This window comes from Citrobacter sp. T1.2D-1 (assembly GCF_950098555.1).
Classification (GTDB): Bacteria; Pseudomonadota; Gammaproteobacteria; order Enterobacterales; family Enterobacteriaceae; genus Citrobacter_A; species Citrobacter_A telavivensis.
Genome location: NZ_CATNHH010000001.1, coordinates 343,871 through 459,213, shown reverse-complemented (window position 1 = coordinate 459,213; position 115,343 = coordinate 343,871). Strand labels below are relative to the sequence as shown.

At 54.0% G+C, this 115,343-nt stretch carries 107 protein-coding genes, 3 tRNA genes, 1 other RNA gene and 1 pseudogene (2 of these 112 running past the window's edge); 53 read left to right on the top strand and 59 right to left on the bottom strand.

Translation table 11 applies throughout. From position 1 onward, the window contains the following. The 5 genes from QQZ17_RS02170 to QQZ17_RS02150 all read left to right on the top strand — a co-directional run. A protein-coding gene (locus QQZ17_RS02170) for an Ig-like domain-containing protein (RefSeq protein ID WP_446715167.1) crosses the window boundary here: on the top strand, positions 1-6,561 show its 3' portion. It extends 6,441 nt beyond the left edge of the window; the window shows 6,561 of its 13,002 coding nt (coding positions 6,442-13,002); its start codon lies off the left edge, out of view; its stop codon occupies positions 6,559-6,561. A gap of 192 nt (positions 6,562-6,753) precedes the next feature. Continuing rightward, positions 6,754-8,937, top strand: coding sequence for a type I secretion system permease/ATPase (locus QQZ17_RS02165; protein WP_152401950.1), 2,184 nt, complete (start codon positions 6,754-6,756; stop codon positions 8,935-8,937). Position 8,938: 1 nt separating this feature from the next. Beyond that, the gene (locus QQZ17_RS02160) at positions 8,939-10,114 is read left to right on the top strand and encodes an HlyD family type I secretion periplasmic adaptor subunit (protein WP_152401951.1); all 1,176 of its coding nucleotides are present in this window, start codon (positions 8,939-8,941) and stop codon (positions 10,112-10,114) included. 673 nt (positions 10,115-10,787) lie between these two features. Beyond that, positions 10,788-10,988, top strand: a complete 201-nt coding sequence (locus QQZ17_RS02155) for a hypothetical protein (RefSeq protein ID WP_152401953.1) — start codon at positions 10,788-10,790, stop codon at positions 10,986-10,988. A gap of 20 nt (positions 10,989-11,008) precedes the next feature. Further along, positions 11,009-11,236: a hypothetical protein gene (locus QQZ17_RS02150; RefSeq protein WP_152401956.1), complete on the top strand. Its 228-nt coding sequence runs from the start codon at positions 11,009-11,011 to the stop codon at positions 11,234-11,236. On the opposite strand, the gene QQZ17_RS02145 is transcribed toward QQZ17_RS02150, so the two are convergent. The 8 genes from QQZ17_RS02145 to QQZ17_RS02110 form a co-directional block, all read right to left on the bottom strand. After that, positions 11,211-12,419, bottom strand: coding sequence for an MFS transporter (locus QQZ17_RS02145; protein ID WP_152401958.1), 1,209 nt, complete (start codon positions 12,417-12,419; stop codon positions 11,211-11,213). The genes QQZ17_RS02150 and QQZ17_RS02145 overlap by 26 nt on opposite strands. A gap of 78 nt (positions 12,420-12,497) precedes the next feature. Beyond that, a complete protein-coding gene (locus QQZ17_RS02140; RefSeq protein ID WP_152401960.1) occupies positions 12,498-13,361 on the bottom strand; it encodes an SdiA-regulated domain-containing protein in 864 nt (287 codons plus the stop codon). A 113-nt stretch (positions 13,362-13,474) separates the two neighbouring features. After that, on the bottom strand, positions 13,475-13,732 hold the full coding sequence (locus tag QQZ17_RS02135) for a DUF3343 domain-containing protein (protein WP_152401962.1): 258 nt from the start codon (positions 13,730-13,732) through the stop codon (positions 13,475-13,477). Then, positions 13,729-14,496 carry a putative 2-hydroxyacyl-CoA dehydratase activator YjiL gene (yjiL, locus tag QQZ17_RS02130; RefSeq protein WP_152401964.1) on the bottom strand — a complete coding sequence of 256 codons (768 nt, stop codon included), beginning with the start codon at positions 14,494-14,496 and terminating at the stop codon, positions 13,729-13,731. The genes QQZ17_RS02135 and yjiL overlap by 4 nt, the downstream gene beginning before the upstream one ends. A gap of 9 nt (positions 14,497-14,505) precedes the next feature. Continuing rightward, the gene (locus tag QQZ17_RS02125) at positions 14,506-15,657 is read right to left on the bottom strand and encodes a double-cubane-cluster-containing anaerobic reductase (protein WP_152401966.1); all 1,152 of its coding nucleotides are present in this window, start codon (positions 15,655-15,657) and stop codon (positions 14,506-14,508) included. A gap of 96 nt (positions 15,658-15,753) precedes the next feature. Further along, positions 15,754-15,993 (bottom strand): DUF2164 domain-containing protein, encoded by a 240-nt coding sequence (locus QQZ17_RS02120; protein WP_046487156.1) that lies wholly within the window; start codon positions 15,991-15,993, stop codon positions 15,754-15,756. Between the two features lie 9 nt (positions 15,994-16,002). Continuing rightward, entirely contained in the window at positions 16,003-17,286 is a 1,284-nt protein-coding gene (locus tag QQZ17_RS02115; protein ID WP_152401968.1) for a DUF445 domain-containing protein, read from the bottom strand. A 50-nt stretch (positions 17,287-17,336) separates the two neighbouring features. Further along, the gene (locus tag QQZ17_RS02110) at positions 17,337-18,263 is read right to left on the bottom strand and encodes a LysR family transcriptional regulator (protein WP_152401970.1); all 927 of its coding nucleotides are present in this window, start codon (positions 18,261-18,263) and stop codon (positions 17,337-17,339) included. Positions 18,264-18,487: 224 nt separating this feature from the next. On the opposite strand from QQZ17_RS02110, the gene QQZ17_RS02105 reads away from it, so the two are divergent. Together QQZ17_RS02105 and metC are read left to right on the top strand one after the other, a co-directional pair. Next, a complete protein-coding gene (locus tag QQZ17_RS02105; RefSeq protein WP_152401972.1) occupies positions 18,488-19,726 on the top strand; it encodes a dicarboxylate/amino acid:cation symporter in 1,239 nt (412 codons plus the stop codon). A 25-nt stretch (positions 19,727-19,751) separates the two neighbouring features. Then, complete coding sequence (metC, locus tag QQZ17_RS02100) at positions 19,752-20,942, top strand: cystathionine beta-lyase (RefSeq protein WP_152401975.1); 1,191 nt, start codon at positions 19,752-19,754, stop codon at positions 20,940-20,942. A gap of 33 nt (positions 20,943-20,975) precedes the next feature. On the opposite strand, the gene mdtM is transcribed toward metC, so the two are convergent. The 10 genes from mdtM to ilvD form a co-directional block, all read right to left on the bottom strand. Continuing rightward, entirely contained in the window at positions 20,976-22,208 is a 1,233-nt protein-coding gene (gene mdtM / locus QQZ17_RS02095) for a multidrug efflux MFS transporter MdtM (protein ID WP_187697500.1), read from the bottom strand. A 326-nt stretch (positions 22,209-22,534) separates the two neighbouring features. Then, a complete protein-coding gene (locus QQZ17_RS02090; protein ID WP_152401979.1) occupies positions 22,535-23,176 on the bottom strand; it encodes a LysE family translocator in 642 nt (213 codons plus the stop codon). A 48-nt stretch (positions 23,177-23,224) separates the two neighbouring features. Continuing rightward, the gene (locus QQZ17_RS02085; RefSeq protein ID WP_152401981.1) at positions 23,225-24,040 is read right to left on the bottom strand and encodes a helix-turn-helix transcriptional regulator; all 816 of its coding nucleotides are present in this window, start codon (positions 24,038-24,040) and stop codon (positions 23,225-23,227) included. Positions 24,041-24,159: 119 nt separating this feature from the next. After that, complete coding sequence (locus QQZ17_RS02080; protein ID WP_152401984.1) at positions 24,160-25,683, bottom strand: UxaA family hydrolase; 1,524 nt, start codon at positions 25,681-25,683, stop codon at positions 24,160-24,162. Positions 25,684-25,700: 17 nt separating this feature from the next. Further along, complete coding sequence (locus tag QQZ17_RS02075) at positions 25,701-26,759, bottom strand: mannonate dehydratase (RefSeq protein ID WP_152401986.1); 1,059 nt, start codon at positions 26,757-26,759, stop codon at positions 25,701-25,703. Then, entirely contained in the window at positions 26,756-28,105 is a 1,350-nt protein-coding gene (locus QQZ17_RS02070) for an MFS transporter (protein ID WP_152401988.1), read from the bottom strand. Before QQZ17_RS02070 ends, QQZ17_RS02075 begins: the two co-directional genes overlap by 4 nt. A 60-nt stretch (positions 28,106-28,165) precedes the next feature. Then, a complete protein-coding gene (locus QQZ17_RS02065) occupies positions 28,166-28,930 on the bottom strand; it encodes an HpcH/HpaI aldolase family protein (RefSeq protein WP_235922360.1) in 765 nt (254 codons plus the stop codon). Further along, complete coding sequence (locus QQZ17_RS02060; RefSeq protein WP_152401991.1) at positions 28,930-29,826, bottom strand: NAD(P)-dependent oxidoreductase; 897 nt, start codon at positions 29,824-29,826, stop codon at positions 28,930-28,932. The genes QQZ17_RS02065 and QQZ17_RS02060 overlap by 1 nt, the downstream gene beginning before the upstream one ends. A gap of 11 nt (positions 29,827-29,837) precedes the next feature. Further along, positions 29,838-31,142: an FAD-dependent oxidoreductase gene (locus QQZ17_RS02055; protein WP_152401994.1), complete on the bottom strand. Its 1,305-nt coding sequence runs from the start codon at positions 31,140-31,142 to the stop codon at positions 29,838-29,840. A gap of 50 nt (positions 31,143-31,192) precedes the next feature. Then, entirely contained in the window at positions 31,193-32,908 is a 1,716-nt protein-coding gene (ilvD, locus tag QQZ17_RS02050) for a dihydroxy-acid dehydratase (protein ID WP_235922359.1), read from the bottom strand. A 270-nt stretch (positions 32,909-33,178) separates the two neighbouring features. On the opposite strand from ilvD, the gene QQZ17_RS02045 reads away from it, so the two are divergent. Beyond that, on the top strand, positions 33,179-33,892 hold the full coding sequence (locus QQZ17_RS02045) for a FadR/GntR family transcriptional regulator (RefSeq protein ID WP_152401996.1): 714 nt from the start codon (positions 33,179-33,181) through the stop codon (positions 33,890-33,892). Positions 33,893-33,928: 36 nt separating this feature from the next. Here the strand turns inward: QQZ17_RS02045 and QQZ17_RS02040 are convergent, their stop codons facing one another. The 7 genes from QQZ17_RS02040 to QQZ17_RS02010 form a co-directional block, all read right to left on the bottom strand. Then, positions 33,929-34,648 (bottom strand): serine aminopeptidase domain-containing protein, encoded by a 720-nt coding sequence (locus QQZ17_RS02040; protein WP_152401998.1) that lies wholly within the window; start codon positions 34,646-34,648, stop codon positions 33,929-33,931. A gap of 3 nt (positions 34,649-34,651) precedes the next feature. Next, positions 34,652-35,770 carry a mandelate racemase/muconate lactonizing enzyme family protein gene (locus QQZ17_RS02035; RefSeq protein ID WP_152402000.1) on the bottom strand — a complete coding sequence of 373 codons (1,119 nt, stop codon included), beginning with the start codon at positions 35,768-35,770 and terminating at the stop codon, positions 34,652-34,654. Between the two features lie 9 nt (positions 35,771-35,779). Continuing rightward, on the bottom strand, positions 35,780-36,661 hold the full coding sequence (locus QQZ17_RS02030; RefSeq protein WP_152402002.1) for a D-hexose-6-phosphate mutarotase: 882 nt from the start codon (positions 36,659-36,661) through the stop codon (positions 35,780-35,782). Positions 36,662-36,663: 2 nt separating this feature from the next. Further along, positions 36,664-37,803 (bottom strand): mandelate racemase/muconate lactonizing enzyme family protein, encoded by a 1,140-nt coding sequence (locus QQZ17_RS02025; protein WP_152402004.1) that lies wholly within the window; start codon positions 37,801-37,803, stop codon positions 36,664-36,666. Between the two features lie 17 nt (positions 37,804-37,820). Then, complete coding sequence (locus QQZ17_RS02020) at positions 37,821-39,101, bottom strand: MFS transporter (RefSeq protein WP_152402006.1); 1,281 nt, start codon at positions 39,099-39,101, stop codon at positions 37,821-37,823. 85 nt (positions 39,102-39,186) lie between these two features. After that, a complete protein-coding gene (locus QQZ17_RS02015) occupies positions 39,187-39,897 on the bottom strand; it encodes an SDR family oxidoreductase (protein ID WP_152402008.1) in 711 nt (236 codons plus the stop codon). A 14-nt stretch (positions 39,898-39,911) separates the two neighbouring features. Then, positions 39,912-40,685, bottom strand: a complete 774-nt coding sequence (locus QQZ17_RS02010) for an SDR family NAD(P)-dependent oxidoreductase (protein ID WP_152402010.1) — start codon at positions 40,683-40,685, stop codon at positions 39,912-39,914. A 273-nt stretch (positions 40,686-40,958) separates the two neighbouring features. Here QQZ17_RS02010 and QQZ17_RS02005 point away from each other — a divergent pair, with 273 nt between their 5' ends. Continuing rightward, on the top strand, positions 40,959-41,609 hold the full coding sequence (locus QQZ17_RS02005; RefSeq protein ID WP_152402012.1) for a GntR family transcriptional regulator: 651 nt from the start codon (positions 40,959-40,961) through the stop codon (positions 41,607-41,609). A 26-nt stretch (positions 41,610-41,635) separates the two neighbouring features. Here the strand turns inward: QQZ17_RS02005 and QQZ17_RS02000 are convergent, their stop codons facing one another. After that, positions 41,636-43,081, bottom strand: coding sequence for an aminotransferase-like domain-containing protein (locus tag QQZ17_RS02000; RefSeq protein WP_152402014.1), 1,446 nt, complete (start codon positions 43,079-43,081; stop codon positions 41,636-41,638). Positions 43,082-43,257: 176 nt separating this feature from the next. Between QQZ17_RS02000 and QQZ17_RS01995 the strand changes: the two genes are divergently transcribed. The 6 genes from QQZ17_RS01995 (at position 43,258) to QQZ17_RS01970 (ending at position 46,884) form a co-directional block, all read left to right on the top strand. After that, positions 43,258-43,422 carry a DUF1127 domain-containing protein gene (locus QQZ17_RS01995; RefSeq protein WP_152402016.1) on the top strand — a complete coding sequence of 55 codons (165 nt, stop codon included), beginning with the start codon at positions 43,258-43,260 and terminating at the stop codon, positions 43,420-43,422. Between the two features lie 150 nt (positions 43,423-43,572). Next, positions 43,573-44,037 carry a MarR family transcriptional regulator gene (locus tag QQZ17_RS01990; protein ID WP_152402018.1) on the top strand — a complete coding sequence of 155 codons (465 nt, stop codon included), beginning with the start codon at positions 43,573-43,575 and terminating at the stop codon, positions 44,035-44,037. Between the two features lie 6 nt (positions 44,038-44,043). Then, positions 44,044-45,111, top strand: coding sequence for an HlyD family secretion protein (locus QQZ17_RS01985; RefSeq protein ID WP_152402020.1), 1,068 nt, complete (start codon positions 44,044-44,046; stop codon positions 45,109-45,111). Beyond that, positions 45,101-46,165 (top strand): DUF2955 domain-containing protein, encoded by a 1,065-nt coding sequence (locus QQZ17_RS01980; RefSeq protein WP_152402022.1) that lies wholly within the window; start codon positions 45,101-45,103, stop codon positions 46,163-46,165. Before QQZ17_RS01985 ends, QQZ17_RS01980 begins: the two co-directional genes overlap by 11 nt. A 142-nt stretch (positions 46,166-46,307) precedes the next feature. Further along, on the top strand, positions 46,308-46,595 hold the full coding sequence (locus tag QQZ17_RS01975) for a BrnT family toxin (RefSeq protein ID WP_152402023.1): 288 nt from the start codon (positions 46,308-46,310) through the stop codon (positions 46,593-46,595). Further along, entirely contained in the window at positions 46,582-46,884 is a 303-nt protein-coding gene (locus tag QQZ17_RS01970) for a BrnA antitoxin family protein (protein WP_152402026.1), read from the top strand. The genes QQZ17_RS01975 and QQZ17_RS01970 overlap by 14 nt, the downstream gene beginning before the upstream one ends. Positions 46,885-46,984: 100 nt before the next feature. On the opposite strand, the gene yjiA is transcribed toward QQZ17_RS01970, so the two are convergent. The 3 genes from yjiA to btsT all read right to left on the bottom strand — a co-directional run bounded on the left by yjiA (position 46,985) and on the right by btsT (position 50,418). Continuing rightward, positions 46,985-47,944, bottom strand: a complete 960-nt coding sequence (yjiA, locus tag QQZ17_RS01965) for a GTPase (RefSeq protein ID WP_152402028.1) — start codon at positions 47,942-47,944, stop codon at positions 46,985-46,987. Positions 47,945-47,956: 12 nt separating this feature from the next. Further along, positions 47,957-48,160 (bottom strand): YbdD/YjiX family protein, encoded by a 204-nt coding sequence (locus QQZ17_RS01960; RefSeq protein WP_024130742.1) that lies wholly within the window; start codon positions 48,158-48,160, stop codon positions 47,957-47,959. A 107-nt stretch (positions 48,161-48,267) separates the two neighbouring features. Then, the gene (gene btsT, locus QQZ17_RS01955; protein WP_152402030.1) at positions 48,268-50,418 is read right to left on the bottom strand and encodes a pyruvate/proton symporter BtsT; all 2,151 of its coding nucleotides are present in this window, start codon (positions 50,416-50,418) and stop codon (positions 48,268-48,270) included. Positions 50,419-50,714: 296 nt separating this feature from the next. Between btsT and QQZ17_RS01950 the strand changes: the two genes are divergently transcribed. Together QQZ17_RS01950 and tsr are read left to right on the top strand one after the other, a co-directional pair. Beyond that, positions 50,715-51,722, top strand: a complete 1,008-nt coding sequence (locus tag QQZ17_RS01950) for an Ldh family oxidoreductase (RefSeq protein WP_152402032.1) — start codon at positions 50,715-50,717, stop codon at positions 51,720-51,722. 165 nt (positions 51,723-51,887) lie between these two features. Beyond that, positions 51,888-53,552, top strand: a complete 1,665-nt coding sequence (gene tsr / locus QQZ17_RS01945; protein WP_152402034.1) for a methyl-accepting chemotaxis protein — start codon at positions 51,888-51,890, stop codon at positions 53,550-53,552. Here tsr and QQZ17_RS01940 read toward each other — a convergent pair. The 5 genes from QQZ17_RS01940 to QQZ17_RS01920 all read right to left on the bottom strand — a co-directional run bounded on the left by QQZ17_RS01940 (position 53,549) and on the right by QQZ17_RS01920 (position 58,019). Further along, on the bottom strand, positions 53,549-54,064 hold the full coding sequence (locus QQZ17_RS01940) for a GNAT family N-acetyltransferase (protein WP_152402036.1): 516 nt from the start codon (positions 54,062-54,064) through the stop codon (positions 53,549-53,551). The two genes, tsr and QQZ17_RS01940, sit on opposite strands and share 4 nt — an antisense overlap. A 98-nt stretch (positions 54,065-54,162) precedes the next feature. Further along, positions 54,163-55,434 carry a TRAP transporter large permease gene (locus tag QQZ17_RS01935; protein ID WP_152402038.1) on the bottom strand — a complete coding sequence of 424 codons (1,272 nt, stop codon included), beginning with the start codon at positions 55,432-55,434 and terminating at the stop codon, positions 54,163-54,165. Beyond that, the gene (locus QQZ17_RS01930; RefSeq protein WP_152402040.1) at positions 55,431-55,904 is read right to left on the bottom strand and encodes a TRAP transporter small permease; all 474 of its coding nucleotides are present in this window, start codon (positions 55,902-55,904) and stop codon (positions 55,431-55,433) included. The genes QQZ17_RS01935 and QQZ17_RS01930 overlap by 4 nt, the downstream gene beginning before the upstream one ends. 66 nt (positions 55,905-55,970) lie before the next feature. Further along, positions 55,971-56,942, bottom strand: coding sequence for a C4-dicarboxylate TRAP transporter substrate-binding protein (locus tag QQZ17_RS01925; protein ID WP_046487101.1), 972 nt, complete (start codon positions 56,940-56,942; stop codon positions 55,971-55,973). A gap of 171 nt (positions 56,943-57,113) precedes the next feature. Then, the gene (locus QQZ17_RS01920; protein WP_152402042.1) at positions 57,114-58,019 is read right to left on the bottom strand and encodes a GntR family transcriptional regulator; all 906 of its coding nucleotides are present in this window, start codon (positions 58,017-58,019) and stop codon (positions 57,114-57,116) included. A gap of 139 nt (positions 58,020-58,158) precedes the next feature. Here QQZ17_RS01920 and QQZ17_RS01915 point away from each other — a divergent pair, with 139 nt between their 5' ends. Then, positions 58,159-59,181 (top strand): zinc-binding alcohol dehydrogenase family protein, encoded by a 1,023-nt coding sequence (locus QQZ17_RS01915; protein ID WP_152402044.1) that lies wholly within the window; start codon positions 58,159-58,161, stop codon positions 59,179-59,181. A 57-nt stretch (positions 59,182-59,238) separates the two neighbouring features. Here the strand turns inward: QQZ17_RS01915 and opgB are convergent, their stop codons facing one another. From opgB to QQZ17_RS01885, 6 genes are all read right to left on the bottom strand, one after another. After that, entirely contained in the window at positions 59,239-61,530 is a 2,292-nt protein-coding gene (gene opgB, locus QQZ17_RS01910) for a phosphatidylglycerol--membrane-oligosaccharide glycerophosphotransferase (RefSeq protein WP_152754361.1), read from the bottom strand. 272 nt (positions 61,531-61,802) lie between these two features. Then, on the bottom strand, positions 61,803-62,297 hold the full coding sequence (locus QQZ17_RS01905; RefSeq protein WP_152402048.1) for a DUF2501 domain-containing protein: 495 nt from the start codon (positions 62,295-62,297) through the stop codon (positions 61,803-61,805). Positions 62,298-62,354: 57 nt separating this feature from the next. Beyond that, positions 62,355-63,092 (bottom strand): DNA replication protein DnaC, encoded by a 738-nt coding sequence (gene dnaC, locus QQZ17_RS01900; RefSeq protein ID WP_042321989.1) that lies wholly within the window; start codon positions 63,090-63,092, stop codon positions 62,355-62,357. A 2-nt stretch (positions 63,093-63,094) separates the two neighbouring features. Then, on the bottom strand, positions 63,095-63,634 hold the full coding sequence (gene dnaT, locus QQZ17_RS01895; protein WP_152402051.1) for a primosomal protein DnaT: 540 nt from the start codon (positions 63,632-63,634) through the stop codon (positions 63,095-63,097). Positions 63,635-63,730: 96 nt separating this feature from the next. After that, positions 63,731-64,204: a threonine/serine exporter gene (locus tag QQZ17_RS01890; protein WP_152402053.1), complete on the bottom strand. Its 474-nt coding sequence runs from the start codon at positions 64,202-64,204 to the stop codon at positions 63,731-63,733. Beyond that, positions 64,195-64,971: a threonine/serine ThrE exporter family protein gene (locus tag QQZ17_RS01885; RefSeq protein ID WP_152402055.1), complete on the bottom strand. Its 777-nt coding sequence runs from the start codon at positions 64,969-64,971 to the stop codon at positions 64,195-64,197. The genes QQZ17_RS01890 and QQZ17_RS01885 overlap by 10 nt, the downstream gene beginning before the upstream one ends. A 295-nt stretch (positions 64,972-65,266) precedes the next feature. On the opposite strand from QQZ17_RS01885, the gene pobA reads away from it, so the two are divergent. From pobA to bglJ, 4 genes are all read left to right on the top strand, one after another. Then, a complete protein-coding gene (gene pobA / locus QQZ17_RS01880; RefSeq protein WP_152402057.1) occupies positions 65,267-66,454 on the top strand; it encodes a 4-hydroxybenzoate 3-monooxygenase in 1,188 nt (395 codons plus the stop codon). A gap of 12 nt (positions 66,455-66,466) precedes the next feature. After that, positions 66,467-67,342, top strand: coding sequence for a helix-turn-helix domain-containing protein (locus QQZ17_RS01875; protein WP_152406256.1), 876 nt, complete (start codon positions 66,467-66,469; stop codon positions 67,340-67,342). 270 nt (positions 67,343-67,612) lie between these two features. Continuing rightward, positions 67,613-68,335, top strand: coding sequence for a helix-turn-helix transcriptional regulator (locus QQZ17_RS01870; RefSeq protein ID WP_152402059.1), 723 nt, complete (start codon positions 67,613-67,615; stop codon positions 68,333-68,335). Beyond that, positions 68,296-68,928 (top strand): DNA-binding transcriptional activator BglJ, encoded by a 633-nt coding sequence (bglJ, locus tag QQZ17_RS01865; protein WP_152402061.1) that lies wholly within the window; start codon positions 68,296-68,298, stop codon positions 68,926-68,928. The genes QQZ17_RS01870 and bglJ overlap by 40 nt, the downstream gene beginning before the upstream one ends. 26 nt (positions 68,929-68,954) lie before the next feature. Here the strand turns inward: bglJ and QQZ17_RS01860 are convergent, their stop codons facing one another. Beyond that, positions 68,955-69,413, bottom strand: coding sequence for a YbaK/EbsC family protein (locus tag QQZ17_RS01860; protein WP_152402063.1), 459 nt, complete (start codon positions 69,411-69,413; stop codon positions 68,955-68,957). Positions 69,414-69,648: 235 nt separating this feature from the next. Here QQZ17_RS01860 and QQZ17_RS01855 point away from each other — a divergent pair, with 235 nt between their 5' ends. Continuing rightward, a complete protein-coding gene (locus tag QQZ17_RS01855) occupies positions 69,649-70,998 on the top strand; it encodes a PTS sugar transporter subunit IIC (RefSeq protein ID WP_152402065.1) in 1,350 nt (449 codons plus the stop codon). Between the two features lie 25 nt (positions 70,999-71,023). Here the strand turns inward: QQZ17_RS01855 and fhuF are convergent, their stop codons facing one another. Together fhuF and QQZ17_RS01845 are read right to left on the bottom strand one after the other, a co-directional pair. After that, on the bottom strand, positions 71,024-71,812 hold the full coding sequence (gene fhuF / locus QQZ17_RS01850) for a siderophore-iron reductase FhuF (RefSeq protein ID WP_152402067.1): 789 nt from the start codon (positions 71,810-71,812) through the stop codon (positions 71,024-71,026). 113 nt (positions 71,813-71,925) lie between these two features. Continuing rightward, positions 71,926-72,990 carry a GGDEF domain-containing protein gene (locus QQZ17_RS01845; protein ID WP_152402069.1) on the bottom strand — a complete coding sequence of 355 codons (1,065 nt, stop codon included), beginning with the start codon at positions 72,988-72,990 and terminating at the stop codon, positions 71,926-71,928. 262 nt (positions 72,991-73,252) lie between these two features. On the opposite strand from QQZ17_RS01845, the gene QQZ17_RS01840 reads away from it, so the two are divergent. Further along, complete coding sequence (locus QQZ17_RS01840) at positions 73,253-73,489, top strand: DUF1435 domain-containing protein (RefSeq protein ID WP_084196628.1); 237 nt, start codon at positions 73,253-73,255, stop codon at positions 73,487-73,489. Positions 73,490-73,525: 36 nt separating this feature from the next. Here QQZ17_RS01840 and QQZ17_RS01835 read toward each other — a convergent pair. The 4 genes from QQZ17_RS01835 to rsmC form a co-directional block, all read right to left on the bottom strand. Then, a tRNA-Leu gene (locus QQZ17_RS01835) sits at positions 73,526-73,612 on the bottom strand. A 31-nt stretch (positions 73,613-73,643) separates the two neighbouring features. Continuing rightward, positions 73,644-73,730: transfer RNA gene (locus QQZ17_RS01830), tRNA-Leu, on the bottom strand. Positions 73,731-73,758: 28 nt separating this feature from the next. Beyond that, positions 73,759-73,845: transfer RNA gene (locus QQZ17_RS01825), tRNA-Leu, on the bottom strand. A gap of 136 nt (positions 73,846-73,981) precedes the next feature. Continuing rightward, the gene (gene rsmC / locus QQZ17_RS01820) at positions 73,982-75,013 is read right to left on the bottom strand and encodes a 16S rRNA (guanine(1207)-N(2))-methyltransferase RsmC (RefSeq protein ID WP_152402071.1); all 1,032 of its coding nucleotides are present in this window, start codon (positions 75,011-75,013) and stop codon (positions 73,982-73,984) included. 102 nt (positions 75,014-75,115) lie between these two features. On the opposite strand from rsmC, the gene QQZ17_RS01815 reads away from it, so the two are divergent. The 8 genes from QQZ17_RS01815 (at position 75,116) to QQZ17_RS01780 (ending at position 81,598) form a co-directional block, all read left to right on the top strand. Further along, on the top strand, positions 75,116-75,529 hold the full coding sequence (locus QQZ17_RS01815; RefSeq protein WP_152402073.1) for a DNA polymerase III subunit psi: 414 nt from the start codon (positions 75,116-75,118) through the stop codon (positions 75,527-75,529). Further along, on the top strand, positions 75,498-75,944 hold the full coding sequence (gene rimI, locus QQZ17_RS01810; protein ID WP_152402075.1) for a ribosomal protein S18-alanine N-acetyltransferase: 447 nt from the start codon (positions 75,498-75,500) through the stop codon (positions 75,942-75,944). Before QQZ17_RS01815 ends, rimI begins: the two co-directional genes overlap by 32 nt. A 14-nt stretch (positions 75,945-75,958) precedes the next feature. After that, a complete protein-coding gene (gene yjjG, locus QQZ17_RS01805; protein ID WP_187696616.1) occupies positions 75,959-76,636 on the top strand; it encodes a pyrimidine 5'-nucleotidase in 678 nt (225 codons plus the stop codon). Positions 76,637-76,728: 92 nt separating this feature from the next. Further along, a complete protein-coding gene (prfC, locus tag QQZ17_RS01800; protein ID WP_152402080.1) occupies positions 76,729-78,318 on the top strand; it encodes a peptide chain release factor 3 in 1,590 nt (529 codons plus the stop codon). A 407-nt stretch (positions 78,319-78,725) separates the two neighbouring features. Continuing rightward, positions 78,726-79,343 carry a molecular chaperone OsmY gene (gene osmY, locus QQZ17_RS01795; protein WP_152402082.1) on the top strand — a complete coding sequence of 206 codons (618 nt, stop codon included), beginning with the start codon at positions 78,726-78,728 and terminating at the stop codon, positions 79,341-79,343. Between the two features lie 125 nt (positions 79,344-79,468). Beyond that, positions 79,469-79,630, top strand: coding sequence for a DUF1328 domain-containing protein (locus tag QQZ17_RS01790; protein ID WP_003019081.1), 162 nt, complete (start codon positions 79,469-79,471; stop codon positions 79,628-79,630). 121 nt (positions 79,631-79,751) lie between these two features. Beyond that, complete coding sequence (locus QQZ17_RS01785) at positions 79,752-80,825, top strand: patatin-like phospholipase family protein (RefSeq protein ID WP_152402084.1); 1,074 nt, start codon at positions 79,752-79,754, stop codon at positions 80,823-80,825. Then, positions 80,822-81,598, top strand: coding sequence for a metal-dependent hydrolase (locus QQZ17_RS01780; RefSeq protein WP_152402086.1), 777 nt, complete (start codon positions 80,822-80,824; stop codon positions 81,596-81,598). Before QQZ17_RS01785 ends, QQZ17_RS01780 begins: the two co-directional genes overlap by 4 nt. Before the next feature lie 127 nt (positions 81,599-81,725). Here the strand turns inward: QQZ17_RS01780 and QQZ17_RS01775 are convergent, their stop codons facing one another. Both QQZ17_RS01775 and QQZ17_RS01770 read right to left on the bottom strand, forming a co-directional pair. Continuing rightward, positions 81,726-82,589: a YjjW family glycine radical enzyme activase gene (locus QQZ17_RS01775; protein ID WP_152402088.1), complete on the bottom strand. Its 864-nt coding sequence runs from the start codon at positions 82,587-82,589 to the stop codon at positions 81,726-81,728. Beyond that, positions 82,564-84,111, bottom strand: a complete 1,548-nt coding sequence (locus tag QQZ17_RS01770; RefSeq protein WP_152402090.1) for a YjjI family glycine radical enzyme — start codon at positions 84,109-84,111, stop codon at positions 82,564-82,566. Before QQZ17_RS01770 ends, QQZ17_RS01775 begins: the two co-directional genes overlap by 26 nt. Before the next feature lie 261 nt (positions 84,112-84,372). On the opposite strand from QQZ17_RS01770, the gene deoC reads away from it, so the two are divergent. The 4 genes from deoC to deoD all read left to right on the top strand — a co-directional run bounded on the left by deoC (position 84,373) and on the right by deoD (position 88,697). Next, positions 84,373-85,152 (top strand): deoxyribose-phosphate aldolase, encoded by a 780-nt coding sequence (deoC, locus tag QQZ17_RS01765; RefSeq protein WP_152402094.1) that lies wholly within the window; start codon positions 84,373-84,375, stop codon positions 85,150-85,152. Positions 85,153-85,274: 122 nt separating this feature from the next. Beyond that, positions 85,275-86,597 (top strand): thymidine phosphorylase, encoded by a 1,323-nt coding sequence (gene deoA / locus QQZ17_RS01760; protein ID WP_046487019.1) that lies wholly within the window; start codon positions 85,275-85,277, stop codon positions 86,595-86,597. Positions 86,598-86,648: 51 nt separating this feature from the next. Continuing rightward, positions 86,649-87,872, top strand: a complete 1,224-nt coding sequence (deoB, locus tag QQZ17_RS01755) for a phosphopentomutase (RefSeq protein ID WP_152402096.1) — start codon at positions 86,649-86,651, stop codon at positions 87,870-87,872. A gap of 105 nt (positions 87,873-87,977) precedes the next feature. Beyond that, the gene (deoD, locus tag QQZ17_RS01750; RefSeq protein ID WP_061075292.1) at positions 87,978-88,697 is read left to right on the top strand and encodes a purine-nucleoside phosphorylase; all 720 of its coding nucleotides are present in this window, start codon (positions 87,978-87,980) and stop codon (positions 88,695-88,697) included. A gap of 96 nt (positions 88,698-88,793) precedes the next feature. On the opposite strand, the gene lplA is transcribed toward deoD, so the two are convergent. Further along, positions 88,794-89,810, bottom strand: a complete 1,017-nt coding sequence (lplA, locus tag QQZ17_RS01745) for a lipoate--protein ligase LplA (protein WP_152402098.1) — start codon at positions 89,808-89,810, stop codon at positions 88,794-88,796. A gap of 25 nt (positions 89,811-89,835) precedes the next feature. Continuing rightward, on the bottom strand, positions 89,836-90,480 hold the full coding sequence (locus tag QQZ17_RS01740) for a YtjB family periplasmic protein (RefSeq protein ID WP_152402101.1): 645 nt from the start codon (positions 90,478-90,480) through the stop codon (positions 89,836-89,838). 116 nt (positions 90,481-90,596) lie between these two features. Here QQZ17_RS01740 and serB point away from each other — a divergent pair, with 116 nt between their 5' ends. The 4 genes from serB to QQZ17_RS01720 are packed head-to-tail and all read left to right on the top strand — an operon-like array spanning position 90,597 to position 95,135. Continuing rightward, positions 90,597-91,565, top strand: a complete 969-nt coding sequence (gene serB, locus QQZ17_RS01735; protein WP_152402102.1) for a phosphoserine phosphatase — start codon at positions 90,597-90,599, stop codon at positions 91,563-91,565. An 11-nt stretch (positions 91,566-91,576) separates the two neighbouring features. Further along, a complete protein-coding gene (radA, locus tag QQZ17_RS01730) occupies positions 91,577-92,959 on the top strand; it encodes a DNA repair protein RadA (RefSeq protein ID WP_152402104.1) in 1,383 nt (460 codons plus the stop codon). Positions 92,960-92,980: 21 nt separating this feature from the next. Then, positions 92,981-94,213 (top strand): multifunctional transcriptional regulator/nicotinamide-nucleotide adenylyltransferase/ribosylnicotinamide kinase NadR, encoded by a 1,233-nt coding sequence (gene nadR / locus QQZ17_RS01725; protein ID WP_152402106.1) that lies wholly within the window; start codon positions 92,981-92,983, stop codon positions 94,211-94,213. Positions 94,214-94,235: 22 nt separating this feature from the next. Further along, positions 94,236-95,135: a LysR family transcriptional regulator gene (locus QQZ17_RS01720; protein ID WP_152402109.1), complete on the top strand. Its 900-nt coding sequence runs from the start codon at positions 94,236-94,238 to the stop codon at positions 95,133-95,135. Positions 95,136-95,142: 7 nt separating this feature from the next. Here the strand turns inward: QQZ17_RS01720 and argP are convergent, their stop codons facing one another. Next, positions 95,143-96,036 carry a DNA-binding transcriptional regulator ArgP gene (gene argP / locus QQZ17_RS01715; RefSeq protein WP_061075288.1) on the bottom strand — a complete coding sequence of 298 codons (894 nt, stop codon included), beginning with the start codon at positions 96,034-96,036 and terminating at the stop codon, positions 95,143-95,145. A gap of 159 nt (positions 96,037-96,195) precedes the next feature. Between argP and rpiA the strand changes: the two genes are divergently transcribed. Next, positions 96,196-96,855, top strand: coding sequence for a ribose-5-phosphate isomerase RpiA (rpiA, locus tag QQZ17_RS01710; protein WP_042322083.1), 660 nt, complete (start codon positions 96,196-96,198; stop codon positions 96,853-96,855). 267 nt (positions 96,856-97,122) lie between these two features. Next, on the top strand, positions 97,123-98,355 hold the full coding sequence (gene serA, locus QQZ17_RS01705) for a phosphoglycerate dehydrogenase (RefSeq protein ID WP_152402111.1): 1,233 nt from the start codon (positions 97,123-97,125) through the stop codon (positions 98,353-98,355). Between the two features lie 365 nt (positions 98,356-98,720). On the opposite strand, the gene QQZ17_RS01700 is transcribed toward serA, so the two are convergent. The 3 genes from QQZ17_RS01700 to zapA all read right to left on the bottom strand — a co-directional run bounded on the left by QQZ17_RS01700 (position 98,721) and on the right by zapA (position 99,907). Beyond that, the gene (locus tag QQZ17_RS01700) at positions 98,721-99,332 is read right to left on the bottom strand and encodes a 5-formyltetrahydrofolate cyclo-ligase (protein ID WP_152402112.1); all 612 of its coding nucleotides are present in this window, start codon (positions 99,330-99,332) and stop codon (positions 98,721-98,723) included. 20 nt (positions 99,333-99,352) lie between these two features. Further along, a non-coding RNA gene (gene ssrS / locus QQZ17_RS01695) (6S RNA) lies at positions 99,353-99,536 on the bottom strand. Between the two features lie 41 nt (positions 99,537-99,577). Further along, the gene (zapA, locus tag QQZ17_RS01690) at positions 99,578-99,907 is read right to left on the bottom strand and encodes a cell division protein ZapA (protein WP_152402114.1); all 330 of its coding nucleotides are present in this window, start codon (positions 99,905-99,907) and stop codon (positions 99,578-99,580) included. A gap of 166 nt (positions 99,908-100,073) precedes the next feature. Between zapA and ygfB the strand changes: the two genes are divergently transcribed. From ygfB to ubiI, 4 genes are all read left to right on the top strand, one after another. After that, complete coding sequence (ygfB, locus tag QQZ17_RS01685; protein WP_152402116.1) at positions 100,074-100,652, top strand: UPF0149 family protein YgfB; 579 nt, start codon at positions 100,074-100,076, stop codon at positions 100,650-100,652. Positions 100,653-100,680: 28 nt separating this feature from the next. Beyond that, on the top strand, positions 100,681-101,994 hold the full coding sequence (gene pepP / locus QQZ17_RS01680) for a Xaa-Pro aminopeptidase (RefSeq protein WP_152402118.1): 1,314 nt from the start codon (positions 100,681-100,683) through the stop codon (positions 101,992-101,994). Further along, positions 101,994-103,172 (top strand): 2-octaprenyl-6-methoxyphenyl hydroxylase, encoded by a 1,179-nt coding sequence (ubiH, locus tag QQZ17_RS01675; protein ID WP_152402121.1) that lies wholly within the window; start codon positions 101,994-101,996, stop codon positions 103,170-103,172. Before pepP ends, ubiH begins: the two co-directional genes overlap by 1 nt. 91 nt (positions 103,173-103,263) lie before the next feature. Then, on the top strand, positions 103,264-104,466 hold the full coding sequence (gene ubiI / locus QQZ17_RS01670; protein ID WP_152402123.1) for an FAD-dependent 2-octaprenylphenol hydroxylase: 1,203 nt from the start codon (positions 103,264-103,266) through the stop codon (positions 104,464-104,466). 73 nt (positions 104,467-104,539) lie between these two features. Here the strand turns inward: ubiI and QQZ17_RS26350 are convergent. After that, positions 104,540-104,599: pseudogene (locus tag QQZ17_RS26350) on the bottom strand (hypothetical protein); the annotation flags it as partial. 316 nt (positions 104,600-104,915) lie between these two features. Here QQZ17_RS26350 and gcvT point away from each other — a divergent pair. The 4 genes from gcvT (at position 104,916) to QQZ17_RS01650 (ending at position 110,238) form a co-directional block, all read left to right on the top strand. Beyond that, a complete protein-coding gene (gene gcvT / locus QQZ17_RS01665) occupies positions 104,916-106,010 on the top strand; it encodes a glycine cleavage system aminomethyltransferase GcvT (protein WP_152402126.1) in 1,095 nt (364 codons plus the stop codon). Positions 106,011-106,035: 25 nt separating this feature from the next. Next, the gene (gene gcvH, locus QQZ17_RS01660) at positions 106,036-106,425 is read left to right on the top strand and encodes a glycine cleavage system protein GcvH (RefSeq protein ID WP_152402127.1); all 390 of its coding nucleotides are present in this window, start codon (positions 106,036-106,038) and stop codon (positions 106,423-106,425) included. A 131-nt stretch (positions 106,426-106,556) separates the two neighbouring features. Continuing rightward, on the top strand, positions 106,557-109,430 hold the full coding sequence (gene gcvP / locus QQZ17_RS01655; protein ID WP_152402128.1) for an aminomethyl-transferring glycine dehydrogenase: 2,874 nt from the start codon (positions 106,557-106,559) through the stop codon (positions 109,428-109,430). A 64-nt stretch (positions 109,431-109,494) separates the two neighbouring features. After that, positions 109,495-110,238, top strand: a complete 744-nt coding sequence (locus QQZ17_RS01650; protein WP_152402130.1) for an SDR family oxidoreductase — start codon at positions 109,495-109,497, stop codon at positions 110,236-110,238. Positions 110,239-110,332: 94 nt separating this feature from the next. Here QQZ17_RS01650 and bglA read toward each other — a convergent pair whose 3' ends face one another. Together bglA and QQZ17_RS01640 are read right to left on the bottom strand one after the other, a co-directional pair. After that, positions 110,333-111,766, bottom strand: coding sequence for a 6-phospho-beta-glucosidase BglA (gene bglA, locus QQZ17_RS01645; RefSeq protein ID WP_152402132.1), 1,434 nt, complete (start codon positions 111,764-111,766; stop codon positions 110,333-110,335). Positions 111,767-111,885: 119 nt separating this feature from the next. Continuing rightward, complete coding sequence (locus QQZ17_RS01640; protein ID WP_152406257.1) at positions 111,886-112,614, bottom strand: MurR/RpiR family transcriptional regulator; 729 nt, start codon at positions 112,612-112,614, stop codon at positions 111,886-111,888. Positions 112,615-112,665: 51 nt separating this feature from the next. Between QQZ17_RS01640 and yqfB the strand changes: the two genes are divergently transcribed. Next, positions 112,666-112,977 (top strand): N(4)-acetylcytidine aminohydrolase, encoded by a 312-nt coding sequence (yqfB, locus tag QQZ17_RS01635; RefSeq protein ID WP_152402134.1) that lies wholly within the window; start codon positions 112,666-112,668, stop codon positions 112,975-112,977. Positions 112,978-113,139: 162 nt separating this feature from the next. Then, positions 113,140-113,799 carry a PAQR family membrane homeostasis protein TrhA gene (gene trhA, locus QQZ17_RS01630; protein WP_046486956.1) on the top strand — a complete coding sequence of 220 codons (660 nt, stop codon included), beginning with the start codon at positions 113,140-113,142 and terminating at the stop codon, positions 113,797-113,799. Positions 113,800-113,888: 89 nt separating this feature from the next. Here trhA and ygfZ read toward each other — a convergent pair whose 3' ends face one another. After that, positions 113,889-114,869 carry a tRNA-modifying protein YgfZ gene (gene ygfZ / locus QQZ17_RS01625; protein WP_152402137.1) on the bottom strand — a complete coding sequence of 327 codons (981 nt, stop codon included), beginning with the start codon at positions 114,867-114,869 and terminating at the stop codon, positions 113,889-113,891. Between the two features lie 256 nt (positions 114,870-115,125). Here ygfZ and sdhE point away from each other — a divergent pair, with 256 nt between their 5' ends. Further along, positions 115,126-115,343 carry the 5' portion of an FAD assembly factor SdhE gene (sdhE, locus tag QQZ17_RS01620; protein ID WP_152402139.1) on the top strand. 49 nt of this gene lie beyond the right edge of the window, so only the first 218 of its 267 coding nucleotides appear in the window; its start codon is at positions 115,126-115,128; its stop codon lies off the right edge, out of view.

Here is a 115,343-nt window from a genome sequence, read left to right as displayed (position 1 = left end):
GCGGAGGTCAGCAACGCCATTGGCAATAGCGCCAGTGACGATCATTCGATCAACGTGGATCTGACCGCACCGGCGCAGATCATCACTATCGTGGCGGTGCAGAATGATACGGGGCTGAGTGCCTCTGACTTCATCACCAGCGATAACCAGATTGTGCTCGATGGTTCACTTTCAACAACGCTTGCTACCGGTGAAACCGCGCAAATCAGCCTTGATGGCGGCGCAACCTGGATTGACCTGGTGGTGAATGGTACCTCCTGGTCGTATGCCGATGGGCGTACCCTGGCGGATGGTTCATATCAGTATCTGGTGCGTGTGATTGATGACGCGGGCAACGTTGGCGCGGTCATCAGCCAGACGGTGGTCGTGGATACGACCCCACCGGCAGTGACGTTGATTTCCGTCGATTCCATTACTCAGGATTCAGGGCTCTCGACAAGTGATTTCATTACCAGCGACAACCAACTTACCGTACAGGGCTCGTTAAACGCGCCGCTGGCCAGCGGTGAACATGTGCAGATAAGCCTTGATGGTGGGAATACCTGGATTGACGTCAGCGTGAGCGGTCAGAGCTGGTCTTATGCGGATGGACGCACGCTTGCTGACGGTGATTACGTTTACCAACTGCGGGTGATTGACGATGCAGGTAACGTCAGTGCGACCACCAGCCAGACGGTGACCATTGATATGCAGGCACCGGACGCCAGCAAAACAATCACTTTTGACAGCATTACTGACGACAGTGGCCTGAGCAATACCGACTTCTTGACTAATGATACCTCGCTCAGCCTGAAAGGTACGCTGGGGGCGTCGCTGGCGGCAGATGAAACCGTACAAATCAGCCTTGACGGTGGCGCGACGTGGCAGAACGTGACGGTGATTGGTAATCGCTGGACCTTTGATGATGGCCGTACGCTGGCGGAAGGGACTTATGACTACTGGGTGCGCGTGATGGATACGGCGGGCAACGTCGGTGAGACTGCGCATCAGCAGGTGACAGTCGATCTGACTCCGCCGGATGCCGCGACCACCGTGACCGTTGACCGCATCTCCTCCGATACGGGGGCGGATAACAATGATTTCCTGACCCAATCGCGCATCTTCACGCTTGAAGGGACATTGGGTGCCCCTCTGGTAGCGGGCGAAGTTGTGCAGATTAGCCTGGATAATGGGGTGACATGGATTACCACGACGGTCACCGGGACGCAATGGCATTACGACGATAACCGTATCCTGGCGGATGGTGACTATCTCTATATGCTGCGTGTGGTTGATGCGGCGGGCAACGTTGGGGCGACAACGTCTCAAAGGGTGACTGTTGATAATGACGTCAGCTGGCCGACGATCCAGTTTGACAGCGTGTCAAATGATACCGGTATTTCAGGCAGCGATTTTATTACCAGTGATACCACGTTGACTATTCAGGGCTCGCTTAGCAACGCCCTGCGCGGCGACGAACATTTAATGATCAGTGTCGATGGCGGCGCTACGTGGGTTGAAGCAATCGTAAACGGCACAGGCTGGAGCTTTACGGATCCACGTGTACTGGCAGATGGGGATCATACCTGGCAGGTTAAGGTTGTTGATGACGCCGGTAATATGGGCGGAGCGGTGTCTTCTGTGACGGTGACAGTCGATACCACTCCACCGGTTATTACCCTTAATACGGTCGCGTTTGATGATGTGGTCAACACGGCAGAACAACAGGCCGGGCAGACCATCAGCGGGACCTCCGATGCAGGGCAGGGGAGTATCGTGACGGTGACCTTTAACGGTCATCTCTATCAGGCACTTGTTGATGCCAGCGGAAACTGGTCGGTACTGGTTCCAGCGAGTGATTTCAATGGCTTGCCGGATGGTGATTACACTATCAAGGCAACCGTGAACGATAAGGCGGGTAACACCGTTGATATCAATCATGACGTTACGCTGAGTCGTGAAGTTCCGACAATTACGATTGATACGCTCAGTATGGATGATGTGATCAATGCTGCGGAACACGGTGTACCGCTGACGATTAGCGGGACGACGAACGCGCCGGCGGGTCAGATGGTCACTATTACGCTGGGGGGGAAAACCTATCACGCCGTGGTGGACAGTAATGGTCAGTGGAGCTGCGTAGTCAGCAGTACTGACGTTGCCGCTCTGGTGGATGGCACCGCGTATAGTGTGAATGCAGAAGTCAGCAATGCCATCGGCAACAGCGGCAATTCGATGCATGTGGTTAACGTTGATTTGACCGCGCCCGGCCAGACAATCTCTATCGATTCGGTACAAGGTGACAGTGGCCTCAGCGCCAGCGATTTTGTGACCAACACGAATCAGGTCATGCTTGAGGGTTCACTTTCCGCCCCTCTGGGAAGCGGTGAAACCGCGCAGGTAAGCCTTGACGGCGGCGCAACCTGGATTGACCTGGTGGTGAATGGTACCTCCTGGTCATATGCCGATGGGCGTACCCTGGCGGATGGTTCATATCAGTATCTGGTACGTGTGATTGATGCCGCAGGCAACGTTGGGTCGCTCGACAGTCAGACGATCCGGGTGGATACAACGCCACCGGCAGTCACGTTGATTTCCGTCGATTCCATTACTCAGGATACCGGTCTGTCGACCAGCGACTTCATCACGCACGATAATCAGCTTGCACTGCATGGTTCACTGAATGCGGTTCTTGCCAGCGGCGAACATGTGCAGATTAGCCTTGATGGCGGGCTCACATGGATTGACGTCAGCGTAAGCGGGCAGACCTGGTCTTACGCGGATGGACGTACGCTTGCCGATGGTGATTATGTTTACCAACTGCGGGTGATTGACGACGCGGGTAACGTCAGTGCGACTACCAGCCAGACGGTCACTATCGACACGCAAGTGCCAGACGCCAGCAAAACGATCGTGTTCGACAGCATCTCTGACGACAACGGTCTGAGCAGCAGCGACTTTATCACTAAAGATACGTCGCTCAGTCTGCAGGGGTCTCTGGGCGCGACGCTGGCCCCGGGCGAAATCGTACAGATCAGTCTGGACGGCGGCGCAACCTGGCAGAACGTGACGGTGATTGGCAATAACTGGTTCTTCGATGATGGTCGTACGCTGGCTGAAGGGACTTATGACTACTGGGTGCGCGTGATTGATACCGCGGGCAACATTGGCTCGACCGCGCACCAGCAGGTGACGGTCGATCTGACGCCGCCGGATAGCGCCATTACCGTCAGCATCGACAGCATCTCTACGGATACGGGCTACAGCAGCACAGACTGGCTGACCAATGACACATCGCTGACGATCAAAGGTTCTATTGCTGCGCCGTTGGCGGCAGGCGATCGCGTGCAGATCAGTATCGATAACGGGGCGACCTGGCAGGATGTCATCATGAATGGCACCAACTGGTCGTATGTGGATTCACGTACGCTAGTGGAAGGCGATCACACTTATCAGGTACGTGTGGTGGATGTCGCCGGAAACGTTGGGGCAACCAACGATCAGATCGTGACGGTTGACCTGACCCCGTCGGCGACGACGGCAACGATCGTCAGCTACACCGATGATGTGGCCTCTTCTCGGGGTGATTTTGCCTCCGGTACGACCACGGATGATCGTACGCCAGTACTGAACGGCACCCTGTCGACCACGCTGCAAACCGGTGAACGGGTGCGTATTTACAGCGCCGACGGCACGCTGTTGGGCGAAGCGGATGTGAATGGCACAGACTGGACGTATCAACTGAACGTCCCGCTGGTCGATGGTGAAAAAGGGGAGTTCTACGCGGTGGTGGTTGATGCCGCCGGTAACGAAGGGACGCACTCTCCGGTGTTTGATTTCACCGTTGATCTGGTGATGTATGCCGATACCCAAAGCACGCTGGATACCACGCCAATCATTACGGGCAGCGTTGATTTTGAAATCCTTCCGGGTGAGTACGTGGAAGTGACGGTCAACAACGTGGTGTACAGCTCGCGCAATGGCGCGGTGGTGATTGATCCGAAAAACAGTACCTGGTACGTGCAGATCCCTGACAGCGATGCGCTGGCGCTGGGAACGTACGAGGTGAAAGCCGTCCTTTATAAAGCGGACGGCACGGAAATTACCAAAGATGACAGCAGCAACGAGCTGACGGTCGCCGCAACGCCGTCAATCTCCTTTACGTCAACGGCGGCCTCTTCTGAAGATACCGGAACGGCGCTGACGATGAGTGAAGATGGCACATGGCGCATCCTCAGCAACTCGACGGTGTTTACCCAGAACGCGACCGATTCCACGACGTTAGGGTCGTTTGATTCGGTGGCAATTAGCGGTCCGGACAAACAGCAGCAGTCGTCGTTTGTCGATTTTGACCGCGACGGCCTGATGGATATTCTGGGGGCGGACACCGGCTATGCGAACGGTCAGCAGTCGTTCAAATACAACGAAGATGGGACCTATACCTCCTTCCAGGTGGGTGCCTACGGTGTGACCGGGCAAACTAACGATCCTAACGGTAACGTCTACGGCTGGTACGGCGGCGCAATGGGCGTCGATATCAATGGCGATGGCTATATTGATATGGTGTACGGCGATGAAACGCCGAACGATTCTGAGGGGCGAGGTGGCTACGACACCGGGTTTGTGATCAATACCGACGGGACAATTGCCGGATTTGATAAGACGGGTGCCTATGTGAACTCGAGCACCACACAAGATGGTGTGGCATCGACGAACAACAACAATGCTACCCCAGACCGCGAGGTTTCAGGTGTCGATCTGAACAACGATGGCTATGTCGACATCACCTATCACGGTACATCTGGCACGAATACCACTTCGGCGGGAGGAGCAAGTACTTCGAGCAGTCGTCTGGTCGTCGTGACCAACGGCGTGGATAGTAATGGCAATATGACGCTCACCAACACCCAGGTGGTGACGGGTGTGTTTAACGGTGACAGTGCGACGACCAACTACTACACCACCATGACCTGGTCCGACTTAAACGGCGACGGTTATATGGATCTGTTTGTTGGCGGTCTGACCGGTCAGGGGAATGCCACCAGCGCCATCTTCTATAACGACGGTACAGGTAAGTTAACTTCAGCCGCAAACGGCATGGGCGCCGGATCGAACGTGCAGACGTTGGGCGACAGCGTTAACAGTATGACGTCGCTGGCAGTGGACTGGAACGGCGACGGCAAGATGGATTTGATCGAAATTGCCGGTGCAGCAGGTTCAACGGTTGCCACCAATACCAACAACATCGGTCTGCTGTGGACCAATAATGGTGTGAATGGCAGCAACCAGGTCGACTGGACGTCACAGACCCTTTTAACCGGAGCAAACCAGGGCAGCACCAACATCACTACCGGTGCGCTGACGCTGGACCTGGATTACGACGGCGACAAGGATCTGGTGGTCTTCCGTGCCGCAGGCGGTAAAACGGAATACATCACCAACAACAGCACTATCGCTGACGGAACCAGCATTATCCTGCGTATTTCGGATGCGAACGGCATTAACGCCTTCTATGGCAACACGGTGCTGCTCATTGATGAAAGTACCGGCAAGGTGGTCAGCTCACAGGTCATTAACCCGCAGGGCGGCGTGAACATGAACGACTCGTCCGGCATGGTCTACTTCTACGGACTGGATGCGAGCAAGTCGTACAGCGCAGTACTGCTGGCTAGCGGTAAGGACTATGGCGGTGTCTCCTCGGTGAATTTCGACTCCTCCGGCGTGTCGAATACCATCGAGAACGTCAACGCCGCCTGGGGTGGCCTGAAAGCGGTTGAGAAGAACCACGCGTACACGCTGACCGCAGAAGACGGTGCCTCGGCGACGAACAGCGCCACGGCAGCGACGGACGGGACGAACACCACGGGTATTGTCGGAACCGGCTACAACGATACGCTGTATGCCACGGCAGGTACGCACGTTTATAACGGCGGCGGCGGTAGCCGCGTAGTGTCTGATGCCGACGTCTGGACCGCACAAGGTGGGATGGACATTGTCGACTATGAACTGGCGGGAAGTTCCGCGCTGAACATCGATCTAAGCAACACCGGAATGCAGAATACCGGTTTCGGTAACGCGCAGTTCGTGAATGTGGAAGGGATTGCCGGCGGCAACGGCAATGATGTGTTTACCGGCAACGCGACGGAAAACTTCTTCGAAGGTCGCGGTGGCGACGATACCTTCAATATTGGTAACGGCGGCCAGGATACCCTGTTGTACAAGTTGATAACTGCCTCAGACGCCACGGGCGGCAACGGCAGCGATGTTGTAAACGGCTTTACCATCGGTACCTGGGAAGGGACTGCAGATACTGACCGTATCGACCTGCGCGAACTTCTGTCCGGCAGCGGCTACACCGGTAGCGGCGCCGCGAGCTATGTGAATAGCGTTGCGACGCTGGATGCCCAGGCAGGGAACATCGAGGACTACGTCCGCGTGGTGCAGAACGGCAGCAACACTGAAATCCATGTGGATCTCGATGGGGCGGGCGGTAACTTCTCGTCCACCAATGTGGTTACCCTGAACGGTGTACAAACCGACCTTGCCACTCTGCTGGCAAACCATCAGTTAGTGATTATGTAATGCACTATTCCGGGGGAATGATTTCCCCCGGAATATATCGCGTCAAAATCGCACTAAAATAAAAGTCATGAACATTACCGTCCGCAGATGACGAGTGTCTTTTCGGACGAATATAAAAGTATGAGCACACATTCCGTTATTCCTAATGCAATTCCGTTATGGCGCAGTGCCACACAACAGGAACCGAACGCTATGAACACGCAGTCGCAATACGAACCCTGGTTACAGGCAATGATCGGTGTGGCGCAGCATTATCGTCTCGATTTCTCTCAAGAGCATGTTCGGGTGTCGATTAATTATGAAAGCGACTCGCCGCGCGACCTGGTGTTAAAAGATATGGCTCGCCAACTGGGGCTGGGACTGCGCGTTGTGGCGGCAAAAATCTCTTTTCTCGATCCGTGGCGTTTGCCGCTGATTGCGGAATTTAGCGAAGGGCAAATCGCGGTGATTAACCGAATGGACAGCGACGGCAATATTAGCCTTCAGTTCAGCGGTGATGAAGGACTGGAAACTGTGTTAACGCGTGATGAATTACGCGCACGGATAAAAACATTACTGGTTCTGCGTCCACTCGAATCCACGCCCGATGCGCGCGTTGACGATTATATTAAGCCATATAAGAAAAACTGGTTCTGGCGACTGGCGTTAAAAGACTGGCATCGCTATATCGATATTATGGTTGTTGCGCTGGTTGCCAACGTGCTGGCGCTTTCCGGCATGATTTTCTCTATGCAGGTGTATGACCGTGTCGTGCCCTCACAGTCAGAAACCACGCTGTGGGTGCTGTTTGGCGGGGTGATGCTGGCAATCCTGTTCGAATTTATTATGCGCATGCTGCGGGTTTATATTTCTGATGTCGTTGGTAAACGCGCAGATCTCCGTATCTCTGAGCGTATCTTTGCCCATGCGCTGCGCATCAAAAACGGTGCGCGTTCGAAATCGACGGGCTCGTTTATCGCCCAGATTCGTGAACTAGAGTCGGTGCGTGAACTGATCACCTCAACGACCATCTCGGCTATTTCCGACCTGCCGTTTTTCCTGCTGTTTGTGTTTATTTTGTGGATGATTGGCGGGCCGCTGGTACTGGTCGTGCTGATGGCGGTTCCCCTGTTATTGATCCCCGGCCTGCTGGTACAACGCCCACTGGGACGGCTTTCCAACGAAGGGATGCGTGAATCGGCAATCCGCAACGCAACGCTCGTGGAAGCGGTGCAGGGCATTGAAGACATCAAACTGATGCGTGCCGAACAGCGTTTCCAGAATCAGTGGAACAACACCAATTTTGTGGCCGCTGAAGTGGGTATGCGTCAGCGCTGGCTGACCAGTCTGCTGCTGACGTGGACCCAGGAAGTGCAATCGATAGTCTACGCCGTGGTACTGCTGATTGGCTGCTACCTGGTGATTGATGGCGATCTGACGACCGGTGCGCTGGTCGGGACCTCGATCCTCGCCTCACGCACTATCGCGCCGTTGTCGCAGATCTCCGGTGTGCTTTCGCGTTGGCAATCGGCAAAAGTGGCGCTGAAAGGGCTGGATGAACTGATGCAGCGTCCGATTGATGAGCCGCTTCAGGGTAAGAAAGTGCACAAAGCGCACCTGCGCGGCCACTATCAACTGGAAAACGTCAGCTTTTACTACGACGAAGAAGAGAAAGTGAACGTGCTGACGGTGCCGGCGTTGAACATCAAAGCCGGTGAACGCGTGGCGCTGCTCGGGCGCAATGGCTCAGGTAAAAGTACGCTACTTCAGGTACTGGCGGGGATGCAGGAGCCGCAGCAGGGGGCCGTCTTACTGGATGACATCGCCCTGAATCATCTGGACCCGGCGGATTTGCGCCGCGATATGCAACTGCTGAGCCAGCAGGCACGCCTGTTCTTTGGCTCCATTCACGACAACATTACGTTGGGTAACCCTACGGCGACAGACGACGACATCCAGCAGGCACTGGCGATCGGTGGCGCGCTCGATTTTGTCCGTAAGCAGAAGATGGGGATGAACTACGTGATAAGCGAAGGGGGGGCCGGGTTGTCTGGCGGTCAGCGTCAGTCGCTGCTGTTGGCGCGTGCGCTGCTAACATCACCCACTATTTTACTGCTTGATGAACCGACCGCGTGGCTGGATGAGATTGGTGAAAAGCAGTTCATTCAGCACCTCAAAACTTGGTTAGGTAGCCAGCGTACGATGGTTGTCGCGACGCATCGCCTGCCGATCCTCGAACTGGTGGATCGCATTATCGTGCTGGATAACGGACGTATTGTGATGGACGGTCCGCGTGACGCCATCCTGAATAAACATGGTATGGCGCAGCCGGAGACGACACAAAGTAATGTGTCGAGAATCAATACCCCGCCGTCAAACAATCCTGGGAGGTCGTAATATGAGCGATTTTAACCGTTTTAACAGTCGCCTCAGTGAACCGAAGCTCCCGCGCTCTTCACTGGTCGCCTGGTTCCTGTTTGCTCTGTTGGCCGCGTTTGTCGGTTGGATGAGCTACTTTCATCTCGACGAGGTCACCACTGGCAGCGGTAAGGTGGTGCCGTCATCCCACGAGCAGGAGATTCAGTCGCTGGAAGGCGGCATTATCTACAAACTGCATGTTCGTGAAGGGGATATCGTTGAAAAAGGGCAGATTCTGGCGCAGCTTGACCGGACGAAAACAGAATCGGGCGTGAAAGAGAGTGAATCGAAACTGAATGCTGCGATGGCGACGTCGGCGCGTCTTACTGCGGAAGTGAACGGCACCGATCTGGTGTTTCCGGCAGAACTGAACAACGAGACGGCACTGATTAACCAGGAGCGCGCGTTGTATCATTCCCGCCGCGAAAGCCTTGAGAAAGGCGTTGAAGGGCTGCGACAGGGGATTGCACTTATTCAGAGAGAGCTGGCGCTGACCCAGCCGCTGATTAAAGAGGGGGCGGCCAGCCATGTCGAAGTACTGCGTCTGCGCCGTCAAATGAATGAGATGGAAAATAAGATTGCCGAGTTGCAGACGCAATATTACGTTCGCGCCCGGGAAGAGCTGGCGCGGGCTAATGCGGAGATTGAAACAGAGCGTTCGGTGATGCACGGACGTGAAGATTCGCTGACGCGTCTGACCTTTACCGCCCCTGTGCGCGGGATCGTGAAAGATATCGACGTGACCACCGTCGGTGGGGTGATCCCGCCAGGCGGAAAACTGATGAGTCTGGTGCCGTTAGACGATCAGATCCTGATTGAGACGAAGATCCTGCCGCGCGATGTTGCCTTTATCCATCCCGGGCAAGAAGCGATGGTGAAGATTACGGCGTACGATTATTCCATTTATGGCGGTATCAATGGCGTGGTGACGGTCATCTCACCGGACACCATCCAGGATGAAGTTAAACGCGATCTGTATTACTACCGCGTCTATATCCGTACCGACAGTAATCAGTTAATTAACAAGCAGAAAAAAGCCTTCCCGGTTTTTCCAGGCATGATTGCGACGGTGGACATCAAAACGGGGAATAAAACGATTCTTGAGTACCTGTTGAAACCGCTGAATAAGGCGAAAGAGGCATTAAGGGAACGATAACAGACAGTGCGCCGTGTCTCCGGCTGATGGGGGGAAGCAGCACAGACCGGCGCGGTACATGAAGTCAATGCCTGTAGTTTATTATGCATCTGGCAGGTAACGTAAAATTTAGTGTACAAAAGCCGTCGGTATTTGTGTGCTTCATCAGATTCTTACCAAAAACTGGCAAATCACACCTTTAAGAATTGATTAATATCAATTAATGCGCACTTAATTTGCGCCGTTAAAAAATGTCCTTATTTACGACCTGTTTACCTTTTTGGCGTTTGCGGTGGTGGTGGTAAGACGTCGGATGACAAAAGGGATATGCTGCCTTAGCGAAAATAATTGAAAGAGGTCGTCGTAACTCGCTCTAAAAAAGCCCGTTATTGTCCTCAATGTAAACATTTATCTCAGAAGTAACGTATTGGCGGATAGGAATTTTCAATAATTGCAGTGAATGTTTAGCCGGGAGAATGGGGGCTGAAAATCACTGAATTAATCCTGGCATGTCAATAAACCCTGACATCATTAGTCTGCTACGGGTCATCTTTCACTTGAAACGGCGTTCCATTTCAAGGCGTTTTCTTAACATTTTCATCACCCGACTGCTGAAATACTGTGCGTTGACTTGTTATTCAGCCAACTGCATATTCCTCCCCAGTTAAGATGAAATAGCCTTCAGGAGCTGACGATGCCTTCCCGCGATTATCCCGATATCCGTAAAGCCAGAGGAACCCGTTCTAAAGATATGGTGCTGTTAAGTGCCCGTGTTGAAACCACGCTTTGGGACTATGTCCGGACACTGGCTTTAGAAACGCGTAAAAGCAAACAGGATATTATTGCCGAAGCGCTTATGCTTCATCGCATCGCCCATGAAGGCGGTCGTGAATAAGTGCGGGCCGGTTTTACAGGATGATGCCTTTACCATTCTGGCGTTCTGTGGCGTGTATTACGGTCATCGCAGTTGGCCTGACTCTGGTCGTGACGACCGTTTCGTTCATGGCGTGGGAGCTCAGCGTGACGCTCTTTTCCTGGTCAATCGCCGCCGCCAGTAAAATCGTCGCGGCTTCACTGCTTAACGAATTACTGGCGTGGATTCACCAGGCTCCCCGCATTATGATCGTGAGCGCATGTCGTTGATACGACACGCCAGCAAACGCTTTTGTTTATAGCACTGCAGGGCGCTGATTGTTGCGGCGATAAATAACGCCAGTGCACCACACAGCGTGGCATCGGTAATGGCCTGCGTACCGCTGCCCAACAGCGTGGTTAACAGCGGTCCCAGGATCTGCCCGATGCCGTAGGTCAGCGTGACAAACCCCAGCAGATTGAGGTTTCCTGGCACAATAAGCTGGCGCGCGAGGGTCATAACCAGCGACGTGGTACCCATAAACGTCGCGCCAAATCCCACGCTGCTCAGTACCAGCAACAGCGGAGAGCCGCTGGCTAGTGTCAGGAGCACACAGGCGGCCTGAATCACCAGGTTTGCGGTCAGACATTGCAACACCCCCCAGCGTTTCGCGGCCCACAGCCAGGCGAAGCAGCCCGGCACAATCGAGACGCCAACCAGCGTCCACAGATGGACCGTCAGCAGTGGCGAACCCGCGTCTTTTGCCATCAACGGCAAATAGGTCGCGACGATGATGTAGCCGAATCCGGCCAGGCCGTAGAGCAGCGCCAGCAGCCACCAGCGCATCGACTGCGATACGTTTTTTGCCTGCGTTACGGCTGGCAGCGCGTGAGCGCGGGACGGAAGCAACAGCGCCAGCAGAATCGCCAGCACGGCGGAGAAGGCCGCCGCCCCGACCCACAGCGCGTGGGAGGAGAGCGCAAAGTGCAATCCGGCAATCACGTACTCGTTACCCAGCGCAATCCCCACGCCGACGCCAGAAAACAGTGAGGCAATGACAAAAGGATTGCGGGTATGTTGCAGTACCAGCGTAGAGCCAAAGATCAGCATCCCGGCGCTGGCGACGCCCGCCAGAAAGCGTACCAGCATTACCACCACTGGCCCGGAGAATAGCGCCATCGCGAGGATCAGTCCGCCGGTTGCCACCGCTGAACTCAGCAGCATGGGGCGTAAACGTCCCGGCTGATGAAAAAGTCCGAAGGAGAACAGCAGGCTGCCGACCAGGTATCCCGCATAGTTGACGCTGGCTACCCACGACAGTTCGGAAAACGTAAAGCGCCCCTCGGCCAGCAGCACCGGCAGCATCGGGGTATAGAGAAAACGGCCAATCCCCATGCCCAGCGCTAATACCATCATCCCGAAGAGGGCGGTGCTGAGTGAATACCGGTCTGCGATGTGCTGTGGCTGGCTCATGCCGTACCCATTGTTATTTGTCGTGTGCGAAATGCGAGAGTAACAAATTTATAACAAATGGGTAAGGCGATGGAGGAATTATTGTGCGGTGTTGGACGTGAAGCGGTAAAACAAATTAGGCTCAGCAACCATAAACAGCGATCCCTGGTTATCCATCGCGATCCCTTCTGCCTGCCGTATGGTGTGTTCTAACCCGTGGTGGCCTTCGGTCAGCGTCATGACGCCGATGACGTCGCCGTCGGTTTTGACCTCTTTGAGCACGCGTGATTCGTGAGACAGGATCAGCAGGCTATTCTGTCGCGCATTAAATTCCGCGCCTGAAATATCCTTCACATTAAGCTGCTGTTGCAGAGTATTGTCTTTAGCAATAGTCAAATTGTCATTATTGAGCAGCCCCGTCACTTTATAGATCCCAATCGGTCTCTTTTCTTTGAAAAACCAGAATGTCTTTTTCTCTCGTGACCAGGCGAGTCCCTCAAAGCCATCGTTGGTCGGGGTTTCATACAGATCAAGCTTCAACTTTTTTATGATGTTCACCTGTGACTGCGCATTGATAGTAATAACGTAAATGGAATAATCACTTTCATCGCTGATGACAAAGGTGTCGTCGCCGATGAACTCAATGGTCTCCAGATCGCGAATAAAATCGAGTGGGATGGTACGCAGTAATTGACCCTGTTTGGTCAATTCAATAATCGCGGCAGGTTTATTGATCGTGCTGAACAGCGTGTCACTTTTATCAGACCAGGTGAGTGAGGAGACATTCTTTTTCACTCCGGCGATTCGTTCCCCATCTATCGTCACGCGATAATCCGCAAGGGAATTATTGTCGCCGTCGGGCGCGGCCCCACCCGATACGACATCACTCACTCCCACAATGAGTAAAGCAAGAAGTAGCATGACTCGCAGAGGGGGATTCAGACATCGGGCGGACAATCTCATTATTCTTCCTTAAATAAAATCAAAGAGAGCAAGATGAGAAGTATAACGATTTATCTTAATGAATCCTTAACTTCGCGATAATTGCAGAGTGAAATTTATCGCGGTTTAGCGGGTCAACGCGCTGGCGCATCGAAGGTTGCCACACATTGCCAGTCGCCCGACTCAAGGCGGTAGATCGATTCGGTGTGACCGGGGATCACCCACCGCTCTTCTTCTCCGGGCTGGCAATGCAGGTAGACACACAGCCCGCAGCCCCCGCGCAACTGGCGGGGAATATCAGCAACCCGAAAGGTCATGCCTGCGGCCTGCAACGCTTTGCGGGTCTGAATCACGCCCACCGTCGAATGAAACAAAAACAGGTATTCCGTCATTCGCGCTTTCTCTGCCGTTGACCAATCAGCGCCGCGCCAATGGCACCGGCAAACTGCGCGTCAGGGTGGGTGTGTACCGGGATGCCGACATGGCCTTCCAGCATATGGGCAAAGGCCGCGCAGTGGCTGACGCCGCCGGTAAACAGCAGCGGACCTTGTGAGGAGAGTCGACCAATGAAGTTGGCGCTGCGCCGCGCCATTGCGTTGATCACGCCCGCGAGGATCGCTTCCGGAGCGATACCCGCAGAGCGCAGGCTAATCACTTCGGATTCGGCAAAGACGGTGCACATGCTGCTGATGGCGTGCGGCGCAACGCCGGCGGTAATGGCGTCGAGTTGCTCCACGCTGGCGCCCAGGGTACGCGAAATGACCTCCAGAAAACGTCCGGTGCCCGCTGCACACTTGTCATTCATCAGAAAGTCGGTGAGGTTGCCGTCGTCATCCAGTTGGATAACCTTGCTGTCCTGTCCGCCAATATCAATGACCGTGCGGGTGGCGGGAGCCAGTAGCCGCGCCCCCAGTCCGTGACAGGAAATTTCGGTTACCTGCTTGTCGGCAAAATCAACCAACTGGCGACCATAGCCGGTTAAGGTCAGGTACGGTCGCGTTTCCAGACCTTGTGCGAGAACGTCCCAGGCCTCGCGGATGGCGTCGGCTGGTCGGAATGGCGTCGGGCACAGGAAACGGCGCTGAATCACGCCGCCTGCCAGTAAGATACCTTTGGTCGCCGTCGAGCCGGAATCAATCCCTATCGAATACGTCACGCCTGTTCCTTACAGCATTTCAATAAAGGCCGCGACGCGGGTGCTGAGTTGGCCGATATCCGAGGTGGAGTAGTCGGTTTCAATGGCGATATAAGGGAGGTTGTGCTGCTGACGAACATGACGCTTAATGGCCAGTGACTCAACGGCATAGGTATGACAGGCCTGCAAAATCACATCCACCACGCCGTCGGCCTGGTACTCTTCCACCATTTGACTGAGCAGCGTCAGACGCTGTTCGTTTGGAGAGATGCACGAACAGCCGATGGCGAGATATTTATCGGTGAGCGCGTCATAGACGTCGCCGGTTTCCGCAACGCACTGCTCGGTCGCCTTCGCGCCGGTGCAGTTTTCGTATCCCACCACCCAACCGCCGTTGTCTTCAATGGCGCGCACCACTTTTTCTGCCGCCCCGCCAATCGGGCAACCGGTGATCAGAATGCGCGGACGGGCGTCCAGTCGTTTGCCATCTTGCCACGCCTGGCGCACCCGCGCGGTCATGCTGTTCAGTTCGTCAATGAGGGCTTCTTTATCAAAGCGGAAGGTTGCACCGTACACCACTTTCAGGATATCGCTGCCGCTCAATGCGGGGGGATTAAGCTGCCCGAGACGATAGAAATTCGCCAGCGCGCGACGTTCACGGTTTTTGAGGACAATGGCTTCACGCAGCGCCGCTTCAGTTACCGGCGTCCCAAAGCGTGCTTCCACGGCCTGTTGCAGGCGCAGAATTTCTGCTTTCCACAGTGTGCGTGAGGCGGCATCCTGGCTGCTGTTTGGCAACTGCATGACGTGAACGGCTTTAAACTCAGCCATGTACTCGTACATTTTCTTTTTGCCGTCGCAGGTGGTTTCACCCACCACTAGGTCAGAAAAGTAGAAATAGGGGCATTTGTCGGTTTTGCCGAAGCCGTAGCTACTTTTGATCAACGGGCAGAGGTTGCGCGGCAGATCTTTTTCGGCCTCTTCGATGGTTTCATCGGACGTTGAGCACAGCGAGACCACCACCGCTCCCGCCGCCATCGGGATCTCCTGCGGCATGAAGGTGCAATAGGTCCCCACCAGCGGGATACCCTGCTCTTTGAGATCCATCACGGTGAGAAAGCCTTTCTGGCGGGCTTCAGAAAACTGGTCGAAAATGGCGGGTAGATCGGTGATAAGCGACATGGATTTTCCTTCCCCGTGACACGGGAGATGTTAAAAGTGTTCGCATTATAACCATGTCATTATTGTGGGTTTATTGATCTCCCGCCAGGTAAGGCACTATAAAATTTTCTTCAGATCCATCTCTTCCTGGATGCGCTCGCTCCAGGCAAGATGCGTGCGAATCGCCTCCTCAATGCCCGCGTTGTAGTACGCCGGACCCAATTTTTCGCTAATAAAATCAATAAAAAACTCGGCGTCGAACTGTTCCAGCTCCAGTTCGAAATGATCGCGGCAGTAGTCTCTGAGCGCCTCGCGCAGACCGTCGCGTTCCGCCGGGGACAGGGTAATGTCAGCCATTTTTTCTCCTTAAAAAGTGGGCAGTGCGGGCAGTAGTGAGGGGATTTGCGACAACAGATATAACACCAGCCCGATAGTCCCGCCCACCAGCGTGCCGTTGACGCGGATAAACTGCAAATCTTTACCGATGTTGAGTTCAATTTGCCGCGACATATCGCGGGCATCCCAGCTTTTCACCGTGTCGCTGATGTGGCGGGTCAGGAAGGCGGCAAACTCCGGTGCTACCCGATGGGCGGCCTGCTCCAGATGGCCGTTGAGCGAGGCGCGTAGCGCATCGTCGGCAACCAGCGTTTCGCCAAACCACTGTCCGGCATGGGCGATTCGCTGTTTCACCCGGGAATCCTCGGCGTTGATATCATTCTTTAACCACTGGCGTAAATCCGCCCACAGCTCGCCGAGATAGCGGTTAAAGGCATCATCTTCTTTCAGGTAATCCTTGATGCTTTCCGCCCGGTTCGCCATCTCCGGATCGTTTTTCAGTTTGTCGATGAGCATAAAGGTGGCGCGATCGAAGGCGTGGCGGATCTGATGCGCGCGATCGTGGCTGATGTCATCAAGCAGCGAGTTCACCGCCTCTGACACCAGTTCTGCACTGTGCTCGCCCAGCCACTCGGTGGGCAGAATTCGGGCCTTCAGCGGGTGCTCGGTCTCCAGCCAGTGGACGATTTGCCGGGCGATAAAGGTTCTGGAACTGTCGCGCTGGAGGAGCGCTATCAACTGGGCGATCAGCGTGTCGAGCAACTCCTGATGGCGATCGTTTTTGGTCATGCTTTCCAGCATCAGGGCGCTGGTGCCAGAGAGATCGACCTTATCAATTGCCTTATGCACCGCACGTTTTAGCAGGCGCTGGATACGGGCATCATCGGTCAGCTCCAGAAAACCACTCATGATCTGCAACAGATGCTGCCCGATCCGCTGGGCGTTTTCCGGCTGGCTGAACCAGTTGCCAATCAGTAGCGCGGGCTCATGGCGGCGGATTAGCGCGACCAGAGACTGGGTATCGAGGAATTTCTCCTGCACGAACTGACCCAGGTTCTCGCCGATCCGGTCCTTATTACGGGGAATAATCGCCGTGTGCCGAGAAATGAACGGGAGGGGGACGCGGCGAAACAGCGCCACCACCGCAAACCAGTCCGCCAGCGCACCGACCATCGCCGCCTCGGCAATGGCTTTGATCCCGCTGACCCAAAAGCCGGGCGGCAGGAAGAGGGTGACGACGAACGTGGTGGCAGCGATCAGCAGTAATGAGAGCGCCAACAGTTTGGCGCGTTTGAGTTCAGCGATTTTATTCATAGGGTTAAGGATAGAGCCAGACGGGGGGATCGTGCAAAAACAACCGGGGATCAGCCGGGGATCCAGTTGTCCCACGCCGGCAGCGTCCCTAGCTCTGCGACCAGAAAATCAATAAATGAACGCACCTTCGGGTTGCTGTATTTGCTGGGGAAATAGAGCGCATAAAGGGTGTGCGTTTCGCAGGTGATGGTGCCGTCGAGCATTAGCGGGGTGATCTCCTCTTTCTGAATATGATCGCCAATCAGATAGGTGGGCAGATAGGCTACGCCCTGATCTTCCAGCACCGATTTCAGCAGCACCAGGCTGCTGTTGGCCTGGATAGGCATATGCAGTTTCAACTGATGCAGGCGATCCTGCTCGTCGGCAACCTTCAGAACGGGGGTCAGGCCGGGGTAAACCAGACAGTCATGATTCACCAGATCGGTACGCCGTAGCGGCATTCCTTTTTTCGCGAGGTAACCGGGAGACGCGCAGTACGCCCAGCGGATAGGCACCAGTTTACGCATGGCATAGTTTTGCGGTGGCGCGGTGGAGATGCGCAGGGCGATATCGAAATCCGTGTCGTTCAGATTGACGAAGTTATCGTTGAGATCGATATACAGATTCACATCCGGGTACTGGGTGCGATATTTGTCCACCAGATTGACCAGTCGGGAATAGCCGAAGGCAATCGAACAGGTAATGCGTAATTCACCCTGCGGATTGTGATAATAACCGGAGGTGGTATTTAACGTTTCATCAAACTCTTTCAGTAATTTATTGGCCCGGTTAAATAAATATTGCCCGGCGTCGGTCAGGGTAATACTGCGGGTCGTGCGCTTAATTAATGTGGTCCCCAGCGTATCCTCCATTGCCGCCAGACTTTTACTGACCGCCGACGGCGACACGTTAAGTTGCACCGCGGCTTCAGATAATCCTCCGCAGTCCACAATCCGGACAAAAAATTCTAAATGCTTGAGAGAAATGGGTGTGCTCATTGTTTCCTTTTACTCACAAGTGATTTGCAAAAACGGTACGAATAGGCCGTTACATTGGGTTTTGAAACATGTAACTATTGAACCACAGGAAACGACCTACGCACAAAATGAAAAAATAACAACTTAAGTGAGTTGCGTCACAAATAGTAAGGAGGCAAAAACAGAACGTCGCCAAATTGTGAATTTACTCTCATTTAATTCCATTCTTATAAAAGGTACCGATTATGTGGACACGACTCGAACCCTACAAATCGTCAATTATTTTATTACTTGCTCTGGTTGCAGGTGGTTTATTAGGGATTTACGCCCCCGCGTTTGCCAGTAAACTCCAGCCGATAGGTCAGATTTTCCTGAACCTGTTATTTATGATTATCGTTCCGCTGGTGGGAATCAGCGTAATGTCCTCCATCGCCAGCATGACCGACCTGAAACGTTTAGGGCGAATTATGGCGATTATCTTTATCGTTTCCATCGCAATGGCGTTTATTCCTGCTGCCGGTATCGTGGCGTTAGCCCTGTGGTACAACCCGGCGCAGGGGGTCACCATCGATCTTTCGCAGTCCGTGCAGGCGGGCAGCGGCAAGATGGACTTTGTCAGCATGATCACCACCAACGACTTTATTGGTCTGTTTTCTAAGTCGAATATCCTCGCGCTGATCGTGATGGCGATCATTGCCGGGATCGCGATTGGTCAGTCAGAACAGGCGGGCAAACGCATTGCCTCGCTACTGGAAGATGCCAACACCGTCATTATGAAGATCGTATCGATCATCATGAAGGTCGCGCCGCTGGGGCTTGGCTGCTACTTTGCCGCCACGATGGCCAGTCAGGATTCCGGACTGCTGCTCACCTTTGCCCGGGCGATTGGCCTGTTCATGGTTGCCACGCTGGCTTACTACATTTTGGGTTCTATTCTTTACTCTTACATTGGCGGCGGCATACCGGCAGTGAAAGCCTTCTGGCGTCACGCTATTGAGCCTTCCGTGACGGCGCTGGGCACCTGTTCTTCGTTGGGAACGCTGCCGGTGACGCTGCGCGCGGGCAAAGCGATGGGGATTAACCCGGAAATTGTCGATGTCTCGATCCCGCTGCTGGTCAACCTGAATAAGGGCGGCGTGGCGATGATCGCGGCGCTGAAGATAGTCTTTATCTACTCGGTGCTGGGGATTCCGTTCACGACGGAAACCTTCTTCCTGACCATGCTGATCGCCGTGCTTTCCGCGATTATCGTCGGCGGCGTGCCGGGTGGGGCATTCCTTGGGGAGATCTTTATCGTCACTACGCTGGGGCTGCCGATGGAAACCATTCCTATGTTAGTGGTGCTGGGCACCATTACCGATGCGCCGGCGACGCTGATTAACGTGATTCATGATTTGAATGCGGCACAAATTGTAGAACGCTTCTCCGGGAAAAAATCGGTGAATGCAGAGATAGATGCGACGGCTACGGTAGCCGAGGTTTAACGCAGAATTAAGGATAAGAAAAGTTATGAAAGATTCAGTGAAACTCGAAACCCAGTTGATCATCGCCGGACGCGATAAACGCTATACCCAGGGTGCGGTAAACCCGGTTATCCAGCGCGCCTCTTCGCTGGTGTTTGATACCGTGAAGGACAAAAAATTCGCCACCGCCAATCGCGCAAACGGCGAGTTGTTTTACGGTCGCCGTGGCACTTATACCCACTTCGCGTTCCAGAAGGCGATGAGTGAACTGGAAGGCGGCGTCGGCTGCGCGCTTTACCCGTGCGGCGCGGCGGCGGTGACAAACGCGATCCTCGCGTTTGTACAGAGCGGCGATCATCTGCTGATGACCGGCGCGGCGTATGAACCGACACAGGATTTCTGCAATAAGATCCTGAGTAAATTCAACGTCGAAACAACGTACTACGATCCGATGATTGGCGCCGGGATTGTCGACCTGATCCGCCCGGAAACCAAAGTGGTGTTTCTTGAATCACCGAGCTCGATCACGATGGAAGTTCAGGATGTGCCGGGAATGGTGAAGGCGATCCGCGCGGTGAATCCGGAGATCGTCATTATGATCGACAACACCTGGGCGGCGGGCGTGCTGTTTAAGGCGCTGGACTACGGGGTGGATATCTCGATTCAGGCGGGGACTAAATACACGATCGGCCACTCGGATGGCATGCTGGGAACGGCGGTGTCCAATGCGCGCTGCTGGGATCAATTGCGCGAGAACTCGTATCTGATGGGGCAAACGCTGGATGCTGATACCGCGTATAACGGCAGTCGTGGCCTGCGCACGCTGTCGGTGCGCCTGAAGCAGCATCAGGAAAGCAGTATTCAGATTGCGCGCTGGTTGTCAGCACGAGCGGAAGTGGCGCGAGTAAATCATCCGGCGCTGCCGGAGTGTCCGGGGCACGAATACTTCACGCGTGATTTCAGCGGCAGTTCCGGTCTGTTCTCGTTTGTGCTGAAAAAACGACTGACGGATGAGCAGTTAGCGAACTTCCTTGATAACTTCTCTCTGTTCCATATGGCTTATTCGTGGGGCGGGTTTGAGTCGCTGATTCTGGCAAACCAGCCGGAGGAGTTGAACAGTATTCGCCCGGCCGGAGATGTCGATTTCAGCGGGACGCTGGTGAGGGTGCATATCGGTCTGGAAGATGTCGGCGATTTGATTGCCGACCTTGAAGCCGGCTTTGCCCGCATCGCGTAAAAAGTCACAGGCCCCGCATGGCGGGGCCTGATTTTACTTCTCTGTTGCCAGCTCCGTTGCCTGATACTGACGCACCCGCGCTAACAACCCTTTCAACGTGAATACCACCGCCACACCCGCAATCACCGCCAGCAGGTGAAACGGGATCCTGCCGCCGTTAAACCACAGTCCACGCCCGATTTCGACGGAAACGGCCATGACCGCCAGGATAACCATGTTCAGCGAGGCTGACACGGTGCCTTTCGGCAGATTGTTGGTAAACAGCGTGAAGCGAAACAGCGTCGGGAAGATAAGCCCGATACCAAACGCATACAGGCTGGTGCCCAGTACCGACCACAGCCACACGTGAGGCCAGAAAAGGTTCCCGGCAATCAGGACAAACAGGCCGCTGAGTTGAATCGGCACCGCACGCCAGATAAAGCGTGGGTCGGTCGGATCTTTCACAAAACGTGCAACGACCATGTTGGCGACGATCACCGCACCAAATACCGGGACCTGCACCCAGGCGAACTGTGAGGAACTCATGCCGCCCGCGTCGATCAGGATCACCGGGGAAACGGCGACCCAGCTCATCATCGGGATGTAGCTCAGCGAGATCGTGGCGACCCCAAAGAGGAACACGCGGTTGCGAAAGACATCACGGAAATCGCGTACGACACCGATCGCGCTAAATGGCACCGCACCGCGCTGGACCGTTTCCGGCATCGCCAGCAACAGGCCCATAAAGGCGATAAAACCCATCACCGCAATAATGGCAAACAGCACTTTCCAGTGGACGAAGTGCATCAGCGCCGCGCCGGAAAGCGGGCCGATGATCGGCGCCACCAGCACGATAGAGGTGATGATCGCCATCAGCTTGATGGCTTTTGTCTGCCCGAACGCTTCCTGCACCGTGACATAACCGACCGTCGCGATAAAGCAGATGCTGGTGCCCTGCACCACGCGTGCCGCCAGGAACTGTGTCATTGAGGTGGTGAACAGCGTGGCGGTACAGGCGAGAGCAAAAATGAGCGCCCCCGTGACCAGTACCGGACGACGACCGATCCTGTCGGAAAGCGGCCCCAGCAGCCATTGCAGCGCCATCCCCCCCGCGAGATAAAGACTGACCGCTGCCGGTGCCAGACTGACATCGGCATCAAACTCTCTCACGACGTTGATGATGCCTGGCTGAATCAGGTCCGTCGACAGATAGGCGGCAAAATCGTACAGAATCAGCGCCATCGGAAAGAACAGCGTCGTGGCGTGCCGCTTGAAAAACTCAATAATCCATTGCATACAAAACGAACTCCATGTGGAGAACCCCTTAATGGGAACAACGAAATTCAATACTGTCACAGGGACATCAGGCAGAAAATAGAGAACAGCAGACTGCGGATGTACTGAATTTCATGTAATCAAAAGCACTGCCCATGGGGAATCACAGACAGGGGAACACATTCTGATCTGTGTCAGAATGTGTATCGATTACAAATGGTTATCAGCACATCACACCTCGGGAAAAGTAAGTTGAACGGAAAATATACACCTTAAGTGTCATTATAATTTGATGTTAGTCAATAGATTGAGCTGAAAACATTCCGCGCGCCAATGGTCTACGGGAAGAGAAAACGCCAGACGATCCCGCAGCCGAAGGCGATCAACACGGCCCCGGCAATGCGTTCGATCCACACGATCCCATGACTGAGCCGTCGCTGGACAAACGGCAGGCCAATTCCCATCACAATCAACAGATCCCAGCCTAGCACGACGCTGGTCATCCAGACGCCGCTGACGGCCTGCTGCAACAGCGTCACTGACGGGCCAAGCAGGGCGGTCATCAGCGCCAGATAGAACAGGGCGTTTTTCGGATTGAGCAGCGATGAACCCAGCCCCAGCAGCACCTGTTTGCCCAGGCCTGGACACGTGGACTGGGCATCTGCGCCCGTCAGCGCTTGCGGACGACTGCGTAACAGCAGACTACCGATCCACAGTAAATAGAGTGCGCCCAGCAGCGCGATCAGCGTGAAGAGCAAAGGATGCTGACGGAGAATTCCCCAGCCGGCAATCGCCAGCAGGATATAGATCCCATTACCGGCGGCGATCCCCAGACACAGCCCGGCGCTGCCGCGCAGTCGGTAGCGAACGGCGTAGCCCACCAGTAAAAAGAAATCTGGTCCGGGGCTGAGCAGCGCCACAAAGTGCGCCAGCGCCAGTGCGGGAAATGCTGGGGGAAAGAGTACAGACAACGCTTCCATAGTGACCTCAGTGTGCAAACCTGAGGTCACGTTACGCCCGGTGAAACGCTAATTATTGTCTGATATTGATCGTGCCCGCGCATACTGGCGCGGCGTGGCGGCGGTATAGCTGACAAAGGTACGGTGGAAATGACTCTGGTCGGCAAAACCGCTCTGATAGCCGACGTCGGCGATGTCGTCTCCGGCGCGCAGTCGCGTCCTGGCAAAATCGATCCGCGCGATGTTCAGATAGCTGCCCGGCGTCAGACCGGTGTCCTGCTTAAAGGTGCGGATCAGCGTTTCTTTACGCATGCCGAACTCTTGCGCGACGTCATCAAGCGACGGTGGAGAAAGCAAATTGCGTTGCAGTCGCGCTTTCAGAGACTGACTGGTCGCACGCGAACGCTGCGGATTTCCTGACTGCAAGGGGAGCGCGCGCAACAGGAGGCGGGCGGCATCGACAAGCGGTGCGGTTTGCCGCTTCTCCATTAACGCAACAAGATCCAGAAAGTGCTGAAAGCGTTGTGGGTTGCGGACCACCGGATTCGGTGCGAAGAGTGGTGTGTGGGGCGTCAGTTCGGGCAACTGAGCAAGGCACCAGTCGGCGTCAAGGTAGAGCATATGGTAGCTGCGAAACTGTCCGTCGACAGGGTTACAGCTGTGAGGCACCAGTGGCGGGATCACAATCAGATCGCCCACCTGCAGGCGATATTCTTTGCCGTGGCTGACGCAGCAGGTTTCACCTTCCAGAATGGCCCCAATAGAGAGTTGCGGATGATGATGACGCTTATAGGCCTGATGACTGCGCCAGGTGCTGCGCAGTTCCAGCCACGTAAGCCGTTCATCGCGCCAGAACGATTGCGGAATATCTCGGGTATGGGTCACGGTCAGCGCCTCCGACAAAGTGATGATTTGTTATATCACAGGCCGGGCGGTGAAAACGTATTGTCGTGACGTTATGTGGAGGATGACGGGCGGCATGTCAGGACATACCGCCCGATGTATTAAGCCAACACGCCAATCGGCCAGGGAACAAACTCGTTTTCCCCTAATCCCAGCGCTTCGCTTTTACTCTGTTCTCCGGAAGCCACCGCGATAATCTTCTCAAAAATCGCTTCTCCCATCTGACGCAGAGTGGCGTCTCCGTCAATGACGACGCCGCAGTTGAGATCCATATCCTCTTCCATGCGCTGATACATCGGCGTGTTGCTGGCGAGCTTCACGGTGGGTGCCGGCATTGAGCCGAAGCAAGAGCCACGCCCGGTGGTAAATGCAATCATATTGGCGCCGCCTGCGACCTGGCCCGTGGCGGAAACCGGGTCATAACCGGGGGTATCCATAAATACCAGCCCTTTTTGCGTGACGGGATATGCATAGCGGTAGACTTCCATCAGCGGAGAGTTTCCGCCTTTTTTCGCCCCACCCAGCGATTTTTCCAGCACGTTTGCCAGTCCACCGGCATTGTTGCCCGGACTCACCCGACCATTAATCTGGCAATCGCGCCCTTTGTTGTACTCCAGCCACCAGTTGATGCAATCGACGAGCTTTTGCCCGACTTCCGGCGTCACTGCGCGTGCCGTGAGGGTGTGCTCAACGCCGAAGATTTCGGTAGTTTCGGAGAGGATCGCGGTTCCACCTTGTTCCACCAGCAGGTCCATCGCGACGCCCAATGCTGGGTTCGCCGAGAGACCGGAGAATCCGTCGGAACCCCCGCACTGAAGCCCTACAGTCAGGTGCTCTACGGAGACAGGTTGACGTTTTACCGTATTCGCATGGGGTAACATGGACTCGACAATGGCGATACCTTCGTCAATGGTTTTTCGCGTACCGCCCGTATCCTGAATTACCAGTTTGCGCAGCATCGGGTTTTCTTCGAGTCCCATCTGCTCAAAAAATCCGTGAATATTATTACGCTCGCAGCCTAACGCGACGACCAGCGCACCGGCGGTATTCGGGTTGTTGATGTACCCAGCCAGCGTACGGCGCAGCAGATCCATCGGTTCGCCGGTCATTTCCATACCGCAGCCGAGTTCGTGGACGTAGGGGATAACGTTGTCCACGTTCGGCCATGCCTGCAGACGCTCGGGTGTAAAGTGCGCAGCAATTTTTCGCGCCACCGTTGCGCCACAGTTTCCGACGACAAACACGCCGAGAATATTGCGGGTTCCTACCCGACCATCTTCACGGATATAGCCGTTGAAAGTGCGTCGCTGCTCCGGCGGCACGGTTTTCACAGGGTGATAATCGCGGCTGAAGGCGTAATCACGTTGGAAATCTTCAAATACAATATTGTGGCTATGCAACCAGGTGCCAGCTGGCAGATCTTCCGGGGCAAAACCAATGACCGTATTGTATTTGAGGATAGGTTCATCCTTTTTAATCAGTCTGGTGGCCACTTTATGGCCCAGCGGCACATCCTGTAGCGTGACAATCTTTTCATCGACGATAGCGGTACCGGCAGCGATGGCGATACGGGCGACGACGACATTGTCTTTATCGTCAAGGCGAATGACGGGTGATTTAGTCATAGCATTGCTTCCTGTAATCAATGATTCGGATGGTCGGTTCGCGCTTTATCCAGCCCTTCCCACAATCCCTGCATGTAGGTAATTCCCAGTGCGCGGTCGAAAAGGCCATAGCCAGGAACACCTGTTTCCCCCCAAATCATGCGCCCATGATCGGGGCGGATATAGCCGCTGTAACGTGCGTCGTGCAGGGCGGCCATAATGGCGGCCATATCCAGCGAGCCGCAGGCGCTGGGATGGGCAGATTCATAGAAATCGCCGTTTTCGCTGACCTGAACATTACGGAAGTGCACGAAATGCACCCGTTCACGTTGGGTAAATTCTGCGACCATTGCCGGGACATCGTTACGCAGATCGCTGCCTAAGGATCCGGTACACAGCGTTAAGCCGTTGGCGGGGTCATCAATGATCTCCAGCAGGCGGCGGTGATCGTCGACATTTTTCAGAATGCGCGGCAGACCAAACAGAGGGCGCGGCGGATCGTCTGCATGCAGCGCCAGCTTAAGCCCGAGCGCTTTCGCCACCGGGATCACTTTATGCAGGAAATACTCAAGGTTTCGCCACAACTGCTCTTCATCGCAATGTTGGTATTCGGCGAGTAATTGCTGCAACTGCTCGGGGGGATATTTCGCTCCCCAGCCGGGCAGATCGATACCTTGGCGGGGATCAACGGCATCAATGGTGGCCTGATCGTAGGATAAGGTATTGGAACCATCGGGCAGGGGATAAGCCATATTCGTGCGCGTCCAGTCAAAGACCGGCATAAAGTTATAGCAAATCACTTTGATGCCGTTTCTGGCCAGAACCTGCAGGTTCTTACAATATTCATCAATCAGGCGATCGCGGGTGGGTTTGCCCAGTTTTATATCTTCATGAATACGGAAGCTGTCCACGACCTCAAAATGCAGCTGTCTGGCCGCTGCGGCTTGCTTAATTTCCTGTATTTTTTCATCGGACCAACGCTGACCCAACGGTAATTTGTAGAGCGAAGAAACGATGCCATACATTCCAGGTATCTGTCGAATGTAGTCCAGTGAGATAGGGTCTTCTGGCCCATGCCAGCGAAATAAGATTTTCATGCGTTGTTCTCCTGTATGGCGGTAGTATTTTCACGGGGAGCTATTTTCAGACGTTCAATTTTGCCGACAATAAACCAGTAACTGCAGACGGCGATGATGCCGTGGGTGCCGACAAAAACCAGCGCATTGGCGAACGAATTGGTTTCTTGCAGGATGTAGCCAATGACAACCGGGGTAATGATGCCCGCAATGTTGCCCAGGGAATTGAACAGGCCGCCGGTGGTACCGATGATCTCTTTCGGTGCGGTATCTGCAACGACCGCCCAGCCCAGTGAACCGAAACCTTTGCCGAAGAATGCGGCGCTCATCAGGAACATGACCATCGCTTCTGAACCGACATAGTTACAAAGAATCATGCTGGCGCTCATGGTCAGACCGATGGTGATGGGCACTTTACGTGCCAGGCTCAGATTGTTGGTTTTACGCAACAGCCAGTCTGAGAAAAAACCGCTCAGTATGCCGCCCACCAGACCGCAAATCGCGGGCACCGAGGCCATAAATCCGGCCTGTAAGATCGACATGCCGCGCTCTTTCACCAGATAAATCGGAAACCAGGTCATAAAGAACCAGGTGATCGCGGAAATACAGTACTGACCAATGAAAATGCCGATCAGCATCCTGCTTTTAAACAGTTGCGCGATCTCCTGCAATCCGGCACGTTTACGTTCATCTTTCACGCTGGTAACGGTATCCAGTTCAACCAGCGCGCCACCTTCTTTCAGATATTCCATTTCTTCACTGTTGATCCCGGGATGCTTAGTGGGGACGTGGAAGAACTTTGACCAGCAGAAGGCAATCACGATGCCAATGACCCCCATCACGATAAACACGTGATCCCAGCCGAAGGCATGGCATAACCAGGCCATCAGCGGCGTGAAAATGGCGAGGGATGCGTATTGCGCGCTGTTAAAGATGGCACCGGCCACGCCGCGTTCCTGAGAAGGAAACCAGGCGGCGATGATACGTCCGGCAGAAGGACCCACCGGGGACTCGCATACACCCAGCAGGAAACGCAGGATTAGCAGGGCAGGGACAACAAACGTGATATAGCTGACCAGTCCCATCAGGACGGTCATAACCGACCACAGCAAAATACCCAGGAACATGGCGCGTTTTGAGCCAATCTTATCGGCCACCCAACCGGCTGGCGTCATACTGATGACGTACGCCCAACTGAACGCGGAAAAGAGATAGCCTATTTCCACGGCGGAAATACCCAACTCTTTTTGCATCTCTGGCCCCGCAACGGATAGCGTGGCGCGATCGCCAGTGGCCAGCGTTAACACCAGGGTTATCATAAACAGGATGTAATAGCGGGCATGCGTTTTATTATTTTTAGTGCTCATACTGCACTCTCCAGTTCTGACTTTCTGAGTCAGACGATGTTGTAGGGTAGTAAAGGCAAATTAGTTATTTTTGATTTGTAAGTAGTGTTTCGCGCCGTTTACCATATGCGGGGTGATAGCCGTCACCAGGTAGTTGGCGCCCCAGCTTATGGCTTCTGCCGCGCGTTCCGGTGTACCAACATAGGTTCCGGCGATGTTGCCACTGGCAGCGATTTTGCGGATACAGCGCTCAATGGTGTCCAGTACATCACGATGGTTCAAATCATGTCCGTAACCCATTGATACGGCTAAATCTCCCGGGCCGATGAAATAAACGTCAGCCAGTCCCGCAGCCAGAATGTCATCCAGGTTCTCTACCGCCTCCACGGTTTCAATATGTACAGACAGCACCCGCGCCGCGTTGGCTTCTGTCAGATAACGCGCTTTATCCGCACACATCCCGTAATTCGCCGAGCGTGGCAGGAAGGCGACTCCGCGATCGCCCTGTGGTGGAAACAGCGTTGGCCGACTGGCGAGGCGGGCATCTTCTGCGGTATTGACCAGTGGGACCTGTACCCCGTCAGCACCGAAATCCAGCGCTTTTCTTGTGTATTCGGCGCGGTTGTACGGAACCCGTACCAGACAGGGCACCTGCTGGCTGTGGGAGGCGCGTACCATATCTTCTACTGTCTCAGGATTCATATTGCCGTGCTCGTTATCGATAAGCACAAAATCAAATCCCATTGCGGCAGTAAATTCCGTCATCGCGGCAGAAGGAAAGGTGACAAAGCAACCGTGTAATGGCCCCTCGTGGAGCCGTTGTTTAAAATCCGGGAAACGCATCATTAGCTCCTTGCCTGTACTTCGATGCCGGAAAGCTGCTCAAAGACTTTGATAATGTTTGAATGGTCTTCGTTTCCTGTACCCTGTGCCATGCACGTTTTGTACAACTCACGCACCAGGCTGGCGATCGGCATCGGGGAGTCAATCCCCTGACTTAGTTCCATCGCCAGATTGAGATCTTTGTACTGTAAGCGGGTCATGAACCCGGGGGCGAAGTTGCGTTCCAGAATCAGGTTCCCACGGATATCCAGCGCGCCGCAGCGTGCGTAGCCTGCGGAGAGCACTTCCACAATTTTTGCCGGATTCACGCCCGCCTTGGCACCCATGACCAGCGCTTCACCCAGCGCGGCCATAGTGGCGGCGGCCAGCACCTGGTTGCAGGATTTCACTACCTGACCTGCACCGTGTTCGCCCACGTGGGTGACGCGACTGCCCAGTACATCCAGGATTGGTTTGCACTGTTCAAACACCTGCGTGTCGCCGCCCACCATGATGGAGAGCGCTCCTCCTTTCGCCCCTTTGTCGCCGCCGCTCACCGGGGCATCCAGCATATTCGCGCCCAGCGCTTTGATCTTCTCCGCAAAGTTGCGGGTGGCGAGGGACGAGATGGTACTCATGTCGATAATGACTTTACCTTCCCGTAGCGCAGGCGCGAGGCCATTTTCCCCGAACAGCACATCTTCAACCTGTGGCGTGTTGGGCACCATGGTGATGGTGACTTCTGCCGCTTCCGCCACGGCACGGGCAGAGGTCTGACCGATGGCGCCATCGCGGGCAATCTCTTCCACATCCTGCGGCACAATGCTGTAGGCATGGACGGTGTAGCCTGCTTTCAACAGGTTGCGCACCATTGGTTTGCCCATAATGCCCAGACCAATAAAGCCTAAAACTGGTTTCATGCGTATCACCCTTAATAAGTTTGGTATTCAATAATGCTGCGTAATTCCGCAACATCGATTTCATCGAAAGCGCAACAATCCCGATGACTCAGATATGCCGCTGTGCCTGCGGCATATCCGGTTAAAAAACACTGGGCGGTCACTCTTGCCGAAGCCAGTGCTTCATGTTCTGCACAGAGCGTCCTGCCCGCAGTGATAAGGTTAGGAACGTCCTCTGGCAGCAATGTGTCATAGGGAATGTCATACCAGTCGTTGTCGAGATAGAACATGAAGATGCCGTCCTGCCCGTGTGCTTCAATGCACCATGCGCTGCTGGCAACGGCTCTCTGACTTTTTTTCGCCTGAAAGACATCGTCATTAGACAGGCAACGTTGACCGTCGATTGTCCGGCTCTGGCGGATGCCGATTTGCGCCGCGACATCGTTGAGCTGGGCATTTTCGAACCCCGGAACCCATGCGCGCAGAAAACGCTCATATTCACGTACCTGCTTGCGTCCTTGCTGCTCGGCAAAGGTCAGATCTTCCGCGCAGGTCGCGTCAATCGGTCTGCCGTCGTCGCGTAAAATGCTGGTGACGTTACACATCACTTCACCGGGACGTGGGGAGGGCAGCAGATAAATATGCTTGCGCGGCAGGTGATACCCCTTGGCCTGCGCGGCTTCCACCCACGTTTCCAGTTGAGCCACCGGATGGCCGATGCCACGTGCGATATCGACATTACCCATGCGGAATACCATTGTGGGGTACTGCACCATCCCATTACGTCCGCAGGTATAAGGCACCCCGGCTTTTACGCACAGGTCGCCATCGCCGGTGGCATCGATAAAACGGCGCGCGGTAATCAACTGCCGGCCGTTTTTATTCTCAATAATCACTCCGCGTAGCTGATTGCCTTCCATCACCACGTCGGTGGCAAGGGTGTGAAACAACACCTTAGCGCCGCTGTCAGCCAGCAGATCGTCGGCAATCTCTTTCCAGGTATGTGGTTCATGAACCACCAGACAGGTCTCGCCAAACGGGAAGGGATCGCTGACGGCGCCGCGATGTTTCAGATGCTGGTAAAACTCACCGGCAAAACCGTGCACTAACTGCTCATGAGGACCTTTACCCGAGGTAAATAGCCCGCAAATTGCCCCTGACATGCCTGCGGTCGCCATACCACCGCAAAAACCATAGCGTTCGATCAGCAGTGTCTTTTCCCCGGCGCGCGCAGCAGCGGTGGCTGCAGCAACACCGGTTGGACCACCACCCACAACCAGAACTTCAACGTCGTATGCGACGGGGAGTTCATTGGCGGCTTCGTGCCAGATTTGCATGATGTATCTCCTCGCGATGTGGGTGAACGCTCACCCACATTCTGAAATGATTAATCGACGTTTTTCGCGTGGATGCGGCGTTTACCCAGCACCGCGCCCTGCGCAATCGGCTGTACCAGTTGCGCATATTGCGACAGGTAAGTGCCGCTGCCGCCGCCGAGAGGCAGTGGTTTGGGTTGCCACTGCGCCAGCCGGGTGTCGATCACCTCCTGCGGCACGTCCATATTGATACTGAGATCGACGAAGTTGATATGTACGGTCTCACCCTGTTCGATCACCGCCAGTGGCCCGCCAGCAGCGGCTTCTGGCATCAATTGACCGACGATAATGCCGCGGTTCAGACCGGAAAGTTCGCCATCGGTGATTACCGCGACATATTCTGCGATCCCTGCACCGTTCAGCGCCGCCACGAAACTACAGGCGAATACTGTGCCGGGGCCGCCCGCTGGCCCCATGTTGCGCAGGACAATGACATCGCCTTTCTGGATCTTGCCTTCACCCAATGCCTCAATGGCGTCGTCTTCGCCTTCGTAGATATTGGCTGGGCCGGTAAACTGTTCCAGTTCACCCGGTACGGCGGAAAGTTTGACGATGGCACCATCCGGGGCAAGATTTCCGCGCAGGATTGCCACGCCAGGGCGCTGGCTGACCGGGTTATCCAGGGTGCGGATCACCTCATGGTTTTTCACCACTGCGTCCTTAATGTTCTCGCCAACGGTTTTTTGCGTGACGGTAAGTGCGTCCAGATTGAGGAAATCGCGCAGTTGGTTCATCACTGCCGTCGTGCCGCCTGCCGCTTCCAGATCTTCTGTGCGGAATGGACCGTTAGGGCGAACAGAGGTCAGCAGCTTGATGTTTTTCCCGTATTTTTCATACAGGCGGATGACATCGATCGGCAGTTCGGCTTCGGTGGCGATTGCCGAGAGGTGACGAACGGTGTTCACTGAACCACCGACGGCCAGCACCGTCATGACCGCGTTCTGGATAGCCTTTTCTGTGAGGATCTCGCGCGGCAGAACCTGCTGTTGGGTCAGTTCAACAATGCGTTTCCCGGCTGTCTGCGCGTATTCTTTCACTTTGCGGCCGTTGGCCCAGATCGGCGAGTTGCCAGGCAGCGTCATGCCTAATGCTTCAGCCACGATATGCATAGAGTTGGCGGTACCCAAACCGGCGCAAACGCCCGGTGACTGGATCGCGACATCGGTCATATCGGTCAGATCTTTCTCGCTGATTGTTCCGGTTGCCAGGGCACCCACCTGCTCGTAAACGTCATCAATATCGAAGAACTGATCGTCGAATTTTTCGTTTGAGCACTTGCCGCCCACCTGGTAGCCGCAGGTCAGCAGCAGGGAAGGTACATTCAGTCGAGCGGCTGACATCAGGTGTGCCGGCGTGGTTTTATCGCAGGAGGAGAGACAGATCATGCCGTCCAGCACTGCGCCTTCCATCATGCATTCCACTTCGTTAACCATCAGGTCGCGGGTCGGCATCAGATACCGTGCTTTTTTCCCGGCGCTGGTCACAAAGTCACTGGGTGCAACTGTGCGCACTTCAAACGGTAATCCCCCAGCGTCACGGATCGCTTGTTCAACGATCCGGCAAAGTTCGTCCAGATGGATATAACAGCAGGAAAGCTTGTTGGAGGTATTGATGATCGCGATCTTCGGTTTATGCATGTCTTCTTCGCGGATCCCCATGCTGCGCCATTGCGCACGACGTACTGCCCAGCGGGTCGATCCCGGCTTAAAATTGCTTCTGTACATCATGAATTCCTTAATCGGGTTGTGGTTTTATGGTTTCGAATATCCTCCAATTGGGTTGGTTGTCCAACCAATTTTTAAATAAAGTGCAATATTGGTCACAAAACGAGGGTTTTTACGCCTTTTTGAACGTTGGGGAAGGAAATGGAGGGTACTGAACAACCAATAATGATATAGTGGTCCATCCAATTTTTTCGATACAGTGATTGAGTGCGATGTTGTACACAGAACGCGACCGATCGCCTGTGTGATACGTCGTTGGGAAGAGGTAACGGTATGCCGGATAAGAATAAATTCACGATGATCCCCATTAAGCGCACGGACGTTTTTCAGACGATCATCCAACACATCACTAATTTACTCGACAGCAAACAGATCAAACCCGGTGAGCGCTTGCCATCCGAGCGCGAGCTTGCCGAGATGCTCAATGTAAGCCGCACCTCGGTGCGTCAGGCGCTGAAGGTACTCGAATCGTCCGGACGTATTGAGACGCGCGTGGGCAGCGGAACCTTTCTGACGGAACCGCCGGCGGTGTCGCTCAGCGATACCCACAGTCTTTCAAGATTGATCGAAGGCGGGGTGACAAAAGAGTTCTTGCGTAATCTGATTGTGGCGCGGACGTCGATCGAGCGAGCCATCTTTGAAGACTATGCCTGGCGTGCCAATAAGTCGGGAATTAACCAACTGCGGGAGCTTATCGATCTCAACCGGGAAAAATTCTCGCGTCAGGATTGCGATGATGATGACAGCGCGCTGGATCTGAGTTTTGAGAAAAAGGTGGCCCAGTTGGGCGGCAACCCGATCCTTATCAACATGCAGGAGCAGTTGCACCATTTATGGGTGCTGGCATGGCGCCAGTATGGTTTCACGCCGGAGCAGACTGAAGTACTGCATGAAGAGCACTTAGCGATTATGGACGCGCTGGCGGCGAAGAACTCAGCGCGCGTTGCCGATCTGATCGTCCAGCATGTGGATAAAGAGATCGACTGATTGCGCACAAAGCCCGGTGATACCGGGCTAATCGAGTTAAATCGGTAAGGATTGACGGAAAAACAGGAGGCCTTCTTCCACTGATGACTGCGTGATTTTGTGCCCTGCCTGTGGATCGATGACGCAGGCTAGTGAATCACTGTTGATAGCCTCCCGGAGACGTTCGGTATACCTTACGTCGACAATCGTATCTTGCTCACCGTGCCAGAGAAAAAGTGGTCTCTGAGCCAGAATGGCTTCTTTTCCTGCGACGTCGTAAGGGGCCAATCCGCGCAGGCAATCTGCAATCATGTTGCCTGAAGGAGGATGAATTTCAAGGATGGCGTCGGTAAAATAACCGCTTGCCATATAGGCGGCTCCGGCCTGAATAGCCGGATAACGTGCCATCGCCCCCAGAACGGCAAAACCGCCCATTGAAGTACCTAGCAAGCCGAGTCGAGAAATATCGCCCAGATTATCCTGCTGACATGCTGCGATTAATACGGGAAGCTCATCCAATGTATGTTGCAGGATCTGCCAGAAAGAGGCGGCGCGAAGCGTTGCATCATCCTTCACCCCATGCAGCGCCGCCTGTGGGCAAACCACGCTGTAACCTGCCTTCGCGAGCATATAACCCAGATTGGCATCTAACTCGCGGGAGGCCATAAAGCGATGAAACAGTACAATGAGCGGTCTGCGACTGACACTACCATCTGCTGGACGAAACCAGAGCACCGGCGTGTTGGCAATCAGACGGTCAGAAATAACAATGTCCATCTTTTATCCTTTCGCAATCAGATGGCGTTCTAGTACGTCGATATCAGGGGTAAAGCCCAGACCCGGCGCATGTGGCAGATCCATCACAGGTTGGAAATGCATAAACGGATGCAGGGTTTGTTCAAACATCAACCATGGTACTTCCAGTGGAACGGGTTTTGGCAACACGCTGAGCAGATGGGCGCTGGCAAGGAGTCCGGGACCATAATAAAAACAGTGTGGCAGTAGGCTAACGTTCTCATGCTTGCGTGCGTGTTTGATAATGTTCAGCACGGCAGTGATACCGCCAATTTTGGCGACACTGGGCTGTAATACATCTACTGCATTAAGCGCCATACTCAACGCAAACTCTTCGCTGTTGTTAAAGTTTTCTCCTGCGGCAACGCGTGCGCCCGTCACCTGACGCAGGTAACGGAGTTGGCTTACGTTTTCTGGTGGGAATGTCGGTTCTTCAACAAAGTCGACACCTGCAGCATGTAGTTGGGGGAGAATCTCTTCGGCCTGCTGCGCGTTCCATGCGCAGTTGGTGTCTACCATCAGAGTGACCTCATCCGGCAGCGCCTGGGCAACCTCCACAATAGACTGCGGATCTCGTTCGTGCAGTTTAATATGCCGATAACCCTTTTCAATTAAGGGATTAATACAATCCATGAGTTTAGCGACATTTCCGTCGAAACTGGCGAGGCTGGGATACAACTCAACCTGGGAGCGCGTGCCGCCGAGCAATTTCCACAGCGGCAGATTCTCTGCTTTGCCACGCAGATCCCACAGGGCGATATCCAGTGCGGAAAGTGCATACATCATTGCGCCGCCACGACCATAGCTGTGAAAGGCATAGTGTGCTTTCTGCATCAACGCCTCTATGTCGTCGCATTTTTCGCCTGTATAGAATGGGGCGAGTAATCCGCTTAACAGCGCCATACTGGCGGGGTTACAGGCGTGACCAAATGCTTCTCCCCAACCGGTAAGTCCGCTATCGGTTTCGACCCTCACCAGCAACGCATCCAGGGTGGGGTTTAGCGATCGCGCGGCATTAAAGAGACCTTCTTTATCGGTGGTGCGCGTCATTGTTGGCGTATAAGGCAGACGGACCAGAAAGCTATCTATGTTCGTAATACGCATAAAGTGTCCTTAATGATGAGAGAGCGCGAACTGCACACCCAGTGACGCAGGATGCTGAGGCATGCTGACAAGAGGGCGGTCGATCGCCGCCGTTTCCAGACAGACAAAGTGTTGCCAGCCGTCATCCGGTATGTCGCTTGTCTGTGCAGCCCGTTGCTGCCAGGGATTCCACACCACCACGTTGCTGTTATTGACATGGGTGAGCGTCAGGGTTCTGTCCGGCGTGACGAGTACCGTCTGCGGTTCCGCATAGGAACAGATCGTGCCAAATTCGCCATTCAGGGAGAGCGGCGATGGCAGATTCTGTCGCGGTTTCCCGGCAACGGTGTCGTAGCCTTGCGTTCCCACTCCGTGAATACGCGTAGCACGAATATCTGACGTCGCGAGATAGCTGTGCAGGGCCGCGGTGGTGCTGTAATTACCGTGGGCGATTAGCCGTAATTCGCAGATCTCTGCCGTGAAATTCAGCGTCAATTCCAGTTGAAACGTGTGGTTCCACCACTGACGCGTTTGCGGTGTGTCGCAAAGGCGCAACGTCAGAGAAAGGGAAGTTCTGGCGCTGTTGAGCGCCATTAACTGCCACGGCAGAATGCGGGCAAAACCGTGAAACGGCTCACCGCCGAGATCGGTGAACCACGGCCAGCAAACCGGCACACCGCCACGAAGGGGGACTCCGGCTTTAAACGGCGTGTTATCACTTAACCACAGTACAGAATTTGTTTGCCGCAACGGTCTCCAGGCGAGCAGATGCGCCCCCTGTAAGGCTACGGCGGCGTCGCAGTAAGGTGTCTGAATCACCAGAATTTCCAGTTCATCCATTTTCCGCCGGGTAATGCCCGGGCTGAGCGTTTCCAGCACCGGTAGAGCGAATAGCTGTTGAATTACGTTCATCGTCAGACATCCGTCCGTGTAGTGACATTTTGCTGGCGTAACAGATCGTCGTTCATCGCATAGCGCGCCAGCGCGGGACGATCGAACGTGATGCCATGTCCTGGTTCTTCGCCCGGACGAATGGCGCCGTTTACGACCTGACAGGATTGATGAATTATTCCCATCTCGCTCAGACTCGCCCCCTTTAGCCCTTCGAAGAGCTGGATATTGGGCAAGCCGCAGCCCAGATGCGCCATCAGTTCCATACCGAAATGCGGGATCACGGGGATGTTGTGACTTTCAGCTAATTTCGCAATTTTTATAAACTCGGTAATTCCCCCCACCCGATAAACATCCGGCTGGATGTAGTCACATGCCTCCTGTTTAATCCAATGAGCGAACTGGTATTTGGTGTACAGGCTTTCACCAACGGCAACCGGAACCGGGCATTTCTGGCGCAGCAGGCGGTGACCGTTGATATCGTCGCTGAGCAGCGGCTCTTCCAGCCAGTACAGCCCGACCTGTTTCAGTGTCGCCATCCGACGAGCGGCATCCCCCGAGGACCACTTCTTGTTGGCATCTACGGCGATGTTTATCGACGGTCCCACAAAGTTGCGCACCGCCAACAGGCGAACCAGATCGTCCTCAACATCCTCGCTGCCGATTTTCATTTTGACCGTGCGATAGCCTGCGCTGAGGAAACCTTCCATCTGTGCAAGCAGGGCATCAAGTGAGAGATGCAGGTTCACGCCGCTGCCGTAACCCGGTAAAGCATCCCGATAGCCGCCGAGCAGTCGGTATAGCGGCTGATTCAACTGCTGGCCAATGAGATCCCACAGCGCGATATCCACGGCAGCGATTGCGTGGGTCGTCACGCCCGCCGAACCGATATCGTGGCTTTCCAGCCACATACGGCTCCACAAGCGCTCGACGTTCAGTGGATCTTCTCCCATCACTTTAGCGACAAGATAATGGTCAATCAGGTTTTTAAACGCGCTGCCGCCGTTGCCAGTACTGAACGTCCAGCCGGTACCGGTATGTCCGGTATCAGTTTTTAACCACACCACCACAAATTCCAGACTGGAGAACGCGTAGTTTGACGAACCCCAGTTCTCAGTGAGTGGGACGCGGTAAAGCCCGGATTCAAAATCGATAATTTTCACGTTGTTTTCCTCTTACGCTATGCGAGGGATTGATGTCCATCACGCTGGGCCGCTTTTTTCACAAACAGCGCCACCACGGTCGCTCCCAGTACGCCGAGGCAACCGGCGAGGATAAAAGCAGCGGCGTAAGAGCCTGAGCCGACAATAAAGCCGGTCACGGTAGGCGCGACGATGCCAGAGATATTGGCCAGACCGTGCATCAGTCCGCCCGCGCTCCCGACGTACTCCTTCGGCGCGGCGTCCTGAATCAATGTCCAGTAGGCTGGGGCAGCAATTTGCATGAAGCCAAAGGCGATAGTCATCAACGCGACAGCCCCCATCGCGGTTTGCGTCTGACTGATAAGCCCCACGCAGACGGAGCAGATGCCGAAACAGGTCACCAGTACCACTTTGCGGGAGAAGAGCTGTTTGCCGGTTTTACGGTAGATGAAGTCAATAATGAAGCCACCGGAAACGTAGCCGAGCGTCCCGGCAACCCACGGCAGCACGCCGACGAGACTCATGTCTTTCAGACTGATCCCTGTGGTATCGACGAGGAATGTCGGGAACCAGTTCATGAAGAAAAACAGCACGTAGTTGAAGCAAAACAGCGACAGCGCGGTGGCGAGAATAGACGGCTGGAGGATCGCACTCCACATTGAAGGGGCTGGGGCACCGGGCTCTACGTGTGGAATGAGCACGTCCTCATCGCCTTCAATCAGTTGGGCTTCATCAGCAGATACCCGTTTGTTATCCCGGGGCCTGTCGGTGGCAATCAACGCCCAGATAATGGCCCAGGTAATGCCGATAAAGGCAATGATGACAAAGGAAATACGCCAGTTGAACGTGAGGCACAGAAAACCGACTATTGGACCGGATATCGCCCCGCCCAACGGTCCGCCAGCCTGGTTAATGCCTACCGCCCGGGCACGCTCATTCAGCGGAAACCAGTTATTCACCACTTTGTTGGCCGTGGTAGAAATGGGACCTTCCCCGGCACCGAAAAAGGCGCGAGCAATAAACATGGTCCAGAAGTTAAAACAGCCTGCCGTCAGGCCGCAAATAATCGACCAGATGGACATTGACCAGGTAAACACCCGCTTGGGTCCAAATTTATCAGCCAGTACGCCGCCGATAAAATTAAATAAGGCATAACCAATTGAGAAACTACCGAAAATAATACCTTTTTCTTCAGGCGTCAGATGAAAGTCTTGAGTAATAAAAGGCATAGCGTAGGCTAATGCCGAACGGTCGAGATAATTGATGATCATCGCCAGCGTCAGCATGACCAGAATGACACGACGGAATTGCGTATTCATAGGGGTACCCTTCACTAATATGAGGTTAGCGGTAGAAATAATGCACAATTTTTCGTAATGATTATTTTGTAATTATTTTATCCTGTCATTCCCTGACAGGATCCAGATAGCGTATTTTTCGGGTGACATAAAAACCACCATCGAGCGTTAACATTGCCCCGTTAAAACTGTGAATTTTCGGGTCGGTTAACAGCATACTGGTTTTGGCAATTTCTTCTCCGTCCACATATTCCAATAGTGGAATGCCATCGTCTTTATGTAGTTGCTTTAATTGCTCGACAAACGCTTTTTGTTGCGGATCTTCTTCACTAAAACCACGGAATATCGTATTGATTTTAATGCCATAGGGTACCAGTTCCTGAATGCCGGAACGGCAGATATTCATTAGAGCCAACTGACTGGCGGCACCATAAGAGTAGTACTCGGTGGGCACCAGTGCCGCAATATGTGCCAGCGTGACAACGCGTCCTTGTACGCCTTGTTGCACCATTTTTTTGCAGGCATTTTGTACCCACCATAATCCTCTTTCCAGATCGTCATTCATCGTTTCGGCAATGATATGATCGTCATCGTCCAACATTGAACCCTGGCGTGGTGGAGGGGAAATATATATAAAGGCATTCAGTTTTTTCTCACCGATAATAATCTCGTCAATAGCCATGGCCATTTTGTGATATTCAGTTTCTTGACTAAAATAAACGCTCCATCCCTGTTGGGAATAGTATTTTTTCAGCGAGGATAACAGGTTGGGCTCAGCCTGACCGCCGGTAATCAGAATGGTGTTTTTGTTTTCCATTTCTATTCTCCCGATTAAATGCAGCGGATATGCTGACCGCCATCAATTTTAATAAAATCACCCGTTACGACGGCACCGTAGTTCCCTGCCAGATAGACTGCGGCGGCGCCCAACTCTTCAATGGTTGCGGGCTGGCCAATAGGAATTGTTGCCAGCAACTTCTTCCGTCCTTCATCGGTTGCCAGTTCGGGCTTCGGATCGTTGATATTCGTATCAACAAACCCGGGCCAGAGTTGGTTTACTGTAATGCCATAGCGTGCCAGTTCGAAGGCCATTGACTGACTCATCTGATCAATTGCAGCTTTGGTCGCAGCATAGACGCCCATCAACGCCATTGGGCGGCGAGCATGTCCAGAAGCAACATTGATGATGCGACCACGAATACCTTTTTTTACCATCATGTGTGCAGCGTGGCGGGCACAATCATAGGTACCTTTGATGTTGATGTTTACCGCATGGTCAAAGGCGGGCTTACTGATCTCAAGGAAGGGTTCCCATACGCAAACACCGGCGTTGTTCACCAAAATATCCAGACGACCGAAGTGGGCGTCGACGTCCTTAAACATCTGGCGGACCTGCTCTGGATGAGAAATATCGGCCTGAACCAGCAGCGCGCGCCTGCCAAGTCCGCGAATGATGTTGGCAACCTGTTCGGCTTCTTGTGGGTTGATAACGTAGTTGATGACAATATCTGCACCCGCCTCAGCAAGGGCGCAGGCGATGCCTTTACCTATCCCTTTCATATTTCCCGCACCGGTCACCAGTGCGACCTGGTTATGTAGACTCACGACCTTCTCCTTTTAAGTGTGCAACACGCGATGGCAATGTATGGCGTCGTAGTAGCATCCTGTGTTGACGATATCTTAACCGTTTAATCAACAACTGATATATTAGTTGATTATTAGATTTGCACTTTGCAAAAAAAACATCCATCATCTGTTGGGTTAATTACGATGGAGATCACAAATTTTGTCGTAACTGTCTAATTAACAGAGAATTTCTAATTTTCATTTTTGTTGCGTTAGGGGGATAATGCCCGCAACTCAGCAGGGAGAATGCCCATGAATCCGCCCGTCAATAAAATGAACCAGGCCTATGAAGCCATTGAAAGCATGATTATTTTTCAGGATCTTGCGCCAGGTTCGATGGTGTCCGAAGCGCAACTCATGGAGCTGACAGGGTTTGGTCGTAGCCCGGTGAGGGAAGCGTTACAGCGCCTGGCAAATGACCGGTTGGTAGAGATTTACCCGTATAAAGGCGTCTTTATCCCGGCCATTTCTGTTGAGGTACAGCTCAAAGTGCTGGAATTGCGCCGCTGTGTAGGGGAGTTCGCCGTGCGTCTGGCAACCCGGCGTGGTACGCATCAGCAGAAGAAAGAAATGCTGCAACTGGCGGAGGCCTTTGAGGCGATTAACGATATTTCGCATATGCGTCAGTTCGGCGCATTGCTCAAGCAAGCCTATGCGTTGATTGGCCTGGCAGCAGAGAATGAATACCTGCAGCCGTGTCTTTCGCCACTACAGGGGCTTTCCAGCCGCTTCTGGTTTGCTCAGCTTAGTGCCAGCAATCAGTATGAGCTGGTGAAAGCATCACAGCTGAACGCTGTGATGCTGCGTAATATCTGTCATGGCGATGAAGAACTGGCCGCCAACGCCTCGAAAAACGTCAACGATTACTTTACTGAGTTTACCTACAAGGTACTGGCGCGCTAACAGGACGGTATGGCAGGATGGGGCTGTCAGGAGTCGCTCAGCACCCCTGGCGTCGCGACTTCTTCCATCGCCACCTTTAACGCTTCACCCAGTTTCTGCATCACATCCCGATGCTTTTCGTTGGGCGGGAGCGCGCAGTTTATGCGCACGCAGTTGCGGTATTTTCCGGATGCGGAAAACAATGAACCCGGCGCGACCTGAATTTTCAGGCGACAGAGTTGTTTGGCGACACAAACCATGTCGACCTGCTCCGGGAGTTCAACCCACAGCATAAAACCGCCTTTTGGCCGCGTAACGCAGATCCCACAGGGAAAATATTCCCGCGCCCAGCAGGTATACATCTCCCTGTTACGCTGATAAATCTGGCGCATTCGCCGAACGTGGCGATGATAGTGCCCCTCCCGGACAAACGCCGTCGCGGCCAGCTGTGTGGCGGGAACGTTAGTGCCAATGACGGCGTATTTCATGTGCAGCAGTTTGTCATGATAACGACCCGGTGCGACCCAGCCAACGCGCAGGCCGGGGGCGACCGATTTGGTGAATGAACTGCAAAGGATAACCCGACCGTCGATATCCCAGGAATGAATGGTTCTGGGACGGGGATACTCTGTCGCCAGCTCGCCATACACATCATCTTCAAAGATCACAATGTCGTGGCGTTGGGCTAGCGCCAGTACGGCCCGTTTACGGGCATCCGGCATGATAAACCCCAGCGGATTGTTGCAATTCGGCACCAGAATTACCCCTTTGATCGGCCATTGTTCCAGCGCCAGCTCCAGCGCTTCAATACTGATGCCGGTATCCGGATCCGTCGGGATTTCAATCACTTTGATCCCTAAGCCGCGCAGCAATTGCATGGTGCCGTAATAAGCCGGGGATTCCACGGCCACAATGTCTCCTGGCTGGCAGACGGCCAGCAGTGCCAGCGACATGCCGCTTTGACTGCCGCTGGTGATCACCAGATCATCAGCGTTAACAACCGAACCGCCATCAAGCATCAGCCTCGCGATTTGTTGGCGTAGTGCGAGGCTGCCAGCCAGTTCATCGTAGCCCAGAATCGCACTTAGATTGTGTTGTGCTACGCGACTGAGTTCGCGCCAGAGCGGTTTCAGACTGGGTTGGCTGACATCCGGAATACCGCTGCTAAGCGGGATAACCGATTGGTCGTGATGGCCTTCCAGCATGTTCAGCACCTGCTCCCATTGGGTAATCTCAACCGGACGCTGTACCGGACGCGACATCGGCGGGACCGGTGGCTGCGCTTTCTGCGGTGCGACGAAGTAACCTGAGCGGGGCTGCGGCGTGATGAGTTGCAGCGATTCCAGTACCTGATACGCCTGCTGCACAGTGCTAATGCTGACCCCGTGCTCCTGACTCAGACTGCGCACCGACGGCAGTTTTTCTCCGTGACGATACAGCCCTTGTTCAATACGCTCGGCCAGCAGGTTGGCCAGATGTTGGTAACGCGTCATGCTGTATCCCTCGAAGATGCCATACAGATGCAAAAATCAGTACAGACAGGCGGAAAATGTGCGGTGCAGAGACTGTTTTAGCGGATCTGTATGTTAAATAAAAGCTGTTTTTGAATCTGTATTGTTCAGCCCTGAAACCGCCAGAATAAAGGCTCTGGTAGGCGAGGGGGTGGAGTATGGAATTTCATGAGAACAGAGCGAAGCAGCCGTTTATTGGTTTTGTCCTGATCTGGCGAGCGTTTAAAAAATGGCGCTTGCAGGTACAAACCCGACGGATCCTGCAACAGATGAGCGATGAACGGCTCAAAGACCTGGGATTACGCCGGGATCAGATTGACTAGCGCGATTTCGGGAGTCAGAGGCTGGATGTTGACCCTGTCCGGCCTTTTTTACATTCAGAAAATTTATCAATTTATGCTTCCTGACAGTATGTTTCTTGATACTTACCCTGATAAGTATTATTTTCCCTTTCGCTAAGAGAGGAAAGACACATGACTGAAGATGAGCTGTTTGCCCGCCGCCCGATGGGGATGCGTATGGCGATGGTAGTGCGTCAATGGCGTGCCATTATTGATGCGGCTATTACCGATACCGGCCTGACCCAGTCCAGTTGGACGGTACTGATGCAACTGCATCAGTTGGGCGATAACGTCTCGGTCAGCGAACTGGCGGAGGTGCAGGGCATTGAACTGCCGCCGCTGATGCGCACTCTCACGCAACTGGAAAATCAGGGCTATCTGGTGCGTTCCACATCGCCATATGACAAACGTATCCGCCTGCTTATGCTGACCGCGGAAGGCCGTGCCCGGCTGGAAGAGTTAAACCGGGTGATTGAGGCCTATCAATATCGCGTCACGCGTTCCATACCTGAAGCGGATCTCGCTTCCTTCAGCGCCACCCTAAATTTAATCGCCTGCAATTTGCGGACAATCCGCGAAGAAGATAATCAACACTAAAAAACTATGATGACCCCAGAACAGAAATTTGCCCGTTGGGTAAGGGTGAGTATTGCCGCTTTCCTTGCCATATTCGCCTGGTTTATCGTTGCCGATATCTGGATCCCGTTGACGCCGGACTCCACGGTGATGCGCACCGTTACACCGGTTTCGTCGCGCGTTTCCGGATACGTCTCGCACGTCTATGTGCGCAATAATAGCCAGGTGAAAAAAGGCGATCTGCTTTATGAGCTGGATCCCACACCATTTATCAATAAAGTCGAGGCCGCGCAAATCGCCTTTGCGCAGGCCAGACTGAGCAATCAGCAACTGGATGCGCAGATTGCCTCTGCCCGCGCCAGTCTGCGTACTGCCGAATATACTGCGCGTAATGACAAGCTGACGTTCGATCGCTATCAGCGGCTAAGCACGATGCAGAACGTGTCGCAGGCGGATCTCGACAAGGTGCGGACGACCTGGCAAACCAGCGAACAGTCGGTAACCGCCCTGCATGCCAACATCCAGAATCTGCTGATCCAGCGTGGCGAGCGTGAAGATAGCCATAACGTGACGCTGCAAAAATATCGTAATGCGCTGGAAGAGGCGCAGTTGAATCTGGCATGGACAAAAGTGCACGCAGAGACGGACGGGACGGTGAGTAATCTCCAGCTTAACGCCGGGCTTTACGCCACCGCCGCCACGCCGCTGCTGGCGCTGGTCAGCAACCAGACGGATATCGTGGCCGATTTTCGCGAGAAAAGCCTGCGTCATACCCGCGTGAACACCGATGCCGCAGTGGTATTTGATGCCATGCCGGGCAAAGTGTTCCGTGCGCGCGTTACCAGCAGCGATGCCGGGATCCTCGCCGGACAGGAAGCGGTCAACGGTCAGTTGTCGCAGCCGGAGCAATCCACGCGCTGGGTGCGCGATGCGCAGCGGATGCGTATTCACGTGACGCTGAGTGAGCCACTGGATAAACCGTTGCCGACCGGTGCCCGCGCGACGGTGCAGTTGTACAACAGTGAAGGGCCGTTTGCCCGCACCTTTGCCGGCGCGCAAATTCATCTGGTTAGCTGGCTGCATTATGTCTATTAACACGCTGGCGCGCGTGTTTACGCCACATGACAATATCGTCTATACGGCGAACGACTTTCGCCAGACCCTGCGGATAGCCGTTGCCGGGACGATCGCGCTGAGTATTTCGACCTTTTACAACGTGCAGTACGGCGTTTTCTTCGTGGTTTATCCACTGATGCTGATGTCGTTGGTGCCGGTATTCAACCGCCACGTGGCGCGACAGTTTGTGTTCAGTGCGGCGGTGAACTGCGTCGAAATGGTGCTTATCGTCGGCTATCTCTCGCAGTGGCCGGTGATCATGACGCTGGTGGTGTTTGGTCTGTACGTCATGCGCTTTCGCTTTATGAGCAAGGGGCCGTTGTTTTTGCTGGGGTCAATGGGCGTGGTCTGCCAGAGCACGATGCTCAACTTTATGAGCTATTCCACCACGAACTGGCACACGCTGATGTTTTCCAACATGGAAGCCTGCGTGATGGCGGTGGCGCTGAGCGCGCTGCTGCACTATCTGATCCCTGACGTGGAACCACGCAAGCCGCCGCCGCGCATTGAGAAAGATGACGCCCGCGTTCGCCATGAATCGCTGCTTTCCGGGAGCGTGGCGACGATGATTTTTGTCATCTTTCAGGTCTGCGATCTGAGTGATTCGCTGTCGGCGCTGATGGCGGGGATTTTGATTCTGTTTCCCATGCATTATCGCGGCGCGGTCCTGAGTTCTATCTGGCGCGTCGTGGGCGTGGTGCTAGCCTGTCTCTACATTCTGGTGGTGCAGTTACTTATTTATGATTTCAGTAACCATATGTTGCTGATGATGCCGCTGATTGGCCTCGGACTAGCCTTCAGCGCCCGTCTGCACGTGATGGAAAAAGTGGGTGCAGGCGTTGGCTTCGCCAGCATCACCACCATCGGCATTATGTTCGGCCAGAACCTGCACCCGGACAGCGACTTAGTGTTCAGCGATCTGTATCGCATCACCTCAGTGACCGTGGCGCTGGTGGTGACGCTGACGATGGTTTTTCTGGTACACCGGATATTGAACTGCTTCGCCGCGACACGGTTTGTGGTGGTGGAGTGAGGTTCCTCATAGCGATCTCAGCTAATCCACACATGAACGCAGGCAGAAAAATACGTAAATTGTGATGCTTTTTCCAACAGCGTCGTTATACTCGTAAGATAATTGTCTATACTTTTTTGTATATACAATCAGGAAGCGTGATATGCCAACGGAGTTTGAATGGGATACAAACAAGGCAAAAAGCAACGTCGGTAAACACGGTGTCCGTTTTGAAGATGCGATTCTGGTATTCGACGATCCCCGACATCTGTCACGACAGGATCGCATAGAGAACGGGGAATATCGCTGGCAAACAATCGGTCTCGTTCATGGCATCGTGATTATTCTGGTTGCCCACAGCATTCGGTTTGAAAGCGGCATTGAAGTCATTCGCATCATCAGCGCCCGAAAGGCGGATCGTAAAGAGAGGAATCGTTATGAGCATGGTTAAACATAAACGCGGTACACAATCCGCGCTCAGTGCTCAGCATGAAGCTGAACTCAACGCGCTGGCGAAGCAATCCGATGATGAAATTGATTACAGCGATATTCCCTCCTCGGAAGAGGCGCAGTGGTCTGACGCGGTACGCGGTAAGTTTTTTCGCCCGCTAAAAACTCAGGCGTCCGTACGGATTGACGCCGATGTGATGGAATGGTTGAAGCGTCCGGGCAAAGGGTATCAGACCCGACTTAACGCGATTCTGCGGGAAGCGATGCTACGGGAGCAAAACAAGAAATAGTGAGTGTTTACTCGTGTGTAGATGCCGGATGGCGGCTACGCCTTATCCGGCCTACAAATCGGCGTAGGCCCGATAAGCGAAGCGCCATCGGGCACGGGAATCACGACTTCTTAAGCCCCGCAAACGCGGTTCTGATCTCTTCTTCCGGCAACTGAATGCCGATAAACACAAGCGTGCTGTGCGGCGGTTCATCGCCCCACGGGCGATCCCAGTCGGCGCTGTACAGGCGTTGCACGCCCTGGAACAGCAGACGGTTCGGTTCGCCTTCAATCCACAGCATCCCTTTGTAACGCAGCAGTTTTTCTGCGGACTCCAGCAGCAGGTTTTCCATCACGCGGGAGACGTCGCTGATATCCACCGGGTAATCCAGTTCCACCACAATAGAAGAGATATCGTTCTGCTTGTCGGCAATGAAGTGGAAGCGCGGTTTAGCGCTAACGACGTTCTCTTCCAGCATAAAGCCGTTGGTGTCGAACAGCAGGGAGAGATCGATATCGCCATGTGTCACGGTATAAACTGGCGCGCGGGCGTTGATACGCGCCAGACGTTCGCGCAGTTTCTCGCTTTCGCCTGCGACATCGGTTTTGGTCAGCAGGATGCGATCGGCGTAGCCAACCTGCGACTGGGCAATCGTGAACTGGTTCATCTGATCGTCGGCATGGACCGCATCGACCAGCGCAATAACGCCGTCCAACAGATAGCGCTGGCAAAGGATCTCGTGCGAGAAAAAGGTCTGAATAATCGGGCCGGGATCGGCCATGCCGGTGCATTCAATCACCAGACGATCGAAGCTGATATTACCCTTATCGAGGTTGTCGAGAAGGTCTAACAGCGCGTCCTCCAGTTCGTTCGAACGCGTACAGCAGATGCAGCCGTTGGTCAGGGTTTTGATCTGCGTGGCGCGATCGCCAATCAGCTGATCGTCAACGGACACTTCGCCGAATTCGTTTTCGATAACGGCAATCTTATAGCCGTGTTCTTCGTTGAGGATGTGGCGCAGCAGAGTGGTTTTACCCGCGCCAAGAAAACCGGTGAGTAGGGTGACTGCAATCGGGGTCATTCACTTCTCCTTCTAACAGCAGCGCATGCCGCCTTTACCGTCGCCGCCGTAGCGCGCCTGCTGGCGCTCGCGGAAGAATTCTTCATAGCTCATGTACGGCTTGTCCGGATGGTTGGTTTGCATATGCTCGACGTAGTTGTCGTAGTCTGGAATACCAATCAACATCTTTGCCGCCTGGCCGAGATATTTTTTTGCCTGACCTAAGTTACCAAACATTGTGCCGCCTCGTGAATGATTAAAGCCGGATGGCGGCTTTCGCCTTATCCGGCCTACGCTTACAGCATTCTGTAGGCCGGGTAAGCGAAACGTTACCCGGCATCAGCTTAGTGATGTGAAGAGGTTTTCACGCCGCCTTCAGGAATCGGAACGTACGGGGTTTCTTTATCGGTACGTTTGTCCACGTTGCGCACATTCATCCAGGTTTTGAAACCGTAGAAGATGATGCTGTACACCACCACCAGGAACAGAATACTCAGGCCTGCGTTAGTGTAGTTGTTCACAACGATGTGATTCATGTTGGCAATCTGCTGAGCGGTCAGTTCGCCGCCGTTGGCAATCTTCTCTTTGTACTGGTTAGCCATGTAGAAGAAGCCTTCCATCTGCGGGTTGGTGCTGAACAGTTTCAGACCCAGCGCCCAGGTGGTGCAGATCAGCAGCCACACAGCCGGGATAACGGTCACCCAGATGTATTTGGTGCGCTGCATTTTAATCAGTACCACGGTACCCAGAACCAGCGCCACGGCTGCCAGCATCTGGTTAGAGATACCGAACAGCGGCCACAGGCTCTTAACGCCGCCCAGCGGATCGACCACGCCCTGATACAGCAGGTAGCCCCACAGGCCCACACAACCCGCCGTACCAATGATACCGGCAACCAGAGAGTCGGTTTTCTTCAGGAACGGTACGAAGTTACCCAACAGGTCTTGCAGCATGAATCGACCGGAACGCGTACCCGCATCCAGTGCGGTCAGGATGAACAGCGCTTCAAACAGAATACCGAAGTGGTACCAGAAGCCCATGTCAGCCATCGGCAGTACTTTGTGGAATACGTGCGCGATACCAACCGCCAGCGTCGGTGCACCACCGGCACGGTTCAGAACGGACGGTTCGCCGATGTCTTTCGCGGTTTGCAGGATCTGCTCAGGCGAAATCACGAAGCCCCATGAGCTGACGGTTGCCGCCGCATGCGCGGTCACGTCTTTCAACTGCGCCATAATCAGCGGCGCGTTCTCACCCCCCATTTCATGCAGGTTCGGCATCGTAATGCCCAGGCCTGCCGGTGGGGTGTTCATCGCAAAGTAGAGACCCGGTTCGATAATGGAAGCTGCAACCAGCGCCATAATCGCCACGAAGGATTCCATCAGCATCGCACCGTAACCGATGAAGCGGGCGTCAGTTTCACAGGCCAGCAGTTTCGGGGTGGTACCGGAAGAGATCAGCGCGTGGAAGCCAGAGACAGCGCCACAGGCGATGGTAATGAACAGGAACGGGAACAGTGCCCCTTTCCACAGCGGACCGGTACCGTCAATGTACTGCGTCATGGCCGGCATTTTCAGCTCAGGGTTGAGGATCACAATACCCAGCGCCAGGCCGACGATAACGCCGATTTTCAGGAAGGTGGCCAGATAGTCGCGCGGGGCGAGGATCAGCCATACCGGCAGCAGTGCAGACACAAACGCATAGCCGATCAGTGCAAAGGTAATGGTGGTGTCTTTAAAGGTCAGCGCCGGACCCCAGTACGGGTCGTGAGCAATCACGCCACCGAAGTAAATAGATGCTACCAGCAGAACAATACCAATCACCGACACTTCACCTACACGCCCCGGACGCAGGAAGCGCATGTAGATCCCCATGAACAGCGCGATAGGCACGGTGGAGCAAACGGTGAAGACCCCCCACGGACTTTCGGCCAGCGCTTTTACGACGATCAGCGCCAGTACCGCAAGGATGATGATCATAATTAAGAAGCAGCCAAACAGCGCAATCGTCCCCGGCACGGAGCCCATCTCTTCTTTAATCATCTCGCCAAGCGACGCGCCGTTACGGCGAGAAGAGATAAACAGCACCATGAAGTCCTGAACCGCACCCGCCAGCACAACGCCCGCCAGCAGCCACAGGGTACCTGGCAGGTAGCCCATCTGCGCGGCCAGAACCGGACCGACCAGCGGACCTGCGCCAGCGATGGCGGCAAAGTGGTGTCCGAACAGGACATAGCGGTTGGTTGGAACGTAGTTCAGGCCATCGTTATTGATGACCGCAGGTGTCGAACGTGTAGGGTCGAGCTTCATCACCTTCTGGGCGATGTACAGACTGTAGTAGCGGTAAGCCACCAGATATACCGACACGGAAGCGACCACGATCCACAGGGCGCTGACGTGTTCACCCCGGCGTAAGGCGACAACCGAGAGGCAGAATGCCCCGATGATCCCGAGGATCACCCAGGGTATGTGCTTGAATATCTTTTTCGTATCCATAGTAAAACCTGGTTTTATAAGATTAATAATTGGCCGAAGCCGTTTGGTTTGGGTTGCGTTTGAAGAGGTAATTGGACTGCTATGCTGGTGACGATCTTGCCAGAGAGTCGCGCGCGTAAAGTACGGTAAATAAGTGAGCGGTCAAATGGTGAGTTAAGCGGTCAGAAGTGTCAGTAAGCGGTAAAGAGGATCGCTGAACGACGGATATTATGTGACTGAGATCACAAAGAAAAATCCACCAACGACTGGCGAATACCGACTACGCTTATTGCCGACAACATCATAAGGAGAACAACATGGAAACAGTAAACCTCACACTATCTGAGGCTTACACGCTGGCGCGTGAGGTGCTGAGCACCAACGGCTTTAGCGCGGAACATGCGGATGCCATCGCGCGTAACGTGACGGCAGGCGAGCGTGATGGCTGCGCGTCTCACGGGTTATGGCGATTGTTGGGGATCGTCGAGACTCTGCGTAAAGGAAAAGTCTCCGCTGATGCACGTCCGCAGATTTCCGATCGGGCGCCCGCGATCGTCAGAGCGGACGCTGGCGGCGCGTTTTCGCTGGTGGCTTATGAACAGGCGCTGCCGTTGCTCATCAGTAAAGCCAGCACGTGCGGCATTGCGGCGCTGGCAATCAACCGCTGCGTTCACTTTTCCGCGTTGTTTGCGGACATTGAACCGCTGACGGACGCCGGACTGGTGGGCTACGCCTGTACGCCAAGCCACTCCTGGGTCGCCCCGGCAGGCGGTACGCGCCCGCTGTTTGGCACGAACCCCATCGCCTTTGGCTGGCCGCGTAAAGGCAAACCGCCTTACATTTTTGATATGGCAACCAGCGCGGCGGCGCGCGGCGAGATCCAGTTGCATCAGCGAGCCGGAAAAGCGATCCCGGAAGGGTGGGGCATCGACAGTGAGGGGCAACCGTCAACCGATCCGCAGGCGGTATTAAACGGTGCCATGCTGACCTTTGGCGGTCACAAGGGCTCGGCGTTTGCGGCAATGGTTGAACTGCTGGCAGGGCCGCTCATCGGTGATATGACCAGCGCGGAATCGCTGGCCTGGGATGACGGGGCGGGCGGTCTGCCGTACGGCGGTGAGTTGATTCTGGCGTTTGACCCGTCCCGATTCCTCGGAGATGAGGCACACCTCCATCTGGAGCGGGCAGAAACCCTGTTTGCCGCGATGCAGGCGCAGGGGGCGCGACTGCCGGGAGAAAGGCGCTTCAGTTCGCGGGAGAAATCACTGCAGGAAGGCGTGACGATTACCCGTTCTCTGTTTGCGGACATTTCCGCGCTGAGATAAGGCAGAATGGGCGAGGCATCCTCGCCTGATTCCCGTTCGGGTAGAGGGTAATCGCATTTTTTGCCAGTTAATTGAACAAATTTCCTGTGATACCCCCTGCGATTACATAAAGTTTTCTCATTCCGGGCCGAAAACCAGAGTATCTGTCTAGCGGAAAGAGAAAACATGTTAAAACGTATCAAGATTGTGACCAGCCTACTGTTGGTTCTGGTTTTATTTGGCCTTTTACAACTCACTTCAGGCGGATTGTTCTTTAATGCATTGAAAAATGACAAAGAGAACTTCACCGTTCTGCAAACTATTCGTCAGCAGCAGTCCACGCTGAATGGCAGTTGGGTGGCGCTGTTGCAAACGCGTAACACCCTTAACCGTGCGGGTATCCGCTACATGATGGATCAGAGCAATATCGGTAGCGGTGCGACCGTTGCGGATCTGATGCAGATTGCCAGCGTCTCCCTGAAACAGGCGGAAAAAAACTGGGCGGACTACGAAGCGCTGCCGCGCGACCCGCGCCAAAGCGAAGCGGCATCGGCGGAGATCAAACGCAATTACGACATTTATCACAACGCGTTAGCTGAACTGATCCAATTGCTGGGTGCCGGGAAAATCAACGAGTTTTTCGATCAGCCCACTCAGGGGTATCAGGACGGTTTTGAGAAGCAGTATGTGAACTATCTGCAACAGAACGACCGCCTGTATGACCTGGCGGTAGAGGACAACAACCGCTCATACAGCCAGGCGATGTGGGTTCTGGTCAGCGTGTTGTTGGCGGTGCTGGTGGTCATTATTGCCGTCTGGTTTGGCATCAAGCTGTCGCTGATAGCACCGATGAATCGCCTGATCGCGAGCATTCGTCATATTGCCAGCGGCGATCTGGTGAAGCGTATTGATGTGGAAGGCACCAATGAAATGGGCCAACTGGCGGAAAGCCTGCGCCACATGCAGGGTGAGCTGGTGCGTACCGTGGGCGACGTGCGTAACGGCGCAAACGCCATTTACAGCGGTGCCAGCGAAATCGCGATGGGTAACAACGATCTCTCTTCCCGTACCGAGCAGCAGGCGGCGTCTCTGGAAGAGACAGCGGCGAGCATGGAAGAGCTGACGGCCACCGTTAAGCAGAACGCCGAAAACGCCCGCCAGGCCAGCCATCTGGCGCTGAGCGCGTCCGAAACGGCGCAGAAAGGCGGGAAAGTGGTCGATAACGTGGTGCAAACCATGCGTGATATCGCCTCCAGTTCACAGAAAATTGCTGACATCATCAGCGTGATCGACGGCATTGCCTTCCAGACCAACATTCTGGCGCTGAACGCGGCGGTAGAAGCGGCGCGTGCCGGTGAGCAGGGGCGTGGCTTTGCGGTGGTTGCTGGTGAAGTGCGTAACCTCGCGCAGCGCAGCGCGCAGGCAGCACGTGAGATCAAAAGCCTGATTGAAGACTCCGTCAGTCGTGTTGACGTCGGTTCTACGCTGGTAGAAAGCGCCGGTGAAACCATGGATGAGATCGTGAATGCCGTTACCCGCGTGACCGACATCATGGGCGAGATCGCGTCGGCTTCCGATGAGCAAAGTCGTGGGATTGACCAGGTGGGTCTGGCCGTAGCGGAAATGGATCGCGTCACCCAGCAGAACGCCTCGCTGGTGGAAGAGTCCGCCGCCGCTGCCGCCGCGCTGGAAGAGCAGGCCAGTCGTCTGACTCAGGCCGTTGCTGTGTTCCACATCCAGCAGGAACAGCGGCGTGCGCGTGACGTTGCCAGCGTTAAGCCCGCTTCCACGACGGTTCAACCGCGTAAAGCCGCTGTGGCGGAGACCGGGGATAACTGGGAAACGTTTTAATTAAGCATCAGGCGCATGGCACAACGTGATTCAAACGCGATACCATGCGCCGTCTCTTCCTCTCGCTTCTGGCGCAATGCTGTCGGCAACGCGTCATCTTCCAGTATTTCAAATCCCAGATGTTGATACAGCGGCGCGTTCCAGTCGACATGGCGAAAAGTGGTGAGCGTCAGAGAGGTAAAGCCCTGCTCGCGCGCCCACTGCGCGACTGTGTCTACTAACTGACGGCCAATGCCTTTACCCTGCCACGCCAGATGCATCGAAAATTCGGCAATATACAGGGACGATTCCATTGCTTCACCCAGCAGAAATCCAACGGGTTTGTCGTCAACCTGTGCCAGCCAACTCATCCCCTTACCGGCATATTCCCGATGCTGTTCCACGCTGACAATGCGATCGTCCGCGATCCATGCCAGTTCCGGCACGTCTAAAAAGCGCTGTCCTGCTGAGCGTTCAATGGCGGGCAGGGCGGCAGCATCTGCCAGTGTGGTTGGGCGAAAGGTAATGTGCATAACGATACCGGGATTAAGGTGACAGTGTGGGCAGTATAACGCTGTGCCCCGCCACAGGGAAAAGTCCCCGGCAGCGGGGACTTTACGGTGTTAACGGGTTAAACGAGTAATAACGAAATGGCCGGTATGTAGGTCACCAGCAACAGCATGAACAATAAAGTCCCCAGCAACGGCAGAGATTGACGGAAAAACTGTCCGACTGAAACCTGAGTAATATTGCAGACCAGCAACATGACGGTGCCAACCGGCGGCGTGAAGGCGCCGATAGAAAGGTTGAAGATCATGATGATACCGAAGTGTACCGGGTCGATACCAAAATGCGCCACGACAGGTTTAAGCAATGGAACCAGAATCAGCAGAATGGCATTCCCTTCAAGAAACATCCCCAGTGTCAGCAAAAGAATATTGATAATTAACAGGAACATGTATTTGTTTTCTGTCAGCGTCGTGACAAAGTTCGCCACCGCGACGCCGGCATGTTCCATTGAGAAGATCCAACCGAGTGCGGCACTTGCCATGATGACTAACATGACCGATGCCGTTGCCCGTGCCGTTTCTCCCAGCGCTTTTACGACATGGCCAAGGGTCATTTGACGATAAATGAAGAAACCGATGATCAACACAATGAGTACCGCAGCCGCGCCGGCTTCTGTTGGAGTGAAGATGTTGGCGCGAATCCCTCCTACGACGGCAAAAATCAAAAACAGCGCGGGCCAGGCCTGTCCAATAGAAAAGAGCGCTTCCTTACCGGTAGGCCAGGTGTCGCGTGAGGGCTTAGCGTTCGTTTTACGGGCAACCAGATAAACCGTAATCATTAACAGCACCGCACAGAGCAGACCCGGAATCAGACCGGCCATGAACATCTTTCCGATGGAGACGTCTGCCACCAGGCCATAAATAATCAGGGCAATCCCCGGCGGGATGATTGGGGTGACGAGAGACCCTCCGGCGGTGATTGCAGCAGCGAAGGCACGGTTGTAGCCTTTACGCTCCATCTCAGGAACCATCATGCGCGACAGCATCGCCGCGTCGGCCAGGTTTGAGGCGCTGACCCCTCCCATCATTGTACTGACCAGAATATTGGCGACACCGAGTCCGCCCCGCATTTTACCCACCAGAATATTCGCCACTTGCAGAATACGTTCTGCAATACCGGTATAACTCATCAGCGTACCCAACAGAATAAAGAAAGGTATCGCCAGCAATGATGGGCTCTGGGTTGGCGCAATTAACCGCTGAACAGCAATTTCAATCGGAACCGTGGAAAAAAAGAGGAAATAGGCAATAATGCCGATAAACATTGCCAGATACACACGAATATTCAGAAATAAGCACACGATCATTAGTGGAATAATCAATAACCAGCTCATTGTTTTTCCTCGCCGACATCTACCTGTTTAACGTCGTTAATTAACCAGTAGAGCGTATAAATTGCCGTTGCCAGAGTACCGACGGGAACAGCGATATCAATCCAGAACCAGGAAACTTTCAATATTTGCGTGACCTTATACTGCGCCATTTCCGCCAGTCGGTAACCCAGCCAGGCCATATAAACCAGCAACCCAATGGAAAGCAGGGCAACCAGCGTGGCAATAATGCGTTTGACTTTATGTGGAAACATATCGACGACAAAAGGAATAGTCAGATGCGCCCGATCGCGTTCAGCCACCACTCCGCCCAACATCACAACCCAAATCATCAGCAGTCCGGACATTTCCTCAGTCCATTGAATGGGCTGTCCTACAAAATAGCGCATGAATACAGCTGCAATGGTCATTATCACCAGGATAAACAGTGCCAGTGCTGCGCTCAGTTCTACAAGCTTGCCAAAGAAACGCATTAATCCTCCTTCAGAGAGTCGCCCTGGCCTTGAGAGGAAAAGGCGTTGGGCGCTCTGTGCCTGTATTTATTGCAGTTGCTGTTGAATGGTTTCATACAAGCCCGGTGTCCACTCCGGGAATTGCGAGTAAACTTCGCGTGCTTTCTGGCGGAATGCTTCGGTATCCGGATAAATAACTTCAACGCCTTCCGCTTCCATGCTCTTCAGCATTTCGGCGTCGCGTTCAATCGTTAATTTCTGGCTGTAAAGGCCTGCTTCATAACCCGTTGAATGAATCAATTCCAGTTGCTCAGGAGAGAGCGTACTGAAAAAGGCTTCGCCGCCAATCCATACCGAGGTGTTGGTCAGGTAATTTACCATCGACAGATATTTCGCCTGCTCAAACAGTTTTTGCCCTTGCAGAACCGAAATTGGGTTTTCGACGCCATCAATAACGCCCTGAGTCAGCGCAGGGTAAACCTCACCCAGCGGCATTGGGGTTGGTGTGGCACCCATTGCCTGAATGGCTTTAATTTGCATCACGTTATTCGGTACGCGGATCTTCATTCCCGCAAGATCTTCCACTTTGCGAATCGGTTTTTTAGAAATAATCTGACGGGTGCCATACAGATAATTGTTCATCACCACATGAATTCCTTTTTTCTTCAGGTCTTCATTTTTTTGACGAAACCAGTCGCTCTCATAAATTTTGAAGAGTTTCTGCGGGTCATCGGTCAGATAAGGTCCAAACAAAATACCTAAATCAGGTTCGTAATCGGCGAGGAAAGCCACATCGGTGAGCGTGATGACGTTCATTCCCATCATGGCTTGTTCAGTCACATCTTGTTTTGACCCTAGCTGTGAGCTGGGATAGAGAACCAGCGTTATTTCTCCATCACTCTTTTTATTCAGAATCTCAGCCCAGTAGCGCATCACCACATCTAATGGCTCGCCTGGATTATTCTCATATGCGACTTTAATAGAAAGCGGTTTAGCCTGAATGGTGAATGGCAGAAAAAAAGTACAAACAGTAATCAGCACGGCTATTATCTTGTTCATTTTCTACTTGCTCCCAGGGATCAACGAATAAAACCAACATTTGTACTGGCGGAAAAATTCATAGTGAATCCTGCCTAATCAGAAAGTAAGCAGAAAGTCATCATGGTGCTGTATGCGTTGTATGAAATCGTGCTCTTGCTAAAGGTTTGTTGTTTTTAATGTGTTTTTAATTCATTCATTTTCTTGTCGGATGGAGTGAATCATCGATTGTTTCGCCGTATTCAGGTGGTTTCGCAGCGCAAGAACCGCATCGAGATCGCTGCGGCAAATCAGCGCGCTGAGGATGGTCATGTGCTCATCAATGGCGATGATATTGCGTTGTTTAAGATCGCGTTCATCCCATTGGTAATGGAAATGGAAGATCACGGAGATGATTTCAAGCGACTGATTAAAAAATATATTGTCGGCGGCAGAGAGCAGCAGCGCGTGAAAATCACGGTCTAACAGGGAGAACATGCGGAAGTTGCTACCGACGCTGTCGCGCAGCAGACGGTGGCGTTCAAGCAACATTTTTGCCTGCAGCCAGCGCGGATCGTCATCCGGCAAATTGAGAAAGTGTTGTAGCGCATGGGTTTCCAGCATCTCGCGCAGCTCAAAAAGCTGTTCGGCATAGGATTGATCGAACTTTTTCATGCTCCACTGGCCGCGCTTTTCACTCTGGATGAGATTGTAACGCCCAAATTTTAAAAGGTATTCTCGCACCACTACCGGGCTGACGCCCGCCATCCGGGCCAGTTGAAGTTCAGAAAATGTCTCGCCAGCACGAAGCTGGCGCTGGTTAATCATCGTATAAAACGCCTGCTCAAAAATACGATTTTGCTCCGCCATGGAGGCAGTAGTACAGGCAAAACCATCATCATGTTCAGGGCTACGGGTAATGACATGGTCGTTGCCGACCAGGGTCAATACGCCGCACTCGCTGAGGTGATTGAGCATGTGCCGCACCGTGGTGCGACTGATGTTGTACATCTCGGCTAATGCGCTTTGCGACGGCAGCGGGGAAGGAAGATGACCGCGCGCCATATCATCGATCACCTGGTTAATGACATTGTGACGTAAATTTTGCGAACGGCTCATCGGGATCTCCTTTTGCCTGCATTAAAACCCGATTTAAAACATTTTAATGCGCAGGGTTTCACAAATTAGCTTTCTCGTTACGCGGCTATTTCTATTTTCATCAATATCTGAAGCAACAAAGAAACAGGAGCGCATAACGATGTCCACAATGAATATGTTGATTTGCCAGGAACCCAGGAAATTAATTCATGAGAAACGCGACATTCCGATTCCGGATAAACATGAAGCATTAATTAAAATTAAGTCTGTCGGTATATGTGGAACCGATATTCATGCCTGGGGAGGCAATCAACCTTTTTTCAGTTATCCACGCGTATTAGGCCATGAAATATGTGGGGATATTGTGACGCTCGGCAAGAAGGTAACGCAATTTAAGGTGGGTCAGCAGGTGGCGGTAATTCCCTACGTTGCGTGCCAGCAGTGTCCGGCGTGTCTGGGGGGACGGACGAACTGCTGTGAGAAGATCTCCGTGATCGGCGTGCATCAGGATGGGGGTTTTAGCGAGTATCTCAGCGTTCCGGTGACCAATCTGTTGCAGGCGGAGGGGATTGATCCTCACGCGGCAGCCTTGATCGAGCCTTACGCGATCAGCGCGCATGCGGTGCGTCGGGCAGCGATCGCACCGGGTGATCAGGTGCTGGTCGTTGGGGCCGGGCCGATTGGGATCGGGGCGGCAGCGATTGCGAGGGCTGATGGGGCACAGGTGGTGGTGGCCGATACCAGTATCGCTCGTCGCGAACACGTGACTTCCCGCCTCGGCCTGCCGGTGGTGGATCCCTCTGCGGACGATTTTGAGGCTCAGCTACGTTCGCAATTTGGCGGTTCGCTGGCGCAGAAGGTGCTCGATGCGACGGGTAACCAGCATGCCATGAACAATACCGTTAACCTGATCCGCCACGGCGGCACCATTGTTTTTGTCGGGCTGTTCAAAGGCGACTTGCAGTTCTCTGACCCGGAATTTCACAAGAAAGAGACCACTATGATGGGCAGTCGTAACGCCACGCCGGAGGATTTTGCGAAGGTGGGACGGCTGATGGCGGAAGGCAAACTGAACGCTGAAATGATGCTTACGCATCGCTATCCGTTTAGCCAACTAGCGGAGGTCTTCGAACGCGATGTGATTAATAACCGGACGCTAATCAAAGGGGTGATTACGTTCTGACGATTGCCATGCAGCGCCCGGGGTTGTGTTGGGCGCTGTTTTTTTTATCACCGGTGGTCAGCCCTGGGCGCTGACCACTTTGATTTCAACCATCCCGATCCCCAGCTTACGCGGCGAGTGGCCGAGGATGTTGCCTTCGTTGGTCGGGACCGGATCGGGCGGGACAATCACCAGCGTATCCGCATCCGTCGGGTTGTCGAAATGCAGCGTGGTGGTGGTGACATCGTGACTTAACACCAGCGTCTGCTCTTCCTGGCCTACACGCACCGGAATCGGGCGATTGGCATTGTCGCCAAAGGCTTTCGCAGTGATCACCAGGTCGAATTTTTTCGGCAGCGGCTGTTTGTACTCGATCTTCACTTCTTCCGCCAGCTGCGCGTTGGACCAGCGTCCCCAGGATTCCGGACGAGAAATCCCGCTGAACTGCTTCACCTCTTCCGGCGCGCCCGCCACGTTGAAGACAAAACTGTCGGCTTTATAGCGGATGTCGTTGTCGACGATTTTCAGGGTATCGACGTTGCCTTTATAACGCTCCATGTCGATCACCGTGTCTTTAAAGGCCGTTTTACCTTTCCACTGCGCTTTATCAACATGCTGAACGATTTGTTCTCCGCCAAGCTGGCCCTGCGAGACGCACCAGTCGGTTGAGAGCGCCAGCGCCGGTGACCATAACTGGCCCATTTTGTAGCAGCGATCGACCCAGACGAAGTTATCGCGAGGGGCAAAATCGGCAAGCTGGAAGCGCAGCGGGGCGGAGTATTCGCTTTCCGGGAGGGGTTCGACGCGCTTATCCGATATCCTCAACAGCAGCGGCAGACGGAAATGGCTGCCGGAGAAGGCGATCATATTTTTATCCCGGTCGACGGTGAAGTCTTTCATCTCTTTCGGGAAGTTCCACAGGCGAATAATGTCCGGCTTCATAGCGAGGACCTTTTCTTTACTGTTGAGGAACACTTCCGACATCGACTGACCCGACAGGCTGCTGCGTCCCAGGCCGATATAGTTATCGCCGCCGAGAATATCCAGTACCGTCGCGCCGTTATCCATGGTGTTACGTTTGACCGCCAGCGTCTCCTGCTGAGGCTTGTCGCCACGGATCACGAAGAACAGGTTGTTACGATCCTGTTTGTTCAGGTATTTCCATGCGCTGTTGTTCATCGCCAGATGGTCTGAAGAGACCACAATGACGGTATCTTTAAACCACGGTGAGGCTTTGATTTTATTGATAAACGCCGCGATGTTTTCCTGGCTACAGCTGACGGCGCTAAAAGACTGATTGGGTTTACCGTCGAAATCATAGCGTTTGCGCTGACAGGCGCGCGAGATAAAACCATCCGGATGATGGGTATCGACCGTCAGGGTAAACAACGAAAAACGCTGGCCGGAGCGAGAGAGTGCTTCGAACTTCTTCCACGCTTCATCCAGTACCGTATCGTCATAGAAACCCCAATCGTTACGGTAAGTTGGATCGGCGACGACGCTTTTTAGCTCTTCGGCGCCATACAGATAATCGAAGCCGTGGGACTTCAGGAACACGTCTTTCCCGGCAAAACGCAGGTTTGCGCCCTGCACAAAGTGGTTCTGGTAGCCGGAGTTTTTCAGGATATCCCCAAGACAGAGATTCTGCGGGAAGAAGCTGGAGACCGATGCTGACGCATTGCCTTCAAACGGTGCGAACAGGGGGATGCCACACTGGGAGGCGACCATCCCGGCGATGGTGTAGTCTGTTCCCGGTAACTGCTGGGTATGGCTAAAATCCATACCTTCGTTTTTCAACGCGCCGAGTTCCGGAGTGAGTTCCGGGAAGGCCTCATTGTCGAAATAGGTTCGCTCCAGGCTTTCACCGTAGATGTACACCAGATTCAGCTTCGGGTTGGGTATGCTTTTCGCCGGTTCTTTATAGTAGGCCGCGAAATCGGGATCGCCGTCGCGGGTCTGAGATTTGACCAGCTCGCTGATCTGACGAAATGCCGGGCTGGCATCGACGGAACCCAGCGCCAACAGTAGTGCCAGCAGGCTGTAACCAAAATGGTGAGGATGATGACGGCGACGACGCAGCACCCAGCCCAGCGTGCCAAACACAGCCACGAGCGCCAGCGCAATGCCAATGCCCGGCAAAATGTATTTGCCGACACCGGCCCCCGTCAGACTGTTCGTCAACGTGTAGAGTACTGCATCGTTAATGCCATCACCTGTGAAATAGTCGCTGGCAAATAGCGTGATATTCAGAACCACAAAAAGTCCCAGCACCGTCAGGGTGGCGATAAACCACCAGGTGTTGCGACCCGCTTTCCAGGCATAAATCAGTACAGAGGCAAGAAACAGCGCGATGGAGAGTAACTCAGACAACGGACGATCCTCACAAATAGCCTTGCGATAAGGCTCTAAACCAGGTGTTCGACTGGCAGTTCAGCGTTTACAGAAAGTACAATGTAATGGGGTTGTCACTTAGCTGCAATTCTAGTGACATTTAATTACGTTGTTATTCAGAATTGGTTTAGATCGGGACTTTTTTGATCGCCGTCACCTCCCGTTGTTCCTGAGGTGGGCAAAAGAGAAGGGCGAAAAGGGACGAGAAGCGCCGCGTCTGGCGAAAAACGGCCAAAACGCGGCGTCGGGAATCAGGAAATAAAGCTCATACCCTGTTTGAGCACCAGGTCGCAGGCTTTGGTTTTCACTTTTTCTGCGAGCGGCGTGCTGCCGATGTTGTTCAGGTTAAGCTGCTGACCATCTTTGGTATTGAGCAGACCCTGAATACCGTCCAGATAGTTGGTGTCCTGTTTTTGCTCGGTTGCGCCGAGACCCAGTTTATCCAGTACCTGATTTTTCACATTTTCCGCATCGGTAACGGAAGCCAGCTTCTGCTTCGCGCAGTACTGTAAAATCCCGGCTGCGTTATTCATATTGTTTGCACTCAGTGCCTGGTTGCCGCCATTCAGCAGGCTGGTCAGGGAAGAGAGCGACGTGCCGCTTTGCGATGAGGTGGTACTCTGCTTGCTCAGTTCGCTGGCGGCGCTGGAGAGCGAGTCTTGCCAGGAGGCGGCGAAAGTATTGGCTGCGAAGCAGGCGCTGGCCGCTATCGCGCAGCACAGCAAACGTTTTGTCGTTTTCATTATGATTACTCGTGTATAGACCTTCGTCGAAGTATAGCGCCGCTCAGTCTAAGAATGGTCTTAATACTCTTTGCCGGTTACCCGACTGCGGAAACTGTCCCAGTTGAAGATCACCCACAGGCTGTTGCCCAGTCGCATGCGATCCATCACGCGTTCACCCAGCAGCTTGGTCATTTCTTCCATATTACTGTTGGTGAGCATGCCGGTTGGGCGCTTTGAAGAGGAACGACGATCGACGATCTGGTTGATGATCACTTTTTCATAGCGTGATTCGGTTTGTACGCCGATCTCATCAATGACCAGTAGATCAACATTGCTGAGATCGTTCAGCAACTGTTCTTCGCTGGTCTGGCGATTGCTGAACGTCTCTTTCATCGCCGACATGATGTCTGCCACGGTGATAATCAGCACCGACTTTCCGCGCAGCAGCAGTTCGTTACAGATTGCCGCAGCGAGATGGTTTTTCCCCGTCCCCGGTTTGCCGGAGAAGATAAAACTGGCGATGTTGCCATCAAACTCTTCCACATACTGGCGCGCTTTGCTCAGCGCATTCATCTGACCTTCGCATTCAACATGATAGTTATCGAACGAGCAGTTCTGGTGCAACGGACGAATGCCGGAACGGTTAAAGGTGCGCTGCATTTTCATCGCCCGATTTTCGCGAGCCAGCGCGGCGGCGCGAATTTCACCTTGCTCCTTCTGCCATGCCAGTAGCTCTTCACCCGTTTTGAACGCGGGTTCGATATGGGCTGGCATCATTTTTTGCAGACGTTTCATCAGATCGCCAACGTTTTTCATGGTTAACCTCTAAAACCCGGTGGAATTTGATTATCTGGTTCGCTGACCGTGTTCACATCGCGCTTTGGCAGGCCACCATTGCTCGCGCGACCGATCTGGACGCTGCGTGCCAGTTTTTGCTGCCATTGCACGTGATGAAAAACTTTGCCTTCCGCTTGCCAGTAAGCCACGAATGAGGCCAGTTCTTCGGCGGTGACCGGTTCTCTTAACGCCACGCCCCACAGCGCGGCCTGACGCTGAAAGTCGTCATCCGGCTGCCAGTCGGGGTACATGGCGAATTTCCCCAGCGGTACGGCGACCGGTACAGGCTGCGGTTCTTCATAAAACTGTGCATCCAGCGTCACATCGCTCCCCGGTCGGGCGAGCTTTTCTTCGAGCGCCAGCAGTTGTGCCAGACGAGCGGGGGTCAGCGCGTAAAAGGCCGGGGCGTTATTGGCAAACACCGCCACCGCGCCGCCTTCTGACTTCGCCAGCACCGTCTGATGATCGTGTAATAAGGCGTCAATACCAATGACGTCTGGGGTCAAAATTCTGGATGACATAACGTTTCTCAAGACTGACTGCAACCGAGAAGGGACACTGCTTCTATAGTAACACATCGATGAGGAGCAGCGGCAGGGATGCGCCTGCCGCGGCGATTAAACGCGTGGGCGTTTCCGGTAGAGCCACAGGCCGGGCACGGAGAGTCCGATCGAAAGCGCGCCCACAATCGACGAGGCTTTCAGGAAATTGGTCAACAGCGTAATCATCAACGGTTCGCTGTAGCCGAAGTGGCTGATTTTCACCGCCGAGATCATCGCCGTATAGGCTGAGATTCCAGGGAACATCGGGATCACCGCCGCAACGGTAAACACTTTGGGATGCGCCAGATACCAGCGCGACCATTGAATGCCAATGCTACCGACGAGCAGCGAGGCGACAAACGTGGACCATTCAATATTAAATCCGGCGGTCATCATCACCATCCGCGAACCGTGACCGAGCGCGCCAAGCAGCGCACACCAGGGCAGCGCGCGGTGCGGGACGTTAAAGACCATCGCGAACCCCACGGCGGGGATCGCGGAAAGCAACATGTCCTGCATTAGCGCAAGAATGAAATCGATTATACCCATCCGCGAAGCCCCCAAAGTGTCAGCGCCATGACCACGCCCACGCAGGTCGCGAGCGTCAGCAGGCTGGCGATAGCCCAGCGCGCCAGACCGGTATTAATGTGTCCTTTAAACATATCCGCCACCGCATTGATCAGCGGAAAGCCGGGAACCAGCAGCAAGACGCTGGCGGCCATTGCCACCGAGGGCGTCTGGCTAAAGGTAGGAAGATGCAGCATCAGACCGGAAATGGTGGTCGCGACAAATGCGGTAACGCAAAAGTTGATCTGCGGATGTAAATGGCGATGTGCCAGGATCTGACGAATATACATCGCCACCATACTGGCAAAAAAGGTAATCACCGCGCCGTCCCAACCACCATCATTCAGCTTACAGAAGCAGGCACAGGAGAGGCCGACCATTAGCGCGACCAGCCAGCGCGGATAGCGCAAGGGTCTGACCTGACTGAAGCGCTTCTCTACGCCTTTGTAATCCAGCAGCTTGTGTTCGGCGAGAATGACGATGTGCTGAACCTCCGTGACCACATGCATATTAATGCCGCGATCCTGGTTTTTTCGCGTGGAGGTCAGGCATTGCCCGTCTTTAATGGTGGTCAGAACGATAGCATTGGAGGAGATAGCGCTTTCGACGCTGTCCATCCCCAATGCCAGCCCAAGTCGGGTAGAAAGTTCATCAACCAACGCGCTCTCCGCGCCGTGTTGCAGTAAAAAAAGCCCACACTGAATGCATAACCGTGTAACCGTTCGCTGTAATGACTGCTCTTCTTGCATGACTCGCCCTGGCTGAAAAGACGTGTTGCGTACTGTCGAATGACGAAAGACTCCTTTGTATCACGAAGCGCGCATTTTTTGGCTCCGGCTGAGATCAATCTTTTTGTTGAAAAAAGAACCTGCCATGCGGTGGCCAGAATTTGAACTGCTCCACAGTTTTGCTAAATCGGTGAAAAGTGCAATTTTTGCCCGCATTTGGACCTTCTTTTTCTGTGCCTGCTTATCAAAAATGCAATTTGAAACTTTTATTCAACATTGATTAAACAAATAATCAACCAAGCAGGTGGGGAATGTAATGAAAACTCAGGTCGCAATTATTGGGGCAGGACCTTCTGGGCTGCTGTTAGGTCAGTTGCTGCATAAGGCGGGGATCCGCACACTCATCATTGAACGTCAGACGCCAGAGTATGTGTTGGGGCGCATCCGGGCAGGGATCCTCGAGAGTGGAACCGTCTCGCTCTTGCGGGAGGCCGGCGTGGCGCAGCGTATGGACAGCGAAGGTCTGGTGCATCACGGCGTTGAGTTTATTTTTGACGGTAAACGCATTCCCGTCGCGCTGAGCGAATTAACCGGCGGCAAAAGCGTAATGGTCTACGGGCAGACGGAAGTCACACGGGACCTGATGCAGGCGCGTAGCGATTGTGGCGCGCCTACGATTTATGGCGTCCAGCAGGTTGAGATTCACGATGCCAAAAGTGACCGCCCCTCAGTCACGTTTGAGAAAGAGGGGGAGAAGTGCCGCATTGAGTGTGATTTCATTGCCGGGTGTGATGGATTCCACGGCATTTCGCGACAAAGTATTCCGCGAGATGTCATCCGCGAGTACGAAAGTATCTGGCCGTTTGGCTGGCTGGGGTTACTTGCCGATACGCCGCCGGTCAATCCGGAGTTGATTTATGCGCATCATGAGCGCGGATTTGTACTTTGTAGTCAGCGCTCACTAACCAGAAGTCGCTACTATTTGCAGGTCCCGCTCAGCGAGCAGGTGGAATCCTGGAGCGATGAGCGCTTCTGGGGCGAGCTGAAACGGCGTTTGCCTGAGGAACTGGCCACGAAGTTAGTGACTGGTCACTCACTTGAAAAGAGTATCGCGCCATTACGCAGCTACGTGGTGGAACCGATGCAGTACGGCAAGCTCTTTCTGGTCGGTGATGCGGCACATATCGTTCCGCCGACCGGTGCAAAGGGGCTGAATCTGGCCGCGTCTGACGTGAATTATTTATGGCGTATTTTGACGCAGTACTATCAGCACGGGCGTAGCGATCTGCTGGCGACCTATTCCCGGTTGGCCCTTAACCGGGTGTGGAAAGGAGAGCGATTCAGCTGGTTTATGACCCACCTGCTGCATGATTTTCAGGAAAAGAGCGATTTTGATCGCAAGATGCAGGAGGCGGATCGTCAGTACTATCTGGGTTCGAGGGCTGGGCTGACGACGATTGCGGAGAACTACGTCGGACTGCCTTATGAAACGGTGGGTAAATGATGAGGAAAAATGATGCAACTGGCTGACGTTATTCCTGTTTTTAAACTGTATGGTGAACAACAGGGATGGCCAACCCCCGATCTGCTGCACTGCGAGTCGATTCATCAGCGTAGCAGTTTGTATGAATGGCATATTCGGGTGCATCAGCATGCGGAGATCGTCCAGTTACTCTACTTGCATCGGGGTGAAGCAACGATTGAAATTGAGGGGCAGACGACGGTGAGGCGCGATGCCTGTATTCAGGTCGTTCCTGCGCTTTGTGTCCACGGTTTTCGCTTTTCCCCCGGAACCCAGGGCTATGTTCTCTCTCTGGCGTTGCCGCTGATTGGCCGCCTGGAATCCCAGTTTCCACAGCTGCTGCCTTTGCTGAATAGTCCGCAGTGCATATCGGTGGCTCAGTCCCGCAGTCACATCCGCACGTTTTTTTCCGCCTTGCAGAAGGAGTATCAGACGGATAACGAGGCGCGGGAAATGATGTTGTTTTCGTTGCTGAGTGCGTTGCTGGTCTGGCTTCGTCGGCAGAGTCGGCCCATTGCGCAATCGAATGACACTCTGGCGCGTCGGCGTAGCACACTCCGTCTTTTTGCCCGTCAGATTGAGAGCCACTATCGTGAGCATCTTCCCCTTACAGAATATGCGCATCGAATCGGCCTCTCTGCCAATTATCTGAATCAGTTATGTCGTGAATTTCATCATTGCAGTGCATTAAACGTTTTGCATCAGCGGTTGATGCTCGAAGCCAAGCGCAGCCTGCAATATACCAGCATGACCATAAGTCAGATCTCCGACTATCTGGGATTCAGTGATGTAACCTATTTTTCCCGTTTTTTTAAAAAACATTCAACGTTGTCTCCGAAGTCATATCGGGAATTAATTAAAAACAAATAGTTTGTCCAAATTTGGATAAATAAAAAAATCGTATATAAAATAGGAATGTTTAATGTCCCATTCAGGAATATAGTGTACATATTGACAATATCGACTTGTATTATACCCCGTGATAGTTGTATAACCACATCTTGCGAAATTAAAGAAAAACACCAAGGATAAACAATTCATATTGGCTATTATTCTGTTCTTTGTATTGTATCGTTGTATGTATTAATACTCATGCGATCCAGTTAATAGCAGATAAATTCATATGAATGTGGAGGATATATGTTGCCAGGATGCTGCAAAAACGGAATTGTCATCAGTAAAGTCCCTGTTATACAAGCGGGATTCCACGGCGTTATGCAACGGCATTTCCCGGAGTATGAGCTTACCGTTTGTGGTGTGGTAGAAGAACTCACGCCACTACAACTCCGGCGGGCGGAGTTGGCGATCGTGGATTTAACCGGTGAATGCCAACACCCGCGCACGGTCTGCGAACGATTCTACACACTCCTTTCTCAATATCGTGATATCCATTGGGTTTTCCTGGTGTCACGTGCGTATTACGCGCAGGCGGTTGAATTGCTGATACGCCCCTTCAGTACGCTGCTGTCTGACGTCGAACCAATTGAGAGTCTGGTAAGCACCATCCGTTCCGGGCATAACAGTCCTGACCGAATCAGCAAAATGTTGTTGTCGCCCCCTCCGTTAGAACATCTGGAATTCAGTTCCCACGCTATCCTCTTGACGCTTTCAGAGCGAAAAGTACTGCGCCTGTTGGGGAAGGGGTGGGGGATCAATCAAATTGCGGCGTTACTTAAGAAAAGCAATAAAACTATCAGCGCCCAGAAAAACAGCGCCATGCGCCGCTTATCAATACACAGTAATGCGGAAATGTATGCATGGATTAACAGTTCTCAGGGAGCCAGAGAGCTGAATTTACCTTCGGTATATGGAGAGTCAGCGGAATGGAAAATAGAAACCGTACGCGAAATGTCGCACTCATAGAAAAATGTGTTATGAGCGGAATTGGTATTCAGAATCTATTTAACGCAATCTCAGATAACCAATATAAACTGCATCTCTATTTGACGCTGGATGATTTTCAACAGGCGATGAGTACGACAGTTTTTTCTGCCGTTATTTTCTCTCTCTCCTCGGTCCGAAAAGCCAGGCGGGTAGAACTAATGAGCCTTACCGAACTGTCTGAAAACTATCCTGCTATGCGTCGTCTGGTTATTGCGGATGATGATGCTGAAGCGCGTTTAATCAGCGCACTGTCGCCCTCCCCGTTAGATGGTGTGCTGAGTAAAGCAAACTCGCTCCCTGCGCTGCAGGAGGCGTTATTTACCGCATTAAGCGGCACGCGGCGGATCAGTGAAAGTAATAACAATCTCTGGTATCTCAATCAGAGCCGCATGCTGAGTCCAACCGAGCGTGAGATTTTGCGCTTTATGTCTAACGGCTACTCAATGCCGCAAATTGCGATTGAACTGGCGCGGAATATTAAGACCATCCGGGCGCACAAGTTTAACGTGATGTCGAAACTGGGCGTCAATTCTGACGCCGGTTTACTGCATGCGGCAGATATTTTGCTTTAACCGCCGCGAAAGCTAAAAACGGATGATTACTGGCACACATCAACCCAGGTGGCTGAAGTCAGTTCAGCCATACGCTCTGGTGCAATACGCACTGCGCTATATGTGGCTCCTGCTGCCGGAAGGACTTCGGTGAACGATCGTAAAGAGACGTCACAATAAACGGGCAACGGAGTTTCCAGCCCGAAAGGGCAAACCCCGCCAACGGGATGCCCCGTCGCGTTGACGACTTCATCACTGTTCAGCATGCGCGCTTTGGCACCGAAGGTGCTTTTGAGCTTTTTATTGTCCAGTCTTGCGTCGCCTTTGGCGACAACCAGGATGATGGTGTCTTTCACCTTCAGCGAAAGGGTTTTTGCTATTTGTCCGGGCTGTACGTTATGTGCTTTGGCCGCCAGTTCAACCGTCGCGGTACTTTGTTTTAATTCAATGATTTCAATATCCGGGGCATGTTCGGCCAGAAATTGCCGTACCGATTGCAGACTCATTCGATTCTCCTGACACCATTTCTGCAGTCCCCGACGCTTCAGAAAACTGCGAGTGTAATTTGGCATAAGTCGTCCTGTACTGTAAATATTTTAATATAACAAACCAGCAACATGGGTGATTTTTCGATCCTCTTCACAATCACGGAAACCGGTTACCGTAACCGGTTGCAGTCTGTGAAAGAGCGATTAATACTGGAGTTGTCACTTCCTCTGTATCACATAAAAAGAGCCACTTATGAAATCTACCAACCATGCAGTCTTTAATGTGATTTTTCGGTTTGTTGAAAACTATGTCAGCCCGATTGCCGGGCGCATTTCTTCACAGCGTCATGTTATGTCTATCCGTGACGGCTTTATTTCCGCGATGCCATTTATGATTGTCGGATCGTTTCTGTTGGTATTTGCCTATCCTCCGTTTTCGCCGGATACCACCTGGGGATTTGCCCGGGCCTGGCTGGATATGGCGAAACAGTTTGAAGGGCAGATCCTGACCCCTTTTGATATGACCATGGGGATCATGTCGATCTATATTTGTGCCGCTATTGCCTATAACCTGGGCAAACATTACGCGAAATCACATCAGTTGGATCCGTTCATGTGCGCCATGCTCTCCACCATGGCGTTCTTACTGGTCGCTGCGCCTAAAACAAAAGGCACTCTGCCTGTGGACAGCCTCGGCGGAACGGGGATTTTTACGGCGATTCTGGTGGCAATTTATTGCGTAGAAATGATGCGTTTTCTGAAGGCACATAACATTGGCATTCGTTTACCCGATCAGGTTCCGCCGATGATCAAAAACTCATTCGATCTCCTGATTCCGGTGCTGGTGGTGGTGCTCACATTGTACCCGCTCAGCCTGCTGATTCAGGCACAGTTCGACATGCTCATCCCGCAGGCCATTATGTCTATTTTTAAACCGCTGGTATCGGCTGCCGATTCTCTGCCAGCGATTTTACTGGCGGTGCTGATTGGCCATTTGTTGTGGTTTGCCGGTATTCACGGCGCGGCGATCGTCTCCGGGATGCTGCAAATGTTTTGGCTGACCAACCTCGGTATGAACCAGACTGCGCTGGCGCAGGGCGCACCGTTACCGCATATTTTCATGGAGGCATTCTGGACATTCTTCATCGTGATCGGTGGGTCGGGTGCAACAATGGGGCTGGTGATTTGCTATTTGCGCAGTCGTTCCGTACATCTGCGTTCGATAGGCCGACTGAGTGTGGTTCCCAGTATCTTCAACATTAACGAGCCGGTGATTTTTGGTACGCCTATCGTCATGAATCCCGTGTTCTTTATTCCTTTCCTGCTGGCACCGATGGTGAATGCCGTGCTGGCCTGGGCGGCGATGAAACTGGATCTGATTGGTCGCGTGATTTCGGTGGTGCCATGGACCGCGCCGGCACCTGTCGGTGCGGCGTGGGCGCTAGGTTGGGATTATCGCGCAGCGATTCTGGTGGTTCTTCTGGCTATCGTTTCTGCCGTCATCTATTTCCCGTTCTTTAAAGTGTACGAGAAGCAGCTGCTGGAACAAGAGGCGGAAGAGGCACAGCGTTCAGACGCGGAAAACGAGCAGATTGCGTTGTAATCCTCAGGGGGCGAACGCTCCCTGATTACTTCAGCGTACAGTCACCGCACTGCTGAACGTCCGGCAGACGATAACGCTGACAGCATGTTCTGCGTACCAGAATCCCCTCGCGAGGGACGACCGTGCGCCAGAGTGGGTTGTCAGCACCACAGGACAACTGCTTTTCAAAGAAGCAGCCCTGGCGCAGCGTGTTCAACAACTCTTCACCCAGCAGCGGTTTCATCTCCGTGAGATACCAGTTAATCAGATAGCCGGTATTGCTCCAGATAAGTTTACCGTTGATTTCTCCGGTTGCCTCAAGCGCCTGGATGACCGGAGTCAACGCCTGCTTAACCAATGTTTCCATGCGCGCCTGCGGTGATTGCGTCGTCGCCAGACGATCCTGATGCACGTCAATCCAGAAGCACGCTGCACGCCCCGTCTCGTGAAACTCCACGTGGACGTGTTCGGGAGAGACATCAATTGCCGTCTCCTGCGTCAGCAGGGCAAGCATCAGTGGGGGCACCATCAGACCGATGTACCACTGTGCCCACAGCGAGATTAATGGTTTGTTTTCGCGCGGCTGCGCGGGGTGGTTGCGATAAATATGATTGGAGTAAATTGCCAGCAGAGACTGGAGTTCGCTTGGGCGACGCCATTGTGCCAGTGTCATCGCGCTCGGAGGGGCGGGTTCATCCAGACGGATGAAATCCAGCAGATGCTCACGCGTCTGGGCTATGGTTGCACGCACGGCCTCAGCCAGCGAGGGCATCTGCGGTTGGAGATGCCCTCGCCAGATGACATCGTCAATAATCGGTGCGGAACGATAGGCCATGAGTTAGATAGTAATATAAATGATAATGATTGCTAATCCTAGCGACAGGCATAACCGATAGCAAGATCTTTGTCAGTCTGACGTTCAACGGCGCATTAATTGGCTACGGCGTGTCAGGCGATACCCGGATCGTCACTGACTAAAATATGGTTACGCCCCAGATCTTTCGCTTTATAGAGCGCCTTATCAGCATGACGAATCGCCTCTTCGACATCTCCCCCTACCAGAGGCGCAATACCAATACTGATTGTTACCTGCGTTGCGACGTTCTCATTGAACATATGGGGAATTTTAAGATCGTAAACATTCTGCCGGATACGTTCAGCCGCCTCGCGGGCTGTCAGTGGATCGCTCGCCGTCAGGAGCACCATAAACTCTTCACCGCCAAAACGGGCGACAATATCGCGTGAACGCACGGCATTGCGGATCGCGGCGGAAACGCGGATCAGGGCCTGATCGCCCATCATATGCCCATAGTGATCGTTGTAGGCTTTGAAATGGTCGATGTCGATCAGCAAAACGTAATGCTCATGCGTATCCAGTTCCAGCACAGCTTTCAGCTTATGCTGGAGTCCTCGCCGATTATACAATCCCGTTAAGGGGTCGAGCATACTCAGGTCGGTCAGCGTCTCTCTTTCGGCGAGCAGTTTGAACATAAGTTGCTGGGCGAAATCGTCGTAGCGCTTTTGAATCACATGCTGAATGGCAATACCAGCCATGGGCAGGGCCATAAAATAGAGCAGTCGTAGAGCGTGCTCGCTACCGTTCAGACATAAACAGGCCAACAAGGACGGCAGTGAATGGAGGGTAAATGCGACGATGTTATTGGCAAACGCAATTGATCCAATAAACAACACGCTCAGCAGTGCGATCAGCAAAAAGGAATAGTCAGGATTCTGCAACGTCTGGTATTTCAGCGTAATGTGCGCTGCCCATAAACCGCCAAAGAGTATTGAGATGACATGGAGATTAATCCGCTTCTTCGCATACCTTACATGCCATGTCAGCAACGCAGTGCTCAGCACAAGGATGAGAGACACCGGTGTGGAGACGGTTTTACTGGGATAGATAGGAAAAGCAATGGCAAACAACGCAGAAATAGCGTTGAGAAACAAAAAGAGTCGCAGAGAGAGTTGGTACTTTTTAGTGCGCAGCGTTTGCCAGGATTGTGCAGTCATATCTTAACGTCATTATTTATCTAACAATTACACTGTTCACGTCGCATACACTGTTCACGACACATAAATAATGGGTGAGAAGATGCTTGCCTGGAATCAGATTATTGTATCTGTACGTTTACCGTTGTGCAATTTATCACCTTAAATAATTCATGTCATCATTGCTTGAGTAAAGCTCATATAAGTGACGTATGGATTGCTGACAAATGAGAAAAATTGTCATATGATATTGGTTATCATTATCGATGTGAGAGGTGAAACCATGTTGCAACGGGCGCTGGGGAGTGGCTGGGGAGTATTGCTGCCTGGAATCGTCATTACCGGGCTGGCATTTGCCGATCTTTCTCTCGGGGCATGGAAGGCCATCATTGTATTAGGGTTATTGCTGACCCCGGTGATGCTCTATCACAAACAATTGCGGCACTTTGTGTTGCTGCCATCGTGTGTCGTGCTGATCGGTGGAATGATGCTGGTAATGATGAACTGGAATCAGGGATGAAAACCGGGAATGCTACAGAGAGGGATGTAAGATAATTGGTGCGAGGGGGGGGACTTGAACCCCCACGTCCGTAAGGACACTAACACCTGAAGCTAGCGCGTCTACCAATTCCGCCACCTTCGCACAGTCATCTTACTTTTTGATATCGCCTCGTTGGTGCGAGGGGGGGGACTTGAACCCCCACGTCCGTAAGAACACTAACACCTGAAGCTAGCGCGTCTACCAATTCCGCCACCTTCGCCCAGTGCGAGCAATATCAACGTGGTTTATGGTGCGAGGGGGGGGACTTGAACCCCCACGTCCGTAAGGACACTAACACCTGAAGCTAGCGCGTCTACCAATTCCGCCACCTTCGCATACCATCGATTCTTAAAAAGAATCACTACCACGGAGGCGCATTCTAGTGGTTTTCAGCTATTCGTCAATAGTTAATTACGTGGGGCAGCGGTGATTGCTGCAAAAACGGCCATTCGCATGGCCGTCATTGTGATATCACGCTTTTTTCGCCTGGCGGGTCATGACCGTGCGATACACTTTGAAGCGTCCGGTCTGGGCGATGACGTCGTGGAAGCCAAAGGTCTCATCCAGTATCTGCGGATACGGCAGGAAAGCGTTAGCGACAATGCGCAGTTCGCCGCCGCTGTTCAGGTGACGTACGGCACCGCGAATCAGGGTTTGCGCGGCATCCAGGCTGGTTTGCATACCGTCATGGAACGGCGGGTTGGAGATTATCATATCAAACCGGCCCGTCACTTCGGAGAAGACGTTACTGGCGAAGACCTCGCCCTCAATGCCGTTTGCAGCCAGCGTGGCGCGACTGGCTTCAACCGCCGGCGCCGCAACGTCGCAGAGGGTTAAACGTACTTTCGGCGAATGGCTGGCAAGCGCTACGGAAAGTACGCCTGCGCCGCAGCCGACGTCCAGCACTTTCCCTTTGGTATGCGGCGTCAGGGTGGACAGCAGCAACTGACTGCCAACATCCAGACCATCGCGACTGAATACGCCCGGCAGGGTTTTTATCGTCAACCCCTCAGCGTTGTATTCGCCCCAGAATTTTTCTGCGTCAAACGTTGGCTGTTTGTCCAGACGACCATGATACAGCCCGCAGCGGCGCGCGCTGTCGATTTTGTTCAGCGAGGCATATTCGGCCAGCATTTGCTCAGCGCTGCGCACGCCGCTGCGGTTTTCGCCGACCACAAAAATGTCAGTGCCAACGGGAAGTAGTGACAGAATATTCATCAACTGGAACTGGGCTTCCGGTTTGTTTTTCGGCCAGTAGTAGATAAAAGTGTCGCAATCGGCAACGTCTTGCGCTTGTGCAACAAGGCTAAAGCGCGCGTTGTCGCCCATCTGGCGGCTCAGCACCTGCCAGTGGTGGAACTGCTGCGTATGTACGCGGCTGGCAGCGCATTCAAAACGTGCGGGCAGGTCATCCTGCAAATCTCCGGCAAACAGAATACGGCTTTGTTCGAAATCATCACTGTGGCGCAGCAAGACTTCACTTGCCGGGGTTAAAGCAGACATGGAAAACTCCTTAATTCATACAGCGGGCGATTATAGACGTTTGATGGCGTCTATTCGACTAATTTGCTATATTTGCGCCCCTGAATACAGGAGCGATTCGCTATGACAACCCGACGAGACTGGCAGTTACAGCAACTGGGCATTACCCAGTGGTCGCTGCGTCGCCCCGGCGCGTTGCAGGGAGAGATCGCGATTTCCATTCCTGCGCACGTCCGTCTGGTGATGGTAGGTGAAATACTGCCGCCGCTGACTGAACCTCTGGTAAGCGATATTCTGCGCGCGTTAACCCTGAGCCCCGATCAGGTTTTGCAGGTGACGCCGGAACGCGTTGCGATGCTGCCGCAGGGCAGCCGCTGCAACAGCTGGCGGCTGGGCACAGAAGCGCCGCTGTCACTGGAAGGTGCGCAGGTTGCAACGCCGGCTTTTGATGAATTGCGGGCAAACCCAGCGGCACGCGCCGCGCTATGGCAACAAATCTGCACACATGAACACGATTTCTTCCCTCAGTCAGAGTGATTTACCCGCCGCGTTTCAGATTGAAAAACGCGCCCATGCGTTTCCCTGGAGCGAACACACTTTTGCCAGTAATCAGGGGGAGCGCTATCTCAACTATCAATTGACGGTAGAAGGGAGAATGGCGGCGTTTGCGATTACGCAGGTCGTGCTGGATGAAGCTACGCTGTTCAACATTGCCGTTGATCCCGATTTTCAGCGCCGGGGATTCGGGAAAGCGCTGCTGGAACATCTCATTGATGAGTTAGAAAAACGCGGCGTCCTGACGCTGTGGCTGGAGGTTCGCGCCTCCAACGTTGCCGCCATCGCATTGTATGAAAGCCTGGGCTTTAACGAGGCAACGATTCGCCGCAATTATTATCCGACCGCTGACGGTCGTGAGGACGCCATCATAATGGCACTGCCAATCAGTATGTAAAAGAAGGTGTAATGATGAAGTGGGACTGGATTTTCTTTGATGCCGACGAAACGCTGTTCACATTTGACTCGTTTACTGGCTTACAGCGGATGTTTCTCGATTACAGCATCACCTTTACCGCTGAAGATTTTCAGGACTACCAGGCCGTGAATAAACCGCTGTGGGTGGATTATCAGAACGGCGCGATCACGTCATTACAGCTTCAGCATGCCCGCTTCCAGAGCTGGGCTGAACGGTTAAAGGTCGAGCCCGGCTCGCTGAATGATGCCTTTATGAATGCGATGGCTGAAATTTGCGCGCCGCTGCCGGGAGCCGTTTCGCTGCTCAATGCGATTCGCGGCAAAGCCAAAATAGGCATTATTACCAATGGGTTCACCTCTTTACAGCAGATCCGCCTGGAACGTACAGGACTTCGCGACTACTTTGATTTGCTGGTCATTTCCGAAGAAGTTGGCGTGGCAAAGCCGGATCCGAAGATTTTTGATTACGCCCTGGCGCAGGCGGGCAATCCCGATCGCGCTCGGGTGCTGATGGTGGGGGATACCGCTGCGTCCGATATTCTCGGCGGCATCAACGCCGGGCTTTCTACCTGCTGGCTGAATGCGCATCATCGTGAGCAGCCGGAAGGCATCAAGCCGACGTGGACCGTATCGTCATTACACGAACTGGAGCAACTCCTGTGTAAACACTGATTGCCTCCCCCCCGCTGATGGGTAAAATAGCCGCAATTTTTCGTATTCAACATGCGCGGTGCGACACCGCGTTTACTCAAGAAGAATGAACTATGACGTTGTCTCCTTATTTGCAGGAGGTGGCCAAGCGCCGCACTTTTGCCATTATTTCTCACCCGGATGCCGGTAAAACGACCATCACAGAGAAGGTGTTGCTGTTCGGACAGGCGATCCAGACTGCCGGTACGGTAAAAGGCCGTGGTTCCAGTCAGCATGCGAAATCGGACTGGATGGAAATGGAAAAGCAGCGTGGGATCTCCATTACCACCTCCGTCATGCAGTTTCCGTATCATAACTGTCTGGTCAACCTGCTGGACACCCCGGGGCACGAAGACTTCTCCGAAGATACCTATCGTACTTTGACGGCGGTGGACTGCTGCCTGATGGTGATCGACGCTGCAAAAGGCGTCGAGGATCGTACCCGTAAACTGATGGAAGTCACCCGTCTGCGCGATACGCCGATCCTGACCTTTATGAACAAACTCGACCGCGATATCCGTGACCCGATGGAGTTGCTGGACGAAGTAGAGAACGAACTGAAAATCGGCTGTGCGCCGATCACCTGGCCGATTGGCTGCGGTAAGTTGTTCAAAGGGGTTTATCACCTTTATAAAGATGAAACCTATCTGTATCAGACGGGTAAAGGTCATACCATCCAGGAAGTACGCATTGTTAAAGGTTTGGATAACCCGGCTCTCGACGCGGCCGTTGGGGAAGACTTAGCGCAGCAACTGCGCGACGAACTGGAACTGGTGAAGGGCGCCTCTAACGAGTTTGATAAAGAACTGTTCCTGGCGGGCGAAATTACCCCGGTCTTCTTTGGTACCGCGCTGGGTAACTTCGGCGTTGATCACATGCTGGACGGTTTGGTGGAGTGGGCGCCAGCGCCAATGCCGCGCAAGACTGATACTCGCGTGGTGGAAGCGGAAGAAGAGAAGTTCACCGGCTTCGTCTTTAAAATTCAGGCCAACATGGATCCGAAACACCGTGACCGCGTGGCATTTATGCGCGTCGTTTCCGGTAAGTACGAAAAAGGCATGAAGCTGCGTCAGGTCCGTATTGGCAAAGACGTGGTGATCTCTGATGCGCTGACCTTTATGGCTGGTGACCGTTCGCATGTGGAAGAGGCTTATCCGGGTGATATTCTCGGTCTGCACAACCACGGTACTATCCAGATTGGCGATACGTTCACTCAGGGTGAAATGATGAAGTTCACCGGTATTCCGAACTTCGCGCCGGAACTGTTCCGTCGTATTCGCCTGAAAGATCCGCTGAAGCAGAAACAGTTGCTGAAAGGTCTGGTCCAGCTCTCCGAAGAGGGCGCGGTGCAGGTCTTCCGCCCAATCGCCAACAACGATCTGATCGTGGGCGCGGTCGGTGTACTGCAGTTCGACGTGGTGGTTGCCCGTCTGAAGAGCGAATACAACGTTGAGGCCATTTATGAGTCCGTCAACGTGGCGACCGCTCGCTGGGTGGAATGTGCTGACGCGAAGAAATTCGAAGAGTTTAAACGTAAGAACGAAGTTCAACTGGCGCTCGATGGCGGCGATAACCTGACCTACATCGCACCAACGATGGTGAACCTTAATCTGACGCAAGAGCGTTATCCTGACGTTCAGTTCCGCAAGACGCGCGAACACTAATCCCCCCTTCAGGGCGTGGCAGCCGCTGCGCCCTGCGACTTTTCCTGCCTTATTAGCCCGTTGCGGAATGTTCTTAAATCCCTCTGTTTTGCTTATGACTGCCTGTTTTTTGCGCAGTTCGCCGCGCTTTTTCAAAATTGTGATCTATATTTAACAAAGTGATGACATAAATATTGGCTTTAAATACCGTTCAATGCGTGAATCTAAGTGCTTAAAGCTAATGTCTATTGTAGTCACGATATTAATAACTGACTCAGAGAGCCACCTGTCAGCGCATCATCATCACCTTTTGTGATTGTGACCGCTGCCATTGACTTCTGAGCTGGGTGAATTTTTCACCACATTCAGCAATGCAACCTTATGTTGCCTGAGCTCAAATTATGAGCAAACCATACAGGAATTAATCGATGATTATGACAAGACTGAAGATTTCTAAAACTCTGCTGGCCGTGATGTTGACCTCCGCTGTGGCAACGGGTTCTGCGTATGCAGAAAACACCACAATGGATAAAGCGCAATCCGGTGTAGAAAGCGCAGGGCAGAAAGTCGATAGCTCTATGAATAAAGTCGGTAATTTCATGGATGACAGCGCCATTACCGCGAAAGTGAAAGCGGCACTGGTGGATCATGAAAGCATTAAGAGCACCGATATTTCCGTCAAAACCGATCAGAAAGTGGTGACGCTGAGCGGCTTCGTTGAAAGCCAGGCGCAGGCGGAAGAGGCCGTGAATGTAGCGAAAGGCGTTGAAGGCGTCACTTCCGTCAGCGACAAACTCCACGTTCGCGACAGCAAATCAGACTCCGTGAAAGGCTATGCCGGCGATACGGCAACGACCAGCGAGATTAAAGCGAAACTGCTGGCGGATGACATCGTTCCTTCCCGCAAAGTGAAAGTTGAAACGACCGATGGCGTGGTCCAACTTTCCGGCACCGTTGATTCTCAGGCGCAAATTGAGCGTGCTGAGAGCATTGCAAAAGCCGTTGATGGCGTAAAAAGCGTCAAAAACGATCTGAAAGCGCAGTAAGTCTTCGTTTTCTCCTCCGACCTGGGTCGGAGGACGTCATGGGCACGACACAAACAATAGCGTGAATGAGTGGCCTGAGCGCTCATATCAAGCGGTCGATATTAACTATGGTAAAGGAGAAGCGTATGTTTCGTTGGGGCATTATATTTCTGGTTATCGCGTTAATTGCCGCCGCTTTGGGATTTGGTGGACTGGCCGGCACCGCAGCGGGTGCGGCGAAAATTGTCTTCGTTGTCGGGATTATTCTCTTCCTGGTCAGCCTGTTTACAGGGCGTAAGCGGCCCTAGCGCCTAAACCACACCATGATTCTGTTGTTAAGCCAGTCCGGTGGACTGGCTTTTTCGGTTTTAGCCGCCGCCTATTTGCGTTACTTTGGCACTTTACACAATAAAAAACAGGAAGGCAGAGGTGGGGCAGCGTATACCCGTCACGCTCGGCAATATTGCGCCGTTGTCATTAAGAACGTTTAAACCGGGTCGCCTGGCGTTGGTCTGCGAGGGGGGCGGGCAGCGTGGCATCTTTACCGCAGGTGTACTGGATGAGTTCATGCGCGCGCAGTTTAATCCGTTCGATCTCTATTACGGCACTTCAGCGGGGGCGCAAAATTTGTCGGCCTATCTGTGCAACCAGCCCGGCTATGGGCGCAAAGTCATCATGCGCTATACCACCAAACGTGAATTCTTTGACCCGGTACGCTTTGTGCGTGGCGGGAATCTGATCGATCTCGACTGGCTGGTGGAGTCCACGGCGACTCAGATGCCATTGCAGATGGATACCGCCTCGCGCCTGTTCGAAACGGGGAAATCGTTCTACATGTGCGCCTGTCGGGGTGATGACTACACGCCGAACTATTTCTCTCCCAACAATCAAAACTGGCTCGATCTGATCCGGGCGTCCAGTGCGATCCCGGGGTTCTATCGTAGCGGCGTGTCGCTGGAGGGGATCAATTATCTCGATGGCGGGATCAGCGATGCAATTCCGGTTCGCGAGGCCGTGAAGCAGGGGGCGAAAACGCTGGTGGTGATCCGCACGGTGCCTTCGCAAATGTATTACACCCCGCAGTGGTTCAAGCGGATGGAGCGCTGGTTGGGCGAAAGCAGCCTGCAGCCGCTGGTCAATCTGGTCCAGCACCACGAAGCCAGTTATACGGAAATTCAGCGATTCATTGAAAAACCACCGGGCAAGCTGAAGATCTTTGAAATTTACCCGCCGAAACCGCTGAAAAGTATGGCGCTGGGAAGTCGTATTCCGGCGCTGCGGGAAGACTATAAAATTGGACGACTGTGCGGGCGCTACTTCCTGGCGACCGTGGGAAAACTGCTGGCAGCTGAGCCGCCGTTATCGCGCCACCTGCTGCCGACCGTCACGCCGACGCCGGTGGTGGTTCCGCCGGCACCGGTCGCCAACGATGCCCATGTGGCGGCGCTGAGCGATGCGCCGCAGGCTAACGATACGACATTCAGTAATGAGGATCTGGCGTGAGTTTTCGCTTTATCGACACCCACTGTCACTTTGACTTCCCTCCTTTCACGGGGGATGAAGCCCACAGCCTGCAACTCGCCGGCGAAGCGGGCGTTGAGAAGATCATTATTCCGGCCACCGCAGCGGAAAACTTTGCCCGCGTGCGGGCGCTGGCGGAACGTTTTTCCCCGCTGTATGCCGCACTGGGACTGCATCCCATTGTGATTGAGCAACATACTGATGAGGATCTTGCGCGTCTGCAACATGCGCTGGAGACGCGTCCGGCAAAGGTGATTGCTATTGGTGAGATCGGTCTGGATCTGTATCGCGACGATCCGCAGTTCGCGAAGCAGGAACGGTTTCTGGAAGCACAGCTGCAACTGGCCAGACGCTACGATTTACCCGTAATCCTGCATTCCCGGCGCACGCATGACAGGCTGGCTATGCATCTTAAGCGTCAGGATCTGCCGCGAACCGGCGTAGTGCACGGTTTCGCTGGTAGCCTGCAGCAGGCGGAGCGTTTTGTGCAACTGGGCTATAAGATTGGGGTGGGTGGAACGATCACCTATCCGCGCGCCAGTAAAACCCGCGATGTGATGGCGCGACTGCCGCTGGAGGCGCTACTGCTGGAGACCGACGCGCCGGATATGCCGCTGAATGGTTTTCAGGGGCAGCCTAATCGTCCGGAGCAGGTGGCGAGAGTGTTCGGGGTGTTGTGCGAATTACGTCCGGAACCCGCAGAGCTGATTGCTGACGCGCTGTATCGCAATACGACCACATTGTTTGATGTATAAGCGATCATACGATTGATTGGCCCACCATCCAGTAGTTGCATGCCTGATGGCGCTTCGCTTATCAGGCCTACGGTCGGCATATGTAGCTTTTGTAGGCCGGATAAGGCGTCAGCCGCCATCCGGCAGGTCATAAATACAACGCCGGAAAGATCAGATTATCCACGCCGCGTTGCTGTAATGCCGTTGCCAGTTGCTGCACGTCGTTTGGTGTAGCGCTCGCCCATTCACTCGCTTCTCCAAAGACCCCATGCGCATGAAACGCATTTAACCGCACTGGCACATTGCCCAATTGCGAAATAAAGACCGCAAGCGAATCAATGTGCTGTAAATAATCCACCTGTCCAGGAATCACCAGCAGACGCAGTTCCGCCAGTTTTCCCCGCTGTGTCAGCAGCGTAATGCTGCGCTTGATCTGCGCGTTATTCCGACCGGTGAGGGCAATGTGGCGTGCGCTATCCCAGGCTTTGAGATCGAGCATCGCGCCATCGCAAACCGGCAGCAATTTCTCCCAGCCGGTTTCGCTCAACAATCCATTGCTGTCGACCAGACAGGTAAGTGACTGTAGCTGCGGATCGGCCTTAATCGCCGTAAATAAATCCACAACGAAAGGCAGTTGCGTCGTGGCTTCGCCGCCGCTGACGGTGATCCCCTCAATGAACAGTGAAGCTTTGCGGATCTGGCGCAGCACGTCGTCAATGCTCATCGTCTGTGCCATCGGCGTCGCCTGTTGCGGGCACATTTGCAAACAGGTGTCACACTGTTCGCAAACCTCTGCCTGCCAGACAACGTTACCGGCATTGAAGCTCAGCGCCTGATGCGGACACTGCGGGACGCACTCACCGCAGTCATTGCAGCGTCCCATCGTCCACGGGTTGTGGCAATTCTTACAGCGCAGATTACACCCTTGCAGAAACAGGGCCAGACGACTACCCGGCCCGTCCACGCAGGAGAAAGGAATAACCTTACTAACGAAAGCGCATCTGCTGTTCATGACTCACGACACGAGGTTGGCGTTCCAGAATATGCGTATTACGCGCGGCCTCTTCACCCAGCCAGGTGGTATTGGTCCGCGAGCCTTCGGCGCGGTATTTTTCCAGATCGGACAGGCGCACCATATACCCCGTGACGCGGACCAGATCGTTGCCGCTAACATTGGCGGTAAACTCTCGCATTCCCGCTTTGAACGCGCCCAGACAGAGTTGTACCAGCGCCTGTGGGTTGCGCTTGATGGTTTCATCGAGCGTCAGAATGTCGCTGATACCGGACTGATAATAGGCATGATGTGGCGCGACGGTCTGTAGGTGGGTGATTGGATCCGGTTCATCACCATAGGGTAAACGCGCGCCTGGGGTGGTACCGATATCCGAACTGATCCCCGACTGAGCATGCAGCATGGCGCGCTGCTGCCAGCCGTATTTCACCGGCGTGTTTTCAACAAAATCAGCAAGCTGGGCGCTGATGCGATAGCCCAGATCGTTCGCCGTCTCATCTTTGCCGTAGCGCGCGTTCATGCCCGCTTTTTCGCACAGCAGATTAACCGCCTCCGCCAGACCATACATACCGAACATCGGTACAAAACGTTGTGGATCGATCAGTCCTTCCTGCACCAGGAAGCTATTCTCAAAGAAATGTGATTTTTCATAAAGGAACTCACATCGCGCATCGATGATGGCGACTTGCTGCTGGCAATAGTACGGCAGCGTGCGGTTAAAGAAGTCATAGACAGAGGTACTGCGCTCGGCAATGGCTTTCAGATTGAGACGAACCAGCGTGCTGCCGCCGCCGGCAAGGGGCAGAGAGTTGTAACAGCTGACGATGCCATAGTGGCCTTTTGTGAAAATTTTATCATTTATCGGCCCGTTGGAAATATGTGGCTTGCTGCATTCACAAATGTTTTTCGCCACTTCCAGCAGGAGATCATCGGGTGTTATCTCCGGGTCGTAGATGAACGTCAGGTTAGGCGCAACCTGCTTTAACTCTGCATCGGCGCGTAAAATGGCTCGAGTGATGGGGGTATCGGCGGGGCCAATATTCGCATGCATGAATGCGTCAGGCAGCGTTCTGTCGAGATAACGCCAGAAACGTTTTATTCGAATATCGATCGCTTCTTGTGTTAGAATTCTAACATACGGTTGCAGCAGCGTATCCAGTTGCCCCAGGTAAACCGGCATCGATGTAACGGAAGGCACGTGGTGATACAGAATGGTCAGCAGGGACAGCGCATCGTCCAGATCTTTCGCCCCTTCCAGTTCCAGCCAGGCTGAACCGTTGGCCAGAAAACGGGCGTAATCGGGAAGTACATAGCGCGGTTTATACGGCGCGTGACCTTCGAACATATCGCAGATAACCCCGTCGTCCAGTGCCTGACGGGCCCCGGCGGGCAGTGCGGGATAAGGCAGATTGTTCTCTGCTTCCAGCGCGAGAAAATGGCGTTTCTGTTCTGGGCTGAAGAGTGAACTGGTGACGATTTGCTGACAACGTTGTTGCAGCGCGGTTTCATGGGGCGTGGGCATCGTGATTCCTTTATCGGCCGAAGATCATCATGTCATTGTAGAAAGATGTGCTGTTAGCACTTTGATCCTGATGCGCCTGAGTGGAGAAGAAAGCGACAGAAAAGGGAGATTATTTGAAGTTGATCTCATTACAGTAATGCAAATTTGTACGTAGTTTTCATTAACTGTGATGTATATCGAAGTGTAATAGCGAGTGGATGTTAGAATACTAACAGACCCGCAAGGTGAAAATTTTATACGGCGACGCCGTTGGAGAATGTTATGAGCGATTTAACTGCAAGCAGCCTGCGCGCACTGAAACTGATGGACCTGACCACCCTGAATGACGACGACACCAATGAAAAAGTGATCGCGCTGTGTCATCAGGCGAAAACCCCGGTCGGCAACACAGCAGCAGTCTGCATCTATCCGCGTTTTATCCCGATTGCACGTAAAACGCTGAAAGAGCAGGGCACCCCGGATATCCGTATTGCAACCGTTACCAACTTCCCGCATGGCAACGACGACATTGAGATCGCGCTGGCGGAAACCCGTGCGGCGATTGCCTACGGGGCGGACGAAGTGGACGTGGTATTCCCGTACCGCGCGCTGATCGCCGGTAACGAACAGGTCGGTTTCGATCTGGTTAAAGCCTGTAAAGACGCCTGTGCGGCGGCAAACGTACTGCTTAAAGTGATCATCGAAACCGGTGAGCTGAAAGAAGAGCAACTTATTCGTAAAGCATCAGAAATTGCGATTAAAGCCGGTGCGGATTTCATCAAAACCTCTACCGGTAAAGTGCCAGTGAACGCCACGCCGGAAAGTGCACGCATCATGATGGAAGTGATCCGCGATATGGGCGTATCCAAAACCGTGGGTTTCAAACCGGCAGGCGGCGTGCGTAGTGCAGAAGACGCTCAGCAGTTCCTCGCTATTGCTGACGAACTGTTTGGCGCTGACTGGGCGGATTCCCGTCACTACCGTTTTGGCGCATCCAGTCTGCTGGCAAGCCTGTTGAAAGCGCTCGGCCACGGCGACGGTAAAAGCGCAAGCAGCTACTAAGGTGCTAAGTGCCTGATGGTGCTTCGCTTATCAGGCCTACGACATATCACCGTAGGCCGTATAAGGCGTTAGCCGCCATCCGGCAAAACCGCCTGCAAACTCTTTTCCCCATGGAGGTTCCCTTGTTTCTCGCACAAGAAATTATTCGTAAAAAACGTGATGGTCATGCGCTGAGTGATGAAGAAATTCGTTTCTTTATCAACGGTATTCGTGACAACACAGTCTCTGAGGGGCAGATTGCTGCCCTGGCGATGACCATTTTCTTCCACGATATGACTATGCCAGAACGCGTTTCGCTGACCATGGCAATGCGGGATTCAGGAACTGTCCTGGACTGGAAGAGCCTGAATCTGAACGGACCGATCGTGGATAAACACTCCACCGGCGGCGTGGGCGATGTGACGTCGCTGATGCTTGGCCCAATGGTAGCGGCCTGCGGCGGTTACATTCCGATGATCTCGGGCCGCGGGCTGGGTCATACCGGCGGTACGCTCGATAAACTGGAAGCGATCCCGGGCTTTGATATCTTCCCGGACGACAACCGTTTCCGCGAAATCATTAAGGACGTGGGTGTGGCGATCATCGGGCAAACCAGCTCGCTCGCACCGGCGGACAAACGTTTTTATGCCACCCGCGATATCACCGCGACGGTGGATTCTATTCCGCTTATCACCGGCTCCATTCTGGCGAAAAAACTGGCGGAAGGGCTGGACGCGCTGGTCATGGACGTGAAAGTCGGCAGCGGCGCGTTTATGCCGACCTATGAACTCTCTGAAGCGCTGGCGGAAGCGATCGTTGGTGTTGCCAACGGCGCGGGCGTGCGCACAACCGCACTGCTAACTGACATGAACCAGGTACTGGCATCCAGTGCGGGTAACGCGGTGGAAGTGCGCGAAGCGGTGCAGTTCCTGACCGGCGAATACCGCAATCCACGCCTGTTCGATGTGACGATGGCGCTGTGTGTTGAAATGCTGATTTCCGGCAACCTGGCGAAAGACGACGCCGACGCGCGGGCGAAACTGCAGGCGGTGCTGGATAACGGTAAAGCGGCTGATGTCTTTGGACGTATGGTTGCCGCCCAGAAAGGCCCGACCGACTTCGTTGAGAACTACGCGAAATACCTGCCGACGGCAATGCTCAGTAAAGCGGTTTATGCTGATAGTGAAGGGTTCGTCAGTGCGATGGATACCCGTGCACTGGGCATGGCGGTAGTGTCGATGGGCGGCGGTCGTCGCCAGGCTTCGGATACCATTGATTACAGCGTCGGCTTTACCGATATGGCCCGTCTGGGCGACAGCGTTGACGGACAGCGTCCGCTGGCGGTGATCCACGCGAAAGATGAAGCCAGCTGGCAGGAGGCGGCGAAAGCCGTCAAAGCGGCAATAATCCTTGACGATAAAGCGCCGGAAAGCACACCAACGGTCTATCGTCGCATTACCGAATAGCGATATACTGATCTGATCGCTTTTTTGCAGCGCAGATGAATGGAGAACAAGATGAAACGTGCATTTATTATGGTGCTGGACTCCTTTGGTATTGGTGCGACGGAAGACGCGGATCGCTTTGGCGACGTCGGTTCCGACACCATGGGGCACATCGCTGAAGCCTGTGCCAAAGGCGAGGCTGACAAAGGTCGTAAAGGCCCACTGAATCTGCCAAACCTTACCCGCCTGGGTCTGGTGAAAGCGCATGAAGGGTCTACCGGCAAAATCGCAGCCGGTATGGATGCTAACGCGGAAGTGATTGGCGCATACGCCTGGGCGCATGAGCTCTCTTCCGGTAAAGATACGCCGTCTGGCCACTGGGAAATTGCCGGTGTGCCGGTGCTGTTCGACTGGGGTTATTTCAGCGATCACGAAAACAGCTTCCCGCAGGAACTGCTGGATAAGCTGGTCAAACGTGCGAACCTGCCGGGCTATCTCGGTAACTGCCACTCTTCCGGTACGGTGATTCTGGACCAGTTGGGTGAAGAGCACATGAAAACCGGCAAACCGATTTTCTATACCTCCGCTGACTCCGTGTTCCAGATTGCCTGTCACGAAGAGACCTTTGGCCTGGATAAACTTTACGAGCTGTGCGAAATCGCCCGTGAAGAGCTGACTGAAGGCGGCTATAACATCGGTCGCGTTATCGCGCGTCCGTTTGTCGGCGACAAAGCGGGTAACTTCCAGCGTACCGGTAACCGTCACGATCTGGCCGTTGAACCGCCTGCGCCGACCGTGTTGCAGAAACTGGTCGAAGAGAAAGACGGCCACGTGGTTTCCGTCGGTAAAATCGCGGACATCTACGCCAACTGCGGCATCACTAAAAAAGTGAAAGCCACGGGGCTGGACGCGCTGTTTGACGCCACCGTCAAAGAGATGAAAGAAGCCGGTGACAAGACGATTGTCTTCACCAACTTCGTGGACTTCGACTCCTCCTGGGGCCACCGCCGCGATATCGCCGGTTATGCCGCCGGTCTGGAGTTGTTCGACCGCCGTCTGCCGGAACTGATGGAGCTGGTGGGTGAAGATGACATTCTGATCCTGACCGCCGATCACGGCTGCGACCCGAGCTGGACCGGTACTGATCATACCCGTGAACACATTCCGGTGCTGGTGTACGGCCCGAAAGTGAAACCGGGCTCGTTAGGTCACCGTGAAACCTTTGCGGATATCGGTCAGACGCTGGCGAAATACTTTGGTACGTCCGACATGGAATATGGCAAAGCCATGTTCTAAGGTCATTGCCGGGTGGCGGCTGCGCCTGACCCGACCTACAAAACCGTAGGCCCGGTAAGCGAAGTGCCACCGGGTAAAGAAACTCAAATTAAAAGGGAACTGAAGATGGCTACCCCACATATTAATGCAGAAATGGGCGATTTCGCTGATGTTGTTTTGATGCCGGGCGACCCGCTGCGCGCAAAGCACATTGCGGAAACTTTCCTTGAAGATGTGCGCGAAGTAAACAACGTTCGCGGCATGTTAGGTTTCACCGGGACGTACAAAGGTCGTAAGATTTCCGTGATGGGTCACGGTATGGGTATCCCGTCCTGCTCCATCTACACCAAAGAACTGATCACCGATTTCGGCGTGAAGAAAATCATTCGCGTAGGATCCTGTGGTGCCGTGCGTGCCGATGTGAAACTGCGTGACGTGGTGATTGGTATGGGTGCCTGCACCGATTCCAAAGTGAACCGTATTCGTTTCAAAGACCATGATTTTGCCGCGATTGCTGATTTCGGCATGGTGCGTGACGCGGTTGAAGCGGCGAAAGCACTGGGTGTGGACGCGCGCGTCGGCAACCTGTTCTCTGCGGATCTGTTCTACTCTCCAGACGGCGAAATGTTCGACGTCATGGAAAAGTACGGCATCCTGGGCGTGGAAATGGAAGCGGCGGGTATCTACGGCGTGGCGGCAGAATTCGGTGCGAAAGCGCTGACTATCTGCACCGTGTCTGACCACATCCGTACTCACGAGCAGACCACGGCGGCTGAACGTCAAACCACGTTCAACGACATGATCAAAATCGCGCTGGAATCCGTTCTGCTGGGCGATAAAGCGTAATTTTGTTTTGTGCCCGGTGGCGCTCACGCTTACCGGGCCTACAAGCGTTGTAGGCCGGATAAGGCGCAGCCGCCATCCGGCAATTCTTGCAGTAGATTATCGAACCGCTTTCGTCATCCACGCCGACAATTCCCGCAGCTCTTTTTCCTGTTCCGGGAAATCGGCCAGCAGCGCCTCGCACTCCTGTTGCAACCTATCCGCACGATACAAACAGCCCTGCAAACGTCCCGCCAGCGCCTCTAACGGTGCAGGATTGAGACTGTCGGTAAAGACCTGGGCTCGGGTGATGTGTCCTTTCTCAACGTCAAAGTGCAGTTCAACGCCTCCCCAGGCAAAACGCTCATCCAGCAGATGTGAAAAGGCCGGTGCCTGACCGAAATTCCATTCCCAACTGCTCTGGCGGGCAAAGGTTTCTGCGAAGTTCGGCAGATCTGGCGTGTTGTCCGGAGAAATAATCTCAGGCGTAACGCGCTCACCGTAATGCGTGAAAAAGGCCTCGATCACCGCTGCGCAAACCTGTTCATGCGTGATCCCCGGCAGCAGTTCGGTGAGATTCGCGACTCGCGAACGAACGGAGGTAATCCCTTTGGCAGCCAGTTTCTTTTTATCCGGATTCAGGTAATTTGCCAGACGGCTGAGATCCGCATTCAGTAACAGCGTACCGTGATGAAAACCACGATCTTTGGTTTCGCGATAGGCAGAGCCGGAAACCTTACGGTCGCCATCCGCCGTTTTCACCACCAGATCGTTACGCCCGGAGGTTTCTGCCGCAACGCCCAGCGCGTTAAGCGCGTTCAGGACAATTGCCGTTGAAATGGTCTTGTCGTATTCCGGCTTCCCGGCCATAAAGGTGAAACAGGTATTGCCGAGATCGTGGAACACCGCGCCACCGCCGCTGCTGCGACGCGCCAGGCGCACGTTGTCCTCTTCCATCCGCCGGGTATTACACTCTTTCCACGGGTTTTGCGCCCGACCAATGACGACCGTATCGGCATTGCGCCACAAAAACAGCACGCGCTGCGTGGCGGGCATTTGACGGAAAATACACTCTTCGACCGCCAGGTTAAACCAGGGGTCATAAGAGTCAGAAATAAGCAGGCGAAGTGTCGACATGTCAGTTTTCCTTTCCTGTAATGAGTTACTCTTTTCTCTCGCTCTCTTCCTCTTCCGGCACCGACTTGTTGGCGGTTAGCAGGAAAGGCGATTGCTGCCAGCGGGTACGTTTACCTTGCAGCAGGGTGCGGGTTAGCACTACGCCGATGGCCAGTGAAAGCAGCAGCATCAGGCGTAGGATGTTGGTGGTGTTATCGACCTGTTTTGCTTCGGTGGCTAAGGTATGGGTATCCAGCGTCAGGCGCAGATAGCCCAGCGGACCATTTTTTCCCTGAATGGGTTCGACAATCTGCTGGTTGAAGTAGCCGCCTGCTTTTTTACCGTCCAGCGCCAGACGGTCGCGCACATTTACGCTTTCGCCTGCCCGGGCGATCATATCGCCTTGATTATCATAAACCCCGGCATCGAGAATACGGCTTTCCTTCGTCAACTGCTGCAAAAGGGTCTTGATGCGTTTTTCGTCGGGCGTTTCGGTTCGCATCAGCGGCGCGATGTTCAGGGTCACCTGATGTGCCAGCGTGCGGGCCAGCTCTTCAAGCTGCGGATTTCGCTGTCGCTGGTGATTTTGGCTGAACCAGGACGCGCCCTGCATGAGCGCAACAAGCAGTGCGAGACAGAACAATACAATCACTGCACGATGAAGTCGGAATTTTAGTTTTGCGCGAGCCATATTCCACCTGTTGAAAATTTGAGGCTTAATGTTGCCAGAAGCGATGGTTACAAGGTAGCCTCATGCGTTATTTTCCCCAGAACCTTTCCGGCCCGAATGATTTTACAGGAGCTTTAATGCCTAACATTACCTGGTGCGATTTGCCTGAAGATGTCTCTTTATGGCCAGGTTTGCCCCTTTCTTTGAGTGGTGACGAGGTGATGCCACTGGATTACCACGCTGGACGTAGCGGCTGGCTGCTGTACGGACGCGGGCTGGATAAACAACGTCTGACCCAGTACCAGAGTAAACTGGGGGCGGCGATGGTGATTGTCGCGGCGTGGTGCGTCGAGGACTATCAGGTCATTCGCCTGGCCGGGTCGCTCACGCCTCGCGCCACGAAACTGGCGCATGATGCGCAACTGGACGTTGCGCCGCTGGGGAAAATCCCGCATTTGCGCACCCCAGGCCTGCTGGTGATGGACATGGATTCGACCGCGATTCAGATTGAGTGTATTGATGAGATAGCCAAACTGGCCGGTACCGGCGAAAGGGTAGCGGAAGTGACCGAACGCGCGATGCGCGGCGAACTCGACTTCACCGCCAGCCTGCGTAGCCGCGTGGCGACGCTTAAAGGCGCGGATGCCAACATTCTGCATCAGGTGCGTGAAAATCTGCCGCTGATGCCGGGGCTGACACAGCTGGTGCTGAAGCTGGAAACGCTGGGCTGGAAGGTGGCGATCGCCTCCGGCGGCTTTACCTTCTTTGCCGAGTATCTGCGTGAGAAACTGCGTCTGACGGCGGCGGTGGCGAACGAACTGGAGATCATGGACGGTAAATTCACCGGCAACGTGACTGGCGACATCGTCGACGCGCAGTATAAGGCCAAAACGCTGACCCGACTGGCGCAGGAGTATGAAATCCCGATCGCGCAGACGGTGGCGATTGGCGATGGCGCTAACGATCTGCCAATGATCAAAACGGCGGGGCTGGGGATCGCGTACCATGCCAAGCCGAAAGTGAATGAAAAGACGGAGATTACTATCCGTCACGCCGATCTGATGGGGGTGTTCTGCATTCTCTCCGGCAGCATGAACCAGAAATAACGAGGTAAAACGTGGCAAAAGCTCCAAAACGTGCCTTTGTGTGTAATGAATGCGGGGCGGATTATCCGCGCTGGCAGGGGCAATGTAGCGCTTGCCATGCCTGGAACACCATCACAGAGGTGCGCCTGGCCGCGTCGCCGACGGTGGCGCGTAATGAGCGACTCAGTGGTTATGCCGGGAGCGCGGGCGTCGCAAAAGTCCAGAAGCTTTCCGACATCAGCCTGGAAGAGCTGCCGCGTTTTTCCACCGGCTTTAAAGAATTCGACCGTGTGCTGGGCGGCGGCGTCGTCCCTGGCAGCGCGATTCTGATCGGCGGTAACCCCGGTGCGGGTAAATCCACGCTGTTATTGCAGACGCTGTGTAAGCTCGCGGAGCAGATGAAAACCCTGTACGTCACCGGGGAAGAGTCGCTACAGCAGGTGGCGATGCGTGCGCACCGTCTTGGTCTGCCGACCAGCAATCTCAACATGCTTTCGGAAACCAGCATTGAGCAGATTTGCCTGATTGCGGAAGAAGAGCAGCCAAAGCTGATGGTGATCGACTCCATTCAGGTGATGCACATGGCGGATATCCAGTCATCGCCCGGCAGCGTGGCGCAGGTGCGTGAAACGGCAGCCTACCTGACACGCTTTGCCAAAACGCGCGGCGTGGCGATTGTCATGGTGGGCCACGTCACTAAAGACGGCTCGCTGGCTGGGCCAAAAGTGCTTGAGCACTGCATCGACTGCTCGGTATTGCTGGATGGCGATGCCGACTCTCGTTTTCGCACTCTGCGCAGCCACAAAAACCGTTTTGGCGCGGTGAATGAGTTAGGTGTCTTCGCGATGACCGAGCAGGGTCTGCGCGAAGTGAGTAACCCTTCGGCGATCTTCCTGAGCCGTGGCGATGAGGTCACCTCCGGCAGTTCGGTGATGGTGGTCTGGGAAGGGACGCGGCCATTGCTGGTGGAGATTCAGGCGCTGGTCGATCATTCCATGATGGCGAACCCGCGGCGGGTAGCAGTGGGTCTGGAGCAGAACCGTCTGGCGATTCTGCTGGCGGTGCTACACCGTCATGGCGGTCTGCAAATGGCGGATCAGGATGTGTTCGTTAACGTGGTCGGCGGCGTCAAAGTCACAGAAACCAGTGCGGATCTGGCGCTGCTGCTGGCGATGGTCTCCAGTCTGCGCGACAGACCGTTACCCCAGGATCTGGTGGTGTTTGGCGAAGTGGGGCTGGCAGGAGAGATTCGCCCGGTGCCCAGCGGTCAGGAGCGTATTTCGGAAGCGGCAAAACACGGTTTCCGTCGCGCGATTGTGCCGGCGGCCAACGTGCCGAAAAAGCCGCCAGAAGGGATGCAGGTTTTCGGCGTCAAGAAGCTGACGGATGCGTTAAACGTATTTGACGACTTATAATGAGTGAAACGGAGGTTACCCATGTCGTCATTTGAATATCTGAAAACCGCGATTAAGCAAAAGGGCTGTACCCTGCAACAAGTGGCGGATGCCAGTGGAATGACCAAGGGCTATCTCAGCCAGCTCCTCAATGCCAAGATCAAAAGTCCCAGCGCGCAAAAGCTGGAGGCGCTACATCGTTTCCTTGGGCTGGAATTTCCCCGCCAGCAGAAAAATATCGGCGTGGTGTTTGGCAAATTTTATCCGCTGCACACCGGTCATATTTATTTGATTCAGCGCGCCTGTAGCCAGGTGGACGAACTGCATATCATCATGGGCTATGACGATACCCGTGACCGCGCGCTGTTTGAAGACAGCGCCATGTCTCAACAGCCGACCGTTTCGGATCGCCTGCGCTGGTTGTTACAAACGTTCAAGTATCAGAAAAATATCCGCATTCATGCCTTCAATGAAGAGGGAATGGAGCCGTATCCGCACGGTTGGGATGTCTGGAGTAAGGGCACTAAGGCGTTCATGGCAGAGAAGGGGATTGCGCCAAACTGGATCTATACCTCAGAGGAAGCCGATGCGCCACAGTACCTGGAACATCTGGGCATCGAAACGGTGCTCATCGATCCCAAACGTACCTTTATGAGCATCAGCGGCGCGCAAATCCGTGAAAACCCGTTCCGCTACTGGGAGTACATTCCTACCGAAGTGAAGCCGTTCTTCGTGCGAACCGTGGCGGTGCTGGGCGGAGAGTCGAGCGGGAAGTCGACGCTGGTCAACAAGCTTGCGAATATCTTCAATACCACCAGTGCGTGGGAATATGGCCGCGACTATGTCTTCTCGCACCTCGGTGGTGATGAGATGGCGCTGCAATATTCTGACTACGATAAAATCGCGCTGGGTCACGCACAATATATTGATTTTGCAGTGAAGTATGCCAATAAAGTGGCGTTTATCGACACCGACTTCGTGACCACGCAGGCTTTCTGCAAAAAGTACGAAGGGCGGGAGCATCCATTTGTACAGGCATTGATCGATGAATATCGCTTTGACCTGGTGATCCTGCTGGAAAATAACACGCCATGGGTGGCGGACGGTTTACGCAGCCTCGGCAGTTCCGTGGATCGCAAAGAATTTCAGACGCTGCTGGTGGAGATGTTGCTCGAAAATAATATCGACTTCGTGCATGTTGAAGAGGCGGATTACGATGGCCGTTTCCTGCGCTGCGTTGAACTGGTCAAAGAGATGATGGGCGAGCAGGGGTGACCCACGCCGCAGGGTGAACGCGATGTTTAAGCACTTGCAGGATATGGCGCTGTTTGCCCTGGTCGCCGAACACGGCAGCTTTACCGTTGCCGCGAAGAAGGCAGGGCTGCCGAAGTCGAGCGTCAGCCAGCGCATCAGTCAGCTTGAGCAGCACGTCGGCATTCGGCTGATCAACCGCACCACTCGCAAACTGAACCTGACCTACGCTGGTGAACACTATCTGGTGCACTGCCGGGAAATTCTCGCTGCCAGCGAACGCGCAGAATATGCGGTTCAGCGACTGCGCGACAACCCCAGCGGACGATTGCGCATCACCTCGCCAGCAGGCATTGGCGCGACGCTGTTAGCGCGCCTGAACACGCAGTTCCAGCAGCGCTACCCCGATGTTTATCTGGATGTCAGTATTTCCGATGCGATGCTGGATTTGGTGGACAGCGGTTTTGACGTCGCGTTGCGCACCGGTAAGCCGCAGGATTCCTCGCTGATTGGACGTATGATTGGCCATTGTCCGCGCTATCTGCTGGCCTCGCCCGATTACCTGTCACGTTTTGCGCCGCTGAGCCACCCCCGTCAACTGGTTGAACACCATTGCATTGCACACAAGGCCTGGTCTGAATGGTTATTCCATCGGGACGATGAAGATTACCAGCACCTGCCTGACCGTGTGCATCTGACGGATAATCTGGTGTATGCCCGCGAAAGCGCCATCGCAGGGGCTGGGATCACGCTGTTGCCGGCATTCATGCTGGAAGATAAAATCGAAAAGGGCGACCTGATACCGGTGTTGCCGGAATGGACGGTCGCGGGAAACGATCTGTGGCTGGTTTATCCCAGCCGTAAGCTGAACTCTCCTGCGCTCATGAGCTACATCGAATTTGCCATGCAGTTCGATGAGCTCAGACACTTCTACAGCGCAGAGTAAGAGCGGCTCAGTCCTGGCGTAGCACCTTGTGACCGTAGGCCAGTAGCGCGTCGGTGACGTTGCGCATCATACGGCTTTCTGGCGCAAACCGATGCCAGTAGAGCATCCGGCGCTGGAACAGGCCCGGCGTGAGATCGATAAGCTCACCGCTTTGCAGTTCTTTTTCAATCTGCAGGTGCGGGATCATACAGCAGGTGGTGCCCTGACGCGCCAGTTGCACAAAGGCTTCAGAAGAGTTAACGATGTGACACGGGACGCTGCCCGGCGGCAGATCGAAGTTCTGCTGCAGGAAGGCCTGGTGCATGTCGTCCAGATGGTCAAACGCCACCGCAGGCGCTTTCAGCAGCGCGGAACGGGTGACGCCGTTCGGGAAGTAGCGTTCCGCGAACGCTTTGGAGCCAACAAACAGATAGTCGAGCGCGCCGAGTTTATCCACCAGACAGCTGGGCAGCGCCTGATGCTGAATACTCACCGCCCCAACCACTTCACCGCGACGCAGGCGTTCCTGGGTGCGGGTTTCATCTTCCACCTGCAAGTTGAGGCGAATAGGGGAGTCGGCCAGTACCGGCGCCAGGGCTGGCAGCAGCCAGGTTGCCAGACTGTCGGCGTTGACCGCCAGCGACAGCAGCAGCGGCGTAGAGCCGGTTTGCTCATCGCCCAGCCATTCATCTTCCAACAACTCCACCTGACGAAGCAGCGCCAGCAGCTTTTGTCCTTGCTCCGTCGGACGCGGCGGAACGGTACGGACCAGCAGCGGTTGTCCGAACATATTCTCAAGCTGCTTGATGCGTTGCGAAACGGCAGATTGGGTGATGCACAGCTTCTGCGCCGCGCGTTCAAACCCGCGTTCTCGTATGACGGCATCCAGTGCTTGTAGTGTTCTGTAGTCCGGACGTTTCATTGCTCTGACACACTCCTGAAATTTTTGTTTGTCCTGCACTATGACATAAATTTGCATTGGGTAAAGACGAAATCCGTAGCCTGGGAGCGGGTCGGGAAGATTTTTCCGCGCAATGGTCTATAATGCGCGTGAATTTTTCTCCACAAAGGCGAGACGATCATGACGCAGGATGAACTGAAAAAAGCAGTTGGATGGGCGGCACTTCAGTATGTACAGCCCGGCACCATTGTAGGGGTAGGTACCGGTTCAACAGCCGCGCACTTTATTGACGCGCTGGGCACCATGAAAGGCCAGATTGAAGGTGCCGTTTCCAGTTCGGATGCTTCAACCGAAAAACTCAAAAGCCTCGGCATCCCTGTGTTTGATCTCAACGAAGTGGACAGCCTTGGCGTCTACGTTGACGGTGCGGACGAGATTAACGGTCACATGCAGATGATTAAAGGCGGCGGCGCGGCACTGACCCGTGAAAAGATCATTGCCTCCGTTGCGAAGAAATTTATCTGTATCGCTGATGCTTCCAAAGAAGTCGATATCCTGGGTAACTTCCCGCTGCCGGTTGAGGTGATCCCAATGGCGCGTAGCGCAGTGGCTCGCCAGTTGGTTAAGCTGGGGGGGCGTCCGGAATATCGTCAGGGCGTGGTCACTGACAACGGCAACGTGATCCTCGATGTGCACGGAATGGAGATCCTCGATCCGGTGGCGATGGAAAATGCCATTAACGCCATTCCTGGCGTGGTTACCGTCGGTCTGTTTGCCAACCGTGGCGCGGATGTGGCGTTAATCGGGACCGCTGACGGCGTCAAAACCATCGTGAAATGATCTTACCGGGGGAGCGCTTCCCCGGTTAAAATTTTTTTGTGGGGCAAATTTGGTGACATGTATCACGTTTTGAATCTTGCCCTGCTGATTTCTCCAAAGAAAAACTTATCCCCAGCATTTTCCTCTACCATTTGCCCCTGAATGAACGCTCCTCAACAGGGCGACGCAAACGTTCATATTGCCGCAATCATTATTTTTGATATGTTGAAAGGCGGATGCAAATCCACACACACAACATCAGATTGCATAAAAAGACAGGGTCGGGAAATGGCAAAGGTATCGCTGGAGAAAGACAAGATTAAGTTTCTGCTGGTTGAAGGCGTGCATCAAAAGGCGCTGGATAGCCTTCGGGCGGCAGGTTATACCAACATCGAATTTCACAAAGGGGCGCTGGATGCTGAACAGCTGAAAGAGTCCATCCGTGATGCCCACTTCATTGGCCTGCGATCCCGTACCCATCTGACAGAAGAGGTGATCAGCGCGGCGGAAAAACTGGTCGCCGTCGGCTGTTTCTGCATCGGCACCAACCAGGTTGATCTGGCGGCGGCGGCAAAACGCGGTATTCCGGTGTTTAACGCGCCGTTTTCCAACACCCGTTCCGTGGCGGAACTGGTGATTGGCGAACTGCTGCTGCTGCTGCGCGGCGTACCGGAAGCAAACGCCAAAGCACACCGTGGCGTGTGGAATAAACTGGCAGCCGGTTCGTTTGAAGCGCGCGGTAAAAGACTGGGCATTATTGGCTACGGCCACATCGGGACTCAGTTAGGTATTCTGGCGGAATCGCTGGGGATGCACGTTTACTTCTACGATATTGAGAACAAACTGCCGCTGGGTAATGCTACCCAGGTTCAGCATCTTTCCGAACTGCTTAACATGAGCGACGTGGTCAGTCTGCACGTGCCGGAAAATGCCTCAACGAAGAACATGATGGGCGCGAAAGAGATTGCCCTGATGAAGCCAGGCTCGCTGTTGATCAACGCCGCACGTGGCACGGTGGTGGATATTCCCGCACTGTGTGATGCTCTGGCAACCAAACATCTGGCTGGGGCAGCAATCGACGTATTCCCGACCGAACCAGCGACGAACAGCGATCCGTTTACCTCACCGCTGTGCGACTTTGATAACGTGATTCTGACGCCGCATATTGGGGGATCCACCCAGGAAGCACAGGAGAACATCGGTCTGGAAGTCGCGGGTAAGCTGGCGAAGTATTCCGATAACGGCTCTACGCTTTCTGCGGTTAACTTCCCGGAAGTGTCGCTGCCGCTGCACGGCGGGCGTCGTCTGATGCACATCCACGAAAACCGTCCCGGCGTGCTGACGTCTCTGAACCAGATTTTTGCTGAGCAGGGCGTCAATATCGCCGCGCAGTATCTGCAAACGTCGGCACAAATGGGCTATGTCGTTATTGATATTGAAGCGGATGAAGATGTCGCCGAGAAAGCGCTGTTGGCGATGAAGGCTATTCCGGGCACCATTCGCGCGCGTCTGTTGTACTAATTCTCACCTGTGCGGGCAGGCGTGGAGTCTGCCCGTCATTTCTTCCTTCGTTTTCCCTTCATCCCCTTCGGTAACGCATACATCCTGTTTTCGAGCCTTGCCGCAATTGATGATTAAAGGCTTCACTGCGTGTTGTACATCAACAAAAGGAAATTACGATAGAGGCGCAGCACAACGCTGAAACGGGAAAGCCCCTACCGAAGCAGGGGCTCTTAGAAGGAAAGGGACGATGATGAGTCATGTCATCATGCTGCTTATCCTGTTAATCATCGCCTGGCCAGCATATTAACAGCGAAAACGCAGGAAGGAGGTTCGCCTCCCTCACCCTTACCGAGGAATCTAGGTCAAAAAAACGGCGGTGTCAATCAACAAAGAAGCGCCTGGCACTCCCATACTTTTGATGGTGTCACAACGGCCGGTAAGGGAACATCCCACTCTTCTACCGGCAGTTTCTCCACGCGCTGACAGTCGTGGGCGTACCCTACGGGTATCAACCCATACTGTTGCCAGTTTTGTAAGGTGCGATCGTAGAATCCGCCGCCCATCCCCAAACGCTGGCCCTGTTCATCAAACGCGACTAAAGGCGTGACCAGCACGTCCAGTTGCGAAAGTGGCAGGACATCACGAACGTCCAGTTTAGGCTCCTGAATCTTCAGCCGATTGGTAACCAGTTCACTGTGTGGGTGGTAGTGCAGAAATAGCAAATTACCGGGGCTGAACGGGTGTAGAACCGGAAGATAGACTCGCTTTCCCGCCCGCCAGAGTTGTTCAATCAGCGGCTGGGTATCAAGTTCGCCATCAAATGACAAAAACACAGCGACCGTCTGTGCCATCACGACGGGCGGATACGCAAGCATGCGTGTCGCGGCCTGTTGACCGAAGGCGATTTGTTGCGAAAGTGTGAGTGCACGACGACGTTGCCTGATCATCTGGCGAAGGGCTTGTCGTGATAAAGGGAGTTCAGAGAGTAATGTCATGGCTGTCGCCAGGTAGAAGGAGAATCTCCGAGATGCCGCCGCAGGCTGTAACCCTTGAACCCTTGGTTCAAGGTGAATGCGTCGTCACAGTCTTAAGGCTTCTCGGGCGGACCGAGCATGCTCACCAACCATGGATCGCCACATTCTTGTGGTATGAAATATCGGCTCAGGGGACTGGCCCGCTTGCAAACATCTCAGAGAAATTTTGTCTTCACGGTCACTCTACCATAGTAAACCGAAAAGTGTTATTCAAAGTTTTTGCTCGTTTTTTCGGTTATGCGACCCTGATCAAGCAGTGCCTCTTCAATGGTCTGTTGTAGCATCCGAATACGTTGTTCCATGCTCGCCGCGTAGTCGCGGGTCTTCGCTTTTTCCTGAGTCAGTTCGTAGCTAATATTCAGTGCAGCAATGAATACCAGTTGCTCAGTATTTGTGACTCTAGTGCGAACTTTCAGATCTTGCAACCGCTGATTCAGATCGTCCGCTGCCTGATTCAACGCATCCCTTTGTTCAGGCGGGCAATTCACTCGCAGTGAACGGCCAAAAATTTGGATATCGACGGGTTGTGCAGACATGCCACCTTCCTGCTGATTGACTGCGCTGCCTTCGTCTCCAGACCCTGGGTCCGCGAAGGGGCGACACTATAGCTACCCTGATGTGAAGATACAAGCCCTATTCTGGTTCACCAGGGTCCAAAGTGGTAGCATACCATGAATATCCTCCCTTTGATGACGAATGCTTATGTCTATACAGAACGAAATGCCTGGTTACAGTGAAATGAACCAGTATTTGAACCAACAAGGGGCCGGACTGACCCCGGCGGAAATGCATGGTTTGATCAGCGGGATGATTTGCGGTGGCAATAACGACAGCTCCTGGCAGCCGCTGCTTCACGACCTGACGAATGAAGGACTGGCCTTCGGTCATGAACTGGCTCAGGCGCTGCGTAAAATGCACTCCGCGACCAGCGACGCGCTGGAAGATGACGGTTTCCTTTTTCAGCTTTATCTGCCTGAAGGCGATGACGTGAGCGTCTTCGATCGCGCCGATGCACTGGCGGGATGGGTTAATCACTTCCTGCTTGGTCTTGGCGTCACGCAGCCGAAGCTCGATAAAGTGACCGGCGAGACGGGTGAAGCCATCGACGATTTGCGCAACATCGCGCAGCTCGGCTATGACGAAGATGAAGATCAGGAAGAGCTGGAGATGTCTCTCGAAGAGATCATCGAGTATGTGCGTGTCGCCGCGCTGCTGTGCCACGACACCTTTACCCGTCAATCGCCGACCGCACCGGAAGTGCGTAAACCGACCCTACACTAAAAAGTAAAACGATAATGGAGGCCACGTCATGACACCGCAGGAATACCAACGTCGTCGCCAGGCACTGCTTGCGCAAATGCAGCCAGGCAGCGCCGCGCTGATTTTTGCCGCGCCGGAAGTTACGCGCAGCGCGGACAGTGAATACCCGTATCGCCAGAGCAGCGATTTCTGGTATTTCACCGGTTTTAACGAACCGGAAGCCGTTCTGGTACTGATTAAAAGCGACGATACCCATAACCACAGCGTGTTGTTCAATCGCGTTCGCGATCTGACTGCGGAAATCTGGTTTGGTCGTCGTCTGGGACAAGATGCCGCGCCGGAAAAACTGGCTGTGGATCGTGCGCTGGCCTTTAGCGAAATCAATCAACAGCTTTTTCAGTTGCTTAACGGTCTGGACGTGGTCTACCACGCGCAGGGCGAATATGCGTATGCGGATGAGGTCGTCTTCACCGCGCTGGAAAAACTGCGCAAAGGTTCGCGCCAGAACCTGAAATCGCCGTCAACCCTGATCGACTGGCGGCCGATAGTGCATGAAATGCGCCTGTTTAAGTCGCCTGAAGAGATTGCGGTGATGCGTCGCGCAGGAGAAATTACGGCACTGGCGCATACCCGGGCGATGGAAAAATGCCGTCCGGGGATGTTTGAGTATCAACTGGAAGGCGAAATTCATCACGAGTTTACTCGCCACGGTGCGCGCTATCCGTCCTACAACACCATTGTGGGCAGCGGTGAAAACGGCTGCATTCTGCATTACACCGAAAACGAAAGTGAACTGCGCGACGGCGCCCTGGTGCTGATTGATGCTGGCTGTGAATACAAAGGGTATGCGGGCGATATCACGCGAACCTTCCCGGTGAATGGCAAATTTACCCCGGCGCAGCGTGAGATCTACGACATCGTGCTGGAATCGCTGGAGACCAGCCTGCGTCTGTACCGTCCTGGTACTTCGATTCAGGAGGTCACCGGTGAAGTCGTGCGCATTATGATTACCGGGCTGGTGAAGCTGGGTATTTTGAAAGGCGAAGTGGATCAACTGATCGCCGATAACGCGCATCGACCGTTTTTCATGCACGGTCTGAGCCATTGGCTCGGGCTGGATGTTCACGATGTCGGTGAATATGAGCAGGATCGTTCCCGTATTCTGAAACCGGGAATGGTGATCACCGTTGAGCCGGGACTGTACATCGCCCCCGATGCTGATGTACCAGAAGCTTATCGTGGGATCGGGATCCGCATTGAGGATGACATCCTGATTACGGAAAACGGTAACGAAAATCTGACCGCCGGCGTCGTCAAAAAGGCGGATGAGATTGAAGCGTTAATGGCGGCGGCGAGAGCGTAATGAGCGTGATCATTGTTGGCGGTGGCATGGTGGGCGCGACGCTGGCGCTGGCCATTTCCCGGTTAAGTCAGGGAACACTGCCGGTTCATCTGATTGAAGCGACCGCCCCTGAAGCAGACAGTCATCCTGGGTTTGATGCCCGGGCGATTGCGCTTGCGGCGGGAACCTGCCAACAACTGGCGCGAATCGGTGTCTGGCAGGCGATTGCCGATTGTGCCACCGCGATCCATACGGTTCACGTCAGCGATCGAGGCCATGCCGGATTTGTGACGCTCAACGCTGATGATTATCGCATTCCGGCGCTGGGGCAGGTGGTTGAACTGCACGACGTGGGGCTGCGCTTGTTTTCCCTGCTGCGAAAAGCGCCAGGCGTCACGTTGCACTGCCCGGACCGGGTTGCCAGCGTGTCGCGCACCCAGGAACAGGTGAATGTCACGCTGGAAACGGGCGAAACGATCGTCGGACGCGTTCTGGTGGCGGCAGATGGGACGCGTTCTGCGTTGGCAACCGCCTGCGGCGTTGACTGGCAGCAGGAACCTTATGAGCAGTTGGCGGTGATCGCTAACGTCTCAACTGCGGTTGCCCATAACGGCCGCGCGTTTGAACGGTTTACGGCGCATGGCCCCCTGGCGATGCTGCCGATGTCTGAAGGGCGCTGTTCGCTGGTGTGGTGTCATCCGCTGGAACAACGTGAGGAAATTCTGAGCTGGTCAGATGAACGCTTCTGCCGTGAACTTCAGACGGCTTTCGGCTGGCGGTTGGGGAAAATCACCCACGCGGGCAAACGCAGCGCGTATCCGCTTTCTCTCACTACGGCGGCGAAGGCGTTTACGCACCGCACCGTGCTGGTGGGCAACGCCGCGCAGACGCTGCACCCGATTGCGGGGCAGGGGTTTAACCTTGGACTGCGTGATGTTATGAGCCTCGCCGAAACGCTCACAACAGCTCAGGCGATAGGCAGGGACGTCGGCGACTACGCCGTGCTCGCGCACTATCAACATCGTCGTCAGGGGGATCGCCAGGCCACGGTCGGCGTGACGGACAGTCTGGTTCATCTGTTTGCCAACCGCTGGGCGCCGCTGGTTGTCGGGCGCAACGTGGGTCTGATGACCATGGAATTATGCCCTCCCGCCCGCGATGCGTTTGCACAGCGGACGTTAGGTTGGGTGGCGCGGTAAACATCACCTCCAGACCGGACAGGCGAAGCGCGATCCGGTATTTTTACGAATATGACGCCCGATGGCGGTTTCCGATTTTCAGGAGTAAACAGTGCAAAGTGTTGATGTAGCAATCGTGGGCGGAGGCATGGTTGGCCTGGCTGTCGCGTGTGGACTGCAGGGCAGCGGTTTACGTGTCGCTGTGCTTGAACAGCGCGAACCGCAACCGCTGGCGGCAGATGCCGATCCCGCGCTTCGCGTGTCGGCGATCAATGCCGCCAGTGAAAAACTGCTTACCCGACTGGGCGTCTGGTCAGACATTGTGGCTCGTCGCGCCAGTTGCTATCACGGGATGGAAGTGTGGGACAAAGACAGCTTTGGTCGTATCAAATTTGATGACCAAAGCATGGGCTACAGCCATCTGGGCCATATCGTGGAGAACGCGGTTATCCATTACGCGCTGTGGCAAAAAGCGCGTCAATCCTCCGATATCACGCTGATGGCGCCTGCCGAATTACAGCAGGTGGCGTGGGGCGAAAACGACGCCTTCCTGACGCTGAAAGATGGCGCCATGCTCACGGCGCGTCTGGTGATTGGCGCCGATGGGGCAAACTCGTGGCTACGCAATAAAGCGGACATTCCATTGACCTTCTGGGATTATCGCCATCATGCGCTGGTCGCGACCATTCGTACCGAAGAAGCCCATGGTGCCGTTGCCCGTCAGGCGTTTCATGGCGAAGGCATTCTGGCGTTCCTGCCGCTTCGCGATCCGCATTTGTGCTCCATCGTCTGGTCGCTTGCGCCGCAAGAGGCTGAACGGATGCAGCAGGCAAGCGATGAGCAGTTTAATCAGGCGCTGAATATCGCGTTTGATAATCGTCTGGGGCTGTGCAGCGTGGAGAGCGAACGCCAGGTGTTTCCGCTGACGGGACGCTATGCGCGTCAGTTCGCCGCGCATCGTCTGGCGCTGGTCGGCGACGCCGCGCATACCATCCATCCACTGGCCGGGCAGGGCGTGAACCTTGGGTTTATGGATGCAGCAGAACTGGTGGATGAACTCAAACGTCTGCATCGTCAGGGTAAAGACATTGGGCAGTACCTCTATTTGCGTCGTTATGAGCGCAGCCGTAAGCACAGCGCGGCGATGATGCTGGCGGGCATGCAGGGGTTCCGCGAGCTGTTTGCGGGGACGCATCCGGCAAAAAAACTGCTGCGTGATATGGGGCTGAAACTGGCTGATACCCTTCCGGGTGTTAAACCGCAACTTCTCCGTCAGGCAATGGGACTCAACGATCTGCCTGAGTGGCTTCGCTAAGCATTCACCTCTTTTAAAGAATTTGAAACCCGTCACATTTCCTCCTCCCGGCGACTTCGCCGGGGGGCATCTCTCATTTGAAATAAACTAATTTCACTGTTCTTTTCGCATTATATTTTCTAATGTCGCGATTTTTTCATAACGCCAGTTTTGACATTTTTTTAGCGTTTAATGTGGTTATGTTCGCCTTTTAAGCGCGAATTGTAGTTATTTATCTGCGTAGCTTGCTTTTGTTGTGGTTTTTTATACTGGCGGAGTTTCGGTGAGTTTTGGCCATAAGCTAATGTGATGGTTAATTTTGTTTTATGGTTTAGCGTGGGTTTCGGTGGTAAGTTCAGGGGCAAAGAGAACGTTTGCGTCGGGGCCCTGCAGTGGCGTCGATGCCGGGTTTCGTGGCGATAATTTCGCCGCGAAAGGGTGGTCAGCCCCGCTTATTCAATGAGGACAAGATGGCTCAACAGACTCCTTTGTACGAACAACACACGCTATGCGGTGCTCGCATGGTCGATTTTCACGGCTGGATGATGCCACTGCATTATGGTTCTCAGCTTGATGAGCACCATGCGGTCCGCACTCATGCCGGGATGTTTGATGTGTCGCACATGACCATCGTCGATCTGCGCGGCAGTCGCACCCGGGAGTTTTTGCGTTATCTGCTGGCGAACGACGTGGCAAAGCTAACGAAAACCGGCAAAGCCCTTTATTCCGGTATGCTCAACGCCTCGGGCGGCGTGATAGATGACCTGATTGTCTATTACTTTACCGAAGACTTCTTCCGCCTCGTTGTAAACTCCGCCACCCGCGAAAAAGACCTTTCCTGGATTACCCAACACGCTGAACCTTATGCCATCGACATTACCGTGCGTGATGACCTGTCGCTGATTGCCGTGCAGGGACCAAACGCGCAGGCGAAGGCGGCATCCCTGTTTACTGACGAGCAGCGCAAAGCCGTCGAAGGCATGAAACCGTTCTTCGGCGTGCAAACGGGTGACCTGTTTATCGCCACGACCGGTTACACCGGTGAGGCGGGCTATGAAATTGCAATGCCGAATGAAAAGGCAGCGGATTTCTGGCGTGCGCTGGTGGAAGCGGGCGTGAAGCCATGTGGCCTGGGCGCGCGCGATACGCTGCGCCTGGAAGCGGGTATGAACCTGTATGGTCAGGAGATGGACGAGGGGATCACGCCGCTGGCGGCCAATATGGGCTGGACCATCGCCTGGGAACCGACTGACCGCGACTTTATCGGTCGTGAAGCGCTGGAAGTTCAGCGTGAAAAAGGCCACGAACAACTGGTTGGTCTGGTGATGACCGAGAAAGGCGTTCTGCGTAACGAACTGCCGGTACGCTTCACTGATGCCCAGGGCAATCAACTGGAAGGCGTTATCACCAGTGGTACCTTCTCACCGACGCTGGGCTACAGTATTGCGCTGGCGCGGGTGCCGGCGGGCATTGGCGAAACGGCAATTGTGCAGATTCGCAACCGCGAAATGCCGGTAAAAGTGACTAAACCTGTTTTTGTGCGTAACGGCAAAGCCGTCGCGTGATTCATCCTTTTCTGGAGATTGATTGATGAGCAACGTACCAGCAGAACTGAAATACAGCAAAGAACACGAATGGCTGCGCAAAGAAGCTGACGGCTCTTACACCGTTGGTATCACCGAACACGCTCAGGAACTGTTGGGCGACATGGTTTTTGTTGACCTGCCGGACGTTGGCGCGACCGTTAGCGCGGGCGACGACTGCGCGGTGGCTGAGTCGGTCAAAGCCGCTTCTGACATCTATGCGCCGATCAGCGGTGAGATCGTGGCCGTCAACGACGCGCTGAGCGACTCCCCGGAACTGGTGAACAGCGAGCCGTATGCCGGTGGCTGGATCTTCAAAATCAAAGCCAGCGATGAGAGCGAACTGGACTCGCTGCTGGATGCGACAGCGTACGAAGCTCTGCTCGAAGACGAATAAATACGCTTATGCCGGATGGCGCTCACGCTTATCCGGCCTACCGATCGCGCGTAGGCCCGGTAAGCGTGAGCGCCACCGGGCAAACCAGTCAGACAATCACGATTCACTGCACGTTTCAGGAACCATCGCCCATGACACAGACGTTAAGCCAGCTTGAAAACAGCGGCGCTTTCATTGAACGCCACATCGGACCGGACGCCGCGCAGCAGCAAGAGATGCTGAATGCGGTTGGCGCCGAGTCGTTAAATGCGTTGATCGGCCAGATTGTGCCGAAAGACATTCAGCTCGCGACCCCGCCGCAGGTCGGCGAGGCGGCGACCGAATACGCTGCGCTGGCAGAATTAAAGGCCATCGCCGGGCGTAACAAGCGCTTCACGTCGTACATTGGCATGGGTTACACCGCCGTGCAGCTGCCACCGGTTATCCTGCGCAACATGCTGGAAAACCCAGGCTGGTACACCGCCTATACGCCTTATCAGCCGGAAGTGTCTCAGGGGCGCCTGGAAGCGCTGTTGAACTTCCAGCAGGTGACGCTGGATCTGACCGGTCTGGATATGGCTTCCGCTTCGCTGCTCGATGAAGCCACTGCGGCTGCAGAAGCGATGGCGATGGCGAAGCGCATCAGCAAACTGAAAAACGCGAACCGTTTCTTCGTAGCCGCGGATGTGCATCCGCAAACGCTGGATGTTGTGCGTACGCGTGCAGAAACCTTTGGTTTTGAAGTGATTGTGGATGATGCGGCGAAAGTGCTGGATCACCAGGATGTGTTCGGCGTGCTGTTACAGCAGGTGGGAACTACCGGTGAAGTCCACGACTACCGCGCGCTGATTAGTGAACTGAAGTCGCGCAAAGCGATCGTCAGCGTTGCTGCCGACTTTATGGCTCTGGTTCTGCTGACCGCGCCGGGCAAACAGGGCGCGGACATTGTTTTCGGCTCTGCGCAACGCTTTGGCGTACCGATGGGCTATGGCGGTCCACACGCGGCATTCTTCGCTGCGAAAGATGAATTCAAACGCTCCATGCCGGGCCGTATTATCGGTGTATCGAAAGATGCGGCGGGCAATACCGCACTGCGCATGGCGATGCAGACTCGTGAGCAGCATATTCGCCGCGAGAAAGCGAACTCCAACATTTGTACCTCTCAGGTGCTGCTGGCAAATATTGCCAGTCTGTATGCCGTTTATCATGGCCCGGTTGGCCTGAAACGCATTGCGAATCGTATTCACCGTCTGGCCGACATTCTGGCGGCAGGCCTGCAACAGAAAGGGCTGAAACTGCGTCACGCCCACTATTTCGACACGTTGTGCGTGGAAGTGGCGGACAAAGCGGCGGTGCTGGCGCGTGCGCAAGCGGCAGAAATCAACCTGCGCAGTGATATCCATAACGCCGTAGGTATAACGCTCGACGAAACCACCACCCGTGAAAATATCGTGCAGTTGTTCAGCGTTCTGCTGGGCGACAGCCATGGTCTGAATATCGACACGCTGGATAAAGAGGTGGCGCACGACAGTCGTTCCATTCAGGAAAGTATGCTGCGTGATGACGCTATCCTGAGTCACCCGGTATTTAATCGCTATCACAGCGAAACCGAAATGATGCGCTACATGCACTCGCTGGAGCGTAAAGATCTGGCGCTGAATCAGGCGATGATCCCGCTGGGCTCTTGCACTATGAAGCTGAACGCGGCAGCGGAGATGATCCCGATTACCTGGCCAGAGTTTGCTGAACTGCATCCGTTCTGCCCACCAGAACAGGCGGAAGGCTACCATCAGATGATCGGTCAGCTTTCTGACTGGCTGGTTAAACTGACCGGTTACGACGCGGTTTGCATGCAGCCGAACTCCGGCGCGCAGGGTGAATACGCCGGGCTGCTGGCCATTCGTCATTACCACGAAAGCCGTAATGAAGGGCATCGTGATATCTGTCTGATCCCGGCCTCTGCACACGGGACTAACCCGGCTTCAGCACAGATGGCGGGTATGCAGGTGGTGGTCGTGGCCTGTGATAAGAACGGTAACATCGATCTTGGCGATCTGCGTGACAAGGCGGGTCAGGCGGGCGAGAACCTTTCCTGCATCATGGTGACCTATCCGTCCACCCACGGTGTTTACGAAGAGACGATCCGCGAAGTGTGCGAGATAGTGCATCAGTTCGGTGGTCAGGTTTATCTCGACGGCGCAAATATGAACGCTCAGGTGGGCATCACTTCTCCGGGCTTTATCGGCGCGGACGTTTCACATCTTAACCTGCATAAAACCTTCTGCATTCCGCACGGCGGCGGCGGTCCGGGTATGGGACCCATTGGTGTGAAATCGCACCTGGCACCGTTTGTGCCGGGACACAGCGTGGTGCAGATTGAAGGGATGCTGACCCGCCAGGGCGCGGTCTCTGCCGCACCGTTCGGCAGCGCATCAATTCTGCCGATCAGTTGGATGTACATCCGCATGATGGGCGCAGAAGGGCTGAAGCAGGCAAGCCAGGTAGCGATTCTGAATGCCAACTACATCGCCAGCCGACTGAAAGACGCGTTCCCGGTTCTGTATACCGGTCGCGATGGTCGCGTGGCGCACGAGTGTATTCTCGATATTCGTCCACTGAAAGAAGAGACTGGCATCAGTGAACTGGATATTGCCAAGCGCTTGATCGACTACGGTTTCCACGCGCCAACCATGTCGTTCCCGGTCGCGGGTACGCTGATGGTTGAACCAACGGAATCTGAAAGCAAAGTGGAACTGGATCGCTTTATCAACGCCATGCTGGCGATTCGCGCAGAAATTGACAGCGTGAAAGCGGGTGTCTGGTCGCTGGAAGATAACCCACTGGTTAACGCGCCGCACACCCAGAATGAACTGGTGGCGGAGTGGAATCACGGTTACAGCCGTGAAATCGCCGTCTTCCCGGCGGGCGTGGCGAACAAATACTGGCCAACCGTGAAGCGTCTTGATGACGTTTACGGTGACCGTAATCTGTTCTGCTCCTGCGTGCCGATGAGCGAATACCAGTAATCTGCTGATTCGACTATCTTTTAAAGGCGCTTCGGCGCCTTTATTCTTTTTGGGGGAAAATGGCATGGCAATAGCATTAGTTACCGGCGGTAGTCGCGGTATCGGGCGCGCGACGGCCTTGCTGCTGGCACAGGAAGGTTATACGGTTGCCGTCAACTTTCATCACAATATCCGGGCCGCCACCGAGGTGGTGAACAACATTGTCGCCGCCGGGGGAAACGCGTTTACCCTGCGTGCAGATATCAGTGACGAAGCGCAGGTCGTGGCGATGTTTGAATCTATCGATCGTGAAAATGAGCCCCTTGCGGCGCTGGTCAATAATGCCGGAATTTTATTTGAACAAAGTACCATCGAGAATCTTTCTGCCGAGCGGATTAACCGCGTGCTGGCGACCAACGTGACGGGGTACTTCCTCTGCTGTCGCGAAGCGGTAAAGCGCATGTCGCACAAACACGGCGGTCACGGCGGGGCAATTGTGAACGTGTCATCAGCGGCGTCGCGTCTGGGAGCGCCGGGAGAGTATGTTGACTACGCGGCGTCGAAAGGGGCCGTAGATTCACTGACCACCGGCTTAGCACTGGAAGTCGCGGCGCAGGGGATCCGGGTTAACGGCGTGCGTCCGGGGCTTATCTACACCGAAATCCACGCCTCCGGCGGCGAGCCTGGGCGGGTGGATCGCGTGAAGTCAATGTTGCCCATGCAGCGCGGTGGTCAACCGGAAGAGGTGGCGCAAGCCATTGCCTGGCTGCTGAGTGAGAAAGCGTCGTATGTCACGGGCAGTTTTCTGGAACTGGCGGGCGGGAAGTAGGATAAGGAATGCCGGATGGCGGCGTAAACGCTTTATCCGGCCTGTGGCAACAGAACCTGTCGGCCGGATAAGCGCAGCGCCATCCGGCAACCCCTTAGAGATCCTCGCCGTTGCTGGCGATCACCGCTTTGTACCAGTCGAAGCTCTTCTTGCGGGAACGCGACATGTCACCCGTGCCATCATCGTGCTTGTTCACATAGATAAAGCCGTAGCGTTTGCTGTACTGGCCGGTGGTGAAAGAGACACAGTCGATGCAGCCCCACGGCGTGTAGCCCATCAGATCCACGCCGTCATACGTCACCGCCTTCATCATCTCTTCGATGTGGGCGCGCAGATAGTCAATGCGGTAGTCGTCGTTAATGCTGCCGTCTTCTTCCACTTTATCTAAGGCACCAAAGCCGTTTTCAACGATGAACAACGGTTTCTGGTAGCGCTCATACAGTTCGCACAGTGAATAGCGCAGGCCCACCGGGTCAATCTGCCAGCCCCAGTCGGAGGCCTTGACGTGCGGGTTCGGTACGCTGCCTTCGAAACCCGAAATAGCATCACCGCTGCCGCCTTCGGCCTTCACCGCGTTGGTCATGTAGTAGCTGAAACCAAGGTAATCGCAGGTGCCTTCACGCAGAATCGCGGTATCGCCATCTTCCATTTTGATGTTAAAGCCGCGACGCTCCCACTCGTTGAGGACATAGGAAGGGTAGTAACCGCGCAGTTGAACGTCGGTGAATACATAGCGCTCGCGCATGGATTCCTGGGCGAACATGACGTCCTCTGGCTTACAGGAGAACGGATACAGCGCGACCATCGCCAGCATGCAGCCCACTTTCATCTCCGGGTTGATGCGACGCGCCGCCTTCACCGCTAACGCGCTGGCGACAAACTGATGGTGCAGCACCTGATACATGGTCTCTTCCGGGTTTTCGTGCTCGGTATAGACCACGCCGGAACAGCAATAGCCAAACAGCGGCGCGCGCCAGTTGCGCTGGTTGTTGATTTCGTTGAAGGTCATCCAGTATTTGACCTTATGCTTGTAGCGTTCAAACACCACTTCGGCAAAACGAACAAAGAAATCAACGACCTTGCGGTTAGTCCAGCCGCCATACTGCTGCACCAGATGCAGCGGCATTTCAAAGTGAGAAAGGGTAATAACCGGCTCGATGTTGTACTTGAGCAACTCGTCAAACATGTCGTCGTAGAATTTCAGCCCTTCTTCATTTGGCTGCGTTTCGTCACCTTGCGGGAAGATGCGGGTCCAGGCGATGGATGTGCGGAAGCATTTAAAGCCCATTTCGGCAAACAGTTGGATGTCTTCTTTGTAGTGACCATAAAAATCGACCGCGTCGTGGTTCGGGTAGTATTTACCAGGCTCCACTTCCTGGGTGATTTCACGGGGTACGCCATGCGCGCCGCCGGTCAGAACATCACAAATGCTGGGACCTTTGCCGCCTTTGTTCCAGCCGCCTTCAACCTGATGTGCAGCAACCGCGCCGCCCCAGAGAAAATCTTTCGGTAAGGTGAGTTTTTTCATCGTTGCGTCATCTCAAATTAATACAAACTGATTTGAGTCTAACAAAGGGAAGATAAATGTCACGATATAACAAAATAGCGAAACGGTAATTTGTTACCGCCAAAAAACAGTCTGTTTTTTTACGCTAATTTTTTCGCCAGCTTTCGCCCGAGGGATTCGAGAATATAAATAACGGGAATTTGCGTGGTGATATCGTACACACCGGCAATACGGGTTTGCGGCACATGCCAGGAAAGATTAAAGTCCGCCAGTTTAGCGAGACGCGAGTGTTCATGGCTGGTAATCGAGAGCACTTTGCAGTTATGCAGGCTGAACTGGCTGGCAAAGCGCAGGATCTCTTCGGTTTCACCAGAGACAGATAACACAATCGCCAGCGCATTACGTGCCATGTCGTTAGTGACCGGGAAATAAGGATCGTCAATATGGTTACTGAATTTTCCGACGTTTGAGAAAAAACGCGCGCCATATTTCGCTAAGGCTCCTGAGGTACCGGCACCGACAAATATAATACGCTCGGACGATAAAATAATGTCTACCGCCTTTTCGAGTAATTGATCAAATTCATCGTTATTGACCCCTTTAAAGAAACTGATAATCTCGCTGGCACCAAAATTAGCCTGTTGCGGTTCATTCTGCTCTAAATATAATTTAAAGCGTACGCGAAATTCGGAGTAGCCTTCACAGTTAAGCTTGCGACAGAAACGCAGCACGGTGGTCGTCGATACACCCGCCGCTTCAGCCAGTTCCCGAATGGTCATATACATGACTTTGTCACGGTTTCTGATGACATAGTTGTAGACCAACATCTCAATGTTGTTGAGACTGGCGATGGCAGCGTGGGAGAACATACTCACAATGGCAATACTCACTCATCAGATATATCTACAGGGAATAATAACATGCAGCCAAATGACATCACTTTTTTTCAGCGTTTCCAGGACGACATTCTGGCAGGGCGTAAAACGATCACCATTCGCGATGAGTCTGAATCTCACTTCAAGGCCGGTGACATTCTGCGGGTAGGGCGTTTCGAGGACGACGGCTATTTTTGCACGATCGAGGTGCAGGGTACGTCAACCGTCACCCTCGACACACTGACGGAAAAACATGCCCAGCAGGAAAACATGACGCTGGAGGAACTCAGGCAGGTGATTGGCGAGATTTACCCGAATCAGTCACAGTTTTATGTGATTGATTTTAAATGCCTTTGAATTTAATGAACAACTGTTAGTTGAAAAATACATTTCAATATTATGATTTATAACGATTATTTTAAATTCGATATTTATTTTGGCTAACAGGTGTTCACTGGAACCATTCTCAGTTACGCTAGAAGCGCAATCACGAACGTGTTCGTTTCACCGGAGTAAGTTATGGTCCAGAAGCCATTAATCGCGCAGGGATATTCACTGGCAGAGGAAATCGCCAACAGCATCAGCCACGGAATTGGGCTGGTGTTTGGTATCGTCGGTCTGGTGCTGTTGCTGGTGCAGGCGGTGGATATGAACGCCAGCGCGACGGCGATTACCAGCTACAGCCTGTACGGCGGCAGTATGATTCTGTTGTTTCTGGCGTCGACCTTGTATCACGCTATCCCACATCAGCGGGCGAAGATCTGGCTGAAAAAATTCGACCACTGTGCTATCTACCTGCTCATTGCCGGGACCTATACGCCGTTTCTGCTGGTGGGTCTGGATTCAACACTGGCACGTGGGCTGATGATTGTTATCTGGAGCCTGGCGCTGCTCGGTATTTTATTCAAACTGACGATAGCCCACCGGTTTAAGGTGCTGTCGCTGGTGACCTATCTGACGATGGGCTGGCTGTCGCTGATTGTGGTGTATCAACTGGCAATCAAACTGGCGGCGGGAGGCGTAACGCTACTGGCCGTCGGCGGCGTGGTCTATTCACTGGGAGTGATTTTCTACGTCAGTAAACGCATTCCCTACAACCATGCCATCTGGCACGGGTTCGTGCTGGGTGGCAGCGTGTGCCACTTTCTGGCGATCTACTTGTACGTAGGACAGGCGTGATGTGATGGTTTGACGTTTTATCAGGCCTACAGGGCGAGAGGTATATCTTCGTAGGCCTGATAAGCGACGCGCCATCAGGCGTTATTTTGTTACTCTTCCAGCGAATAGGGCAGCGGTTTGATGTGCAACGTGTTGGCATCGTCGCGTACACGAAATACGCTGTCGGTTTCCATATCGTTGTTCATCACCACCTGTACCAGTAGCTGACCGTCATCCAACTGCACTGCCGCGAGGACGGTGCCAGTACGACGCCAGTTCTCACCCATTTGCATCTCAAGATCGTCACCCGCTTCTGGTACCCGGCTGGCCTTACCCGCCAGAGACCACAATGCACGTTTGTTCGCCCCGCGGAATTTCGCTCGCGCCACCATCTCTTGCCCGGTATAGCAGCCTTTCTTAAAGCTGATCCCCCCCAGCGCCTGAAGATTGGTCGCCTGCGGAATGAACTGCGCACTGTTGGCAGAATCGATCACCGGAAGTCCAGCCTCAATATCCAGAGCCAGCCACTGCTGGCTGTTATTCAGTTCGGCTTCGCCACGCAGCTTTTCCGTCACGGCTTCCGCTGTTGTCACATCAGTAACCAACAGGAAGCGTTCCACCGGATGTTCAAACCACAGCAGGGTGGTTGCTCCTTCACGCGTGACGGGCTTTTCGCTGTCAGGCAGTTCGCTAAACAGATTTGCCAGTGCGGCACGCGCCTGGAAACCCGCTACGCCCAGCAGCACGCGCTCATCGTTCGGGGCAATCGCCACTTTCGAAAACACGGCGTATTTTTTCAGTTCGGTCACCTGCGCGTCACGCAGGCTACGACGCTCAATCCAGGCAAAGCCATCGCCGTCGCGGAACAGTCGCAGGTTGCTCCACATTTTTCCTTTAGCGTCGCAATGGGCGGCCAGTACGTGTTGGTGTTCAGTCAGTAGACTCACGTCAGCAGTCACCTGACCCTGGATATACTTCTCGCTGTCAGCCCCGGTAATCGTGGCCAGCGCCCAGTCATCTAACGTCATTAACGTCACGGGCAAACGTGCTGAAGCTGACGGCTGACGAGGTGGAAATGGAGTAAATGCCATAAAAATGTCCTGATTTGCTTAACGCAGTGATAATGACTAATGGTAAAAGAGCTATTGCCCAATGCAAGCGCTTTGATAGTCCCATTTGTGCCTTATCGTATAGATTGCGAGACGGCATCCAGAAAACATGAACCCATTGAGTTATTGGGGATTTAATTAGCGATCGCGCTTGTGATTACGGATATTCCCGCAAAACAGGATGAAAAACACGTTACAATAGTCGGGTAGTTCATTTGAGTGAGACAGGAAGAAAAAAATGGATATTAACAATAAAGCACGTATTCACTGGGCATGCCGACGCGGTATGCGTGAACTCGATATTTCCATCATGCCGTTTTTCGAACATGAATACGACACGTTGAGCGACGATGAAAAACGTATTTTTATTCGTCTGCTGGAGTGTGATGACCCGGATTTATTCAACTGGTTGATGAATCACGGTAAACCGGCAGATGCTGAACTGGCGCAGATGGT

What these genes read in the sequence shown, in the direction of transcription:
- QQZ17_RS02165 (WP_152401950.1), top strand. Translation starts at nt 6,754, where the DNA reads ATGAACACGCAGTCGCAATACGAACCCTGGTTACAGGCAATGATCGGT.
- QQZ17_RS02160 (WP_152401951.1), top strand. Translation starts at nt 8,939, where the DNA reads ATGAGCGATTTTAACCGTTTTAACAGTCGCCTCAGTGAACCGAAGCTC.
- QQZ17_RS02155 (WP_152401953.1), top strand. Translation starts at nt 10,788, where the DNA reads ATGCCTTCCCGCGATTATCCCGATATCCGTAAAGCCAGAGGAACCCGT.
- QQZ17_RS02150 (WP_152401956.1), top strand. Translation starts at nt 11,009, where the DNA reads ATGATGCCTTTACCATTCTGGCGTTCTGTGGCGTGTATTACGGTCATC.
- QQZ17_RS02145 (WP_152401958.1), bottom strand. Translation starts at nt 12,419, where the DNA reads ATGAGCCAGCCACAGCACATCGCAGACCGGTATTCACTCAGCACCGCC.
- QQZ17_RS02140 (WP_152401960.1), bottom strand. Translation starts at nt 13,361, where the DNA reads ATGAGATTGTCCGCCCGATGTCTGAATCCCCCTCTGCGAGTCATGCTA.
- QQZ17_RS02135 (WP_152401962.1), bottom strand. Translation starts at nt 13,732, where the DNA reads ATGACGGAATACCTGTTTTTGTTTCATTCGACGGTGGGCGTGATTCAG.
- QQZ17_RS02125 (WP_152401966.1), bottom strand. Translation starts at nt 15,657, where the DNA reads ATGTCGCTTATCACCGATCTACCCGCCATTTTCGACCAGTTTTCTGAA.
- QQZ17_RS02120 (WP_046487156.1), bottom strand. Translation starts at nt 15,993, where the DNA reads ATGGCTGACATTACCCTGTCCCCGGCGGAACGCGACGGTCTGCGCGAG.
- QQZ17_RS02115 (WP_152401968.1), bottom strand. Translation starts at nt 17,286, where the DNA reads ATGAATAAAATCGCTGAACTCAAACGCGCCAAACTGTTGGCGCTCTCA.
- QQZ17_RS02110 (WP_152401970.1), bottom strand. Translation starts at nt 18,263, where the DNA reads ATGAGCACACCCATTTCTCTCAAGCATTTAGAATTTTTTGTCCGGATT.
- QQZ17_RS02105 (WP_152401972.1), top strand. Translation starts at nt 18,488, where the DNA reads ATGTGGACACGACTCGAACCCTACAAATCGTCAATTATTTTATTACTT.
- metC (WP_152401975.1), top strand. Translation starts at nt 19,752, where the DNA reads ATGAAAGATTCAGTGAAACTCGAAACCCAGTTGATCATCGCCGGACGC.
- QQZ17_RS02090 (WP_152401979.1), bottom strand. Translation starts at nt 23,176, where the DNA reads ATGGAAGCGTTGTCTGTACTCTTTCCCCCAGCATTTCCCGCACTGGCG.
- QQZ17_RS02080 (WP_152401984.1), bottom strand. Translation starts at nt 25,683, where the DNA reads ATGACTAAATCACCCGTCATTCGCCTTGACGATAAAGACAATGTCGTC.
- QQZ17_RS02075 (WP_152401986.1), bottom strand. Translation starts at nt 26,759, where the DNA reads ATGAAAATCTTATTTCGCTGGCATGGGCCAGAAGACCCTATCTCACTG.
- QQZ17_RS02070 (WP_152401988.1), bottom strand. Translation starts at nt 28,105, where the DNA reads ATGAGCACTAAAAATAATAAAACGCATGCCCGCTATTACATCCTGTTT.
- QQZ17_RS02065 (WP_235922360.1), bottom strand. Translation starts at nt 28,930, where the DNA reads ATGATGCGTTTCCCGGATTTTAAACAACGGCTCCACGAGGGGCCATTA.
- QQZ17_RS02060 (WP_152401991.1), bottom strand. Translation starts at nt 29,826, where the DNA reads ATGAAACCAGTTTTAGGCTTTATTGGTCTGGGCATTATGGGCAAACCA.
- QQZ17_RS02055 (WP_152401994.1), bottom strand. Translation starts at nt 31,142, where the DNA reads ATGCAAATCTGGCACGAAGCCGCCAATGAACTCCCCGTCGCATACGAC.
- ilvD (WP_235922359.1), bottom strand. Translation starts at nt 32,908, where the DNA reads ATGATGTACAGAAGCAATTTTAAGCCGGGATCGACCCGCTGGGCAGTA.
- QQZ17_RS02045 (WP_152401996.1), top strand. Translation starts at nt 33,179, where the DNA reads ATGCCGGATAAGAATAAATTCACGATGATCCCCATTAAGCGCACGGAC.
- QQZ17_RS02040 (WP_152401998.1), bottom strand. Translation starts at nt 34,648, where the DNA reads ATGGACATTGTTATTTCTGACCGTCTGATTGCCAACACGCCGGTGCTC.
- QQZ17_RS02035 (WP_152402000.1), bottom strand. Translation starts at nt 35,770, where the DNA reads ATGCGTATTACGAACATAGATAGCTTTCTGGTCCGTCTGCCTTATACG.
- QQZ17_RS02030 (WP_152402002.1), bottom strand. Translation starts at nt 36,661, where the DNA reads ATGAACGTAATTCAACAGCTATTCGCTCTACCGGTGCTGGAAACGCTC.
- QQZ17_RS02020 (WP_152402006.1), bottom strand. Translation starts at nt 39,101, where the DNA reads ATGAATACGCAATTCCGTCGTGTCATTCTGGTCATGCTGACGCTGGCG.
- QQZ17_RS02015 (WP_152402008.1), bottom strand. Translation starts at nt 39,897, where the DNA reads ATGGAAAACAAAAACACCATTCTGATTACCGGCGGTCAGGCTGAGCCC.
- QQZ17_RS02005 (WP_152402012.1), top strand. Translation starts at nt 40,959, where the DNA reads ATGAATCCGCCCGTCAATAAAATGAACCAGGCCTATGAAGCCATTGAA.
- QQZ17_RS02000 (WP_152402014.1), bottom strand. Translation starts at nt 43,081, where the DNA reads ATGACGCGTTACCAACATCTGGCCAACCTGCTGGCCGAGCGTATTGAA.
- QQZ17_RS01995 (WP_152402016.1), top strand. Translation starts at nt 43,258, where the DNA reads ATGGAATTTCATGAGAACAGAGCGAAGCAGCCGTTTATTGGTTTTGTC.
- QQZ17_RS01990 (WP_152402018.1), top strand. Translation starts at nt 43,573, where the DNA reads ATGACTGAAGATGAGCTGTTTGCCCGCCGCCCGATGGGGATGCGTATG.
- QQZ17_RS01985 (WP_152402020.1), top strand. Translation starts at nt 44,044, where the DNA reads ATGATGACCCCAGAACAGAAATTTGCCCGTTGGGTAAGGGTGAGTATT.
- QQZ17_RS01980 (WP_152402022.1), top strand. Translation starts at nt 45,101, where the DNA reads ATGTCTATTAACACGCTGGCGCGCGTGTTTACGCCACATGACAATATC.
- QQZ17_RS01975 (WP_152402023.1), top strand. Translation starts at nt 46,308, where the DNA reads ATGCCAACGGAGTTTGAATGGGATACAAACAAGGCAAAAAGCAACGTC.
- QQZ17_RS01970 (WP_152402026.1), top strand. Translation starts at nt 46,582, where the DNA reads ATGAGCATGGTTAAACATAAACGCGGTACACAATCCGCGCTCAGTGCT.
- yjiA (WP_152402028.1), bottom strand. Translation starts at nt 47,944, where the DNA reads ATGACCCCGATTGCAGTCACCCTACTCACCGGTTTTCTTGGCGCGGGT.
- QQZ17_RS01960 (WP_024130742.1), bottom strand. Translation starts at nt 48,160, where the DNA reads ATGTTTGGTAACTTAGGTCAGGCAAAAAAATATCTCGGCCAGGCGGCA.
- btsT (WP_152402030.1), bottom strand. Translation starts at nt 50,418, where the DNA reads ATGGATACGAAAAAGATATTCAAGCACATACCCTGGGTGATCCTCGGG.
- QQZ17_RS01950 (WP_152402032.1), top strand. Translation starts at nt 50,715, where the DNA reads ATGGAAACAGTAAACCTCACACTATCTGAGGCTTACACGCTGGCGCGT.
- tsr (WP_152402034.1), top strand. Translation starts at nt 51,888, where the DNA reads ATGTTAAAACGTATCAAGATTGTGACCAGCCTACTGTTGGTTCTGGTT.
- QQZ17_RS01940 (WP_152402036.1), bottom strand. Translation starts at nt 54,064, where the DNA reads ATGCACATTACCTTTCGCCCAACCACACTGGCAGATGCTGCCGCCCTG.
- QQZ17_RS01935 (WP_152402038.1), bottom strand. Translation starts at nt 55,434, where the DNA reads ATGAGCTGGTTATTGATTATTCCACTAATGATCGTGTGCTTATTTCTG.
- QQZ17_RS01930 (WP_152402040.1), bottom strand. Translation starts at nt 55,904, where the DNA reads ATGCGTTTCTTTGGCAAGCTTGTAGAACTGAGCGCAGCACTGGCACTG.
- QQZ17_RS01925 (WP_046487101.1), bottom strand. Translation starts at nt 56,942, where the DNA reads ATGAACAAGATAATAGCCGTGCTGATTACTGTTTGTACTTTTTTTCTG.
- QQZ17_RS01920 (WP_152402042.1), bottom strand. Translation starts at nt 58,019, where the DNA reads ATGAGCCGTTCGCAAAATTTACGTCACAATGTCATTAACCAGGTGATC.
- QQZ17_RS01915 (WP_152402044.1), top strand. Translation starts at nt 58,159, where the DNA reads ATGTCCACAATGAATATGTTGATTTGCCAGGAACCCAGGAAATTAATT.
- dnaC (WP_042321989.1), bottom strand. Translation starts at nt 63,092, where the DNA reads ATGAAAAACGTTGGCGATCTGATGAAACGTCTGCAAAAAATGATGCCA.
- dnaT (WP_152402051.1), bottom strand. Translation starts at nt 63,634, where the DNA reads ATGTCATCCAGAATTTTGACCCCAGACGTCATTGGTATTGACGCCTTA.
- QQZ17_RS01890 (WP_152402053.1), bottom strand. Translation starts at nt 64,204, where the DNA reads ATGGGTATAATCGATTTCATTCTTGCGCTAATGCAGGACATGTTGCTT.
- QQZ17_RS01885 (WP_152402055.1), bottom strand. Translation starts at nt 64,971, where the DNA reads ATGCAAGAAGAGCAGTCATTACAGCGAACGGTTACACGGTTATGCATT.
- pobA (WP_152402057.1), top strand. Translation starts at nt 65,267, where the DNA reads ATGAAAACTCAGGTCGCAATTATTGGGGCAGGACCTTCTGGGCTGCTG.
- QQZ17_RS01875 (WP_152406256.1), top strand. Translation starts at nt 66,467, where the DNA reads ATGCAACTGGCTGACGTTATTCCTGTTTTTAAACTGTATGGTGAACAA.
- QQZ17_RS01870 (WP_152402059.1), top strand. Translation starts at nt 67,613, where the DNA reads ATGTTGCCAGGATGCTGCAAAAACGGAATTGTCATCAGTAAAGTCCCT.
- bglJ (WP_152402061.1), top strand. Translation starts at nt 68,296, where the DNA reads ATGGAAAATAGAAACCGTACGCGAAATGTCGCACTCATAGAAAAATGT.
- QQZ17_RS01860 (WP_152402063.1), bottom strand. Translation starts at nt 69,413, where the DNA reads ATGAGTCTGCAATCGGTACGGCAATTTCTGGCCGAACATGCCCCGGAT.
- QQZ17_RS01855 (WP_152402065.1), top strand. Translation starts at nt 69,649, where the DNA reads ATGAAATCTACCAACCATGCAGTCTTTAATGTGATTTTTCGGTTTGTT.
- fhuF (WP_152402067.1), bottom strand. Translation starts at nt 71,812, where the DNA reads ATGGCCTATCGTTCCGCACCGATTATTGACGATGTCATCTGGCGAGGG.
- QQZ17_RS01845 (WP_152402069.1), bottom strand. Translation starts at nt 72,990, where the DNA reads ATGACTGCACAATCCTGGCAAACGCTGCGCACTAAAAAGTACCAACTC.
- QQZ17_RS01840 (WP_084196628.1), top strand. Translation starts at nt 73,253, where the DNA reads ATGTTGCAACGGGCGCTGGGGAGTGGCTGGGGAGTATTGCTGCCTGGA.
- rsmC (WP_152402071.1), bottom strand. Translation starts at nt 75,013, where the DNA reads ATGTCTGCTTTAACCCCGGCAAGTGAAGTCTTGCTGCGCCACAGTGAT.
- QQZ17_RS01815 (WP_152402073.1), top strand. Translation starts at nt 75,116, where the DNA reads ATGACAACCCGACGAGACTGGCAGTTACAGCAACTGGGCATTACCCAG.
- rimI (WP_152402075.1), top strand. Translation starts at nt 75,498, where the DNA reads ATGAACACGATTTCTTCCCTCAGTCAGAGTGATTTACCCGCCGCGTTT.
- yjjG (WP_187696616.1), top strand. Translation starts at nt 75,959, where the DNA reads ATGAAGTGGGACTGGATTTTCTTTGATGCCGACGAAACGCTGTTCACA.
- prfC (WP_152402080.1), top strand. Translation starts at nt 76,729, where the DNA reads ATGACGTTGTCTCCTTATTTGCAGGAGGTGGCCAAGCGCCGCACTTTT.
- osmY (WP_152402082.1), top strand. Translation starts at nt 78,726, where the DNA reads ATGATTATGACAAGACTGAAGATTTCTAAAACTCTGCTGGCCGTGATG.
- QQZ17_RS01790 (WP_003019081.1), top strand. Translation starts at nt 79,469, where the DNA reads ATGTTTCGTTGGGGCATTATATTTCTGGTTATCGCGTTAATTGCCGCC.
- QQZ17_RS01775 (WP_152402088.1), bottom strand. Translation starts at nt 82,589, where the DNA reads ATGAACAGCAGATGCGCTTTCGTTAGTAAGGTTATTCCTTTCTCCTGC.
- QQZ17_RS01770 (WP_152402090.1), bottom strand. Translation starts at nt 84,111, where the DNA reads ATGCCCACGCCCCATGAAACCGCGCTGCAACAACGTTGTCAGCAAATC.
- deoC (WP_152402094.1), top strand. Translation starts at nt 84,373, where the DNA reads ATGAGCGATTTAACTGCAAGCAGCCTGCGCGCACTGAAACTGATGGAC.
- deoB (WP_152402096.1), top strand. Translation starts at nt 86,649, where the DNA reads ATGAAACGTGCATTTATTATGGTGCTGGACTCCTTTGGTATTGGTGCG.
- deoD (WP_061075292.1), top strand. Translation starts at nt 87,978, where the DNA reads ATGGCTACCCCACATATTAATGCAGAAATGGGCGATTTCGCTGATGTT.
- lplA (WP_152402098.1), bottom strand. Translation starts at nt 89,810, where the DNA reads ATGTCGACACTTCGCCTGCTTATTTCTGACTCTTATGACCCCTGGTTT.
- QQZ17_RS01740 (WP_152402101.1), bottom strand. Translation starts at nt 90,480, where the DNA reads ATGGCTCGCGCAAAACTAAAATTCCGACTTCATCGTGCAGTGATTGTA.
- serB (WP_152402102.1), top strand. Translation starts at nt 90,597, where the DNA reads ATGCCTAACATTACCTGGTGCGATTTGCCTGAAGATGTCTCTTTATGG.
- nadR (WP_152402106.1), top strand. Translation starts at nt 92,981, where the DNA reads ATGTCGTCATTTGAATATCTGAAAACCGCGATTAAGCAAAAGGGCTGT.
- QQZ17_RS01720 (WP_152402109.1), top strand. Translation starts at nt 94,236, where the DNA reads ATGTTTAAGCACTTGCAGGATATGGCGCTGTTTGCCCTGGTCGCCGAA.
- argP (WP_061075288.1), bottom strand. Translation starts at nt 96,036, where the DNA reads ATGAAACGTCCGGACTACAGAACACTACAAGCACTGGATGCCGTCATA.
- rpiA (WP_042322083.1), top strand. Translation starts at nt 96,196, where the DNA reads ATGACGCAGGATGAACTGAAAAAAGCAGTTGGATGGGCGGCACTTCAG.
- serA (WP_152402111.1), top strand. Translation starts at nt 97,123, where the DNA reads ATGGCAAAGGTATCGCTGGAGAAAGACAAGATTAAGTTTCTGCTGGTT.
- QQZ17_RS01700 (WP_152402112.1), bottom strand. Translation starts at nt 99,332, where the DNA reads ATGACATTACTCTCTGAACTCCCTTTATCACGACAAGCCCTTCGCCAG.
- zapA (WP_152402114.1), bottom strand. Translation starts at nt 99,907, where the DNA reads ATGTCTGCACAACCCGTCGATATCCAAATTTTTGGCCGTTCACTGCGA.
- ygfB (WP_152402116.1), top strand. Translation starts at nt 100,074, where the DNA reads ATGTCTATACAGAACGAAATGCCTGGTTACAGTGAAATGAACCAGTAT.
- pepP (WP_152402118.1), top strand. Translation starts at nt 100,681, where the DNA reads ATGACACCGCAGGAATACCAACGTCGTCGCCAGGCACTGCTTGCGCAA.
- ubiH (WP_152402121.1), top strand. Translation starts at nt 101,994, where the DNA reads ATGAGCGTGATCATTGTTGGCGGTGGCATGGTGGGCGCGACGCTGGCG.
- gcvT (WP_152402126.1), top strand. Translation starts at nt 104,916, where the DNA reads ATGGCTCAACAGACTCCTTTGTACGAACAACACACGCTATGCGGTGCT.
- gcvH (WP_152402127.1), top strand. Translation starts at nt 106,036, where the DNA reads ATGAGCAACGTACCAGCAGAACTGAAATACAGCAAAGAACACGAATGG.
- gcvP (WP_152402128.1), top strand. Translation starts at nt 106,557, where the DNA reads ATGACACAGACGTTAAGCCAGCTTGAAAACAGCGGCGCTTTCATTGAA.
- QQZ17_RS01650 (WP_152402130.1), top strand. Translation starts at nt 109,495, where the DNA reads ATGGCAATAGCATTAGTTACCGGCGGTAGTCGCGGTATCGGGCGCGCG.
- bglA (WP_152402132.1), bottom strand. Translation starts at nt 111,766, where the DNA reads ATGAAAAAACTCACCTTACCGAAAGATTTTCTCTGGGGCGGCGCGGTT.
- QQZ17_RS01640 (WP_152406257.1), bottom strand. Translation starts at nt 112,614, where the DNA reads ATGTTCTCCCACGCTGCCATCGCCAGTCTCAACAACATTGAGATGTTG.
- yqfB (WP_152402134.1), top strand. Translation starts at nt 112,666, where the DNA reads ATGCAGCCAAATGACATCACTTTTTTTCAGCGTTTCCAGGACGACATT.
- trhA (WP_046486956.1), top strand. Translation starts at nt 113,140, where the DNA reads ATGGTCCAGAAGCCATTAATCGCGCAGGGATATTCACTGGCAGAGGAA.
- ygfZ (WP_152402137.1), bottom strand. Translation starts at nt 114,869, where the DNA reads ATGGCATTTACTCCATTTCCACCTCGTCAGCCGTCAGCTTCAGCACGT.